This window comes from Pseudomonas salomonii, assembly GCF_900107155.1.
In the GTDB taxonomy this organism is placed as follows: Bacteria; Pseudomonadota; Gammaproteobacteria; order Pseudomonadales; family Pseudomonadaceae; genus Aquipseudomonas; species Aquipseudomonas salomonii.
In genome coordinates this window covers 172,280-285,954 of record NZ_FNOX01000006.1, presented here as the reverse complement: position 1 = coordinate 285,954, position 113,675 = coordinate 172,280, and the positions used below count along the sequence as shown (strand labels likewise).

Annotated in this window: 107 protein-coding genes (2 of these 107 running past the window's edge); 63 read left to right on the top strand and 44 right to left on the bottom strand. The window is 60.9% G+C overall.

Going from position 1 to position 113,675, the window contains the following annotated elements; genetic code table 11:
- On the bottom strand, positions 1–127 hold the 5' portion of the coding sequence (locus BLV67_RS15815; protein ID WP_069787174.1) for a response regulator transcription factor. 599 nt of this gene lie to the left of the window's left edge; the window shows 127 of its 726 coding nt (coding positions 1–127); the start codon lies at positions 125–127; its stop codon lies off the left edge, out of view.
- Between the two features lie 230 nt (positions 128–357).
- Here BLV67_RS15815 and BLV67_RS15810 point away from each other — a divergent pair, with 230 nt between their 5' ends.
- From BLV67_RS15810 to BLV67_RS15795, 4 genes are all read left to right on the top strand, one after another.
- Complete coding sequence (locus tag BLV67_RS15810; RefSeq protein ID WP_065930994.1) at positions 358–3,111, top strand: response regulator; 2,754 nt, start codon at positions 358–360, stop codon at positions 3,109–3,111.
- A 158-nt stretch (positions 3,112–3,269) separates the two neighbouring features.
- Positions 3,270–4,259 (top strand): 2-hydroxyacid dehydrogenase, encoded by a 990-nt coding sequence (locus BLV67_RS15805; RefSeq protein WP_069787172.1) that lies wholly within the window; start codon positions 3,270–3,272, stop codon positions 4,257–4,259.
- A 71-nt stretch (positions 4,260–4,330) separates the two neighbouring features.
- Positions 4,331–4,771, top strand: coding sequence for a hypothetical protein (locus BLV67_RS15800; RefSeq protein ID WP_069787171.1), 441 nt, complete (start codon positions 4,331–4,333; stop codon positions 4,769–4,771).
- Entirely contained in the window at positions 4,768–5,169 is a 402-nt protein-coding gene (locus BLV67_RS15795) for an META domain-containing protein (protein WP_069787170.1), read from the top strand. Before BLV67_RS15800 ends, BLV67_RS15795 begins: the two co-directional genes overlap by 4 nt.
- Before the next feature lie 141 nt (positions 5,170–5,310).
- Here the strand turns inward: BLV67_RS15795 and BLV67_RS15790 are convergent, their stop codons facing one another.
- Positions 5,311–5,772 carry a TlpA family protein disulfide reductase gene (locus BLV67_RS15790; RefSeq protein ID WP_065930997.1) on the bottom strand — a complete coding sequence of 154 codons (462 nt, stop codon included), beginning with the start codon at positions 5,770–5,772 and terminating at the stop codon, positions 5,311–5,313.
- 117 nt (positions 5,773–5,889) lie between these two features.
- On the opposite strand from BLV67_RS15790, the gene arsC reads away from it, so the two are divergent.
- The 3 genes from arsC to BLV67_RS15775 are packed head-to-tail and all read left to right on the top strand — an operon-like array spanning position 5,890 to position 7,245.
- Complete coding sequence (gene arsC, locus BLV67_RS15785) at positions 5,890–6,243, top strand: arsenate reductase (glutaredoxin) (RefSeq protein WP_069787169.1); 354 nt, start codon at positions 5,890–5,892, stop codon at positions 6,241–6,243.
- The gene (wrbA, locus tag BLV67_RS15780; RefSeq protein ID WP_017136576.1) at positions 6,240–6,854 is read left to right on the top strand and encodes an NAD(P)H:quinone oxidoreductase; all 615 of its coding nucleotides are present in this window, start codon (positions 6,240–6,242) and stop codon (positions 6,852–6,854) included. Before arsC ends, wrbA begins: the two co-directional genes overlap by 4 nt.
- A complete protein-coding gene (locus tag BLV67_RS15775; RefSeq protein ID WP_056861716.1) occupies positions 6,838–7,245 on the top strand; it encodes a DUF2069 domain-containing protein in 408 nt (135 codons plus the stop codon). The genes wrbA and BLV67_RS15775 overlap by 17 nt, the downstream gene beginning before the upstream one ends.
- 124 nt (positions 7,246–7,369) lie before the next feature.
- Here BLV67_RS15775 and BLV67_RS15770 read toward each other — a convergent pair whose 3' ends face one another.
- Positions 7,370–8,041: a DNA-3-methyladenine glycosylase I gene (locus BLV67_RS15770; RefSeq protein WP_065930999.1), complete on the bottom strand. Its 672-nt coding sequence runs from the start codon at positions 8,039–8,041 to the stop codon at positions 7,370–7,372.
- A 67-nt stretch (positions 8,042–8,108) separates the two neighbouring features.
- Positions 8,109–8,933 (bottom strand): tRNA 2-thiocytidine(32) synthetase TtcA, encoded by an 825-nt coding sequence (gene ttcA, locus BLV67_RS15765; RefSeq protein ID WP_069787168.1) that lies wholly within the window; start codon positions 8,931–8,933, stop codon positions 8,109–8,111.
- Between the two features lie 366 nt (positions 8,934–9,299).
- Here ttcA and BLV67_RS15760 point away from each other — a divergent pair, with 366 nt between their 5' ends.
- Both BLV67_RS15760 and BLV67_RS15755 read left to right on the top strand, forming a co-directional pair.
- A complete protein-coding gene (locus BLV67_RS15760) occupies positions 9,300–9,902 on the top strand; it encodes a Yip1 family protein (RefSeq protein ID WP_056861713.1) in 603 nt (200 codons plus the stop codon).
- Between the two features lie 127 nt (positions 9,903–10,029).
- Positions 10,030–10,524 (top strand): SprT family zinc-dependent metalloprotease, encoded by a 495-nt coding sequence (locus BLV67_RS15755; protein WP_056861886.1) that lies wholly within the window; start codon positions 10,030–10,032, stop codon positions 10,522–10,524.
- Between the two features lie 43 nt (positions 10,525–10,567).
- On the opposite strand, the gene BLV67_RS15750 is transcribed toward BLV67_RS15755, so the two are convergent.
- A complete protein-coding gene (locus BLV67_RS15750; protein ID WP_074854479.1) occupies positions 10,568–11,743 on the bottom strand; it encodes a CaiB/BaiF CoA transferase family protein in 1,176 nt (391 codons plus the stop codon).
- Positions 11,744–11,900: 157 nt separating this feature from the next.
- Here BLV67_RS15750 and tusD point away from each other — a divergent pair, with 157 nt between their 5' ends.
- The 6 genes from tusD (at position 11,901) to BLV67_RS15720 (ending at position 15,338) form a co-directional block, all read left to right on the top strand.
- Positions 11,901–12,293 (top strand): sulfurtransferase complex subunit TusD, encoded by a 393-nt coding sequence (tusD, locus tag BLV67_RS15745; protein ID WP_058419924.1) that lies wholly within the window; start codon positions 11,901–11,903, stop codon positions 12,291–12,293.
- A 1-nt stretch (position 12,294) separates the two neighbouring features.
- The gene (tusC, locus tag BLV67_RS15740; RefSeq protein ID WP_069787166.1) at positions 12,295–12,645 is read left to right on the top strand and encodes a sulfurtransferase complex subunit TusC; all 351 of its coding nucleotides are present in this window, start codon (positions 12,295–12,297) and stop codon (positions 12,643–12,645) included.
- Positions 12,645–12,923, top strand: coding sequence for a sulfurtransferase complex subunit TusB (gene tusB, locus BLV67_RS15735; protein WP_065931003.1), 279 nt, complete (start codon positions 12,645–12,647; stop codon positions 12,921–12,923). Before tusC ends, tusB begins: the two co-directional genes overlap by 1 nt.
- Complete coding sequence (locus tag BLV67_RS15730; protein ID WP_065931004.1) at positions 12,920–13,255, top strand: TusE/DsrC/DsvC family sulfur relay protein; 336 nt, start codon at positions 12,920–12,922, stop codon at positions 13,253–13,255. Before tusB ends, BLV67_RS15730 begins: the two co-directional genes overlap by 4 nt.
- A complete protein-coding gene (locus BLV67_RS15725) occupies positions 13,252–14,253 on the top strand; it encodes a glycosyl transferase family protein (protein ID WP_069787165.1) in 1,002 nt (333 codons plus the stop codon). Before BLV67_RS15730 ends, BLV67_RS15725 begins: the two co-directional genes overlap by 4 nt.
- Before the next feature lie 89 nt (positions 14,254–14,342).
- Complete coding sequence (locus tag BLV67_RS15720; RefSeq protein ID WP_069787164.1) at positions 14,343–15,338, top strand: glutathione S-transferase family protein; 996 nt, start codon at positions 14,343–14,345, stop codon at positions 15,336–15,338.
- A 47-nt stretch (positions 15,339–15,385) separates the two neighbouring features.
- Here BLV67_RS15720 and cysG read toward each other — a convergent pair whose 3' ends face one another.
- The 6 genes from cysG to BLV67_RS15690 are packed head-to-tail and all read right to left on the bottom strand — an operon-like array spanning position 15,386 to position 22,881.
- Positions 15,386–16,780 carry a siroheme synthase CysG gene (gene cysG, locus BLV67_RS15715; RefSeq protein ID WP_065931007.1) on the bottom strand — a complete coding sequence of 465 codons (1,395 nt, stop codon included), beginning with the start codon at positions 16,778–16,780 and terminating at the stop codon, positions 15,386–15,388.
- A complete protein-coding gene (gene serS / locus BLV67_RS15710; protein ID WP_017137498.1) occupies positions 16,781–18,061 on the bottom strand; it encodes a serine--tRNA ligase in 1,281 nt (426 codons plus the stop codon). It lies immediately after the preceding gene.
- 16 nt (positions 18,062–18,077) lie between these two features.
- A complete protein-coding gene (gene crcB, locus BLV67_RS15705) occupies positions 18,078–18,452 on the bottom strand; it encodes a fluoride efflux transporter CrcB (protein WP_017137499.1) in 375 nt (124 codons plus the stop codon).
- On the bottom strand, positions 18,452–19,774 hold the full coding sequence (locus BLV67_RS15700; RefSeq protein WP_074854478.1) for a replication-associated recombination protein A: 1,323 nt from the start codon (positions 19,772–19,774) through the stop codon (positions 18,452–18,454). The genes crcB and BLV67_RS15700 overlap by 1 nt, the downstream gene beginning before the upstream one ends.
- 23 nt (positions 19,775–19,797) lie before the next feature.
- Positions 19,798–20,421 carry an outer membrane lipoprotein periplasmic chaperone LolA gene (gene lolA, locus BLV67_RS15695; protein WP_065931010.1) on the bottom strand — a complete coding sequence of 208 codons (624 nt, stop codon included), beginning with the start codon at positions 20,419–20,421 and terminating at the stop codon, positions 19,798–19,800.
- 54 nt (positions 20,422–20,475) lie between these two features.
- Positions 20,476–22,881 (bottom strand): DNA translocase FtsK, encoded by a 2,406-nt coding sequence (locus BLV67_RS15690; protein WP_069788233.1) that lies wholly within the window; start codon positions 22,879–22,881, stop codon positions 20,476–20,478.
- Positions 22,882–23,375: 494 nt separating this feature from the next.
- Here BLV67_RS15690 and aat point away from each other — a divergent pair, with 494 nt between their 5' ends.
- The 3 genes from aat to infA all read left to right on the top strand — a co-directional run bounded on the left by aat (position 23,376) and on the right by infA (position 25,139).
- Positions 23,376–24,056 carry a leucyl/phenylalanyl-tRNA--protein transferase gene (gene aat / locus BLV67_RS15685; RefSeq protein ID WP_069788234.1) on the top strand — a complete coding sequence of 227 codons (681 nt, stop codon included), beginning with the start codon at positions 23,376–23,378 and terminating at the stop codon, positions 24,054–24,056.
- Between the two features lie 56 nt (positions 24,057–24,112).
- Positions 24,113–24,820: an arginyltransferase gene (locus BLV67_RS15680; protein WP_065931013.1), complete on the top strand. Its 708-nt coding sequence runs from the start codon at positions 24,113–24,115 to the stop codon at positions 24,818–24,820.
- Between the two features lie 100 nt (positions 24,821–24,920).
- A complete protein-coding gene (gene infA / locus BLV67_RS15675) occupies positions 24,921–25,139 on the top strand; it encodes a translation initiation factor IF-1 (RefSeq protein ID WP_002553999.1) in 219 nt (72 codons plus the stop codon).
- A 248-nt stretch (positions 25,140–25,387) separates the two neighbouring features.
- Here infA and clpA read toward each other — a convergent pair whose 3' ends face one another.
- Complete coding sequence (gene clpA / locus BLV67_RS15670; RefSeq protein WP_056861703.1) at positions 25,388–27,658, bottom strand: ATP-dependent Clp protease ATP-binding subunit ClpA; 2,271 nt, start codon at positions 27,656–27,658, stop codon at positions 25,388–25,390.
- Between the two features lie 29 nt (positions 27,659–27,687).
- Positions 27,688–28,056: an ATP-dependent Clp protease adapter ClpS gene (gene clpS / locus BLV67_RS15665; RefSeq protein ID WP_005789091.1), complete on the bottom strand. Its 369-nt coding sequence runs from the start codon at positions 28,054–28,056 to the stop codon at positions 27,688–27,690.
- A 224-nt stretch (positions 28,057–28,280) separates the two neighbouring features.
- On the opposite strand from clpS, the gene cspD reads away from it, so the two are divergent.
- Positions 28,281–28,562, top strand: coding sequence for a cold shock domain-containing protein CspD (cspD, locus tag BLV67_RS15660; RefSeq protein ID WP_218177969.1), 282 nt, complete (start codon positions 28,281–28,283; stop codon positions 28,560–28,562).
- Positions 28,563–28,638: 76 nt separating this feature from the next.
- On the opposite strand, the gene icd is transcribed toward cspD, so the two are convergent.
- Positions 28,639–29,895, bottom strand: coding sequence for an NADP-dependent isocitrate dehydrogenase (gene icd, locus BLV67_RS15655; protein WP_065931181.1), 1,257 nt, complete (start codon positions 29,893–29,895; stop codon positions 28,639–28,641).
- Positions 29,896–30,388: 493 nt separating this feature from the next.
- Between icd and BLV67_RS15650 the strand changes: the two genes are divergently transcribed.
- The 24 genes from BLV67_RS15650 (at position 30,389) to BLV67_RS15535 (ending at position 57,372) form a co-directional block, all read left to right on the top strand.
- A complete protein-coding gene (locus tag BLV67_RS15650) occupies positions 30,389–32,614 on the top strand; it encodes an NADP-dependent isocitrate dehydrogenase (protein ID WP_069788235.1) in 2,226 nt (741 codons plus the stop codon).
- Between the two features lie 149 nt (positions 32,615–32,763).
- Positions 32,764–33,210: an NUDIX hydrolase gene (locus BLV67_RS15645; protein ID WP_056861700.1), complete on the top strand. Its 447-nt coding sequence runs from the start codon at positions 32,764–32,766 to the stop codon at positions 33,208–33,210.
- Between the two features lie 59 nt (positions 33,211–33,269).
- Complete coding sequence (gene mnmA, locus BLV67_RS15640; RefSeq protein WP_065931016.1) at positions 33,270–34,394, top strand: tRNA 2-thiouridine(34) synthase MnmA; 1,125 nt, start codon at positions 33,270–33,272, stop codon at positions 34,392–34,394.
- Positions 34,391–35,014, top strand: coding sequence for a high frequency lysogenization protein HflD (hflD, locus tag BLV67_RS15635; protein ID WP_017137510.1), 624 nt, complete (start codon positions 34,391–34,393; stop codon positions 35,012–35,014). Before mnmA ends, hflD begins: the two co-directional genes overlap by 4 nt.
- A gap of 124 nt (positions 35,015–35,138) precedes the next feature.
- On the top strand, positions 35,139–36,509 hold the full coding sequence (gene purB, locus BLV67_RS15630) for an adenylosuccinate lyase (RefSeq protein WP_069788236.1): 1,371 nt from the start codon (positions 35,139–35,141) through the stop codon (positions 36,507–36,509).
- Between the two features lie 84 nt (positions 36,510–36,593).
- Positions 36,594–37,760: a ribosomal protein uL16 3-hydroxylase gene (locus tag BLV67_RS15625; protein WP_065931017.1), complete on the top strand. Its 1,167-nt coding sequence runs from the start codon at positions 36,594–36,596 to the stop codon at positions 37,758–37,760.
- Positions 37,753–38,175, top strand: coding sequence for a GNAT family N-acetyltransferase (locus BLV67_RS15620; protein ID WP_069788237.1), 423 nt, complete (start codon positions 37,753–37,755; stop codon positions 38,173–38,175). The genes BLV67_RS15625 and BLV67_RS15620 overlap by 8 nt, the downstream gene beginning before the upstream one ends.
- A 230-nt stretch (positions 38,176–38,405) precedes the next feature.
- On the top strand, positions 38,406–39,143 hold the full coding sequence (locus BLV67_RS15615; protein ID WP_069788238.1) for a secretin N-terminal domain-containing protein: 738 nt from the start codon (positions 38,406–38,408) through the stop codon (positions 39,141–39,143).
- Between the two features lie 494 nt (positions 39,144–39,637).
- Positions 39,638–40,963 carry an isocitrate lyase gene (gene aceA, locus BLV67_RS15610; protein WP_003219577.1) on the top strand — a complete coding sequence of 442 codons (1,326 nt, stop codon included), beginning with the start codon at positions 39,638–39,640 and terminating at the stop codon, positions 40,961–40,963.
- A gap of 553 nt (positions 40,964–41,516) precedes the next feature.
- Positions 41,517–41,930 carry an NADH-quinone oxidoreductase subunit A gene (locus BLV67_RS15605; RefSeq protein ID WP_003219575.1) on the top strand — a complete coding sequence of 138 codons (414 nt, stop codon included), beginning with the start codon at positions 41,517–41,519 and terminating at the stop codon, positions 41,928–41,930.
- A 10-nt stretch (positions 41,931–41,940) separates the two neighbouring features.
- Positions 41,941–42,615 carry a NuoB/complex I 20 kDa subunit family protein gene (locus BLV67_RS15600; RefSeq protein ID WP_012724951.1) on the top strand — a complete coding sequence of 225 codons (675 nt, stop codon included), beginning with the start codon at positions 41,941–41,943 and terminating at the stop codon, positions 42,613–42,615.
- A gap of 71 nt (positions 42,616–42,686) precedes the next feature.
- Positions 42,687–44,471, top strand: a complete 1,785-nt coding sequence (gene nuoC, locus BLV67_RS15595; protein ID WP_069788239.1) for an NADH-quinone oxidoreductase subunit C/D — start codon at positions 42,687–42,689, stop codon at positions 44,469–44,471.
- 2 nt (positions 44,472–44,473) lie between these two features.
- Positions 44,474–44,971 carry an NADH-quinone oxidoreductase subunit NuoE gene (gene nuoE, locus BLV67_RS15590; RefSeq protein WP_056861694.1) on the top strand — a complete coding sequence of 166 codons (498 nt, stop codon included), beginning with the start codon at positions 44,474–44,476 and terminating at the stop codon, positions 44,969–44,971.
- The gene (gene nuoF, locus BLV67_RS15585; protein ID WP_069788240.1) at positions 44,968–46,323 is read left to right on the top strand and encodes an NADH-quinone oxidoreductase subunit NuoF; all 1,356 of its coding nucleotides are present in this window, start codon (positions 44,968–44,970) and stop codon (positions 46,321–46,323) included. Before nuoE ends, nuoF begins: the two co-directional genes overlap by 4 nt.
- A 135-nt stretch (positions 46,324–46,458) precedes the next feature.
- Entirely contained in the window at positions 46,459–49,173 is a 2,715-nt protein-coding gene (gene nuoG, locus BLV67_RS15580; RefSeq protein ID WP_069788241.1) for an NADH-quinone oxidoreductase subunit NuoG, read from the top strand.
- Positions 49,170–50,177 (top strand): NADH-quinone oxidoreductase subunit NuoH, encoded by a 1,008-nt coding sequence (nuoH, locus tag BLV67_RS15575; protein WP_017137518.1) that lies wholly within the window; start codon positions 49,170–49,172, stop codon positions 50,175–50,177. Before nuoG ends, nuoH begins: the two co-directional genes overlap by 4 nt.
- An 11-nt stretch (positions 50,178–50,188) precedes the next feature.
- Positions 50,189–50,737: an NADH-quinone oxidoreductase subunit NuoI gene (gene nuoI, locus BLV67_RS15570; RefSeq protein WP_003174725.1), complete on the top strand. Its 549-nt coding sequence runs from the start codon at positions 50,189–50,191 to the stop codon at positions 50,735–50,737.
- A 9-nt stretch (positions 50,738–50,746) separates the two neighbouring features.
- Positions 50,747–51,250 carry an NADH-quinone oxidoreductase subunit J gene (gene nuoJ / locus BLV67_RS15565; protein ID WP_017137519.1) on the top strand — a complete coding sequence of 168 codons (504 nt, stop codon included), beginning with the start codon at positions 50,747–50,749 and terminating at the stop codon, positions 51,248–51,250.
- 2 nt (positions 51,251–51,252) lie between these two features.
- Positions 51,253–51,561: an NADH-quinone oxidoreductase subunit NuoK gene (gene nuoK, locus BLV67_RS15560; RefSeq protein ID WP_069788242.1), complete on the top strand. Its 309-nt coding sequence runs from the start codon at positions 51,253–51,255 to the stop codon at positions 51,559–51,561.
- Positions 51,558–53,411 (top strand): NADH-quinone oxidoreductase subunit L, encoded by a 1,854-nt coding sequence (nuoL, locus tag BLV67_RS15555; RefSeq protein WP_069788243.1) that lies wholly within the window; start codon positions 51,558–51,560, stop codon positions 53,409–53,411. The genes nuoK and nuoL overlap by 4 nt, the downstream gene beginning before the upstream one ends.
- Positions 53,412–53,475: 64 nt before the next feature.
- On the top strand, positions 53,476–55,008 hold the full coding sequence (gene nuoM / locus BLV67_RS15550) for an NADH-quinone oxidoreductase subunit M (RefSeq protein WP_017137522.1): 1,533 nt from the start codon (positions 53,476–53,478) through the stop codon (positions 55,006–55,008).
- A gap of 7 nt (positions 55,009–55,015) precedes the next feature.
- Positions 55,016–56,479: an NADH-quinone oxidoreductase subunit NuoN gene (gene nuoN / locus BLV67_RS15545; RefSeq protein WP_017137523.1), complete on the top strand. Its 1,464-nt coding sequence runs from the start codon at positions 55,016–55,018 to the stop codon at positions 56,477–56,479.
- Positions 56,480–56,717: 238 nt separating this feature from the next.
- A complete protein-coding gene (locus BLV67_RS15540) occupies positions 56,718–57,068 on the top strand; it encodes a type II toxin-antitoxin system RelE/ParE family toxin (RefSeq protein ID WP_065931183.1) in 351 nt (116 codons plus the stop codon).
- Positions 57,058–57,372: a helix-turn-helix domain-containing protein gene (locus BLV67_RS15535; RefSeq protein WP_065931182.1), complete on the top strand. Its 315-nt coding sequence runs from the start codon at positions 57,058–57,060 to the stop codon at positions 57,370–57,372. Before BLV67_RS15540 ends, BLV67_RS15535 begins: the two co-directional genes overlap by 11 nt.
- Positions 57,373–57,653: 281 nt before the next feature.
- Here BLV67_RS15535 and BLV67_RS15530 read toward each other — a convergent pair whose 3' ends face one another.
- Both BLV67_RS15530 and BLV67_RS15525 read right to left on the bottom strand, forming a co-directional pair.
- Positions 57,654–58,406, bottom strand: a complete 753-nt coding sequence (locus BLV67_RS15530; protein WP_056861692.1) for an outer membrane beta-barrel protein — start codon at positions 58,404–58,406, stop codon at positions 57,654–57,656.
- A 124-nt stretch (positions 58,407–58,530) separates the two neighbouring features.
- Positions 58,531–59,364, bottom strand: coding sequence for an arylamine N-acetyltransferase family protein (locus BLV67_RS15525; RefSeq protein WP_069788244.1), 834 nt, complete (start codon positions 59,362–59,364; stop codon positions 58,531–58,533).
- Positions 59,365–59,484: 120 nt separating this feature from the next.
- Here BLV67_RS15525 and BLV67_RS15520 point away from each other — a divergent pair, with 120 nt between their 5' ends.
- Positions 59,485–59,721, top strand: coding sequence for a DUF6555 family protein (locus BLV67_RS15520; protein ID WP_017137532.1), 237 nt, complete (start codon positions 59,485–59,487; stop codon positions 59,719–59,721).
- A gap of 489 nt (positions 59,722–60,210) precedes the next feature.
- On the opposite strand, the gene BLV67_RS15515 is transcribed toward BLV67_RS15520, so the two are convergent.
- On the bottom strand, positions 60,211–60,411 hold the full coding sequence (locus BLV67_RS15515; RefSeq protein ID WP_065931024.1) for a DUF6021 family protein: 201 nt from the start codon (positions 60,409–60,411) through the stop codon (positions 60,211–60,213).
- Positions 60,412–60,426: 15 nt separating this feature from the next.
- The gene (locus tag BLV67_RS32960; protein WP_163005435.1) at positions 60,427–60,603 is read right to left on the bottom strand and encodes a hypothetical protein; all 177 of its coding nucleotides are present in this window, start codon (positions 60,601–60,603) and stop codon (positions 60,427–60,429) included.
- Between the two features lie 117 nt (positions 60,604–60,720).
- On the opposite strand from BLV67_RS32960, the gene BLV67_RS15510 reads away from it, so the two are divergent.
- The gene (locus tag BLV67_RS15510) at positions 60,721–61,242 is read left to right on the top strand and encodes a DUF3087 domain-containing protein (protein WP_069788246.1); all 522 of its coding nucleotides are present in this window, start codon (positions 60,721–60,723) and stop codon (positions 61,240–61,242) included.
- Here BLV67_RS15510 and BLV67_RS15505 read toward each other — a convergent pair whose 3' ends face one another.
- The 4 genes from BLV67_RS15505 to BLV67_RS15490 all read right to left on the bottom strand — a co-directional run bounded on the left by BLV67_RS15505 (position 61,243) and on the right by BLV67_RS15490 (position 65,833).
- Positions 61,243–62,370 carry an MFS transporter gene (locus BLV67_RS15505; RefSeq protein WP_056858533.1) on the bottom strand — a complete coding sequence of 376 codons (1,128 nt, stop codon included), beginning with the start codon at positions 62,368–62,370 and terminating at the stop codon, positions 61,243–61,245.
- A gap of 66 nt (positions 62,371–62,436) precedes the next feature.
- The gene (locus BLV67_RS15500) at positions 62,437–63,801 is read right to left on the bottom strand and encodes an MFS transporter (RefSeq protein ID WP_069788247.1); all 1,365 of its coding nucleotides are present in this window, start codon (positions 63,799–63,801) and stop codon (positions 62,437–62,439) included.
- Positions 63,802–64,203: 402 nt separating this feature from the next.
- Complete coding sequence (locus BLV67_RS15495; protein ID WP_065931028.1) at positions 64,204–65,079, bottom strand: Dyp-type peroxidase; 876 nt, start codon at positions 65,077–65,079, stop codon at positions 64,204–64,206.
- Positions 65,080–65,107: 28 nt separating this feature from the next.
- Positions 65,108–65,833: an ArsR/SmtB family transcription factor gene (locus BLV67_RS15490; RefSeq protein ID WP_069788248.1), complete on the bottom strand. Its 726-nt coding sequence runs from the start codon at positions 65,831–65,833 to the stop codon at positions 65,108–65,110.
- A 128-nt stretch (positions 65,834–65,961) separates the two neighbouring features.
- Between BLV67_RS15490 and BLV67_RS15485 the strand changes: the two genes are divergently transcribed.
- The 3 genes from BLV67_RS15485 (at position 65,962) to BLV67_RS15475 (ending at position 69,937) form a co-directional block, all read left to right on the top strand.
- On the top strand, positions 65,962–67,032 hold the full coding sequence (locus tag BLV67_RS15485) for an MFS transporter (protein ID WP_069788249.1): 1,071 nt from the start codon (positions 65,962–65,964) through the stop codon (positions 67,030–67,032).
- A gap of 78 nt (positions 67,033–67,110) precedes the next feature.
- Positions 67,111–68,727 (top strand): NADP-dependent glyceraldehyde-3-phosphate dehydrogenase, encoded by a 1,617-nt coding sequence (locus BLV67_RS15480; RefSeq protein WP_056858524.1) that lies wholly within the window; start codon positions 67,111–67,113, stop codon positions 68,725–68,727.
- A gap of 151 nt (positions 68,728–68,878) precedes the next feature.
- Positions 68,879–69,937 carry an FUSC family protein gene (locus BLV67_RS15475; RefSeq protein WP_069788250.1) on the top strand — a complete coding sequence of 353 codons (1,059 nt, stop codon included), beginning with the start codon at positions 68,879–68,881 and terminating at the stop codon, positions 69,935–69,937.
- A 258-nt stretch (positions 69,938–70,195) separates the two neighbouring features.
- Here BLV67_RS15475 and BLV67_RS15470 read toward each other — a convergent pair whose 3' ends face one another.
- A complete protein-coding gene (locus BLV67_RS15470; RefSeq protein WP_065931032.1) occupies positions 70,196–70,948 on the bottom strand; it encodes a TetR/AcrR family transcriptional regulator in 753 nt (250 codons plus the stop codon).
- A gap of 359 nt (positions 70,949–71,307) precedes the next feature.
- Here BLV67_RS15470 and BLV67_RS15465 point away from each other — a divergent pair, with 359 nt between their 5' ends.
- The 4 genes from BLV67_RS15465 to BLV67_RS15450 are packed head-to-tail and all read left to right on the top strand — an operon-like array spanning position 71,308 to position 75,922.
- Complete coding sequence (locus BLV67_RS15465; RefSeq protein WP_065931033.1) at positions 71,308–72,015, top strand: ABC transporter ATP-binding protein; 708 nt, start codon at positions 71,308–71,310, stop codon at positions 72,013–72,015.
- The gene (locus tag BLV67_RS15460; RefSeq protein ID WP_069788251.1) at positions 72,012–73,211 is read left to right on the top strand and encodes an ABC transporter permease; all 1,200 of its coding nucleotides are present in this window, start codon (positions 72,012–72,014) and stop codon (positions 73,209–73,211) included. The genes BLV67_RS15465 and BLV67_RS15460 overlap by 4 nt, the downstream gene beginning before the upstream one ends.
- Positions 73,204–74,685: a TolC family protein gene (locus BLV67_RS15455; RefSeq protein WP_069788252.1), complete on the top strand. Its 1,482-nt coding sequence runs from the start codon at positions 73,204–73,206 to the stop codon at positions 74,683–74,685. The genes BLV67_RS15460 and BLV67_RS15455 overlap by 8 nt, the downstream gene beginning before the upstream one ends.
- Positions 74,675–75,922 (top strand): efflux RND transporter periplasmic adaptor subunit, encoded by a 1,248-nt coding sequence (locus BLV67_RS15450; RefSeq protein WP_069788253.1) that lies wholly within the window; start codon positions 74,675–74,677, stop codon positions 75,920–75,922. Before BLV67_RS15455 ends, BLV67_RS15450 begins: the two co-directional genes overlap by 11 nt.
- Before the next feature lie 103 nt (positions 75,923–76,025).
- On the opposite strand, the gene BLV67_RS15445 is transcribed toward BLV67_RS15450, so the two are convergent.
- From BLV67_RS15445 to BLV67_RS15395, 11 genes are all read right to left on the bottom strand, one after another.
- Entirely contained in the window at positions 76,026–77,420 is a 1,395-nt protein-coding gene (locus BLV67_RS15445; protein WP_069788254.1) for an FAD/NAD(P)-binding protein, read from the bottom strand.
- Between the two features lie 11 nt (positions 77,421–77,431).
- Complete coding sequence (locus BLV67_RS15440) at positions 77,432–78,199, bottom strand: ABC transporter ATP-binding protein (RefSeq protein ID WP_069788255.1); 768 nt, start codon at positions 78,197–78,199, stop codon at positions 77,432–77,434.
- A gap of 3 nt (positions 78,200–78,202) precedes the next feature.
- Positions 78,203–79,543 (bottom strand): ABC transporter substrate-binding protein, encoded by a 1,341-nt coding sequence (locus tag BLV67_RS15435; RefSeq protein ID WP_069788256.1) that lies wholly within the window; start codon positions 79,541–79,543, stop codon positions 78,203–78,205.
- Positions 79,544–79,565: 22 nt separating this feature from the next.
- Positions 79,566–80,615 carry a branched-chain amino acid ABC transporter permease gene (locus BLV67_RS15430; protein ID WP_069788257.1) on the bottom strand — a complete coding sequence of 350 codons (1,050 nt, stop codon included), beginning with the start codon at positions 80,613–80,615 and terminating at the stop codon, positions 79,566–79,568.
- Between the two features lie 4 nt (positions 80,616–80,619).
- Entirely contained in the window at positions 80,620–81,501 is an 882-nt protein-coding gene (locus BLV67_RS15425) for a branched-chain amino acid ABC transporter permease (RefSeq protein ID WP_069788258.1), read from the bottom strand.
- Positions 81,501–82,271: an ABC transporter ATP-binding protein gene (locus tag BLV67_RS15420; protein WP_065931042.1), complete on the bottom strand. Its 771-nt coding sequence runs from the start codon at positions 82,269–82,271 to the stop codon at positions 81,501–81,503. Before BLV67_RS15420 ends, BLV67_RS15425 begins: the two co-directional genes overlap by 1 nt.
- Positions 82,268–83,179 (bottom strand): AMP-binding protein, encoded by a 912-nt coding sequence (locus BLV67_RS15415; protein ID WP_069788259.1) that lies wholly within the window; start codon positions 83,177–83,179, stop codon positions 82,268–82,270. The genes BLV67_RS15420 and BLV67_RS15415 overlap by 4 nt, the downstream gene beginning before the upstream one ends.
- 183 nt (positions 83,180–83,362) lie before the next feature.
- Positions 83,363–84,742 carry an LLM class flavin-dependent oxidoreductase gene (locus BLV67_RS15410; RefSeq protein WP_065931044.1) on the bottom strand — a complete coding sequence of 460 codons (1,380 nt, stop codon included), beginning with the start codon at positions 84,740–84,742 and terminating at the stop codon, positions 83,363–83,365.
- Entirely contained in the window at positions 84,742–85,068 is a 327-nt protein-coding gene (locus BLV67_RS15405) for an acyl-CoA dehydrogenase (RefSeq protein ID WP_069788260.1), read from the bottom strand. The genes BLV67_RS15410 and BLV67_RS15405 overlap by 1 nt, the downstream gene beginning before the upstream one ends.
- A gap of 12 nt (positions 85,069–85,080) precedes the next feature.
- Positions 85,081–86,277 (bottom strand): SfnB family sulfur acquisition oxidoreductase, encoded by a 1,197-nt coding sequence (locus tag BLV67_RS15400; protein ID WP_069788261.1) that lies wholly within the window; start codon positions 86,275–86,277, stop codon positions 85,081–85,083.
- A gap of 154 nt (positions 86,278–86,431) precedes the next feature.
- Positions 86,432–86,995: a helix-turn-helix domain-containing protein gene (locus BLV67_RS15395; RefSeq protein WP_069788262.1), complete on the bottom strand. Its 564-nt coding sequence runs from the start codon at positions 86,993–86,995 to the stop codon at positions 86,432–86,434.
- Between the two features lie 92 nt (positions 86,996–87,087).
- Here BLV67_RS15395 and BLV67_RS15390 point away from each other — a divergent pair, with 92 nt between their 5' ends.
- From BLV67_RS15390 to BLV67_RS15360, 7 genes are all read left to right on the top strand, one after another.
- On the top strand, positions 87,088–88,014 hold the full coding sequence (locus BLV67_RS15390) for a DMT family transporter (RefSeq protein WP_065931048.1): 927 nt from the start codon (positions 87,088–87,090) through the stop codon (positions 88,012–88,014).
- Between the two features lie 263 nt (positions 88,015–88,277).
- Positions 88,278–91,199 (top strand): monovalent cation/H+ antiporter subunit A, encoded by a 2,922-nt coding sequence (locus tag BLV67_RS15385; protein ID WP_069788263.1) that lies wholly within the window; start codon positions 88,278–88,280, stop codon positions 91,197–91,199.
- Complete coding sequence (locus BLV67_RS15380; protein WP_003192163.1) at positions 91,199–91,543, top strand: Na+/H+ antiporter subunit C; 345 nt, start codon at positions 91,199–91,201, stop codon at positions 91,541–91,543. The genes BLV67_RS15385 and BLV67_RS15380 overlap by 1 nt, the downstream gene beginning before the upstream one ends.
- A complete protein-coding gene (locus tag BLV67_RS15375) occupies positions 91,540–93,222 on the top strand; it encodes a monovalent cation/H+ antiporter subunit D (protein WP_069788264.1) in 1,683 nt (560 codons plus the stop codon). Before BLV67_RS15380 ends, BLV67_RS15375 begins: the two co-directional genes overlap by 4 nt.
- Positions 93,219–93,707 (top strand): Na+/H+ antiporter subunit E, encoded by a 489-nt coding sequence (locus BLV67_RS15370; RefSeq protein ID WP_065931051.1) that lies wholly within the window; start codon positions 93,219–93,221, stop codon positions 93,705–93,707. The genes BLV67_RS15375 and BLV67_RS15370 overlap by 4 nt, the downstream gene beginning before the upstream one ends.
- Positions 93,704–93,982 (top strand): K+/H+ antiporter subunit F, encoded by a 279-nt coding sequence (locus tag BLV67_RS15365; RefSeq protein WP_038846025.1) that lies wholly within the window; start codon positions 93,704–93,706, stop codon positions 93,980–93,982. Before BLV67_RS15370 ends, BLV67_RS15365 begins: the two co-directional genes overlap by 4 nt.
- Positions 93,979–94,341, top strand: a complete 363-nt coding sequence (locus BLV67_RS15360) for a Na+/H+ antiporter subunit G (protein ID WP_065931052.1) — start codon at positions 93,979–93,981, stop codon at positions 94,339–94,341. The genes BLV67_RS15365 and BLV67_RS15360 overlap by 4 nt, the downstream gene beginning before the upstream one ends.
- 21 nt (positions 94,342–94,362) lie before the next feature.
- On the opposite strand, the gene BLV67_RS15355 is transcribed toward BLV67_RS15360, so the two are convergent.
- Positions 94,363–97,938: a hypothetical protein gene (locus tag BLV67_RS15355; protein ID WP_141722764.1), complete on the bottom strand. Its 3,576-nt coding sequence runs from the start codon at positions 97,936–97,938 to the stop codon at positions 94,363–94,365.
- Between the two features lie 488 nt (positions 97,939–98,426).
- Between BLV67_RS15355 and BLV67_RS33335 the strand changes: the two genes are divergently transcribed.
- Complete coding sequence (locus tag BLV67_RS33335) at positions 98,427–98,576, top strand: hypothetical protein (protein WP_244160719.1); 150 nt, start codon at positions 98,427–98,429, stop codon at positions 98,574–98,576.
- Here BLV67_RS33335 and lepB read toward each other — a convergent pair whose 3' ends face one another.
- Complete coding sequence (gene lepB / locus BLV67_RS15345) at positions 98,577–99,245, bottom strand: signal peptidase I (RefSeq protein WP_069788266.1); 669 nt, start codon at positions 99,243–99,245, stop codon at positions 98,577–98,579.
- A gap of 295 nt (positions 99,246–99,540) precedes the next feature.
- On the opposite strand from lepB, the gene BLV67_RS15340 reads away from it, so the two are divergent.
- Positions 99,541–99,861: a DUF6124 family protein gene (locus tag BLV67_RS15340; protein WP_069788267.1), complete on the top strand. Its 321-nt coding sequence runs from the start codon at positions 99,541–99,543 to the stop codon at positions 99,859–99,861.
- 213 nt (positions 99,862–100,074) lie between these two features.
- Here BLV67_RS15340 and cysS read toward each other — a convergent pair whose 3' ends face one another.
- Positions 100,075–101,463, bottom strand: coding sequence for a cysteine--tRNA ligase (gene cysS, locus BLV67_RS15335; RefSeq protein WP_065931056.1), 1,389 nt, complete (start codon positions 101,461–101,463; stop codon positions 100,075–100,077).
- Positions 101,464–101,484: 21 nt separating this feature from the next.
- Positions 101,485–103,185, bottom strand: a complete 1,701-nt coding sequence (locus tag BLV67_RS15330; protein ID WP_065931057.1) for a glutamine--tRNA ligase/YqeY domain fusion protein — start codon at positions 103,183–103,185, stop codon at positions 101,485–101,487.
- 249 nt (positions 103,186–103,434) lie between these two features.
- On the opposite strand from BLV67_RS15330, the gene BLV67_RS15325 reads away from it, so the two are divergent.
- The gene (locus tag BLV67_RS15325; protein ID WP_057721741.1) at positions 103,435–103,938 is read left to right on the top strand and encodes a peptidylprolyl isomerase; all 504 of its coding nucleotides are present in this window, start codon (positions 103,435–103,437) and stop codon (positions 103,936–103,938) included.
- Positions 103,935–104,684: a UDP-2,3-diacylglucosamine diphosphatase gene (gene lpxH / locus BLV67_RS15320; protein WP_065931058.1), complete on the top strand. Its 750-nt coding sequence runs from the start codon at positions 103,935–103,937 to the stop codon at positions 104,682–104,684. The genes BLV67_RS15325 and lpxH overlap by 4 nt, the downstream gene beginning before the upstream one ends.
- A 154-nt stretch (positions 104,685–104,838) precedes the next feature.
- Here the strand turns inward: lpxH and BLV67_RS15315 are convergent, their stop codons facing one another.
- The 6 genes from BLV67_RS15315 to BLV67_RS15290 form a co-directional block, all read right to left on the bottom strand.
- Positions 104,839–106,374, bottom strand: a complete 1,536-nt coding sequence (locus BLV67_RS15315) for a DHA2 family efflux MFS transporter permease subunit (RefSeq protein ID WP_065931059.1) — start codon at positions 106,372–106,374, stop codon at positions 104,839–104,841.
- Entirely contained in the window at positions 106,374–107,570 is a 1,197-nt protein-coding gene (locus tag BLV67_RS15310) for an HlyD/EmrA/EmrK family protein (protein ID WP_065931060.1), read from the bottom strand. Before BLV67_RS15310 ends, BLV67_RS15315 begins: the two co-directional genes overlap by 1 nt.
- Positions 107,571–107,585: 15 nt before the next feature.
- A complete protein-coding gene (locus BLV67_RS15305; RefSeq protein WP_069788268.1) occupies positions 107,586–109,043 on the bottom strand; it encodes an efflux transporter outer membrane subunit in 1,458 nt (485 codons plus the stop codon).
- Positions 109,040–109,513, bottom strand: coding sequence for a MarR family winged helix-turn-helix transcriptional regulator (locus tag BLV67_RS15300; RefSeq protein ID WP_065931062.1), 474 nt, complete (start codon positions 109,511–109,513; stop codon positions 109,040–109,042). Before BLV67_RS15300 ends, BLV67_RS15305 begins: the two co-directional genes overlap by 4 nt.
- 236 nt (positions 109,514–109,749) lie before the next feature.
- Entirely contained in the window at positions 109,750–113,433 is a 3,684-nt protein-coding gene (locus BLV67_RS15295; protein ID WP_083269432.1) for a translocation/assembly module TamB domain-containing protein, read from the bottom strand.
- Positions 113,433–113,675, bottom strand: partial view of an autotransporter assembly complex protein TamA gene (locus BLV67_RS15290; RefSeq protein ID WP_065931064.1) — the final stretch only. Its footprint extends 1,485 nt past the window's final position; the window shows 243 of its 1,728 coding nt (coding positions 1,486–1,728); its start codon lies beyond the right edge, outside the window; the stop codon is at positions 113,433–113,435. The genes BLV67_RS15295 and BLV67_RS15290 overlap by 1 nt, the downstream gene beginning before the upstream one ends.

Here is a 113,675-nt window from a genome sequence, read left to right as displayed (position 1 = left end):
CCTGTTGGCCGTTCTGGCACCAGGTGACCTGGAAGCCGCAGCGGCCCAGGTGCTCATGCACATAGGCGCCCAATACCGGGTCGTCTTCAATGGTCAGGATACTGGGTAGGCCAACTGCGGGATTCATTAGCGTCTGCAAGTCATTCTCAATGACTGATTATTCAAGATTAAACGGTGACAGGCAATCGCCACCCGGCTGCCGATGGCGCAAAAATTGCGCTCGGAGATTAACGTCGGAGATTGACCCGATCATTAATTTGCGAGGTTCCACACCGCGCAAATGGCTACACTGCGCAGGTGGCGTGGGCCGGATGCCCGCGCAGCTCATCGAAAACAGTGTGGTAGCAGGAGAGTGGCGTGCTTAGAAGAATGGGGATAAAAGGCCGCGTACTGTTGCTGACCTTATTACCGACCAGCCTGATGGCCCTGTTGTTGGGGGGCTATTTCACCTGGATGCAGCTGTCGGAGTTGCAGACCCAATTGCTGCAACGCGGCGAAATGATCGCCGAGCAGTTGGCGCCGCTGGTGGCCCCGGCGTTGAGCAGCAAGAACACCGACTTGCTCGAACGCATCGCCACCCAGTCGCTGGAGCAGCCGGATGTGCGCGCGGTGTCGTTCCTCGCACCGGACCGCTCGTCCCTGGCCCACGCCGGCCCGACCATGCTTAACCTCGCGCCGGTCGGCAACAGTTCGCACCTGCTGCAGCGCAGCGGCAATGACGCCACGCGCTACCTGCTGCCGGTGTTTGGCCGCCATCGCAACCTCGCTGGCGAATTGATCCCTGACGAGTCCGACCGCCTGCTGGGTTGGGTCGAAGTGGAGCTGTCGCACAATGGCATGTTGCTGCGCGGTTATCGCAGCCTGTTTGCCAGCCTGCTGCTGATCGCCATCGGCCTGATCTGCACGGCTGCCCTGGCATTGCGCATCAGCCGCACGATCAACTCGCCCATCGGCCAGATCAAGCAAGCCGTGGCCCAACTCAAGGACGGCAACCTCGAAACCCGCCTGCCACCCTTGGGCAGCCAGGAACTGGACCAATTGGCCTCGGGCATCAATCGCATGGCCGAAACCCTGCAAAATGCCCAGGAAGAGCTGCAACACAGCATCGATCAGGCCACCGAAGACGTGCGCCAGAACCTGGAAACCATCGAGATCCAGAACATCGAGCTGGACCTGGCGCGCAAGGAGGCCCTGGAGGCCAGCCGGATCAAGTCGGAGTTCCTGGCCAACATGAGCCATGAAATCCGCACGCCGCTCAACGGCATCCTGGGTTTCACTCACCTGCTGCAAAAAAGCGAGCTGTCGCCGCGCCAGCTGGATTACCTGGGCACCATCGAAAAATCCGCCGACAACCTGCTGGGCATCATCAACGAGATCCTCGACTTCTCGAAAATCGAAGCCGGCAAGCTGGTCCTCGACAGTGTGCCCTTCAACCTGCGCGACCTGCTGCAAGACACCCTGACCATCCTCGCCCCCGCCGCCCATGCCAAACAGCTCGAGCTGGTGAGCCTGGTGTACCGCGACACGCCGCTGGCGCTGGTGGGCGACCCGTTGCGGCTCAAGCAGATCCTCACCAACCTGATCAGCAATGCGATCAAGTTCACCCGCGAAGGCACTATCGTTGCCCGCGCGATGGTCGAGGACGAACAGGAAGACAGCGTGCAACTGCGCATCAGTGTGCAAGACACCGGCATAGGCCTGTCGAACCAGGACGTGCGTGCGCTGTTCCAGGCGTTCAGCCAGGCCGACAACTCGCTGTCGCGCCAACCCGGCGGCACCGGCCTGGGCCTGGTGATTTCCAAACGGCTGATCGAGCAGATGGGCGGCGAGATCGGCGTCGACAGCACACCGGGCGAAGGCTCGGAGTTCTGGATCAGCCTGAGCCTGCCCAAGACCCGCGACGACGCCGAAGACCTGCCCTGCGCGCCGCTGCTCGGGCGTCGTGTGGCCGTGCTGGAAAACCACGAGCTGGCGCGCCAGGCCTTGCAACACCAACTGGAAGATTGCGGCCTGCAAGTGACACCGTTCAATACCCTGGAAAGCCTCACCAACGGCATCACCAGCGCGCACCAGACCGAACAGGCCATTGACCTGGCGGTGCTCGGGGTCACCGCCAATGATATTCCGCCCGAACGCCTCAACCAGCATCTATGGGACCTGGAACACCTGGGCTGCAAGGTGCTGGTGCTGTGCCCGACCACCGAACAGATGCTGTTCAACCAATCGGTGCCCAACCCCAACAGCCAGTTGCAGGCCAAACCTGCGTGCACGCGCAAACTGCGCCGCGCACTGGCCGATTTGATCAGCCCGCGCCCATTGCGCAGCGAACCCGGCGAACCGCTGTCCAGCCGGGCACCGCGCGTACTCTGCGTGGACGACAACCCGGCCAACCTGTTGCTGGTGCAAACGTTGCTCGAAGACATGGGCGCCAAGGTGCATGCGGTCGAAAGCGGTTACGCGGCCATCGACGCGGTAAAGCAGGAAACCTTCGATCTGGTGCTGATGGACGTACAAATGCCCGGCATGGACGGGCGCCAAAGCACCGAGGCGATCCGCCAGTGGGAAAGCGAGCGGCACGGCACGCCGCTGCCGGTGGTCGCGCTCACCGCTCACGCCATGGCCAACGAAAAACGCGCACTGCTGCAAAGCGGTATGGACGACTACCTGACCAAACCCATCAGCGAGCGGCAGTTGGCCCAAGTGGTGCTGAAGTGGACCGGCCTGGCCCTGCGCAATCAAGGACCGGAGCGCGCGACTGACGGTTTGGCACCCGGCGTGCAACTGCTGGTACTCGATCATGAGGAAGGCCTGCGCCTGGCGGCCAACAAAGCCGACCTGGCCGCCGACATGCTTGCGATGCTGCTGGCTTCGCTGGAAGCCGATCGCCTGGCGATCACCGCCGCCCGTGAAGCCAAAGACAACAATGCCCTGATCGAACGCGTGCACCGCCTGCATGGCGCCACCCGCTACTGCGGCGTGCCGCAATTGCGCGCCGCCTGCCAGCGCGCGGAAACCTTGCTCAAGCAAGACGACGCCAAGGCCGTTGCCGCGCTGGATGAACTGGACATGGCGATTGCGCGGCTGGCCAGTGAAGCGCGGGTCAGCGCCTGAATCCCATTTATTGGAGTGCGGGCTTTTGTGGGAGCGGGCTTGCTCGCGAAAGCGGTGTATCAGCCGCCAGATGAGCTGACTGAACCACCGCTTTCGCGAGCAAGCCCGCTCCCACAGGGGTAACGTGTCCAGATCTAAGATTGCAGGGAGCATTTTTAATGCGCGTCATTCTTTTCAGCAGCCAGACCTACGACCGCGACAGTTTTCTCGGTGAGCCATTGCCGGCAGGTGTCGAGCTGCAATTCCAGCCGGCCCGCCTGAACCTCGACACCGTGGCCCTGGCCGAACACCACGAAGTGGTCTGCGCCTTTATCAACGATGACCTCAGCGCGCCAGTGCTGGAACACCTGGCCGCCGGCGGCACGCGCCTGATTGCCTTGCGCTCGGCCGGTTACAACCATGTCGACCTGGCCGTCGCCCAGCGCCTGGGCCTGAATGTCGTGCGCGTACCCGCCTACTCGCCCCACGCGGTGGCAGAGCATGCCGTTGCGCTGATCCTGGCCCTCAACCGTCGCCTGCATCGCGCCTATAACCGCACCCGCGACGGCGATTTCAGCCTGCACGGGCTCACCGGTTTCGATCTGGTCGGCAAAACCGTCGGCGTGGTCGGCACGGGGCAGATCGGCGCCACCTTTGCCAGGATCATGGCCGGGTTCGGCTGCCAGTTGCTCGCCTGCGACCCCTTCCCCAATCCGCAGGTCCAGGCCCTGGGTGCCCGCTATGTAGACCTGCCAGAGCTATTGGCCCAGGCACAGATCATCAGCCTGCACTGCCCGCTGACCGCCGACAGCAAACACCTGATCAACGCCCGTTCCCTGGCACAGATGCAGCCTGGCGCCATGCTGATCAACACCGGACGCGGTGGCCTGGTGGATACGCCTGCGCTGATCGAAGCCCTCAAGAACGGCCAACTCGGCTACCTGGGCCTGGATGTGTATGAGGAAGAAGCCCAGCTGTTTTTCGAGGATCGCTCCGACCTGCCGCTGCAAGACGACGTACTCGCACGCCTGCTGACCTTCCCTAACGTGATCATCACCGCTCACCAGGCGTTCCTGACCCGTGAAGCGCTGGCGGCAATCGCAGCCACCACGCTGGCCAACATTGCCGCGTGGGCCGATGGCCAGCCGCAGAACCTGGTGCAAGGTTGATCAGCGGTCACATACCAGGCCCATGATAGGCCGGCACCCGTGATAGGATGCCGCGCCTATTTGGAGGATCCATGGCCGAACACGATTTCCGCTTCAGCTTGCTGAGCCCGCAACACACCCTGATCGAATGCCGCGCCCTGGTGCCGGGCCGTTACCAGGTCACCGGCAACGGTGGTTCGATCAAGCATGGCGACGTCTTGATCGTCACCCTGCGCGGCAGTAAAACCCTGTCGATGCGCCTGACCGTCGAAGGTGACGCGCGCTATTCCATCCGCCCGGCGGGCCAGTGGGTCGCGATGGCCCTGGGGCCGAAATTCGGCGAGCTGGAAATCCACACCTGGAAGGTCAACTGCGACAGCTGCGACAGCGTGCTGGAGTTTGAATTCGCCGTGGAAACCAAGCTGACCAAAGAGCCACTACCACCGGCCGCCAATGCGCGCATCAAGGAGCTGGGCTGGGCCAGCGAAGGCGACAAGCACCGTTGCCCGAAATGCCGGCAGGCTGCGCAATGAAAGGCCTGCTGCTCGCCGCCCTCGGTGTGGCCCTGACGGGCTGCGCCGCTGACGCGGTCAAGCTCAAGCAAGACCACAGCTACGTGGTGGAGTGGATTGGTGAGCGGCCATTGATGGATTACGCGCACCTGACCGTCACCCTCGGCGCCGATGGCCGCGCCTACGGCAATGGCGGCTGCAACCACTGGTTTGCGCCGTACACCGTCGAAGGCCGGACACTCAGTTTCGGCAAGATCGGCAGCACCCGCAAACGCTGCGCCGAAGCCTTGATGGAGCAGGAACAGCGCTTCTTCCAGGCCCTGCAAGGCGTGCAGCGCTGGGATATCTCACCGATCGAGCAGACCCGGTTCTGGCCGGCTGAAGGCAAGCCGATTCGCCTGTGGCTGGAAGAAGGCTGATACCAGGAGCCTAAAGATGGGTGAGCTCTAAATGTGGGAGGGGGCTTGCTCCCGAAGGCGGTGGGTCAGCCAATATATATGCTGACTGACACACTGCTTTCGGGAGCAAGCCCCCTCCCACATTGGATTGGGGGCAACTCTCTAACCACGCAAGGCTTTGAGCTTGGCCAACACACCTTCCGCCGTCTGCTCACCCATCAACTGTTCACGCACCTTGCCCTTGTCATCAATGATGTAGGTCACCGGCAGCGCCTCGCTGCGCGGAATATCGAAAATCTCTTCCGGGTTCTGCGCCAGCACCGTGAACTTGATCCCCAGCTTCTCGCTGGCGGCCTTGAGTTCTTCACCCTGTACGTTGTCGAAATTGACCCCGAACACGCCCACATTCTGGCCTTTCAGCTGTTCGGCCAAGGCATTCAGTTCCGGAATTTCCGTGCGGCACGGGCCACACCATTCGGCCCAGTAGTTGACCACCACCCATTGTTTGTCCAGGCGCTCGGCCGCCACTTTCCTGCCATATTGGTCAACGCCGTAATCGTTACCGCAGCCGCTGAGCAGCAGGGTTGTGATGATCGCCAATGCACCGATCAGTCGCCTAGTCATGGGGTAATCCTTCGCAAAAAAATGAACGTTGGCTGCGACCTATCGCCTCTTACGGTTTAAGGACGGGTCGCCGCGCAGGTAGAATACCCGCCACCTTACGCAAGATGCGACCCGCACATGACCGATCTGACGCTTTATCACAACCCGCGCTGCTCGAAATCGCGCGGTGCGCTCGAGCTGCTGGAAGCCCGCGGCCTGACCCCGACCGTGGTGCGCTACCTCGAAACCCCGCTGGACGCCGCGCAACTCAAGGCCTTGCTCGGCAAGCTGAACATCAGCGCGCGCCAATTGCTGCGCACCGGCGAAGATGAATACAAAACCCTCAACCTGGCCGACGCCAGCCTCAGCGAAGCGCAGTTGATTGCCGCGATTGCCGAGCACCCGAAGCTGATGGAACGCCCGATCCTGGCAACCACCGACAAAGCCATCATCGGCCGCCCACCGGAAAACGTGCTGGAGTTGCTGCCGTGACCGCGCCCTATGTGCTGGTGCTGTATTACAGCCGCAATGGCTCGGTCAGCGAAATGGCTCGGCAGATTGCCCGCGGCATCGAGCAAGGCGGCCTCGAAGCCCGCCTGCGCACCGTACCGGCGATTTCCACCGAGTGTGAAGCCGTGGCGCCGAGCATTCCGGACGAGGGCGCGTTGTATGCAAGCCTGGATGATCTGAAGAATTGCTCCGGCCTGGCCCTGGGCAGCCCGACGCGCTTTGGCAACATGGCCGCGCCGCTCAAGTACTTCCTCGATGGCACCAGCAACCTGTGGCTCACCGGCGCACTCGTGGGCAAACCGGCTGGCGTGTTCACCTCCACCGCCAGCCTGCACGGCGGCCAGGAAACCACGCTGATGTCGATGCTGCTGCCGCTGCTGCACCACGGCATGCTGATCACCGGCCTGCCCTACAGCGAACAGGCCTTGCTCGACACCCAGGGCGGCGGCACGCCGTATGGCGCCAGCCATCATTCCGGGCCGGACGGCAAACGCATGCTCGATCAGCACGAAATCACCCTGTGCCGCGCCCTCGGCCTGCGCCTGGCCACCACCGCCACGCTGCTGGAGAACGGCCGTGGCCAGAAAGCCTAAGGTCCTGCCGCCCCAGGCGTGGCTGGAACCACGGGTCAAGGCGGCACGCGTGCTGAGCTTGTTGGCTTTTCTAGGGCTGGTGGGTTTGCTGTGCGTGTATTACCTGTTCATCGCCGACCTGCACGGTGCGCGCCCGTGGGTGATCCTGCTGATCGAGCTGGTGCCGCTGCTGGTGCTGGCGCCGGGGATGCTGCTGGGCAGCGCGCGCGGGCATTCGTGGATGTGCTTTGTGGTGAACCTGTATTTCATCAAGGGCGCACTGGCGGCGTATGACCCGAACCGCCAGTGGTTCGGGGTGCTGGAGATGCTGGCGAGTCTGGCAGTGTTTTGTACCGCGCTGTTGTATGTGCGGTGGCGGCATCAGTTGAATCGGCGGCTGGCGCAAGTCTGATAGGAATTTGGCGCCGGACAGTCAGTCTTCGCGAGCAAGCCCGCTCCCACACTTATCCGCGTACACCCTTTGGAATGCGGCCGAATGTGGGAGCGGGCTTGCTCGCGAAGGCATCAACGCGGTCTCAATGATTCACCGTGTAGGCCAGCATCATCGACAGCTGGCACATCGGCCGCCCACTCTCGGCATGCCATTGGTTAAACGCGCCCTGCACCGTCGCCAAGTCCCGCAGGCTGGTCGGCGCCTTGTCGACGATCTTCTGTGCATTCAAGGCCGCGACCACGTCATCGCTCGGCACAAACGTATCCTTGCCCACCATGCGCAAAAAGCGCGGCGCCGACAGCCCGCCCAACTGGTGCCCGTGCTTGCTCAGGTACTTCCACAAGCTGACGATATCGGTCACCGGCCAGTCGGCGACAAACGCGCCGAAGCTGCCCTTTTCCTGCTCGATGTCCAGGATCATCTGCGCATTGCGCGGCACACTCTTGAGCTTGCCCAGGTGGCGAATGATGCGCGTGTCCTGCATCAGGCGCTCCAGGTGCTCGGCGCCCATCAGCACGACTTTTTCCGGGTCGAAGCCGAAGAACACCTGCTCGAACGCCGGCCATTTGGCATCCACCACGCTGTGCTTCAAGCCGGCGCGAAATACGCGCAGCGCCAGGGTCGACAGGTAGCGGTCATCACTGATCTTGCGCAATTGCGCCGGGGTCTTGGGTACAGGCAGGTGGGCTTCCAGCTCGGCCGCTGAACCAAAGCGGTTCAGACAATATTCGTGCAGCCACTTGTAATCGCGCATGCCCTCTCCTGGCAGTTGAATGGAAAACGGCGCCCGTAAGCGCCGTCTTTCAGAGCGTTGAAACGTCTTAGAGGTTCACCACATTGACGAAGCGCGACGCGGCGCTTTCGTCGATTTTCAGGCTGGTGAAATCGAACAGGTTGCGGTCGGCCAACTGCGATGGCTGCACATTCTGCAAGCTGCGGAAGATGCTCTCGGTGCGGCCCGGGGTCTTGCGCTCCCAGTCCACCAACATCTCCTTGACCACCTGGCGCTGCAGGTTTTCCTGGGAGCCGCACAGGTTGCACGGGATGATCGGGAATTGCTTGAAGTCGGAGTAAGCCTGGATGTCCTTCTCGTTGCAATACGCCAGCGGGCGGATCACCACGTTGCGGCCGTCATCGGCACGCAGCTTGGGCGGCATGGCCTTGAGCGAGCCGTTGAAGAACATATTGAGGAAGAAGGTCTCAACGATGTCGTCACGGTGGTGCCCCAGGGCCATCTTGGTCGCGCCGATCTCATCGGCAAAGGTGTAAAGCGTGCCACGGCGCAGGCGTGAGCACAGCGAGCAGGTGGTCTTGCCCTCCGGGATCAGCTCCTTGACCACCGAGTAGGTGTCTTTCTCAACGATGTGGTACTCCACGCCCAGCGCTTTGAGATAGGCCGGCAGCACGTGCTCCGGGAAACCCGGTTGTTTCTGGTCCATGTTGACGGCGACGATCTCGAACCGGATCGGCGCGACCTTTTGCAGATGCAGCAGCACGTCGAGCAGGGTGTAGCTGTCTTTGCCGCCGGAGAGGCAGACCATGACCCTGTCGCCGTCCTCGATCATGTTGAAATCGGCGACCGCTTCCCCGGCCAGGCGACGCAGGCGTTTTTGCAGTTTGTTCTGGTTGACCGTAAGAGTGCCCATGGCGCTTGGATCCGCTAGTGGTGTGTGACGAAAAGCCGGGCATTTTACCGCTAAGGCTGGCCGAGATCCAATGTGGGAGCGGGCTTGCTCGCGAAGGCGCTGTACCTGTGATGAATGTATCAACTGACACGACGCTTTCGCGAGCAAGCCCGCTCCCACATTTCCAATCGCGCCTTGCCTGACAGACCTCACCGCGATTAGCGCCCATGTTTACAGCGCAATTTGCTCTAAAGCCCTACAGTTTTTCCGGTCATCATTTCCTATACTGCGACGTAAGGTCGCACAACTATCCAGGACCTTATGTGGCCATTTGGCCCGTGGGCGCTCCGATGGGGGGCGATGGTAATAACGACAGGAGTGACTGGCATGATCCATCACGTCGTGGGGCTGTTTACCCATCCCGACCAGGAATGGCGGGAAATTCGTGGCGATAAGGAAGAAAGTATCGGCCACATGTACCTCACTCACACTTTGATTCTCGCGGCGATCCCTGCCGTCTCGGCTTTTATCGGCACCACCCGGGTCGGCTGGGTCATCGGCAATCGCGCCCCGGTCATGTTGACCCAGGAAAGTGCGTTGTGGATGACCCTCATGTCCTATGCGGCGATGCTCGGCGGCGTGGCGGTGATGGGCGCTTTCATCCATTGGATGGCCCGCACCTACGACGCCAGCCCCAGCATGGCGCGCTGCGTCGCGTTTGCCACCTACACCGCGACCCCACTGTTTATCGGCGGGCTGGCGGCGCTCTATCCGCATATGTGGCTGGGGATGGTCGTGGGCACTGCGGCTATCTGTTACACGGTGTACTTGCTGTATGTGGGGCTGCCGACGTTTATGAACATCGACCCGGACGAGGGCTTCCTGTTTTCCAGCTCGGTATTGGCCGTGGGCCTGGTGGTACTGGTGGCAATCATGGCGTTTACCGTGATCGTCTGGGGGCTGGGCGTAGGCCCGATTTACACCAACTAAGCGGATCAACCCCAGGCAAAGCCACCGCAAGGTGGCTTTGTGCGTTATGCATGACCATTCGGCGCCTGACAGATTCGGAAACACCTGCTTTTGCGGCATACTGGACGTCTCTGGAGATATGGTCAGCATGCCCGAGCAACTCAATACCCGCGTCGAAGATTGTTTCCTACAAGCCGAATCCTTTTTTAAACGAAGCTTCAAACGCCCCCAGGTCAGCCTCAAGCTGCGGGGCCAGAAGGCCGGTGTCGCGCATTTGCACGAGAACCTGCTGCGTTTCAACCCACAGTTGTACCGCGAAAACAGCCAACACTTCCTCAAGCAGACCGTGGCCCATGAAGTCGCGCACCTGATCGCCCACCAATTGTTTGGCGAGCGCATCCAACCCCATGGCGAGGAATGGCAACTGATCATGCGCGGGGTGTACGAACTGCCGCCGGATCGTTGCCACACCTATGAGATCAAGCGCCGCCAGGTGACCCGGTATATCTACCGTTGCCCGTGTGCCGACAGCGATTTCCCGTTTTCTGCCCAGAGGCATGGGCTGGTGAATCAGGGGCGGCGGTATTTGTGCAGGCGGTGTCGGCACACTTTGGTGTACACAGGGGAAACTCGGGTGGAGTGAGGGCTTGTCGGGTCGCCGCATCGCTGCGATGACGCCAGATCAGTCACCCAACAACCTTGGCCCGCCGCAACGCGTCTATCCGCTGGGCACTCAACCCCAACTCAGCCAGCACTTCATCACTGTGCGCCCCCACCGCCGCACCAATATGCCGAGGCGCCGGCAACCCCTCGGAAAACTTCAACGGGCAGGCCAGTTGCGTCTGGGTCGAGCCATCACCCCGTGGCACCTGGCTGACCAGCTCCCGCGCCTTCAACTGTGGATGATCCAGCGCTTCACTCAGCCTCAGCACCGGCTCGACACACGCATCCACTCCGGCGAACAACTCACACAGCTCCTCGAAGCTGCGCTTCTCAAACTCGACCTGCAACGCCAGCTTCAGGGCTTTTTGCTGCTCGGGTTTGAGGCTTTGCATGGCCAGTTCCGGCCTTCCCAGCGCGTCGCACAATTGCCGCATAAACGCCGGTTCCAGGCTGCCCACCGACATCCAGCGCCCATCACGCGTGCGGTAATAATCATAGAAACTGCCGCCGTTGAGCACATGGCTCTCCCAATCAGGCTCGACCCCGCAGGCCAGGTAGCCCGCACCGGCCATGGCATTCAGGCTGAACGAGCAGTCGGTCATGCTCACATCCAGGTATTGGCCAACGCCACTGTGCTGGCGGGCAATCACGGCGGCGAGCAACCCCACCACCGCGTGCAACGAACCACCGCCGACATCCGCCAATTGCACGCCCAAGGGCACCGGCCCGCTGTCCCGGCGACCGGTGTAACTGGCCACGCCGGCCAACGCGAGGTAGTTGATATCGTGCCCGGCGCGGTCTTTATAAGGCCCGGTCTGACCGTAACCGGTGATCGACACATAAATCAGCCTGGGGTTGAGCGCTTTCAGCGCCTCATAACCCAGGCCGAGGCGCTCCATCACCCCGGGCCGGAATTGCTCAAGGACAATATCGTAGTCCTTGACCAGTTCACGCACGATCTGCAGCGCCTCGGCCTGCTTGAGGTCCAGTGCCAGGCTGCGCTTGTTGCGGTTGAGGTAGGCGTGGCTCGCTGAAGTGCCCTGATCATGGGGCGGCAGCACGCGCAACAGGTCAATGCGCGTGGGCGATTCGATACGCAGCACCTCGGCGCCCATGTCCGCCAGCATCAGGGACGCGAACGGGCCAGGCAGCAAGGTGGAAAAATCCAGCACTTTGAGGGACGCCAAGGGACCTGACATAAAGACTCCATTTGGGTAGCGACTGCCCACAGCCTAGGCAGCCTTGCGCCTGGCGGCAATCGTCAGAACAATCACCGAGAGTGACCGTTTTGATCACGGCGGGCTTTTTCGCGGCGGCGGCTTTATCATTGGCCCAGGTTTGCTTGCAGAGTGTTCCATGAAGTTTGCGATTGCAGTATTTTCCGCCGCCCATGCGCCCTCCTCGCGCCGCGCCTTGCTGTTCGCCCAGGCAGCGCTGGCCGGTGGGCATGAGATTGTGCGGCTGTTTTTTTATCAGGACGGCGTGTACAGCGCTGCCAATAACATCGTTGCGCCCCAGGATGAGCAAGACATTGCCCGCCAGTGGCGTGAGTTTGTCAGCCAGCATCAACTCGACGGCGTGGTGTGCATCGCCGCCGCCTTGCGCCGTGGCGTACTCAATACTGAGGAAGCCACGCGTTACCAACGCAGCGCGGTGAACCTTGACGCGCCGTGGGCGTTGTCGGGCCTGGGGCAATTGCATGACGCGATCCAGGCTGCCGACCGCCTGATCTGTTTTGGAGGGCCGTGAGATGGCCAAGTCTTTATTGGTGATCAGCCGCCAGGCTCCGTGGTCCGGGCCGAGTGCGCGGGAAGCGCTGGATATCGTATTGGCCGGTGGCGCCTTTGATCTGCCGATGGGTCTGCTGTTTATGGACGATGGCGTGTTCCAGCTGGCAACGCATCAGGACGCCAAGGCCGTGCAGCAAAAAGACCTGAGCGCCAACCTGCAGGCGTTGGGCCTGTTCGGCATTGATGAGGTGTTTGCCTGCAGCCACAGCCTTGCCGAGCGCAGCCTCGTGACACCTGCCGGCGCGCAGGCGCTGGACAGCGCCGCGATCGCCCAATTGATTGACCGTTATGACCAGGTGATGACCCTCTGATGTCGACTTTGCATGTGGTATCTCACTCCCCGTTCACTGATAGCCGCCTGGCCAGTTGCCTGCGCGTGTGCGGTGCCGAGGACGCCATCCTGCTGTGTGGCGACGGCGCCTACGGCCTGCACAACGCAGCCCTGCAAACCCGTGGCGTGAAGGTCTTTGTCCTGGCCGAAGACATGCAGGCACGCAACCTGCCCCTGCCGGACTGGGCCGACAGCGTCGACTATCCAGGTTTCGTGCAGCTGTCGATCGACTACGACAAGGTCAACACCTGGCTATGAACACCCTGACCGTAGGCGAACGCACGCTTGAGCTGGACAAGGACGGCTATCTCGTCGACCTGAATGACTGGTCCACCGACGTGGCCAATGCCCTGGCCGCCGCCGAACCCTTGGCATTGACCGCCGAGCATTGGGAAATCCTCGAACTGCTGCGCGGGTTTTACGCAGAATTTCAGCTGTCCCCGGCCACGCGCCCGCTGATCAAGTACACCGCTTTAAAGCTCGGCCCGGACAAGGGCAACAGCCTGCACCTCAACAAACTCTTCAATGGCACCCCCGCCAAACTTGCCGCCAAGCTGGCGGGCCTGCCCAGGCCGACGAATTGCTTATGACCGACTTTGCCCCGCTGACCCTTGAAACCCCCGCCGAGCACCCGTTTGCGCAATTCGTGCGCATCCTGGGCAAAGGCAAGCGCGGCGCGCGTAACCTCACCCGTGAGGAAGCCCGCGAAGCCATGGGCATGCTGCTCGACGAAAAAGTCGAAGACACCCAGCTCGGCGCCTTCCTGATTCTGCTGCGTCACAAGGAAGAGAGCCCGGAAGAACTCGCCGGTTTCACCGAAGCCGTACGCGAACGCCTGAAGGCGCCGGCGCTGAATGTGGACATCGATTGGCCGACCTACGCCGGTAAAAAGCGTCACCTGCCGTGGTATCTGTTGGCGGCCAAGTGCCTGGCGCAAAACGGCGTGCGCATCCTGATGCACGGCGGCGGCGCCCATACGGCGGGCCGCTTGTACACCGAGCAATTGCTGCAAGGCCTGCAAATCCCGCTGTGTCGCAATTGGCAACAGGTCCAGACGGCGTTCGAGCAAGGCAACCTGGCGTTTATCCCGCTGGGTGACTGGGCGCCGCAACTGCAACGCATGATCGACTTGCGCAACACCCTGGGCCTGCGCTCACCCATTCATTCCCTGGCGCGCCTGCTCAACCCGCTGAATGCGCGTTGCGGCTTGCAAAGCATTTTCCACCCCGGTTACCAGGGCGTGCACCGCGATGCCAGCGGCCTGCTGGGCGATAACGTGATTGTGGTGAAAGGCGATGGCGGCGAAGTCGAGATCAACCCCGACACGATCAGCCACTTGTATGGCACCACCGGCGGCCAGAGTTGGGACGAAGAATGGCCCGCCCTCTCCGCCCAGCGCCACGTCAAACCGGCCAGCCTGGAACCCGAGCATTTAAAAGCCTTGTGGCGCGGCGATGTCGAAGACAGTTACCCGCAACTGGCGCTGATCGCGACCATGGCCCTGGCCCTGCGCGGCCTCGGCCACTCACGGGAGCAGGCGTTCGAATTGGCCCGGCAATTCTGGGATGCACGGGATAAATCGATTTAATCGATGATTACCGCCCGGTCTTTGCGCTTTTAGTTCGAACTCAGCCCTTTAGACTGGGCTCCAACGCTTATTAGCCAAGGAGCCAAGTCATGGGTTTGCTGATCGAAGGACGCTGGAAAGACCAGTGGTACGAAAGTAGCGCAGACGGCGCGTTCCAGCGCGAGCAGGCGCAACGCCGCAACTGGGTGACCGCCGATGGCGAGCCTGGCCCCAGCGGCGACGGCGGTTTCAAGGCCGAAGCCGGTCGTTACCACCTGTACGTGTCCCTGGCTTGCCCGTGGGCCCATCGCACGCTGATCCTGCGCAAACTCAAGGGTTTGGAAAGCTTGATCGACGTGTCCGTGGTCAGTTGGCTGATGCTCGAAAACGGTTGGACCTTCGACAAGGCTCACGGCTCGACCGGCGACAAGCTCGACGGTTTCGACTTCATTCACCAGCGTTACACCGCAGACACCGCCGATTACACCGGACGTGTCACCGTGCCAGTGCTGTGGGACAAGAAGCTCAAGCGCATCGTCAGCAATGAATCGGCGGAGATCATCCGCATGTTCAACAGTGCGTTTAACGGGCTGACCGGCAATACGCTGGATTTCTACCCCGAAGCCCTGCGCTCGACGATCGATACGCTGAACGAGCGCATCTACCCCGCGGTGAACAATGGCGTGTACCGCGCAGGGTTTGCCACCTCGCAGCAGGCGTATGAGAGTGCATTTGATGATGTGTTTGCCGAGCTGGATCGCCTGGAACAGCACTTGGCTGAGCAGCGCTACCTGGCCGGTGAATACCTGACCGAAGCCGATGTGCGGCTGTTCACCACGCTGATTCGCTTTGATGCGGTGTATTACAGCCACTTCAAATGCAACCTGCGGCGGATTGCCGACTATCCGAATTTGTCGAACTGGCTAAGGGAGTTGTATCAGTGGCCGGGCGTGGCCGAGACGGTGGATTTTGCGCATATCAAGGGGCATTACTATGCGAGCCATCGGACGATCAACCCGACCGGAATTGTGCCGAAAGGGCCGTTGCAGCGCTTTGATGCCGAGCATGATCGGGCGCGGTTGAGCGGCAAAGGTGTCTGGAACTGAGAACATCTTGTGGAGAGGGGGCAAGCTCCCTCGCCACAAGATCAGTGTTAAACCTGGGATTGCGCGCCTTCAAACCACTTGAGCTTCTCGCGCAACACCACCACCTCACCGACGATCACCAGTGTCGGCGCATGCACTTCATGCTCCGCCACCATGCGCGGCAAATCCGCCAGTGTGCCGGTAAACACGCGCTGGTTGGACGTGGTGCCCTGCTGGATCAACGCCGCCGGTGTATCTGCCGCGCGCCCGTGCTTGATCAGTTGCTCACAGATGATCGGCAAGCCGATCAGGCCCATGTAGAACACCAACGTTTGCGACGGCCCCACGAGGTCATGCCAAGGCAGGTCCGACGTTCCGTTCTTCAAATGCCCGGTGATAAAGCGCACCGACTGCGCATAGTCACGGTGCGTCAGCGGAATCCCGGCATACGCCGCGCAACCGCTGGCCGCCGTAATCCCCGGCACCACCTGGAACGGGATGCCATGGGCCGCCAGTTCCTCGATCTCTTCGCCGCCACGGCCGAAGATGAACGGATCGCCACCTTTGAGTCGCAGCACACGCTTGCCCTGCTTGGCCAGGTCCACCAGTTGCTGGTTGATCTGGTCCTGCGGCACGGCATGGTCGGCGCGACGTTTGCCGACGTAGATACGCTCGGCGTCACGGCGGCACAGCTCAAGGATCGCCGGGGCCACCAGGCGGTCATACAGTACCACATCGGCCTGCTGCATCAGGCGCAAGGCACGGAAGGTCAGCAAGTCCGGATCACCCGGGCCCGCACCGACCAAATAGACTTCGCCCGGCGCATACGGCGGCGCGCCATTGACCTTTTCGATCAACAGGCGCTCGGCTTCACCACCCTGCCCGGCCAGTTGACGGTCGGCGATCGGGCCCTGGAAAACCTCTTCCCAAAAGGCCCGACGCTGCTGCACATCCGGGTACAAACCTTTGACCTGGGCGCGAAAACGCGCCGCCAAACCGGCCAGTTGGCCATAGGTCGACGGAATCCAGGTTTCCAGCTTGGCGCGGATCAAGCGCGCCAGCACCGGCGCATCGCCGCCGCTGGACACCGCAATCACCAAGGGTGAACGGTCGACAATCGCCGGGAAGATCACGCTGCACAAGGCCGGCGCGTCCACCACATTGACCGGCACACAGCGGCGCTTGGCATCGCTGGACACTTGCGCATTCAGCGGCTCGTCGTCCGTGGCCGCGATAATCAGCACACAGCCGTCAAGGTCTGCCTCCTGATAACCGCGCAAAATCAGGTCCCCGCCACTGCCCAGCACCAGTTCTCGCAACTGGTCTTCGATCTGGGGAGCAACCACCCGCAGCAACGCACCGGCGTCGGCCAGCAGCCGGGATTTGCGCAAGGCAATCTCCCCGCCACCGACGACCAACACACGACTGCCGCGCAGGTTATGAAACAGCGGCAGAAATTCCATTTAGCCGATGACCTCAACGCCGCCCATGTACGGCTTGAGCACTTCCGGCACGCGGATGGAACCGTCGGCCTGCTGGTAGTTTTCCAGCACGGCCACCAGGGTACGGCCTACGGCCAGGCCCGAGCCGTTGAGGGTGTGCACCAGTTCCGGCTTGCCGGTTTCCGGGTTACGGAAACGCGCCTGCATGCGACGGGCCTGGAAATCACCGCAGTTGGAGCACGACGAAATCTCGCGGTACTTGTCCTGGCTCGGCACCCACACTTCGAGGTCGTAGGTTTTCACGGCGCTGAAACCCATGTCGCCAGTGCACAGCGCCAGTACGCGGTACGGCAGCTCCAGCAGTTGCAGGACGCGCTCGGCGTTGGCGGTCAGGCCTTCCAGGGCTTCCATGGAGGTCGACGGTTCTACAACCTGCACCATTTCAACTTTGTCGAACTGGTGCTGACGGATCATGCCGCGCGTGTCACGGCCCGAGGCACCGGCTTCGCTACGGAAGCACGGGCTGTGAGCCACGAACTTGATCGGCAGTTGCTTGGCGTCGAGGATTTCACCGGCGACGATATTGGTCAGCGACACTTCGGCGGTCGGGATCAGGTACAGGTCGGCTTCGCCGTCGCGGCTGATCTTGAACAGGTCTTCTTCGAACTTCGGCAGCTGACTGGTGCCCATCAGCGCCGGCGCCTGCACCAGATACGGCGTGTAAGCTTCTTCGTAGCCGTGTTCAGCGGTGTGCAGGTTGATCATGAACTGCGCCAGGGCACGGTGCATGCGCGCAATCGGGCCACGCAGCAGAGCAAAGCGTGCGCCGGACATTTTGGCGGCGGTTTCGAAATCCAGGCCGCCGGTCAGTTCGCCCAACGCAACGTGATCCTTGATCTCGAAATCGAAGGCTTTTGGCGTGCCCCAGCGGCGCACTTCGACGTTGCCGTCTTCGTCTTCGCCAATCGGCACGGATTCGTGCGGAATATTCGGGATGCCCAGCAGGATCGAATCCAGCTCGGTCTGAATGCCTTCCAGCTCGACTTTGCCGTCGGACAGCTCGGTGCCCATACGCTCGACGTCCGCCATCAACGGCGCAATGTCTTCGCCGCGCTGCTTGGCCTGACCGATGGATTTGGAACGCGCATTACGCTCAGCCTGCAGTGCTTCGGTGCGGGTCTGGACGGTCTTGCGCTGTTCTTCCAGCGCTTCGATGCGCGCAACATCCAAGGCAAAGCCACGGGATGCCAGGCGGTCCGCTACGTCCTGAAGGTTGCTACGTAACAGTTTGGAATCGAGCATGTCGGTCTCTCGTTTATCAAAGTTTGGTCAAGGACAGGCCGGCCCAGGTGGCGAGCAGCCCGCCGAACACGCTGATGCCCAGGTAACCGAAGGCTACCAACGCTTGCCCGCTTTCCAGCAGGCGCACCGTATCCAGTGAAAAGGATGAAAAGGTCGTAAGACCGCCTACAAAGCCGACAATCAAGCCGGCGCGAACCTCAATCGGCACTTCGGGACGCAACAGGAACCAGCCGTACAACAGGCCGATAATCAGGCAACCCACCAGGTTGACCGCCAGGGTCGCCGCATAAAAATGCTTCGGCCAATTGGCGCTGACCCAAGTGCCGGTAGCGAAACGCAATAATGTACCAGCGATACCCGCGGCGGACACGGCAAGAATGGTCTTGAGCACTACTTTCTCCGTTGTTTTGGGCTGAGACGGTCGAGTTGGGCCAGGTGATTGAGCTTTTCACCGATTTTCAGCTCCAGGCCACGGGGCACCGGCTGATAAAGCGGCAAGGGCTCAAGCTCATCGGGGAAGTAGTCTTCGCCGGCCGCGTAGGCGTCCGGCTCATCGTGGGCATAGCGGTATTCGTCGCCATAACCCAGTTGTTTCATCAGCTTGGTCGGCGCATTGCGCAGGTGCATCGGCACTTCGAGAGAGCCGTATTCGGCAGCGGCGCGCAGGGCGGATTTGAAGCCCATGTACACCGCGTTGCTTTTTGGCGCGCAGGCCAGGTAAGTGATGGCCTGGGCCACGGCCAGCTCGCCTTCCGGGCTGCCGAGGCGCTCCTGCACATCCCAGGCCGCCAGGCACAGGCTCAGGGCACGCGGGTCGGCGTTGCCGATGTCTTCGCTGGCCATGCGCACCACGCGGCGCGCCAGGTACAGCGGGTCGCAGCCGCCGTCGATCATGCGTGCAAACCAGTACAAAGCGCCGTCAGGGTTGGAGCCGCGCACCGATTTGTGCAGCGCCGATATCTGGTCGTAGAAGGCTTCGCCGCCCTTGTCGAAACGGCGGCGCGTGTCGCCAAGCAGGCTTTGCAACAGGTCGACGCCAATCTCGTTGCCGTCTTCGGCCAGGTCCGAGGCGTTCTCCAGCAGGTTCAGAAAGCGCCGGCCATCGCCATCGGCGGCGGCCAGCAGCATCTTGAAGCCTTCTTCGCTGACACTCAGCTGGCGCTTGCCCAAGCCCTTGTCTTCGCTCAGGGCCCGGTGCAGCAGCTTTTGCATCGCCGCTTCGTCCAGGCTCTTGAGCACATAGACCCGCGCGCGCGAGAGCAAGGCATTGTTGAGTTCGAACGAAGGGTTTTCGGTGGTCGCACCAATGAATATCAACGTGCCGTCTTCGACATACGGCAAGAACGCATCCTGCTGCGACTTGTTGAAGCGATGCACTTCGTCGACAAACAGGATGGTGCGCTTGCCGTATTGCCCGGCTTGCTGCTTGGCGACTTCTACCGCCTGGCGAATCTCTTTGACCCCGGCCAGCACCGCCGAAACCGTTTCGAAGTGTGCATCCGAGACTTTCGCCAGCAGCCGCGCCAGGGTGGTTTTACCCACGCCAGGCGGCCCCCAGAAAATCATCGAGTGCAGCGCCCCCTGCTCCAGGGCTTCGCGCAGAGGTTTGCCGCGAGCGAGCAGGTGTTCTTGCCCGACGTACTCATCCAGATTGGTGGAACGCAAGCGCGCCGCCAGGGGCTGAGCAATCGGGTCACTTCGAAACAAATCCATGGGCAGCGTTTGAAACCTCTAGTTTATTCCTGGATCACGTCGGCACCCTTGGGGATGACAAACTTGAACTTGGATGCATCCACCGGCTGGTTAGCCTTGACGCCGGAGAACAGGATATCGGTGCGTTGGCCAACACTGTCGATCAGGCGCATGTTGTTGATCACGCCGTTGCCGAACGACAGGTTCAGGCTGTCGAACAGCGTGTCCTTGGATTTGGGCTTGAGGGTGAACTCGATCACGTTGCTGGTTTGCTTGGAGGTGATGTCGAAGCTGTCGTTGATCTTCGACACATCACCCGACAGCAGCAGCGCCGGCGTCTGGTTCAAGCGCGGGTCGAGCTTCTTGATGGTCGCCTGTTCCAGGTCCGGGTCCCACAGGGTGACCTTCTGGCCATCGGAAACGATGGTCTGCTCGGCCTTGCCTTCGGTGTGCCAGTAGAACAGCCCAGGGCGCTGCACGGCCATTTCGCCTTCGGTTTGCTGCAACTGGGTACCACCGGCATCCAGGGTCAACTGGGAGAAGCGCGCGGTCAGGGTCTGGGATTTGTCCAACAGGTTCTTCAGGCTGGCCACCGAGGCGGGATCAGCGTGGGCCGAAACAGCAGTCAGGGCCAGTGCAGGCAACAACAGCATGCGGATAAAGCGCATGGGAATCCTCATTGAGTCGTCAGGACGCGCTGCGTGTTGCCACGCAGCACGGGGTCAGTCGCGCATCTGCCCGGGGGCGATGACTTCACGCGAACCGTTGGTGTTCATGGCGGTCACGACGCCGGCATTTTCCATGGATTCGATCATGCGGGCGGCGCGGTTGTAGCCGATTTTGAGCTTACGCTGCACCGCAGAGATCGAGGCGCGACGGCTTTCGAGTACGAATGCCACGGCTTCGTCGTAAAGCGCGTCGGTTTCGGCATCGTCATCACCGCTGCTGCCGCCGTCGAAGCCGCTGCCGGCCTCTTCCACGCCCGCGAGGATGTCGTCGTTGTATTCCGGCGCGCCACGCAGTTTCCAGGCTTCGACCACGCGATGCACTTCGTCATCGGAGACGAACGCACCGTGCACGCGAATCGGCAGGCTGGTGCCCGGCGGCATGTAGAGCATGTCACCGTGGCCGAGCAGTTGCTCGGCGCCACCCTGGTCGATGATGGTGCGCGAGTCGATCTTGCTGGAGACCTGGAACGCCATCCGCGTCGGAATGTTGGCCTTGATCAAGCCGGTGATCACATCCACCGACGGCCGCTGGGTCGCGAGGATCAAGTGAATACCGGCCGCACGCGCCTTTTGGGCGATACGCGCGATCAGTTCTTCAACCTTCTTGCCGACGATCATCATCATGTCGGCAAACTCGTCGACCACCACCACGATGGTCGGCAGCTTGGTCAGCAGCGGCGCTTCGTCGTGGATGCTTTCACGCTTGTACAGCGGGTCGGTCAGCGGTGTGCCGGCGTCCTGGGCTTCCTTCACCTTGGCATTGAAGCCCGACAGGTTACGCACGCCCATCTTCGCCATCAGCTTGTAGCGGCGCTCCATCTCGGCGACGCTCCAGCGCAGGGCGTTGGCGGCGTCCTTCATATCGGTCACCACCGGGCACAGCAGGTGCGGGATGCCTTCGTAGATCGACAATTCGAGCATCTTCGGGTCGATCATGATCAGCTTGGCGTCATCCGGGCCGGACTTGAACAGGATCGACAGGATCATCGCGTTCACGCCCACCGACTTACCGGAACCGGTGGTACCGGCCACCAGCAGGTGCGGCATTTTCGCCAAGTCGGTGATCACCGGCTTGCCGCCGATGTCGTGGCCGAGGGCCAGGGTGACCGGCGATTTGAAGTTGTCGTATTCCGGGGTCGACAGCACCTCGGAGAACCGCACGATCTGGCGGTCTTCGTTGGGAATCTCGATGCCGACGGTGGTCTTGCCGGGGATCACTTCCACCACACGCACACTGGTCACGGCCAGGGAGCGGGCCAGATCTTTGGCCAGGTTGGAGATACGGCTGACCTTGACGCCGGCGGCCGGCTGGATCTCGTAACGGGTAATCACCGGGCCTGGGTGAATCGAATCCACCGAGACTTCGACGCCGAATTCCTTGAGTTTGATTTCCAGCAGATGGCCAACCGCCGCCAGGGATTCCGGGGAATAATTGAGTTGTTTCTTTTCGGCCGGGTCGAGAATCGAGATCGGCGGCAAAGTGCCTTCGACGGCGCTGTCGACAAACAACGGCGCCTGCTTCTCTTTCTGCACACGATGGCTCGGCTCGGGCGCTTTGGGCGGTGCCGGGGCAATCACCGGCGGCACCTGCTTCTCGCGGTCCGACATGTGCTTGCTCAGGGCCTGCTCGCGCTCGATCAAGCGCTCCTTGACCTTGGCCTGCTCGCGGCGGTCCGGCGTGCTCGGGGCCACCACTTCGTTAACGCGGGTGTCCACCTCGCGCAGTTGCGCGACCATGCGCTTGCGATCAACTCGGGCCGACCACCAACGGTTGGCCGCGCCCTGGAACAACTCGAGCAGGTCCAGGGTGATCTTGCCGGTCACGTCCATCACCTTGAACCACGACAGGTCGGTGAACACGGTGAGGCCAAACAGGAACAGCGCGATAAACATCAAGGTGCTGCCCTGGATGTTCAGGGTCTTGCGCGCCAGGTCGCCGAGGCTTTCGCCCAACGCCCCGCCCGCGCCCGCCGGCAGGCCGGTAGGTGCATGAAAATGGATGTGCGCCAGCGCCGCGCCGGACAACACCAGGAACACCAGGCCGATCAGGCGCCAGGAGAACAGCCAGCCGCTCCACTGCCACGGCTCGTGACGCTGGCGGAAGATCTGCCAGGTCTTGATCGCCAGCAGCAGCGGGAAGATATACGCAAAGTAACCCAGCACCATAAACAGGATATCGGCGCTGTAGGAACCGGCGGGGCCGCCGAAGTTCTGCACGTCTTCGATCTTGCTGTTGTGGCTCCAGCCCGGGTCGTCCTTGCCATAGGTGAGCAAGGCCATCATCAGGAACAGGCACAGGGCGCCAATAGCGATCAGCGCGCCTTCCTTGAGTCGATAATGCAGGTGCTGACGCCAGGCCGGCACGACTGCTGCTTTAGGTGTTGCGGCGGATTTCTTCAAAACGGGTCTATTCCTGCGCCTTTAGCGCGTCCATCTGTTGAATGACTGCACACTGCTCAATCCGAGCAGCTGAAAAATGAACGAATGTCGCTGAAACTACTTTTAACATTGGGTGATGAACAGGTGAAAGGGCGATAACGCCACGATGCCCGCATTGTACGGGTTTGCGTCGGCGATGCCACGTACTTGCCCTCACCCGACGGCCTGCACAAATGATGTGTCACAGCCTGTTCAATTTGAGCATGCATTGCCTTTGCTGACAAAGGCTTATGCGCTGTTTTTATCAAAGCAGGCAAGCTTGGCAATTGGCCTGCATGGCCCAGACCCGATTACGACCGCGCCTGTAGGGCAGAGTTGCAGAAACACCCGTTAACGCTATTGCGCGCCGATGCCCGATTCGGGCTGGCCCCACAGCGCCTTGTCGACAATAATCACCCCACATGCGGCAGGCGTCATACCTGCCACTCCCCTCCCCCACCGTAAGCCTGGATGCCATGCTGACCTGGTTGCAACGCGATTCCCTGACTTTTCCGCCGCTGGCCAAGGCCATGCGCGAACCCAATGGCTTGCTGGCTGCCGGCGGCGACCTGTCGGCCGAGCGACTGATCCAGGCCTATCGCCATGGCTGCTTTCCGTGGTTCTCCGACGGCCAGCCGATCCTCTGGTGGTCTCCAGACCCACGCACGGTAATATTCCCCGACGAACTGCACGTATCACGCAGCCTGGGCAAACTGTTGCGCCAGCAGCGCTACAGCGTGACCTTCGACCAGGACTTCGCCGCCGTCATCCAGGCCTGCGCCGCGCCCCGCGCTTATGCGGACGGCACCTGGATCACCGAAGGCATCCAAAGCGCCTACCTGGAGCTGCACCGGCGCGGCTACGCGCACTCCGTTGAAGTGTGGGATGACGGCAAGCTGGTCGGCGGCCTGTATGGCCTGGCCATGGGCCAATTGTTTTTTGGCGAATCGATGTTCAGCCGCGCCGACAATGCCTCCAAGTTCGGCTTTGCCACACTGACCCGCCAGTTGCAGGCCTGGGGTTTTGTACTGATCGACTGCCAGATGCCCAATGACCACCTGCACAGCCTCGGCGCCCGCGCCATACCACGCAGTGAATTTGCCGATTTCCTGCGTAACCATTTGGACCAACCCAGCTCTGGCCCGTGGGTTTCCTAGGCGACTTGCGCGTACCTGGCATACACTTATTTCAAAGCTTAACCCGAGGGTTGATCATGACCGAGCTGGCGCGCTTGAAGTTTTATGCCACTCAAGCCCACTCTTGCAGCTATCTGCCTGACGAGCAGGCCACCACACTGTTCCTCGACCCCAGCCAGCCGATGGACGTGCATGTGTATGCCGACCTTTCGGAGATGGGCTTTCGGCGCAGCGGCGATCATCTGTACCGACCCCATTGCCAGAATTGCAATGCGTGCGTGCCTGCGCGTATCCCGGTTGCGCAGTTTTTGCCGGACCGTAATCAGAAACGCATTCTCAAACGCAACGCCGACCTGACGGTCACGGCCACCAAGCCACAGTACAGCGAAGAATATTTCGATCTTTACCAGCGTTACATCGAACAACGCCACGCAGATGGCGACATGTTCCCGCCCAGCCGTGATCAGTTTTCGACCTTCCTGGTGCGCGACCTGCCCTTCTCACGCTTCTATGAGTTCCGCCTGGATGGCCGCCTGCTGGCGGTGGCGGTGACCGACCTGCTGCCCAACGGCCTGTCGGCGGTCTACACCTTCTATGAGCCTTCCGAAGAACGCCGCAGCCTTGGGCGCTTTGCGATTTTGTGGCAAATCGGTGAAGCCCTGCGCCTGGAACTGGAGGCGGTGTACCTCGGATACTGGATCAAGAACTGCAAAAAGATGAACTACAAGACCCAATATCGGCCCATTGAGCTGCTGATTAATCAAAGATGGGTAACGCTTAACTAGAACCCCTTGGCTTAAACACCCTTTTTCGGGCACAATGCACGCCGCTTTTGCCTGGCGCAGTTGCACCGGGCCATTCACTGGATACCGAGGGCTTTACTGCATGTCGAAAGAAGACAGCTTCGAAATGGAAGGCACTGTCGTCGACACCCTGCCCAACACCATGTTTCGTGTGGAGTTGGAAAATGGGCACGTCGTAACCGCGCATATCTCCGGCAAGATGCGCAAGAACTACATTCGTATTCTTACCGGTGACAAAGTGCGCGTCGAGCTGACGCCCTATGACTTGAGCAAAGGGCGCATCACTTACCGCGCTCGTTAAGCAAGTCAATACAAAACGCCCGGTTATGCCGGGCGTTTTTGTGTGTGCGAGATTTGTCCAACACCACAAATACTTGTGGGAGCGGGCTTGCTCGCGAATGCGGTGTATCAGTCAATTCATCTGTCACTGACCCACCGCGTTCGCGAGCAAGCCCGCTCCCACAGGGGATCACCAGTGTTTTGACGATTGTGTTCTCGAGACAGAAAAAAGGCGCCTTTCGGCGCCTTTTGCTGTGTTGCGATCAGCTATCAGGCCATTTCGGCCGTGGTTTCGAACTCGAAGGTCAGCTCGCCATCCTTCAGGTCGATATGCACCACGCCGCCATGGTCGGAAAGCTCGCCAAACAGGATCTCTTCGGCCAGTGGCCGCTTGATCTTGTCCTGGATCAGACGCGCCATTGGGCGAGCGCCCATTGCCGAGTCGTAGCCGCCTTCGGCCAGCCAGTTGCGCGCCGCATCCGTCACTTCCAGCTGCACGCGCTTGTCTTCCAACTGCGCCTGAAGCTCGGTAAGGAACTTGTCCACCACGCTTTTGATGACCTCATGGCTGAGGCGACCAAACTGGATAATGGTGTCCAGACGGTTGCGGAACTCCGGCGTGAAGCTCTTCTTGATCACTTCCATGGCGTCGGATGAGTGATCCTGATGCGTAAAGCCAATGGAGGCCCGCGCAGCAGTCTCGGCACCGGCGTTGGTGGTCATGATCACGATGACGTTGCGGAAGTCCGCCTTGCGCCCGTTGTTATCGGTCAGGGTGCCATGGTCCATGACCTGCAGCAGCAGGTTGAAGACTTCCGGGTGGGCCTTCTCGATTTCATCGAGCAGCAACACGCAGTGCGGCTGCTTGGTGATGGCTTCGGTCAACAGGCCGCCCTGGTCGAACCCGACATAGCCCGGAGGCGCACCGATCAGGCGCGACACGGTGTGGCGCTCCATGTATTCGGACATGTCGAAGCGTACCAGTTCAATGCCCATGGCCTTGGCCAATTGGCGCGCAGCTTCGGTCTTGCCGACGCCGGTCGGGCCTGCGAACAGGAACGAACCGACCGGTTTGTCCGGCGACTTGAGGCCCGCGCGCGACAGCTTGATCGCGGTGGACAACGCGTCGATAGCCGCATCCTGACCGAACACCGTGAGCTTGAGGTCGCGCTCCAGGTTACGCAGCAGCTCCTTGTCGGAACTGTTGACGTGCTTAGGCGGAATACGCGCGATCTTCGCCACGATGTCCTCGACTTGAGGCACGTCGATGCGTTTCACACGCTTCTCGACCGGCTGCAGACGCTGGTAGGCACCCGCCTCGTCGATCACGTCGATGGCTTTGTCCGGCATGTGCCGGTCATTGATGTAGCGCGATGCCAGCTCCGCAGCGGCACGCAGGGCTTCATCGGTGTACTCGATGCCGTGATGGGCCTCGAAGCGCCCCTTGAGGCCGCGCAGAATGCCGATGGTGTCTTCTACCGAAGGCTCGGACACATCGACTTTCTGGAAGCGGCGCGCCAGGGCACGGTCTTTTTCGAAGATGCCGCGAAATTCCTGGAACGTGGTCGAACCGATGCAACGGATATCACCCGACGACAGCAGCGGCTTGAGCAGGTTGGAGGCGTCCATCACCCCACCCGACGCCGCACCGGCGCCAATGATGGTGTGGATTTCATCGATAAACAGGATCGCCTGCGGGCGTTTTTTCAGCTCGCCGAGCAGCGCCTTGAAGCGTTTCTCGAAATCGCCACGGTACTTGGTCCCGGCGAGCAACGCACCCAGATCAAGGGAGTAGACGACGCTGTTGGCAAGCAAATCCGGCACCTGGTTATCCACGATGCGCTTGGCCAGGCCTTCGGCAATCGCGGTTTTACCCACGCCCGCCTCGCCCACCAGCAAGGGGTTGTTCTTGCGACGACGCGCGAGGATCTGCGCTACACGCTCAACCTCAAGCTCGCGCCCCACCAGCGGATCGATCCGCCCCTGGCGCGCCAGTTCGTTAAGGTTGCTGGCATAGGCATCCAGTGGATTGCCCGAAGAAGAAGACTCACCGCCCTCGTCGTCCTGCATATCCTGCTCACCCTCGGAATGATCGCCGTGCCCTGGCACCTTGGAGATACCGTGGGCGATGTAGTTGACGACATCAATACGGGCAACGCTCTGCTGCTTGAGCAGGAACACTGCCTGGCTTTCCTGCTCGCTGAAAATTGCCACCAGCACATTGGCGCCCGTGACCTCACGCTTACCGGAGCTCTGTACGTGGAAGACAGCACGCTGCAATACCCGCTGAAAGCCCAGGGTTGGCTGGGTTTCACGGTCCTCGTCATGCACGGGGATCAATGGCGTGGTGGAGTCGATAAACTCCTGCAGGTCATGCTTGAGTTTGTCGAGGTTGGCGCCGCACGCACGCAGAACGGTGGCGGCAGCTTCGTTATCCAAAAGTGCCAGCAGCAGGTGCTCGACGGTCATGAATTCATGACGCTTCGAACGGGCCTCCTTGAAGGCAAGATTGAGGGTGACTTCGAGCTCGCGGTTTAACATAGCTTCACCTCATACCCAAGTGGTCGGCGTTAACCGTCCTTCTCGATTTCACAGAGTAGCGGATGCTGGCTTTCCCTGGCGTACTGGTTGACCTGCATGGCCTTTGTCTCGGCGATGTCACGGGTAAACACTCCACATACTGCCCGTCCTTCTGTGTGAACGGCCAGCATTACCTTGGTCGCCAGCTCGCGGTTCAGGTTAAAAAACACCTCGAGCACTTCGACGACGAAATCCATCGGTGTGTAGTCATCATTGAACAAAACCACCTTGTACATCGGCGGCGCCTGTAGAGCAGGCTTCGCCTCCTGGACAGCAATGCCTGCAGAACCGTCGTCATCGTGTTCCTGATCCGGGCGATCCTGATTGAATGTTAGTCGAATCTGGCTGTTTGCATGCATGGAAAGAAAGGTTCGTCAGTGGTTCAAATACAGTGGTGGGGGCGACCTGTCAGAATTTCAACTCTGACCGATCGGTCGCCTTGACTATCGGCGAAACGGTGTTACAACCAATAGAACCCACAGTGGGTAAAAAAGGTCCGCGCAGTCAACCTTATTTATTCGGGTTAGGACGGATAAACTGGATGATACTCCAGTGATGGAGTCTGGTGCAGAGGGATATGGGTATGTCGAGTGGCAAGGTCAAGTGGTTCAACAATGCCAAGGGGTACGGCTTTATCGTCGAAGACGGCAAAGCTGAAGACCTGTTTGCGCATTATTCTGCGATTAATATGGACGGATACAAGACCCTGAAGGCAGGTCAGCCCGTGTCTTTTGAGATAATCCAAGGCCCCAAGGGTTTGCACGCCGTCAATATTGGCGCACTTGCAAGCCAAGAGCAAAAGTCAAACACGGCGCACGGCGGGAAAGACAATCAAGCTCAAGAATCAAAAGAAGCAACGGCCTGATCAGCCGCCGAGCAAAGTGAAAACAAAAAACCGGCCAGCCCAATCACTTGGGGTGTCCGGTTTTTTTAACACCGTTTTACATATGCGAAATCAACGCATCACCAAACCCTGACGACGACACCAGCTTCGCGCCCTCCATCAAACGCTCGAAGTCATAGGTCACGGTCTTCGCCGAAATCGCACCATTGGTGCCCTTGATGATCAGATCCGCCGCCTCCGTCCAACCCATGTGACGCAGCATCATTTCCGCCGACAAAATCAATGAACCCGGGTTGACCTGATCCTTGCCTGCATATTTAGGCGCGGTACCGTGGGTGGCTTCGAACATCGCCACGGTGTCGGAAAGGTTGGCCCCCGGCGCAATACCAATGCCACCTACTTCCGCCGCCAGCGCATCAGACAGGTAGTCACCGTTAAGGTTAAGCGTGGCAATCACATCATATTCCGCCGGACGCAACAGAATCTGCTGGAGCATGGCGTCGGCAATCGCGTCCTTGACCACTACATTCTTGCCGGTTTTGGGGTTTTTGAACTGCATCCACGGGCCGCCGTCGAGCAGGGTCGCGCCAAATTCCTTTTCGGCAATACCGTACGCCCACTCCTTGAAGGCACCTTCGGTGAACTTCATGATGTTGCCTTTGTGCACAATGGTCAGCGAATCGCGGTCATTATCCACTACATATTGCAGGGCTTTGCGCGCCAGGCGCTCGGTGCCTTCTTTGGAAACCGGCTTGATGCCAATCCCGCAGTCCTGGTCGAAACGGATCTTGGTAACGCCCATTTCTTCCTTGAGGAACTTGATCACCTTGATCGCTTCCGGCGAACCGGCCTTCCACTCGATACCGGCATAAATGTCTTCGGAGTTTTCACGGAAGATGGTCATGTCCACATCGCCAGGCTTCTTGACCGGGCTGGGCACACCTTCAAACCAGCGCACCGGGCGCAGGCAGACATACAAATCGAGCTGCTGACGCAGGGCCACGTTCAGCGAACGGATGCCGCCGCCAACCGGCGTGGTCAGCGGGCCCTTGATGGAAACCACGTAATCCTTGACCGCATCCAGGGTTTCCTGGGGCAGCCAGGTGTCCTGGTCGTAGACTTGAGTCGCTTTCTCGCCGGCATACACCTCCATCCAGGAGATTTTGCGCTTACCGCCGTAGGCCTTTTCAACAGCTGCGTCGACCACCTTGATCATCACCGGGCTGATGTCGACGCCAATACCGTCGCCTTCTATATAAGGGATGATCGGTTGGTCAGGAACATTGAGAGAATGGTCTGCATTGACGGTGATTTTGTCGCCGACTGCCGGAACCTGAATCTTCTTGTATCCCATGCTGAACTCCATCTATGGATTGAACATCTGGCTGCGTTCGAGCCTACTCCAGATATATGGCGACTGAAACCTAACGCCATGCTCATTTGCATCGAAAACAGCATAATTTGTCGCCTACAAGCCTGAAAGCAAAGGCAAAATCGCCAATCTTGAGCACATCGTGCGACTTTGGTCGCAGTCTTGGCCCTGCGACCTTTAGACCAATGGACGACACACCTTTTGTATGAAGGCTCGGCGTAAGCATAGCGACCTATGTATAATGCCGCCGCTGACCAAAGAGTCACGACGGCGGACCGCTCTAGAACAAAGCCTTCCGCTACAAAGCAGGACTAATACAATAGTCCACCCGCTTGACGCTCGACTGATGCAAACCAACATCACCGCGAAGAAACCTCGACATTTCGCTCATGGATGACTTTGAACGAACGCGCTCCACCCGGCGCATCTCGAGTTTCTGCGCACGCTTTCAGCAAAGAAGAGAGTTAATCCGAATATGCCCACCCGCTCGAAGATCATCTACACCTTCACCGACGAAGCCCCAGCCCTCGCCACCTATTCACTGCTGCCTATCGTAGAGGCCTTCACCGCTTCCGCTGATATTGCTGTGGAAACCCGCGACATTTCCCTGGCCGCGCGCATCCTCGCAAGCTTCCCCGAGCAACTGGGCACCAAGGCAATCGCGGACCACCTCGCCGAACTGGGCGACCTGGCCGTTACGCCTGAAGCCAACATCATCAAGCTGCCTAACATCAGCGCCTCGACCCCGCAACTGCAAGCGGCGATCAAGGAACTGCAGGCCCAGGGCTACGCCCTGCCGGACTACCCGGAAACCGTAACCACCGACGCGGAAAAAGAAACCCGCGCACGTTACGACAAGGTCAAGGGCAGCGCCGTGAACCCGGTACTGCGCGAAGGCAACTCCGACCGCCGCGCACCGCTGTCGGTCAAGAACTACGCGCGCAAGCACCCGCACAAAATGGGCGCCTGGGCTGCCGACTCCAAGTCGCACATCGCACACATGAGCAACGGCGACTTCTACGGCAGCGAAAAAGCCGTGCAGATCGAAGCCGCTGACGCCGTAAAAATCGAACTGATCGCCAAAGACGGCACCGCGACCGTCTTGAAAGAAAAGACCTCGGTACAAGCCGGCGAAATCATCGACACCGCCGTGCTGAGCAAAAAAGCTCTGCGCGCGTTCATTGCCGCTGAAATCGAAGACGCCAAGCAGCAAGGCGTGCTGCTGTCGGTTCACTTGAAAGCCACCATGATGAAGGTCTCCGACCCGATCATGTTCGGCCAGATCGTTGCCGAGTTCTATAAAGACGCCCTGGCCAAGCACGCTACCGTGCTGGAACAGATCGGCTTCAACCTGAACAACGGCATCGGCGACCTGTACGCTCGCATCAAGGCGTTGCCGGCCGAGCAACAAGCGCAGATCGAAGCTGACATTCAGGCGGTCTACGCCGCTCGCCCTTCCCTGGCGATGGTCAACTCCGACAAAGGCATCACCAACCTGCACGTACCGAGCGACGTCATCGTCGACGCCTCGATGCCGGCCATGATCCGTGACTCCGGCAAAATGTGGGGCACCGACGGCCAACTGCACGACACCAAGGCGGTGATCCCGGATCGCTGCTACGCCACCATCTACCAGGCCGTCATCGAAGACTGCAAGGCCAATGGCGCTTTCGACCCAACCACCATGGGCAGCGTGCCAAACGTTGGCTTGATGGCCAAGAAAGCCGAAGAGTACGGCTCCCACGACAAGACCTTCCAGATCAAGGCTGACGGCGTAGTCCGCGTCACCGACAGCAAGGGCACCTTGCTGATGGAACAGGCTGTTGACGCCGGCGACATCTTCCGCATGTGCCAGACCAAAGACGCGCCGATCCAGGATTGGGTCAAGCTCGCCGTCAACCGCGCTCGCGCCAGCAACACCCCAGCCATTTTCTGGCTGGACCCTAAGCGCGCGCACGATGGCGTGGTGGTCGAGAAAGTTCAGGCCTACCTTAAAGACCACAACACCGAAGGCCTGGACATCCGCATCATGTCGCCGGTCGACGCGATGAAGTTCACCCTGGAGCGCACCCGCAAGGGCCTGGACACCATCTCGGTGACCGGCAACGTACTGCGTGACTACCTGACCGACCTGTTCCCGATCATGGAACTGGGCACCAGCGCCAAGATGCTGTCGATCGTGCCGCTGATGAACGGTGGCGGCCTGTTCGAAACCGGCGCCGGCGGTTCGGCCCCGAAGCACGTGCAGCAACTGGTTGAAGAGAACTTCCTGCGCTGGGATTCCCTGGGCGAGTTCCTGGCCCTGGCTGCGTCCCTTGAGCATTTGGGTGTTACTTATAACAACCCGAAAGCCCTGGTGCTGTCCAAGACCCTGGACCAGGCCACTGGCCAGTTCCTCGACAACAACAAGTCGCCATCGCGCAAAGTCGGCAACATCGACAACCGCGGCAGCCACTTCTACCTGGCGCTGTACTGGGCGCAAGCCCTGGCCGCCCAGACTGAAGATACTGCACTGCAAGCGCAGTTCGGCGAACTGGCCAAAACCCTGGCCGACAATGAGGCAACCATCGTTGCCGAGCTGAACGCCGTACAGGGCAAGCCAGTGGACATCGGCGGCTACTACGCGCCGAACCCGGAGCTGACCAGCAAAGCCATGCGCCCAAGCAACACCCTCAATGCGGCGATTGCCAAGTTGAAGTAAGGCTGTAAGGATGCAAAGAAGCCCCGGCCATGTGCCGGGGTTTCTGTTTGCGCCCTGGTTTCACTGAACAACCCCGATCAAATGTGGGAGCAGGCAAGCCAGCTCCCACACTGAACGAGTTTCTTCAGTCACTACACATTGAGGCACCCATGACCTGGCAACCCCACATCACCGTCGCCACTATCGTCGAAGACAACGGCCGCTTCCTGATGGTTGAGGAACTCAAGGGCGGCCGCGCCGTGCTCAACCAGCCGGCCGGCCATCTGGACCCGCATGAAACCCTCACCGAAGCGGCCGTGCGCGAAACCCTCGAAGAAACCGGCTGGGACGTCGAGGCCACCGGCATTGTCGGCATCTACCTGTACACCGCGCCCAGCAATGGCGTGACTTATCAGCGCGTATGCTTTACCGCCAAAGCCTTGAAACATCATCCCGACTACACACTCGATGAAGGCATCGTCCGCGCCCGCTGGCTGACCCGTGAGGAGCTGATGGCCCTGCGCGACGACTGGCGCAGTGAGCTGATCATCCGCTGTATCGATGATTATCTGGCCGGCCAGCGCCATAGCCTCGAATTGATCCGCCCTTCTCTTTAGCCTTGCGGGCGTGAGCCTGTTAGAATCGCGTCCTTTTTCAAGACACCCGTTGAAACCCTATGCGTGATCCAGCCCCTTCTGACACACAAAAGAAGCGCGTCATCGTCGGCATGTCCGGCGGCGTGGATTCTTCCGTTTCCGCCGTTCTGCTCATGGAGCAGGGTTATGAGGTGGAAGGCCTGTTCATGAAGAACTGGGAAGAAGACGATGGAACGGAATATTGCACCGCTATGGACGACCTGGCCGACGCCCAGGCCGTGTGCGACAAGATCGGCATCAAGCTGCACACCGCCAACTTCGCCGCCGAGTACTGGGACAACGTGTTCGAGCACTTCCTGGCCGAATACAAGGCCGGTCGTACGCCGAACCCGGACATCCTGTGTAACCGCGAAATCAAGTTCAAGGCGTTTCTCGACTACGCCATGATCCTCGGCGCCGACCTGATTGCCACTGGCCACTATGTGCGCCGTCGCGACGTCGACAACCGCACCGAACTGCTCAAAGGCCTGGACCCGAACAAGGACCAGAGTTACTTCCTGCACGCCGTCGGCGGCGAACAGATCGCCAAGACCCTGTTCCCGGTCGGCGAGCTGGAAAAACCCGAAGTGCGCAAGATCGCCGAAAAACACGGCCTGGCCACTGCCAAAAAGAAGGATTCCACCGGGATCTGCTTTATCGGCGAGCGCCGCTTCAGCGACTTCCTCAAGCAGTACCTGCCGGCACAACCGGGCGAAATCAAAACCACCGACGGTGAGGTAATCGGCCGCCACCATGGCCTGATGTACCACACCATCGGCCAGCGTCAGGGTTTGGGCATCGGCGGACTGAAAGACGCCGGCGAAGAGCCGTGGTACGTACTGGTCAAGGACCTGGAAAACAATGTGCTGGTGGTGGGCCAGGGCAATGAGCACCCACTGCTGTTCTCGGGCGCGCTGCTGGCGTCGGAAATCTATTGGGTCAACCCGATCGACCTGAGCGCGCCACGCCGCCTGACCGCCAAAGTGCGCTATCGCCAGAGCGACCAGCCCTGCACCCTGGAAAAAACCGCCGGCGGCTACCGCGCCACCTTCGATGACCCGCAACGCGCGGTCACGCCGGGCCAATCGGTGGTGTTCTATGACGGCGAAATTTGCCTGGGCGGCGGCGTGATTGAAGTCGCCGAAGCCTGGAGCGGCGCGGCATGAGCCCGACCCAGGAGCAATTGACGGCACTCGGCGGGGTTTTCCTCGCCGCCGTGCTGGTCGACAAGATCGCCAAGACCGGCCAGGTGACCGAAGCAGGCCTGACCTGCATGCTCGGCAGCCTGCTGATCCGCGACCCCAAGGACACCCTGGAAGTGTATGGCGGCGATGACCTGGCGCTGCGTGAAGGTTACCGTGCGCTGATCGGCGCCCTAGAGCGCGACCCAAGCACCTTGCAACGCGAGCCGCTGCGCTATGCGCTGTCGATGCTCGGCCTTGAGCGGCAACTGGCCAAGCGCGACGACCTGCTCGAAACCATCGGCAAACGCCTGCCGCAGATTCAATCCCAGGTGGAACACTTCGGCCCGGCCCACGAAAACGTGATTGCCGCCTGTGGCGCGCTGTACCAGGACACGTTGAGCACCTTGCGCCAGCGCATCCAGGTGCACGGCGACATGCGCAACCTGCAGCAACCGAACAACGCCTCGAAAATCCGCGCCCTGCTCCTGGCCGGTATTCGTTCGGCGCGGTTGTGGCGTCAGTTGGGCGGTCATCGCTGGCAGTTGGTGATCAGCCGACGCAAATTGCTCAAAGAGCTTTACCCGTTGATGCGCAACGAATAAGTCGCAGCAACCCGCTTTTTTATAGCCTCACGCGTAATACGCCGGTCAGTTGGCGACGGACCGGCGGATTTTTTCATGTATGATACGCGCCCCATTTCGTTGCCCGACTGTCCGAGAACACCCCATGCAGCTCTCTTCGCTCACTGCGGTTTCCCCTGTTGACGGCCGCTACGCCGGCAAAACCCAGGCCCTGCGCCCTATTTTCAGCGAATACGGCCTGATCCGTGCTCGCATTCTGGTTGAAGTGCGCTGGCTCCAGCGCCTGGCCGCTCACCCTGCCATCAGCGAAGTGCCGGCGTTTTCCGCCGAAGCCAACGCTGTATTGAACACCCTGGCGGAAAACTTCTCCCTGGAGCACGCCGAGCGTGTGAAAGAGATCGAGCGCACCACCAACCACGACGTCAAAGCCATCGAATACCTGCTCAAAGAGCAAGCGGCCAAGCTGCCGGAACTGGCCCAGGTCAGCGAGTTCATCCACTTTGCCTGCACCAGCGAGGACATCAACAACCTGTCCCACGCCCTGATGCTGCGCGAAGGCCGTGATGACGTGATGCTGCCACTGATGCGCCAGACCGCCAACGCTATCCGCGAGCTGGCCATCCGCTTCGCTGACGTGCCGATGCTGTCGCGCACCCACGGCCAACCGGCTTCGCCGACTACCTTGGGTAAAGAACTGGCCAACGTGGTGTATCGCCTGGAGCGCCAGATCGCTCAAGTCGCGGCCGTGCCGCTGCTGGGCAAAATCAACGGCGCCGTGGGCAACTACAACGCCCACCTGTCGGCCTACCCGGAAATCGACTGGGAAGAAAACGCCCGCGCCTTCATCGAAGACGAGCTGGGCCTGGGCTTCAACCCCTACACCACGCAGATCGAACCCCACGACTACATCGCCGAGCTGTTCGACGCGATTGCGCGCTTCAACACCATCCTGATCGACTTCGATCGCGATATCTGGGGTTACATCTCCCTGGGCTACTTCAAGCAGCGCACCATCGCCGGCGAGATCGGTTCGTCGACCATGCCGCACAAGGTCAACCCGATCGACTTCGAAAACTCCGAAGGCAACCTCGGTATCGCCAACGCCCTGTTCCAGCACCTGGCCAGCAAGTTGCCGATCTCGCGCTGGCAGCGCGACCTGACCGACTCCACCGTACTGCGCAACCTCGGCGTGGGCTTTGCCCACAGCGTGATCGCCTACGAAGCCAGCCTCAAAGGCATCAGCAAGCTTGAGCTCAACGCGCAGAAGATCGCCGCTGACCTGGATGCGTGCTGGGAAGTATTGGCCGAGCCGATCCAGACCGTAATGCGCCGCTACAACATCGAAAACCCGTACGAGAAGCTGAAAGAGTTGACGCGCGGCAAGGGCATCAGCCCTGAGGCGCTGCAAACTTTCATCGATGGCCTGGACATGCCAGCCGCTGCCAAGGCCGAGCTGAAACTGCTCACCCCGGCCAACTACATCGGCAACGCGGTAGAGCAAGCCAAGCGCATCTGATCAGCGCACGACCCTTTGAGACGCCCGGCCGCGCCGGGCGTTTTTATTCCTGTCTTAAAAGTGCTTTTTTTCAATAGGTTACACATGAATCCTGATATTCCTCTTCAACTTCTGGGCGGCATCACGGCGCGGGAATTCCTGCGCGACTACTGGCAGAAAAAACCGCTGCTGATCCGTCAGGCCATCCCTGATTTCGAAAGCCCGATCGACGCCGACGAACTGGCAGGCTTAGCCCTGGAAGAAGAAGTTGAATCGCGCCTGGTGATCGAACACGGCGAGCGCCCATGGGAACTGCGCCGCGGTCCGTTCGCCGAAGATGCGTTCAGCACGTTGCCTGAGCGCGAGTGGACCCTGCTGGTGCAGGCCGTCGACCAATTCGTACCCGAAGTTGCCGAGCTGCTGGGACACTTCCGCTTTCTGCCCAGCTGGCGCATCGACGATGTGATGATCAGCTTCGCCGCCCCCGGTGGCAGTGTTGGTCCGCACTTCGACAACTACGACGTGTTCCTGCTGCAGGCCCAAGGCAAGCGCAACTGGAAAATCGGCCAAATGTGCAATTCCGAAAGCCCGCTGCTGCAACACGCCGACCTGCGCATCCTGGCGGAATTCGAACAGAGCGAAGAATGGGTACTGGAACCGGGCGACATGCTTTACCTGCCGCCGCGCCTGGCGCACTTCGGCATCGCCGAAGATGACTGCATGACCTATTCGGTGGGCTTCCGTGCACCGAGCGCTGCCGAAGTGCTGACCCACTTCACTGACTTCCTCAGCCAGTACCTGACCGATGAAGAGCGCTACACCGACGCCGACGCCCAACCGGTCAGCGACCCGCACCAGATTCAGACGGACGCACTCGACCGCCTCAAAGGCCTGCTGGCCGAGCACATGAGCGATGAGCGCATGCTGCTGACCTGGTTCGGCCAGTTCATGACCGAGCCGCGCTACCCGGAACTGGTCGCCGGTGAAGAGCTGGGTGAAGAAGACTTTATCAGCAGCCTGGAAAACGGCGCGATCCTGGTCCGCAACCCGAGCGCGCGCATGGCGTGGTCTGAAGTGGACGATGACGTACTGCTGTTTGCCAGCGGCCAAAGCCGTTACCTGCCAGGCAAATTGCGCGAACTGTTGAAACTGGTCTGCTCGGCCGACGCCCTGCACAGCGAAAACCTCGGCACCTGGCTGGCCGACGAAGACGGCCGTGACCTGCTGTGCGAACTGGTCAAGCAAGGAAGCCTGGGATTTGCCGATGAATAAGATTCACGTAAGTGTCGCGGACTGGCAAAAGGATATCGCTGAGATTCGGCGCATTCGTGAGGCGGTGTTTATCGCTGAACAATCGGTTCCACCGGAACTGGAGTGGGATGCGGATGACGCCGACGCGATGCATTTTCTTGCATTCGAAGGCGATTTTCCGATTGGCACCGCTCGCCTGCTGCCCAGCGGCGAGATTGGTCGCGTGTCGGTACTCAAGGACTGGCGCGGCCTGAAGGTCGGCGACAAGCTGATGGAAGCCGTGATCGGCGAGGCCGAGAAACGTGGCCAGACCAGGCAGTTCCTGAGTGCGCAGGTGTATGCGGCGCCCTTTTATGAGCGACTGGGTTTCACGATCGTCAGTGACGAATTCCTGGAAGTCGGGATTCCGCACGTTGATATGGTGCGCGAGGGCTGATCCAAAACCCAGTCGCTCCCTTCGCGAGCAAGCCCGCTCCCACACTTGACCGAGTAGATCCTTTGGAATGCGGTCGAATGTGGGAGCGGGCTTGCTCGCAAAGGCTATCTCAGCAACACCACAAAATGCCCTGCCTGCCAGGGCATTTTGCCGTCTACGATTCAACTTGCGACCTGCCGGGCCGACAAACTGGCACTATCACGCCTAATTGACTCGCAGAGATAACGGACATGTCCCTACGCACCCTGCTCACCGCCCTCCTCCTCAGCGCCAGCGCCTGCGCCATCGCCGACACCGAAGTCGTCAACCTGAGCAACCGCACCAGCGCCGACCTGCTGCCCGTGGCGCAGAACTTTATCGGCAAGGACGGTAGCGTCAGCGCCTACGGCAACCAGCTTATTGTTAAAGCCGACCCCGGCAAGATCCAGGACCTGCGTGCCTTGCTTGCACAGCTGGACACACCCGCCAAGCGCCTGCTGATCACCGTCGACAGCAACGAAAACAACCAACAAAACAGCGGCGACAGCCAAACCCGCATCATCAGTTACGGCACCGCCAGCCGCGACGGTGGCATCCAGCAGATTCAGGCCAGTGAAGGCGTGCCCGCGCTGATCCAGGTCGGCCAGAGCGTGCCACTGACCACCACGCAGCCAGACGCCTACGGCCGCCCGCAAAACCAGACCCAGTATCGCAACGTCACCCAGGGCTTTTACGTCACTGCCAGCGTCACTGGCGAGACCGTACACCTGGCCATCAGTACCAACCGTGACCGAATGAGCCAGGAACGTCCCGATGTAGTGAATGTGCAAAGTACCGACACAACGGTCAGTGGCCGCCTGGGTGAATGGATTCCACTGGCAGGCATCAACCGCGAGACTCAGGCCGATAAATCCTCTACAACCCGCATCTACTCTACTCAGGGCCGCGACGACCTGACTTTGCGGGTCAAGGTCGATACGCTGAACTAAAGCACCAAAAACTGACTGGCGAGTCGCATTAGACTAAAGATGTAGTGCCTGAAAAAAAGCACTACAAAACATTTGACGAGCCAAAAAAGCCTGTGCATGATGGCCTCGCTCCCGCTAATCAGGGGCCCTGGCAAGGGCCTTCGGATCGCCGCTCTAAGCTACCCACCTGAGCCGATTCGTGTCTGTACCGCCCACAAGGTGTGTTTGACGTTGGTTGCGACTGGAACGAAGTTGTCCCGAGGGACGGAAGCTAACCAGGTAACCCGGCTACACACTGATGGATCGTACCAAGGCCCACGATGCCCGAAGACTGTTCGCAGTTTGCCCTTACCTGCTCAATTCCTCCTCTCGCAACGCGTTCATCCCGTCGTCTTCCCCGTCGAACCTGACTTGGCCGCCCAAGCTTCTGGTCAGCGAGCAGCCACAACCACGCACTTGATACGTGGCTGGCAAATGGAATTTTCCACCTAGACCTATGCGACGAGGTTTTCCCCATGGCACTGACACGCGAACAGCAAATTGCAGCCCTTGAAAAAGACTGGGCTGAAAACCCACGCTGGAAAGGCGTAACCCGCGCTTATTCCGCTGCTGACGTCGTCCGCCTGCGTGGCTCGGTTCAACCTGAGCACACCTTTGCAAAACTCGGCGCCGAGAAGCTGTGGAAGCTGGTCACCCAGGGTGCCAAGCCGTCCTTCCGCCCCGAAAAAGATTTCGTCAACTGCATGGGCGCCCTCACTGGCGGCCAGGCAGTTCAACAGGTAAAAGCCGGTATCCAGGCGATCTACCTGTCCGGCTGGCAAGTGGCTGCGGACAACAACTCCGCAGAATCCATGTACCCCGACCAATCGCTGTACCCGGTGGACTCCGTGCCCACCGTGGTCAAGCGCATCAACAACTCGTTCCGCCGCGCCGACCAGATCCAGTGGAAAGCCGGTAAAGGCCCGGGCGACGAAGGCTACATCGACTACTTCGCGCCAATCGTGGCTGACGCTGAAGCCGGTTTCGGCGGCGTACTCAACGCCTACGAACTGATGAAGAGCATGATCGAGGCAGGCGCTGCCGGCGTGCACTTCGAAGACCAACTGGCGTCGGTGAAAAAATGCGGCCACATGGGCGGCAAGGTACTGGTTCCAACCCAGGAAGCCGTACAAAAGCTGACCGCAGCACGCTTGGCCGCTGACGTTGCCGGCACGCCGACCATCATCCTGGCGCGTACCGACGCCAACGCGGCCGACTTGCTGACCTCCGACTGCGACCCGTACGACCAGCCATTCGTGACCGGCGAACGCACCCAGGAAGGCTTCTATAAAGTACGTGCCGGTCTCGACCAGGCGATCGCCCGTGGCCTGGCCTACGCGCCGTACGCCGACCTGATCTGGTGCGAAACCGCCAAGCCGGACCTGGACGAAGCGCGTCGCTTTGCCGAGGCGATCAAGAAGGAATACCCGGACCAACTGCTGTCCTACAACTGCTCGCCTTCTTTCAACTGGAAGAAGAACCTGGACGACGCGACCATCGCCAAGTTCCAGCGCGAGCTGTCGGCCATGGGCTACAAGCACCAGTTCATCACCCTGGCCGGCATTCACAACATGTGGCACAGCATGTTCAACCTGGCGCACGACTACGCCCGCAACGACATGACTGCCTACGTGAAACTGCAGGAGCAAGAGTTCGCTGATGCCGCCAAGGGTTACACCTTTGTGGCGCACCAGCAGGAAGTGGGCACCGGCTACTTCGACGACATGACCACCGTGATCCAGGGCGGCACCTCGTCCGTGACCGCGCTGACCGGCTCGACCGAAGAAGAGCAGTTCCACTAAGCAGCGAGTACACGGCCAGTGCGGCCCCACGGAAGACCTAACCGCACTGCCGCTTGATCTGACGCCCCGACTGGTTCGGGGCGTTTTTTTGCCTGTTTGAAAACCCCACCTATCACCTTAACGGTGTCGAGCCTTGGTTTTTTGCGCAAAATATTGACCCAGAGCGGTATTTGCCTGAATCAAATCGGTTAAAAGATCCCCTCCAGCAACTAGCCGCAATCAAGCAAGTAACAATAACTTCCCGCGCCACACGAGAAACATTCGCTTAAACCCCGCGCAAACAATATTCATTATCATTTAGCCAATGAAAACTTCTTTACCGCTTAAACAAAACACATTTGATTAAATGCCCGCTAATCCCCAGCCCACAAGGGCTACAGCCCCAAGAAGGTGCACTATGTGCTTATTCCATCGAATAATTTCGCTACAGGAATTTTACTTGCCCGGTGTTTAGCCATAAAATCACCGCGATTGATTGCGCTGCGACATATCGTCACTGCATCGTTACTTTTTCGAGCTCAGAGACCTTTGCTCTCTGTTAAGGATTTCCAGCATGACCGAAGCGACAGGACTCATGGCCCACAACTGGGGCTTTGCCATTTTCCTCCTCGGTGTTGTGGGCCTTTGCGCCTTCATGCTCGGCGTCTCCAGCCTCCTTGGGTCAAAAGCCTGGGGCCGCAGCAAAAATGAACCGTTCGAGTCCGGCATGCTGCCTACAGGTGGCGCCCGCTTGCGGCTCTCAGCCAAATTCTATCTGGTCGCGATGCTGTTCGTGATCTTCGATATCGAAGCCCTCTTTCTCTTTGCCTGGTCTGTGTCCGTCCGCGAAAGCGGCTGGACCGGATTCGTCGAAGCCCTCGTTTTCATAGCAATTCTGTTGGCAGGCCTTGTCTACCTATTCCGAGTGGGCGCCCTTGACTGGGCTCCGGAAGCTCGTCGTAAGCGGCAAGCGAAGCTGAAACAATGAGGCTTTGGCGATGCAATACAATCTCACCAGGATCGACCCGGATGCTCCTAACGATCAGTACCCTATCGGCGAACGGGAAACCGTTTCCGATCCGTTAGAAGATCAAGTCCACAAAAACATCTACATGGGCAAACTCGAAGACGTGCTGAGTGGCGCGGTCAACTGGGGGCGTAAAAACTCCCTGTGGCCGTACAACTTCGGCCTTTCGTGCTGCTACGTGGAAATGACCACCGCCTTCACGGCGCCCCACGACATCGCGCGCTTTGGCGCCGAAGTTATCCGGGCATCACCGCGCCAGGCGGATTTCATGGTTATCGCCGGCACCTGCTTTATCAAGATGGCGCCGATCATTCAGCGCCTCTACGAGCAAATGCTCGAGCCGAAGTGGGTTATCTCCATGGGTTCGTGCGCCAACTCCGGTGGCATGTACGACATCTACTCCGTCGTTCAAGGGGTGGACAAGTTCCTGCCCGTGGACGTCTACGTGCCTGGCTGCCCGCCTCGCCCTGAAGCTTTTCTGCAAGGCTTGATGCTGTTGCAGGAGTCGATTGGCAAGGAGCGTCGTCCGCTGTCCTGGGTGGTCGGTGATCAAGGCGTTTATCGCGCCGAGATGCCGTCACAAAAGGAACAGCGCCGCGAACAGCGAATCGCAGTCACCAACCTGCGCAGCCCCGACGAAGTCTGATCCAGCCCGCTTCTTTTATAGAACGAAAACCTGGCTTCATTCTTTACGTTGACCGAAAGCGATAAAAAACCATGACTACAGGCAGTGCTCTGTATATCCCGCCTTATAAGGCAGACGACCAGGATGTGGTTGTCGAACTCAATAACCGTTTTGGCCCTGACGCCTTCACCGCCCAGGCCACACGCACCGGTATGCCGGTGCTGTGGGTGGCGCGCGCCAAGCTCGTCGAAGTCCTGAGCTTCCTGCGCAACCTGCCCAAGCCGTACGTCATGCTCTATGACCTGCATGGCGTGGACGAGCGTCTGCGCACCAAGCGTCAAGGCCTGCCGAGCGGCGCCGATTTCACCGTGTTCTACCACTTGATGTCGCTGGAACGTAACAGCGACGTGATGATCAAGGTCGCGCTGACCGAAAGCGACTTGAGCATCCCGACCGTCACCGGTATCTGGCCGAACGCCAGCTGGTACGAGCGTGAAGTCTGGGACATGTTCGGCATCGACTTCCCGGGCCACCCCCACCTGACGCGCATCATGATGCCGCCGACCTGGGAAGGTCACCCGCTGCGCAAGGACTTCCCGGCGCGCGCCACCGAATTCGACCCGTTCAGCCTCAACCTCGCCAAGCAGCAGCTTGAAGAAGAGGCTGCACGCTTCCGTCCGGAAGACTGGGGCATGAAGCGCTCCGGCACCAACGAGGACTACATGTTCCTCAACCTGGGCCCGAACCACCCTTCGGCTCACGGTGCCTTCCGGATCATCCTGCAACTGGACGGCGAAGAAATCGTCGACTGCGTGCCGGACATCGGCTACCACCACCGTGGTGCCGAGAAGATGGCCGAGCGCCAGTCGTGGCACAGCTTCATCCCGTACACCGACCGTATCGACTACCTCGGCGGCGTGATGAACAACCTGCCGTACGTGCTGTCGGTCGAGAAGCTGGCCGGTATCAAGGTACCGGACCGCGTCGACACCATCCGCATCATGATGGCCGAGTTCTTCCGGATCACCAGCCACCTGCTGTTCCTGGGTACTTACATCCAGGACGTTGGCGCCATGACGCCGGTGTTCTTCACCTTCACCGACCGTCAACGCGCCTACAAGGTGATCGAAGCCATCACCGGTTTCCGCCTGCACCCGGCGTGGTACCGCATCGGCGGTGTGGCCCACGACCTGCCGAACGGCTGGGAGCGCCTGGTCAAGGAATTCATCGACTGGATGCCCAAGCGTCTGGACGAGTACCAAAAGGCTGCGCTGGACAACAGCATCCTCAAGGGCCGTACCATCGGCGTCGCGCAGTACAACACCAAAGAAGCCCTGGAATGGGGCGTCACCGGTGCCGGCCTGCGTTCCACCGGTTGCGACTTCGACCTGCGTAAAGCACGCCCCTACTCGGGCTACGAGAACTTCGAGTTCGAAGTGCCGCTGGCGGCCAATGGCGATGCCTACGACCGTTGCATCGTGCGCGTTGAAGAAATGCGCCAGAGCCTGAAGATCATCGAGCAGTGCATGCGCAACATGCCGGCAGGTCCCTATAAGGCGGATCACCCGCTGACCACGCCGCCGCCCAAAGAGCGCACGCTGCAGCACATCGAAACCCTGATCACGCACTTCCTGCAGGTTTCGTGGGGCCCGGTGACGCCGGCCAACGAATCCTTCCAGATGATCGAGGCGACCAAGGGTATCAACAGTTATTACCTGACGAGCGATGGCGGCACCATGAGCTACCGCACCCGGATTCGTACCCCAAGCTTTGCCCACTTGCAGCAGATCCCTTCGGTGATCAAAGGCGAGATGGTCGCGGACTTGATTGCGTACCTGGGTAGTATCGATTTCGTTATGGCCGACGTGGACCGCTAAGCATGAACAGCACGCTTATCCAAACAGATCGTTTCACTTTGAGTGAAACCGAGCGCTCGGCCATCGAGCACGAGCTGCATCACTACGAAGACCCGCGCGCGGCGTCGATCGAAGCCTTGAAGATCGTCCAGAAGGAACGTGGCTGGGTGCCGGACGGCGCCCTCTACGCCATCGGCGAGATCCTCGGCATTCCCGCCAGCGACGTTGAAGGGGTGGCCACGTTCTACAGCCAGATCTTCCGTCAGCCGGTCGGCCGCCACATCATTCGCGTGTGCGACAGCATGGTCTGCTACATCGGCGGCCACGAATCGGTGGTCAGCGAGATCCAGAACAAGCTGGGCATTGGCCTCGGCCAGACCACTGCGGACGGCCGCTTCACGCTGCTGCCGGTGTGCTGCCTGGGCAACTGCGACAAGGCGCCGGCGTTGATGATCGACGACGACACATTCGGTGACGTGCAGCCTGCTGGCGTGACCCAATTGCTCGAGGGCTACCCATGACCCTTACATCTTTCGGCCCGGCCAACCTGATCAAGCGTTCGCCTGAGACCCACCCGCTGACCTGGCGCCTGCGTGACGACGGCGAGCCGGTATGGCTCGACGAGTACCAGGCCAAGAACGGTTACGCGGCGGCGCGCAAAGCCTTCGCCGACATGGCCCAGGACGATATCGTCCAGACCGTCAAAGACGCCGGCCTTAAAGGCCGCGGCGGTGCAGGCTTCCCCACCGGTGTTAAATGGGGCCTGATGCCCAAAGACGAATCCATCAACATCCGTTACCTGCTGTGCAACGCGGACGAGATGGAGCCCAACACCTGGAAAGACCGCATGCTGATGGAGCAACTGCCCCATCTGCTGATCGAAGGCATGCTGATCAGCGCCCGCGCGCTGAAAACCTACCGGGGCTACATCTTCCTGCGTGGCGAATACACCACCGCCGCCAAGCACCTCAACCGTGCGGTGGAAGAAGCCAAGGCCGCCGGCCTGTTGGGCAAGAACATCCTCGGTTCGGGTTTTGACTTCGAACTGTTCGTGCACACCGGCGCCGGGCGTTACATCTGCGGTGAAGAAACCGCACTGATCAACTCCCTCGAAGGCCGCCGCGCCAACCCGCGCTCCAAGCCGCCCTTCCCTGCCGCCGTCGGCGTGTGGGGCAAGCCGACTTGCGTGAACAACGTTGAAACCCTGTGCAACGTGCCGGCGATCATCGCCGACGGCGTCGACTGGTACAAATCATTGGCCCGCGCAGGCAGCGAAGACATGGGCACCAAGCTCATGGGTTTCTCCGGCAAGGTCAAGAACCCTGGCCTGTGGGAGCTGCCGTTCGGCGTGACCGCACGCGAGCTGTTCGAGGACTACGCCGGCGGCATGCGCGACGGTTACACCTTGAAAGCCTGGCAGCCAGGCGGCGCCGGTACCGGCTTCCTGCTCCCTGAGCACCTCGACGCACAAATGTATGCCGGCGGCATCGGCAAGGTCGGCACCCGGATGGGTACGGGCCTGGCGATGGCGGTGGACAACACCGTGAACATGGTCTCGCTGCTGCGCAACATGGAGCAGTTCTTCTCCCGCGAATCCTGCGGTTTCTGCACCCCGTGCCGTGACGGTTTGCCATGGAGCGTGAAGCTCTTGATGGCGATCGAGAACGGTGAAGGCCAGCCAGGCGACATCGAGACCCTGCTGGGTCTGGTCGGCTTCCTCGGCCCAGGCAAGACGTTCTGTGCTCACGCACCGGGCGCCGTGGAGCCATTGGGCAGCGCTATCAAATACTTCCGCTCGGAGTTCGAAGCCGGCATCGCGCCTGTCAGCGCCGCCGTCCCGCCTCTGGCAAGGCCGATCGTAGTCGGCGCGTAACGCTTTAAAGGGCGAAGGGTCCGTGCCCTTCGCTTTCTCATGGGCTGACGCCGTAAAGGCTGTGTTGATGCCCATGAATAACAAGATTCCATTAGCCACGCCCGCTGACAACGGGCCAACGAAGAACTTTGAACCATGGCCACTATCCACGTAGACGGCAAAGCGCTCGAAGTCGATGGGGCAGACAACCTGTTACAGGCATGTCTCTCACTAGGCCTCGACATCCCGTATTTCTGCTGGCACCCCGCGCTTGGTAGCGTCGGTGCCTGTCGCCAGTGTGCGGTCAAGCAATACACCGACGAGAACGACACCCGTGGTCGTATCGTCATGTCCTGCATGACCCCAGCCACCGACAACACCTGGATCTCCATTGAAGATGAAGAATCCAAGGCGTTCCGCGCCAGTGTCGTCGAATGGCTGATGACCAACCACCCGCACGACTGCCCGGTCTGTGAGGAAGGCGGTCACTGCCACCTGCAAGACATGACGGTGATGACCGGCCACAACGAGCGCCGTTATCGCTTCACCAAACGCACGCACCAGAACCAGGACCTCGGCCCGTTCATTTCCCACGAGATGAACCGCTGCATCGCCTGCTACCGTTGCGTGCGTTTCTATAAAGACTACGCCGGCGGCACCGACCTGGGCGTATTCGGCGCCCATGACAACGTGTACTTCGGTCGCGTTGAAGACGGCGTGCTCGAAAGCGAGTTCTCCGGCAACCTCACCGAGGTCTGCCCGACCGGTGTGTTCACCGACAAGACTCACTCCGAGCGCTACAACCGTAAGTGGGACATGCAGTTCTCGCCGAGCATCTGCCACGGCTGCTCCAGCGGTTGCAACATCTCCCCGGGCGAGCGCTACGGCGAACTGCGTCGTATCGAAAACCGCTTCAACGGTTCGGTCAACCAGTACTTCCTGTGCGACCGTGGCCGTTTCGGCTACGGCTACGTCAACCGCGAAGACCGCCCACGCCAGCCGCTGTTGGCCGGTGGCGCCAAGCTGAGCCTGGACGATGCGCTGGATAAAGCCGCCGACCTGCTGCGCGGCCGCAACATCGTCGGTATCGGTTCGCCGCGTGCCAGCCTCGAAAGCAACTACGCGTTGCGCGAGCTGGTCGGTGCCGAGCACTTCTACTCCGGTATCGAAGCCGGTGAGCTGGAGCGCATCCGTCTGGTCCTGCAAGTGCTGAACGACAGCCCGCTGCCAGTCCCGAACATGCGCGACATCGAAGACCACGATGCGATCTTCGTCCTCGGCGAAGACCTGACCCAGACCGCCGCGCGTATTGCGCTGTCGCTGCGTCAGTCGGTCAAAGGCAAGGCCGAAGACATGGCCGACGCCATGCGCGTTCAGCCTTGGCTCGACGCCGCCGTAAAAAACATCGGCCAGCACGCGCTGAACCCGCTGTTTATCGCGAGCCTGGCTGAAACCAAGCTCGACGACATCGCCGAAGAATGCGTTCACGCCGCACCGGATGACCTGGCCCGCATCGGTTTCGCCGTGGCCCACGCCCTCGACGCCAGCGCGCCTGCCGTCGACGGCCTGGACACTGAAGCCGTTGAACTGGCCCAGCGCATCGCCGACGCCCTGCTCGCGGCCAAGCGCCCATTGATCATTGCCGGTACCTCGTTGGGTTCCAAGGCACTGATTGAGGCTGCTGCGAACATCGCGAAGGCCTTGAAGCTGCGCGACAAGAACGGTTCCATCAGCCTGGTCGTGCCGGAAGCCAACAGCCTCGGCCTGGCGATGCTCGGTGGCGAGTCCCTGGACGCGGCCCTGCAAGCGGTGATCGACGGCAATGCCGACGCCATCGTGGTACTGGAAAACGACCTCTACACCCGCACCGATTCAGCCAAGGTCGACGCCGCGCTGGACGCTGCCAAAGTGCTGATCGTGGCCGACCACCAGAAGACCGCTACCAGCGAGCGTGCCGACCTGGTACTGCCAGCCGCCACCTTCGCCGAAGGCGACGGTACGCTGGTCAGCCAGGAAGGCCGCGCCCAACGCTTCTTCCAGGTGTTCGATCCGAAGTACATGGACGCCAGCATCCTGGTTCACGAAGGCTGGCGCTGGCTGCATGCCCTGCGCGCGACCCTGTTGAATCAACCGATCGACTGGACCCAACTCGACCACGTGACCGCTGCTGCCGCCGCAAGCGCCCCGCAGCTGGCCCGTATCGTCGACGCTGCGCCGTCCGCCTCGTTCCGCATCAAGGGCATGAAACTGGCCCGTGAACCGCTGCGTTACTCCGGCCGTACGGCCATGCGCGCCGACATCAGTGTGCACGAACCGCGTACCCCGCAAGACCCGGACACCGCGTTCGCCTTCTCCATGGAAGGTTACTCGGGCTCGGTCGAGCCACGTCAGCAGGTGCCATTTGCCTGGTCGCCGGGCTGGAACTCGCCGCAAGCCTGGAACAAGTTCCAGGACGAAGTCGGTGGTCACATCCGCGCTGGCGACCCGGGCACCCGCCTGATCGAAAGCACCGGGGATTCGCTGAACTGGTTCGCTGCGGTACCGCGTCCGTTCAACCCGGCCCAGGGCACCTGGCAGGTTGTGCCGTTCTTCCACCTGTTCGGCAGCGAAGAGACCTCTTCCAAAGCCGCGCCGGTGCAAAGTCGCATTCCTGAAGCCTACGTGTCGGTGGCCAAGTCCGAAGCCGACCGCCTGGGCGTCAACGACGGTGCCCTGCTCAGCCTGAACGTGGCTGGCAAGACCCTGCGTCTGCCGCTGCGCATCAACGATGAGTTGGGTGCGGGCCTGGTTGCACTACCTAAAGGCCTTGCCGGTATTCCGCCTGCGATCTTTGGCCAAACCGTTGACGGTCTGCAGGAGGCAGCGCAATGACTTGGTTCACGCCGGAAGTAATTGACGTGATCATCTCGGTGGTCAAGGCCATCGTGATCCTGTTGGCCGTGGTCGTTGCGGGCGCCCTGCTCAGCTTCGTCGAACGTCGCCTGCTGGGCTGGTGGCAGGACCGTTACGGTCCGAACCGCGTTGGCCCATTCGGCATGTTCCAGATCGCCGCCGACATGCTGAAAATGTTCTTCAAGGAAGACTGGACCCCGCCGTTTGCCGACAAGGTGATCTTCACCCTGGCACCGGTCGTGGCCATGAGTGCCTTGCTGATCGCCTTCGCGATCATCCCGATCACTCCGACCTGGGGCGTGGCGGACCTGAACATCGGCTTGCTGTTCTTCTTCGCCATGGCCGGTTTGTCGGTCTACGCGGTGCTGTTCGCCGGTTGGTCGAGCAACAACAAGTTCGCCCTGTTGGGCAGCTTGCGGGCCTCGGCCCAGACCGTGTCCTACGAAGTGTTCATGGGCCTGGCGCTGATGGGCATCGTGGTGCAGGTCGGCTCGTTCAACATGCGCGACATCGTCGAGTACCAGGCGCAGAACCTGTGGTTCATCATTCCGCAGTTCTTCGGCTTCTGCACCTTCTTCATTGCTGGCGTCGCCGTGACTCACCGTCACCCGTTCGACCAGCCGGAAGCGGAACAGGAACTGGCCGACGGTTACCACATTGAATACGCCGGCATGAAATGGGGCATGTTCTTCGTTGGTGAGTACATCGGCATCATCTTGATCTCGGCCCTGCTGGTCACGCTGTTCTTCGGCGGCTGGCACGGTCCGTTCGGCATCCTGCCGCAGTTGGCGTTCTTCTGGTTCTTCCTGAAGACCGCGTTCTTCATCATGTTGTTTATCCTGCTGCGCGCTTCCATTCCGCGTCCACGATACGACCAGGTGATGGATTTCAGCTGGCGCTTCTGCCTGCCGCTGACCCTGATCAATTTGCTGGTGACGGCTGCCGTTGTGTTGTTGAACACGCCAGCCGGCGCGGTTCAGTGAGGATTTGACCCATGTTCAAATATATTGGCGACATCGTTAAGGGTACCGGTACCCAGTTGCGAAGCCTGGTGATGGTGTTCGGTCACGGCTTTCGCAAACGCGACACCCTGCAATACCCGGAAGAAGCGGTGTACCTGCCGCCGCGTTATCGCGGCCGCATCGTACTGACCCGCGACCCCGATGGCGAAGAGCGTTGTGTAGCCTGCAACCTGTGCGCGGTGGCGTGTCCGGTGGGTTGCATCTCCCTGCAGAAAGCTGAAACCGAAGACGGTCGCTGGTACCCGGACTTCTTCCGCATCAACTTCTCGCGCTGCATTTTCTGCGGCCTCTGCGAGGAAGCTTGCCCGACCACCGCGATCCAGCTGACACCGGATTTCGAGATGGCCGAGTTCAAACGTCAGGACCTGGTGTACGAGAAAGAAGATCTGCTGATCTCTGGTCCCGGTAAAAACCCTGATTACAACTTCTATCGTGTTGCAGGTATGGCCGTTGCCGGTAAGCCCAAGGGCGCCGCACAAAACGAAGCCGAGCCGATCAACGTGAAGAGCTTGCTGCCTTAAGGAAGAAAGATGGAATTCGCTTTCTATTTCGCGTCCGGTATTGCAGTGGTGTCCACGCTTCGCGTGATCACCAACACCAATCCTGTGCACGCCCTGCTCTACCTGATCATTTCGTTGATCGCCGTGGCCATGACGTTTTTCAGCCTCGGCGCACCGTTCGCCGGTGTGCTGGAAGTGATCGCCTACGCCGGCGCCATCATGGTGCTGTTCGTGTTTGTGGTGATGATGCTCAACCTGGGGCCGGCCTCGGTCGCCCAGGAACGCGTCTGGCTCAAGCCCGGCATCTGGCTCGGCCCGGTCATCCTGGCAGCGCTGCTGCTGGGTGAACTGCTGTATGTGCTGTTCGCTCACCAGAGCGGCCAGGCCATCGGCCACACCACCGTAGACGCGAAAGCCGTGGGCGTCAGCCTGTTCGGCCCGTACCTGCTGGTGGTCGAACTGGCTTCGATGCTGCTGCTCGCGGCAGCCATCACCGCCTTCCACTTGGGCCGCAACGAAGCCAAGGAGCAATGACGATGCCTGCTATCCCTTTGGAGCATGGTCTGGCGGTCGCCGGCATCCTGTTCTGCCTTGGCCTGGTCGGCCTGATGGTTCGCCGTAACATTCTGTTCGTGTTGATGAGCCTGGAAATCATGATGAACGCCGCCGCACTGGCGTTCGTTGTTGCAGGTAGCCGATGGGCGCAGCCGGATGGGCAAGTCATGTTCATTCTGGTGATCAGCCTGGCAGCCGCCGAGGCCAGTATCGGCCTGGCGATCCTGCTGCAACTGTATCGTCGCTTCCACACGCTTGATATCGACGCTGCCAGTGAGATGCACGGATGAACATGATCTTTCTGACTTTCGTATTTCCCCTGATCGGTTTCCTGCTGCTGTCGTTCTCCCGTGGACGCTGGTCGGAAAACCTGTCTGCCCTGATCGGTGTGGGTTCCATTGGCCTGTCGGCCATCGTGGCCGCCTACGTCATCTGGCAATTCAACGTGGCGCCGCCGGAAGGCGGCCACTACACCCTGGTGCTGTGGCAGTGGATGTCGGTGGACGGCTTCAAGCCCAACTTCGCCCTCTACGTCGACGGCCTGTCGATCACCATGCTCGGCGTGGTGGTGGGTGTAGGCTTCCTGATCCACCTGTTTGCGTCCTGGTACATGCGCGGTGAAGCGGGCTACTCGCGCTTCTTCTCGTACACCAACCTGTTTATCGCCAGCATGCTGTTCCTGGTCCTCGGCGATAACCTGTTGTTCCTGTACTTCGGCTGGGAAGGCGTGGGCCTGTGCTCGTACCTGTTGATCGGTTTCTACTACAGCAACCGCAACAACGGTAACGCGGCTCTCAAAGCCTTTATCGTCACCCGCATCGGTGACGTGTTCATGGCCATCGGCCTGTTTATCCTGTTCCAACAGGTGGGCACGCTGAACATCCAGGAACTGCTGGTGCTGGCACCGCAGAAATTCCAGGTCGGCGACTTCTGGATCACCCTCGCAACCCTGATGCTGCTGGGCGGCGCCGTGGGTAAATCGGCGCAACTGCCGTTGCAAACCTGGCTGGCGGACGCGATGGCCGGTCCTACGCCGGTGTCGGCGCTGATCCACGCTGCAACCATGGTAACCGCCGGTGTCTACCTGATCGCGCGTACCCACGGCCTGTTCACCCTGGCGCCGGAAATCCTGCATCTTGTAGGGCTGGTCGGTGGTGTGACCCTGGTTCTGGCGGGCTTCGCCGCGCTGGTACAGACCGACATCAAGCGTATCCTCGCCTACTCGACCATGAGCCAGATCGGCTACATGTTCCTGGCCCTGGGCGTTGGCGCCTGGGACGCGGCGATCTTCCACCTGATGACCCACGCCTTCTTCAAGGCCCTGCTGTTCCTTGCCTCGGGTGCGGTGATCGTTGCCTGCCACCACGAGCAGAACATCTTCAAGATGGGCGGCCTGTGGAAGAAACTGCCATTGGCCTACGCCAGCTTCATCGTCGGTGGCGCCGCCCTGGCAGCCCTGCCGTTGGTGACCGCAGGTTTCTACTCGAAAGACGAAATCCTCTGGGAAGCCTTCGCCAGCGGTAACCAGAACCTGCTGTATGCAGGCCTGGTGGGTGCGTTCATGACCTCGCTGTACACCTTCCGTCTGATCTTCATCACCTTCCACGGTGAAGCCAAGACCGAAGCACACGCAGGCCACGGCATCTCCCACTGGTTGCCACTGTCGGTGCTGATCATCCTGTCGACCTTCATCGGCGCCATGATCACCCCGCCGCTGGCCGGTGTACTGCCGGAAAGCGCCGGCCATGCCGGTGGCGCTGCCAAGCACAGCCTGGAAATCGCCTCGGGCGCCATCGCCATCGCAGGTATCCTGCTGGCTGCCCTGCTGTTCCTCGGCAAGCGTCGCTTCGTGACAGCGGTGGCCAACAGTGGCATTGGCCGCTTCCTCTCGGCCTGGTGGTTCGCTGCGTGGGGCTTCGACTGGATCTACGACAAACTGTTCGTCAAGCCATACCTTGCGATCAGCCACCTTCTGCGCAAAGACCCGCTCGACCAGACCATCGGTTTGATCCCGCGCGCCGCCAAGGCCGGTCACACCGCCCTGAGCCGCAGCGAGACAGGCCAATTGCGTTGGTATGCAGCTTCCATGGCCGTCGGTGCCGTGCTGGTGATCGGCGCCATCGTGGTGGTGGCGGTATGACCATGTCTATGAACCTTGCGAACATTGCCTACTTTGCGAACTTGCAAAAGGAAACGAGCCCGTCATGATTCTGCCCTGGCTAATCCTGATCCCCTTTATCGGCGGCCTGCTCTGCTGGATGGGTGAACGCTTCGGCGCCACCCTCCCCCGCTGGATTGCGTTGCTGACCATGTCCCTGGAACTCGCGCTCGGCCTCTGGTTGTGGGCGCACGGTGACTATTCATTCGCTCCGGCACCGGGTGTCGATCCAACCTTCGCGCTTGAATTCAAGCACGTGTGGATCCAGCGCTTCGGCATCAACGTGCACCTGGCCCTCGACGGCCTGTCGCTGTTGATGATTTTGCTGACCGGCTTGCTGGGTATCCTCTCGGTACTTTGCTCCTGGAAAGAAATTCAGCGTCACGTGGGCTTCTTCCACCTGAACCTGATGTGGATTTTGGGCGGCGTTGTCGGCGTGTTCCTGGCGCTGGACCTGTTCATGTTCTTCTTCTTCTGGGAAATGATGCTGGTGCCGATGTACTTCCTCATCGCGCTCTGGGGTCACAGTTCTTCGGACGGCAAGAAAACCCGGATCTACGCGGCGACCAAGTTCTTCATCTTCACCCAGGCTTCCGGCCTGATCATGTTGGTGGCGATCCTGGGTCTGGTACTGGTCAACTTCAACAACACCGGCGTGATTACCTTCAACTACGCCGACCTGTTGAAGACCAAGATGTCCCTGACCACCGAGTACATCCTGATGCTGGGCTTCTTTATCGCCTTCGCGGTGAAGCTGCCGGTGGTGCCGTTTCACTCCTGGCTGCCTGATGCTCACGCCCAGGCGCCGACCGCAGGTTCCGTCGACCTCGCCGGTATCCTGTTGAAGACCGCTGCTTATGGTCTGCTGCGTTTCGCCCTGCCGCTGTTCCCGAATGCCTCGGCCGAGTTCGCGCCGATCGCCATGACCCTGGGTCTGATCGGGATCTTCTACGGTGCGTTCCTGGCTTTTGCGCAAACCGACATCAAGCGTCTGATTGCCTTCTCGTCCGTTTCCCACATGGGTTTCGTACTGATCGGCATCTACTCCGGCAGCCAACTGGCGCTGCAAGGCGCGGTGATCCAGATGCTGGCCCACGGTGTTTCGGCCGCCGCACTGTTTATTCTCAGTGGTCAGCTGTACGAGCGCCTGCACACCCGTGACATGCGTGAAATGGGTGGCGTGTGGTCGCGCATCGCGTACCTGCCGGCCATCAGCCTGTTCTTCGCCGCCGCATCCCTGGGCTTGCCGGGCACCGGTAACTTCATCGGCGAGTTCCTGATCCTGATGGGTTCGTTCGTGCACACGCCGTGGATCAGCGCCATTGCTACCTCGGGCCTGGTGTTTGGTTCGGTCTACTCGCTGATCATGATCCACCGCGCCTACTTCGGCCCGGCCAAGTCCGACACCGTCCTGCAAGGGATGGATGCTCGCGAACTGATCATGGTGCTCGGCCTTGCGGTGCTGCTGATCTACATCGGTGTGTACCCGCAACCGTTCCTGGACACTTCTGCCGCGACGATGCATGGCGTGCAGCAGTGGATCGGCACCGCCTTCTCTCAACTCGCTTCGGCCCGGTAAGAGCGCTATGGAATTCACGATCCAACACTTTATCGCGCTTGCGCCGCTGCTGATTACCAGCCTCACCGTTGTGGCGGTGATGCTGGCAATCGCCTGGCGCCGCAATCATTCGCAAACGTTCCTGCTGTCTTGTGCCGGGCTTAACCTGGCCTTGCTGTCGATCATCCCGGCACTCAAGGTCGCGCCATTGGCCGTGACGCCGCTGATGATGGTCGATGACTTCGCGCTGCTGTACATCGCGTTGATCCTGGTTGCCACCCTGGCCTGCGTCACCCTCGCCCACGCCTACCTCGGCGAAGGCGGCACCGGCTACCCAGGCAACAAGGAAGAGCTGTACCTGCTGATTCTGCTGGCTGCGGCCGGTGGCATCGTGCTGGTCAGCGCTCAGCACCTGGCCGGCTTGTTCATCGGCCTGGAACTGCTGTCGATCCCGACTTACGGCCTGGTGGCCTACGCCTTCTTCAACAAGCGCTCCCTGGAAGCCGGCATCAAGTACATGGTGCTGTCGGCTGCCGGTTCCGCATTCTTGTTGTTCGGTATGGCCCTGCTCTACGCCGAAGCCGGCAACCTGAGCTTCACCGGTATCGGTCACGCCCTGGCGGCTACCAACATGCCCGCGCCGATTGCCCAACTGGGCCTGGCGATGATGTTGATCGGCCTGGCGTTCAAGCTGTCCCTGGTGCCGTTCCACCTGTGGACCCCGGACGTGTACGAAGGCGCCCCGGCGCCCGTGGCCGCGTTTTTGGCCACGGCGTCGAAGGTTGCGGTGTTTGCGGTGATGGTGCGTCTGTTCCAGATCTCGCCTGCGGCCAACACCGGCGTGCTGAGCACCGTGCTGACCGTGATTGCCATTGCGTCGATCCTGTTCGGTAACCTGCTGGCCCTGACCCAGAACAACCTCAAGCGTCTGCTCGGTTATTCCTCCATCGCACATTTCGGCTACCTGCTGATCGCCCTGGTGGCGAGCAAAGGCCTGGCCGTGGAAGCCATGGGTGTGTACCTGGTCACCTACGTGATCACCAGCCTCGGCGCATTCGGCGTAATCACGCTGATGTCCTCGCCGTTCAAAGGCCGTGACGCCGACGCCCTGTACGAATACCGCGGCCTGTTCTGGCGCCGTCCGTACCTGACCGCCGTGCTTACCGTGATGATGCTGTCCCTGGCCGGTATCCCGCTGACCGCAGGCTTCATCGGCAAGTTTTACATCGTGGCTACCGGTGTTGAAGCCCACGAATGGTGGCTGGTAGCGTCGTTGGTACTGGGCAGCGCCATCGGCGTGTTCTACTACCTGCGCGTGATGGTCACCCTGTACCTGATCGAGCCAAACCTGCGCCGTGTAGACGCCGAGCTGCATTGGGAACAGAAGGCAGGCGGCGTGATGCTGCTGGCCATCGCCCTGCTCGCGTTCTTCCTGGGCGTATACCCACAACCGTTGCTCACCCTGGTGCAGCACGCGGTGTTGGGCGTTTGATCGCTTAGCGTGACGCGGTAAACAAAACGGCGCCTTCGGGCGCCGTTTTGCGTTTCTGAGGATCAATTCTTTCGCCTGCTCATACTGTAGAAATTTCCTTCATCTACTACCTATTCGTCTGGCATCTACTCGCTGAAGGCGGCCTTATGGTGGTTGCGTTTTAGGAAAGTTCCCACAGCCCGGTCACTTGACCCAAGGCGCGTGGGCCACCACACTATACGCAGGCTACGTACAGAACATGGATGCTCTATTTATCGAATTGCCGGCCTTTGAACGGCATCGCAGGGACTATCTGAGTGACGAGCTATTCCAGGGCTTTCAACAGGAGTTGATGAAGAACCCGCAAGCAGGCGACGTGATCGAGGGAACCGGCGGGTTGCGCAAGGTCCGTTTCGTCGACGAGCGACGCAACAAAGGCAAACGCGGGGGCTTGCGGGTCATTTACTACTGGTGGTCGGGCGGCACGCAATTCTGGTTGTTCACCCTGTACGGCAAACACGAACAGGACGACCTTACCCCCAACCACAAGAAAGCCCTAAAACACCTGCTGGACAGGGAAATCAAAGCGAGAACACATGATGAAACGTGAAATCTTTTCCGAACTGGTCGAAGGCTTCGACGCCCTGGCCGAAGAGCGCCAAGGCAAAGTCACCCTGCGGACCCACAAGGTCCATCTCAACAACCTGGCCCCCCTGAGCGCCGACGAAGTGGTGGCCGTGCGCCAACAGCTCAACCTCTCGCGCTCGGTGTTCGCCATGTACCTGCGCACCAACGTGCGCACCCTGGAAAACTGGGAACAAGGCCGGGCCAAGCCCAATGCCCAGGCCACCACCTTGATCCGGCTGGTGGCACGCTTTCCGGAAACCGTGGCACAGCTGGCTGCACTAGGCTAAAGAAGCACCCCGTGGTGATCCGGCTTGCAGTGCTGAACGGCTGGTTGTGGCGAGCGGGCTTGTTGTGGCGAGCGGGCTTGCCCCGCGTTGGAGCGCGCAGCGCTCCCAGCAAAAAACAAAGTCACCCCGCTCGTGGGTAATGCCCGACGCGATCGGCCCAACCCCAAGCCGGTTATCACGTGCGGACCAGGCAATCGGCGCGCTTTTTAATTCGCCAAACAGCAGGGCTCGGGCGGACAGTCGAATGCGGGGCGTTGGCCGCCCCGCATTCAGGCATGCGCTTAGAACGCGATACCGACTTTAAAACCGTACTCGTCGCGCTTGAGCTTGGTGTTGTCGGCGACATAGGAGTCGTCGTCCAGCTTGTATTCGGTACGCGTGTAATACAGGCCCGCCATCACCGGCAAGTCACCTTTCTGGTTCATCAGCAGGCTGACTTCGGCGTACGGGTTGGTGCGGTCCTTGAGGTCCACCGTGTCGCTGCCCAGGCCATCGACCTTGAGCTTGGCCCGGCCGTCGATGGTGCGACGGGCACCGGCTTCGACGCGCAGGGTCATGTCATCGAACTGGTGGTTGTAACCCAGCGCGGCCTTGGCGAACGGCGATTTGTTGGTGAGCTTGACGTCGTAATCGTTGGTGTCCGGCTCGTAACGGGTCCAGCTGTAGCCACCACCGACGATCACGTCGACGAAGTTGCGCGCGTCCAGCGCGGCACGCCAGCCAAGGTCCAGGTCAGCCTGGCCTTCCTTGAGTTTATTGCTACTTTTTTCGCCGTATTTGGCTTCGATACCGGCTTGGTAAATAAAGCCGGACTCGGCGGTGAGCTTGTTGCCGAAGTTGTAGAACAGGCCCGCTTCGGGCATGTGGTCCTTGTCGCTTTCGCTGCCACCTTCGAGTTTGAAGTCGTTATAGCTGCCCTGCAGGCCCAGGACGGAAATCGGGCCAGTCGGTGCTGCGGCGAACACCACAGCAGGCGCGGTGACCAGCGCCAGCAGCGAGGAACCCTTGAGGAATTTTCCGAATAGCTTGGACATCGTTTTACATCTCCTTGTCTGGTGAGCAAATTATTCAGGAAACGGTTCGAACCTCGGCGTTTGCCAAAGGTTCGAATTAATTTGCATTGACATGAAGGTAAAACGGTTCAGCGAAGGCTCTAGCTCAAGGCTCCCTAGAATTTGCCACTACTAAGCTATCAAGGGCTTGGCGAAGTTGCGGATGCTTCGGCAAACAAATACCGAAGGTGCCCTGCAGCAATTCCAGTAACTCATCGGCACTTTCGACTGCGCGTTTTTCGCTGGGCTGGTCAAGGCAATGAACCGCGTAATTAGCATTGGCCAAGGTATGCCGTTTACCCGGCGCCAACCGCGCCGCTTTCAGTTGCCCGACGAAAACGGAAGCCGGGTGCGTCGACACGTACCAATTGCCGATGGTGTAGTCGATATCGGCCTGCACTTGCAGGTCGAACACATATAAGCCTCGCCATTCCTCGCCCACCAGCGCCCACAGGGTGTAATCGGCACCGTTGAAGGTCAGGCGATAAGGTTCATGGGCGGTGGCCTGGGGCACCTCGGTGTCCAGCCGCAACGGGCTGCTGGGCACCATGCCGCCGAAGCCGACATCGGTGACATAACGCACGCCGTCCAGGGTCACCAGGCTCAGGCGATGGGTGCGCCCGGTACGTGCATCAGGCGGCCCGCCCATCACCACCCAACCGGTCAGCCCGCGGGCGTCGAAACCCAGCTCCTGCAACAGCGCCAGGAACAGATAGTTAAGCTCGAAACAGTAACCGCCACGCCCGTCCAGCAGGACCTTTTGCTCAATGCTGGGCAGATCGATCGACACCGGAGCATGCAGCAATGTCGACAGGCTCTCAAAGGCGAAGGTGCAGACGTGCCGCAGCTGCAGGTCCTGCAGGGTTTTAAGCGTTGGGGGCGGGGGCGAGTCGTAGCCCAGACGCTGCAGGTAGAGCTGGCTGTGAGTCAATCGGGACATGGCGCGATCCTTGGGCACGTGACGAGTGCGTCACTATGCCGCGCCAGCGTGCGGCTTGTCATTTTGAGTGAACCTTTTAGAAAGCCCGCCTATCCATCTATAACAAGACAGGGAGGCAACATGAGTACCGCAAAAATCTACACCATTCACTATCAACTGCACGGTCAACCGAAATCCTTTGTGGTGCGCGCCGAAGTGATGAATAACGCTGAAGCGTGGCATTGGGCGGCGGTCGATGCCGATATTGCCCATGTCAGCCGCATAGGGCGCGTGGGGCATGAGCAGGTCAAGAAAACTACCCGGCCCTGGGCGGAGAAGTTTGGGATCAGCGAGGTTACCTGGGTGCCGCCCAAGTAGGTTTCGTTTGGATGTGATCAAGCCCCGCTATTGCGGGGCTTGGTTTTTGGGGGGTGTCGGTGGTGTGCATATCCGTTGCTGCGGTAACGGCTGCCTAGGGTTCCGCTCTTACATTGGGTCACTTTTGCAAGGACGCAAACGTAACCAAAAGGTCCTCGCCGGTATGACACACCAAGGTGTCTGCATCGCAGGCAAGCCACCTCCCACAAAAAAGCAGCTCTTCAGTGTATGTAAATTCGCTTTTTGCTTTTGATCTGAGACGCCCCGTCAACCACGGTGGCCGAACGCAGGCTTGAATCCGTGGCCCACGGATTCTAGCCTTCGTTCTGGCACACCGAGCATTAGCGGGGTGCCGAGTGGTGGGGCGCAGGCCTTTAGGTTACTTTTGGCTGGGCCGGCATTCCGGGCGTTTGCCAAAAGTGACCCGCCGTCAGGGCGGAACCCTGAGTAGCCGTTACCGCAGCAACGGATATGTACACCAAACCAAAATCACCCAGGCTTCTTAAGATCCCCCAACGGATCATAATCCACCTTTTTGCGCTGCACCTTGTCCTTATCCAACGGCGCAATCGCCGGCCCAACAGGATCAACCTGCGGGTCCGACACATCAGGCGAATCCGGATCAAACCCCAATTCATCCTCGCCGCTGGCATGCTCGCCCGAACCCGGGCCTTTTGGATGATTACTCACAGTCACCTCCTGAACCTATAGCGGGCGCGCTCTGTCATGCAGGTTTTCAAGGTCTTCCTCAACCCGCTCAACATCATCGTCCTGACGTTCGGCCGGGTCATTGGGGCGCAACGCATCGTTGTCGCGCTCCTCTTCTCCCGGCGTACGGTCAGGGTTGGGTGTACCCGGCGGCGGTTGCTTGTACTCAGACATGATGGCTTACCTCAAAAGGGCTACACAGATTTAGAGAAACCACCCCAAGCCATGGTTCAACTTGTTTGCCCAAAGCATGCGAAGATGCCACCCCGCCTTTCTTGAGACCTGACCCGGATGTTCGAGCTCAACCCCTGCGACCCCGCCACCTTCCGCCAACAAACCCGCCGCAGCACGCTGATCATCGCCGTGCTGTTCATGGCCCTGGCCATGCTGCTGTCGACCCTCGCGGTGATGCTGTTCGGCGAACCCGGCGGCGACAATTTTCGTTTCAATGTCGGCGGCGTATTCGCCGGGGTATTGATCACCGTCGCCCTGGTGCGCGGCCCATTCTGGACCCAGCCATGGCTGGTGCCTGCCGTGTACGGCTGGCGGCTCAAGCGCACTCTGATGCGCGTGACCAATGTGATGCACACGGTAAAGGAACGCGTGCAAGCCAACGATCCCACCGCCCTCAAGGTCCTGCGTTTTTATCACCTGGGGCTGACGCAGATGCATGAGCTGGACGCCAACTCCAGCGCCCAGGCGCAACTGGTCGGCGAGATGCAAGCCCATCGAGCGAAAATGCAGGCACTGGAGATCGACACCGACCAAACCCGCTTCGACCCCAGCTGGCTGGAAGGCTTTAAAAAACCATAATCAGCTGGAAACCTTCGCGCGCCAGCAGAACACGGCGCTGACGGCAATCGCCGCGCCCGCCAGGCCAAACACCCACGGCGCCGACGCCACCGGCAGCAGCAACCCCGCCATCAGCGGCCCGAGGCCGGCGCCGACGTCACGCCATACCGCGTTGGAGGCCAACGCCGAAACGCGCATTGAGCCAGGGTTGCGCTCGGCCACCAAGGTGGTCACCAGTGGCAGTTGCAAGGCGCGCAGCACCAGCACCGCGGCCGCGCCGACGATCACCCAGTAACTGCCAAATGCCGTGAGCGCCAAGGCACTCAAGAACGAAAACAACAGCAGCATCGAGGTGGCGCCAAAACGCTGCGCCGCACGCCCTCCCAGCGGGCTCAGAAGCATCTCCGAGGCATAGCGCAGGGCCATCAGGCCGCCGGCGATCAGAACCGCATCGCCGCCAAGAATCTTCTGCGCCTGGATCGACAAGCCGAAGATAAACAGCCCGTCCAACGCCACGCCTTCGATAAACGACCACACCGCCACGCTGTCCGGCCACTTGAAGCGCCGCCCGGTGCTGTGCAAATCATGCCCGGCGGTGGGCAAACCACGCGCCACCCAAAGGCCCGCCAGGCAGCAGCCGGCCAGAATCAGGAAGATAGGTCGCGGCCCGGCCCACAGGGTCAGCCAGCCACCCAGCGGCAGTGCCAGCATCGGCCCCAGGGCGATCACCGCCCTGGAGCGCCCTGCCCTGCGCGCCGCGCCAGCAGGCTCAGAAGTGGCAAGCACTTGGGTCGACAGGTTCAGCGCGGCAAAACACAGGCCCCAGATCAGCCGCAGCCCCAACAAAGCGGCAAAACCTGACAGCATCGAGTTACCCAAGGCGCACACCGTGGCGGCACCGGCGGCAATCATGCAGGTCAGCCGGTCGCCATTACGGGCGTAGAAATTCAATACATGGCGGTAGCCGAAAATCCGCACCAGGCGGTTGGCTGCCAGCAACACCCCGGCCTGGGCCAGGGTGATGCCGAAGGCCTGGGATTCCATGGGCAGCAGCAAATACAGCAACACATCGCTGGGCAGGCATAACGCGAGGGTCAGTGCGGCACGTCGGGAGGTGGTATCAGCAGTGCGTAGGGCCAGGCTGGACATAAATCTGAAACATCCCGAAATATTCAGGCCGCCACGTTAGCGTTGCCGCCGCGTGTTTTACAAGGGCTAAACCTTGTGTTTATACGGCAACAGGCGCAGCCCACTGGCCACACTGCCCACCAGCGCAAACCCACAGCCCAGCCACAGCGCGTACTGCGGGCCGCTGCCCAGGGAGAGGTGAAAGCAGAACGCCACCAACGACGCCCCCAGCGTTTGCCCCAGCAAACGTGAAATCGCGACGATGCCACTGGCCCCGCCGCTGCGGGCCAACGGCGCGCTGGTCATGATCGCCTTGAGGTTGGGTGACTGGAAAAAACCGAAACCGGCGCCGCACAAGGCCATGCGCCAGCCGATATCAAAGGCGCTGGCACCGCTGCCCAAGGTCGCCAACGCTGCCATGCCCGCGCTGAGCATCAGCAAACCGATGCCGCACAACAGCCCCAGCGACACACGATCCGCCAGACGCCCCGCCACCAAAGCCATCACCGCCACCACCGCAGGCCATGGTGTCATCAGAAAACCGGTTGCCACCTGGCTATGACCGAGCACCGCCTGCAACAGAAACGGCAGTGATACAAAGGCCAGGCCCTGAGCACTGAACGCACAGATGGCCGTGAGGGAAGACAGCGCAAACACCGGGCGCTTGAACAAGTCCACGGCCAGCATCGGCGCCGGGTGACCGACTTCACGGCGCAACAGCCATGCACCGCACACCATCGCCAGCGCAATCAAACCGAGGGTCAGTGTGCCTTGGGCGCCATGCACCGCCGTGCCCAGGCCCAGTACCAACAGCGCGAACAGGCCGGCACACAACAGCGCCGACCACCGATCGAACGCGTGGCCGGTCAACGGCAGTGTCGGCAATGAACGCAGGCCCAACCCCAGGGCAAGCAGCCCCAGCGGCACGTTGATCAGGTACAGCCAATGCCAGCTCGCCACCGACAGAATCGCCGACGCGGCGGTCGGCCCCAGCGTGAAGGCCAGCCCCACCACCAGCGAGTTATAGCCCAGGCCGCGCCCAAGCATTTTTGACGGGTAGATATGCCGCAACAACGCCGTGTTGACACTCATCACCGCCGCCGCCCCCAGCCCTTGGGCCACCCGCGCAGCGGTGAGGGTCAGCAAAGAACCGGCCAACCCGCAAAACAGCGACGAGACAATAAACAGCAGTAAACCGCCGAGGTACACGCGCCGGTGGCCGAGCACATCACTGAGCGACGCGAACGGCAGCACCGTGGCGATAATCGCCAGCTGGTAGGCGTTCACCACCCAGATCACCGAGGCCGAATCAGTGCCGATACCCTGTGCCAGCGTCGGCAGCGCCGTATTGACGATGGCGGTGTCCAGGGTTGCCATGCCAATGCCCAAAGACAAGGCGATCACCGCCGGCAAGCGTTTATTGGAAGGCAGCCCATCGGCAACAGAAGACATGAACAATCCGCACAGGTGACAAAAGCCATTAGATTACGGGCTGGGCGGTTTTTTTTCAGTGGCCAATTGCCTGGCTGTCCGAATTTTCATGTTTGCCGGCGTCATTCAACGATCAACTTACTGCCCAACCACCCGGCCAGGTACTCACCGGCCTGGGCCACGCCCGCCTCTTCACCCAGGCGCGCCACCAGAAACTCGCACACCGCCAAATCCCCAGCGTTTTATTCGGCACCTCGAACGGCACCATTAGAACTATTCGTGTTTGCGAACGCGCAGTGCGGGGCGTGATCCAGGCACCCACACAAATCAAACGGTGGGCGCTGGCTTGCCTGCGATGCAGGCACCTCGGTGTTTCACGCAGGCCGAGTTGATGCTATCGCAGGCAAACTGGCTCCCACCGTTTTAGAGAGTGGCGGCCTGGGAGAGTGCGCTCAAGTCCAAATGCCCATCCTTGACCGGCGGGCACCAGTAATACCCACCGGTCAACGGCGTACTGATCCGATACAACCCATCCACAATCCCGTCTTCCAACCCGCTCATGCGCCGCAATTGCGCTTCAAACGCATCGAAGGAATGCCCAAACGCCAGGAACATCAACCCTGCCTGGCCGTTCTCGGCCCACGGCATCGAGCGGCGCACTACAAAGGCTTGCGGGGTAAAACTTTCCTGGGCGGTACGCTTGGTGTGAGCGGATTCGGGGGCGTCGTCCAGCTCTTCGTTATCGCCATGGCGGCGGCCGATGATGTGGTCACGCGCCTGGGCGGGCAACGCGGCAAAACCGTCGAGGTCGTGTTGCCATTGCTGGATCGCGGCAAAGCTGGCGCCGCTGTCGGTCAGGGCGGCTTCGACGGCGGCGTCGTCGTGGGGGTTTTCGGTGCCGTCTTCGTAATCGGTCAGATCGAAGCCGGTTTTGTAGCGAAAGCCTTCGGTCATCTGCACCAGCCGGAATGCCGGGGCCAGGGCTTTTTCAAATGCGCGGCTGCGCAGCAGCAGTTCACCGCGATCCACACCGTGCAGCCACACCCACAACGCCTGCTGAGTAGACGGGTTATGTGCGCCGGGGCCCGTGACCGTGGGGAATGCGCGCAGCCCTTCAATGTGCGCGCCGAGCGAAGTCACCAGCGGCTCGCCAAAACCGACCACTGCGCCCGCATCCGTCAACTGCACCAACGCGTCCAACGCGGCGGGTACGGCTGCCGATACGTCAACGGCAAAAAACAGATGGCGTGCCTGCAACGGCACCGGTGCGGCAAGAATGCCCGGCTGGTAGTGACTCATGTGAACTCCTTCTGAAAAGCCGCGCAGTCTACCCCAACAAGCCTTGCACACGCGGGCTTGTGCTCAAGTTTTCCAGATCACGCGGTTCCAGGCCCAATTGCGCCTTGAACTGCGCCCAGCCTTTGGGCGTGATCCGCACCGCACGCGAATCCTTGGCGCGGCGCAACCAACCGGCATCGCACCAGGCACTGAGCAATTGCACGCCGAGCGGGCCGGCCACGTGATGGGTGCGCTCGGTCCAGTCCAGGCATTGGCGCGCAGGCTTCAAGACGCTTGAGTCGATGCCCAGGGTCTGCAACCAGGCTGCGCCTGCGGGCAACACTTCATAGTGTTTATCGCCGACGGCGCGCAGGTAATGGCGCTTTTCCAGCGCCTGGGTCACCGCGACGCCCAACTGCCCGGCCAGGTGGTTGTAGCAGCAGCGCGCAAACCGTAGCCCCTGGGCCTCGCGGCTTTGGGGTTTGAGCACGATCGCCGACAACGGCGCAATCGCACTGAGAAACTCGATTGCCTGAGCCACATGCTCCCCGGCCAGGCGGTAATAGCGATGCCGGCCCTGGGTTTGGCAGGCGAGCAAACCACCGGCGACCAATTTGGCCAGGTGGGTGCTGGCGGTCTGCGCGGTGATGCCGGCAGCAAAGGCCAGTTCACCCGCAGGTAACGCGCGCCCGTCGAACAATGCCAACAGCATCGCGGCGCGGGCGGGCTCGGCGAGCAGTGCGGCAACCTCGGTAAAGGTGGATGGGTTCGACATGGCGGCTCTCCAACGGGACCTGCGCAGTATAAGCGTGACGCAGGCGAGCATGCTTCGATCAACGTCGAAGCATCTGCCCCGTGCCGCGCGCTAGATTCGCCGCCTGTGTCTTTTCAAGGAAGGTGTGCATGCCACAACGAAAGGTGCTGGCCGCGACCAGCCTCAGCTATGTATTGGTGATCCTCGATACGTCCATCGTCAATGTGGCGCTGGACCCCATCGCGATGGCTCTGCACAGCAACACCGGCGCACTGCAATGGGTGGTCGGCGCCTACACTTTGACCTTTGGTTGCCTGCTGCTGGCCGGCGGTGCGATGGCGGATCACTTTGGGGCGCGCAGGCTGTATATGACCGGCTTGCTGGTGTTTACCCTGGCCTCGCTGCTGTGTGGCGTGGCCAGCGACATGCACCTGCTGGTGGCCGCGCGGGGGCTGCAAGGTGTCGGCGCAGCGTTGCTGGTGCCGGCGTCCCTGGCGCTGATCAATCAGGCGTATGCAGGCAACCCCGCAGGCCGCGCGACGGCCATCAGCCTGTGGGCCGGGTGCGGCGGCATTGCCATGGCGGCCGGGCCGTTGGTGGGCGGCGTGCTGATCCAGACGCTGGGCTGGCGCAGTATCTTCCTGGTCAACCTGCCGTTGGGGTTGATCGCTGTCGGCCTCAGCGCGCGCCTTGCCGCCAGTGCCAGACAGCCCCGCGCCGCAGGCTGGCTGCGCCTCAGCGTGCAGCTGTTTGGCAGCCGCGTGTTCAGCCTGTGTGTGGCCGTGTCACTGCTGTCGGCGCTGCTGCTGTATGGGCTGATGTTTGTACTCAGCCTGTATTTCCAGCGGACCCTGGGCCTCTCACCGCTGCACACCGGGGTGGCGTTCCTGCCGTTGACGGTGCTGGTGAGCATCGGCAGCCTGATGGCCGGCGAGTGCGTGCGCGCCTTTGGCAGCCGCAGGCTGATCGGTGGCGCCCTGATGCTCTACGTGACCGGTTTTGGCCTGTTGTTGATGGGCGGCACAACGCCCGACTACGCCTTGATGGTGGTGCCCCTACCGCTGATTGGCCTTGCCGCCGGGCTGATCACCCCTGCCGCCACGGCCGCGTTGATGAATGCGGTGCCGCCGGGACAGGCCGGAATCGCCGCCGGCATCCTCAATACGGCGCGACAGATCGGCGCAGCCTTGGGCGTGGCACTGGCCGGCGCGCTGCTGTAACGCGTCTGGCGCTTGCCACACAGCCCTTGGATGGGTGACTCTCTAGTCATGTTTTGCAACTATTCCAGGGGTAGCGACATGACCACCAGTAACCTGCTCGCCCAGCTGTTTCCCACCGCCGCCAGTGACATTCCCGAGCAATTCCGCCTGGCCGCGCCCATCGAACAGCGTGATTACCTGGTCGACGGCCAATTGCAGGTGTGGAACGGCCCGCTCGCCAAGGTGCAGAGCCCGGTGCAACTGGGCGATGAGCGCGTGCACATCGGCAGCACGCCGCTGCTTGACGCCGACACCGCCCTCACCGCCCTGGACGCCGCCGTGCGCGCCTACGACCGCGGCCAGGGTGAATGGCCGACGATGCGCGTGGCTGAACGTATCCAGCATGTCGAAGCTTTTTTGCGGCGCATGCGCGAACAACGGGACGCGGTGGTCAAGCTGCTGATGTGGGAAATCGGCAAGAATCTCAAGGACTCGCAGAAGGAATTCGACCGCACCTGCGACTACATCACCGACACCATCAACGCCCTCAAGGAACTCGACCGCCGCTCCAGCCGCTTCGAGCTGGAACAGGACACCCTCGGCCAGATCCGCCGCGTGCCACTGGGCGTGGCGCTGTGCATGGGGCCTTACAACTACCCGCTCAACGAGACCTTCACCACGCTGATCCCGGCACTGATCATGGGCAACACCGTGGTGTTCAAGCCGGCCAAGCTCGGCGTGCTGCTGATTCGCCCGTTGCTGGAAGCGTTCCGTGACAGCTTCCCGGCCGGCGTGATCAACGTGATCTACGGCAGCGGCCGCGAAACCGTCAGCGCGCTGATGGCCAGCGGCAAAATCGACATTTTTGCGTTTATCGGCACCAACAAGGCCGCCAGCGACCTGAAAAAACTGCACCCCAAGCCGCACCGCCTGCGCGCAGCCCTGGGCCTGGACGCAAAAAACCCCGGTATCGTGCTGCCCGAGGTCGACCTGGACAATGCCGTGAGCGAAGCGGTCACAGGCTCCTTGTCGTTCAACGGCCAACGCTGCACCGCGCTGAAAATCCTGTTTGTGCACGAAGATGTGGTCGACAGCTTCATTCAGAAATTCAACAGCAAACTGGCCACGCTCAAACCCGGCATGCCGTGGGAAGACGGTGTATCGCTGACGCCACTGCCGGAAGTCGGCAAGGTCGATTACCTCAATACACTGGTGGCCGATGCCGAGCAGCACGGCGCCAACGTGGTGAACCCCAATGGCGGCGAAAGTCGCGGTTCGTTCTTCTACCCCGCGGTTTTGTACCCGGTGAACCCGCAGATGCGCGTTTACAACGAGGAACAGTTCGGCCCCGTTGTGCCGATCGTGCCGTACCGTGACCTGGAAACCGTGATCGAGTACGTGCTGGACTCGGACTTCGGCCAGCAGCTAAGCATTTTCGGCACCAATGCGGTGGAAGTCGGTCGGCTGGTGGATACGTTTGCCAACCAGGTCGGGCGTATCAACATCAACGCCCAGTGCCAACGCGGGCCGGACACCTTCCCGTTCAACGGGCGCAAGAACTCGGCCGAGGGCACGCTGTCGGTGCATGACGCCCTGCGCGTGTTCTCGATCCGCACCTTGGTGGCGACCAAGTTCCAGGAGAGCAACAAGGCGTTGGTCAGCGATATCTTGCGCAACCGTGATTCGAGTTTCCTGACCACGGATTACATTTTCTAACGTTAACTCGGTTCAAAATGTGGGAGCGGGCTTGCTCGCGAATGCGGTGGGTCAGCTATAGATGTGTCGACTGACTAGGCGCATTCGCGAGCAAGCCCGCTCCCACAATTAGATCGAGTCCACACTGCATAATGAGGCCACTTTAATACCGATGAACCTGCCCTTCTTCGCCCGGCGCCTGTTGCGCCCGTTGCTCGACCCGTACCGCCGTTACCGCCATGCCAAGCTGATCCACGCCGTGCGCGTGTCCATTGGCCTGCTGGCGACCATCCTGCTCACCACCGGCATCAACTTGCCCCACGGCGAGTGGGCGTCGGTGACCATGCTGATCGTGATCGGTGGCCTGCAGCACCACGGCAATATCGGCAAAAAGGCCGTGGAGCGTGCCTACGGCACCCTGATCGGTGCCAGCGTAGGCCTGCTGCTGGTGGTGCAACAGGCTTATTTCGGCATACCGCTGCTGACCTACTTGCTGATGTCCGTGGTGTGCGGGTTCTTTTCCTATCACGCCATCGGCAAGGGCGGTTACATCGCGCTGCTGTCGGCGATCACGGTGTTTATTGTTGCCGGCCACGGCGACAACCCGATCTCCGATGGCTTGTGGCGCACCGTCGATATCCTTATCGGCATTGTGCTGGCGCTGGCGTTTTCCTTCGCCCTGCCGCTGTACGCGGTGTATTCCTGGCGCTACAACCTGGCCAGCGCGTTGCGCGATTGTGCGGCGATTTACAGCCGCATCATCAGCGGCCAGTCGGTCACGGACGATGAACACCTCAAGCTGCTCAACCGCCTGAACGCGGCAATGCTGCAACTGCGCTCGCTGATGCCGTCTGTGTCCAAGGAAGTGCGCATTTCCATGACCGAACTGGACGCGATCCAACGGCATTTGCGCATGTGCATCAGCACCCTGGAGATTCTCGGCAATACCCGGCCGGATCCGCGTGATGAACAGGCGATGGCGCGGATGCAAGTGATGCTTAAGGCCGAGCATCGGCAGATTCGGGTGCAGCTGGTGGGGATGGCGCGGGCGTTGAAGTCCGGGTTTACCGAACGGCTGGAGCGGCCTGCCCAGGTGGCGGATGACGCTGCGCTTGAAGCGCCGGTGCAAAGTGCGTTGGATGGGTATCGGTTGTTGACGTTGCAGTTGGCGGGGAATGTGGAGGCGATGCGGGGGCGGTTAGCGAAGACGGCGAGTCATTGGAAGATTTGAACTGGGTCAGAGCCGCGCAGGAACAGCGCGACGGATAAGTAAACAAGGCGCTTGAGACAGTGGCGACAAACGGCAGGCATGCAGGGAAAATCCGACAAATACCGAAGTTTTGGTAAAACTGCGGCCATCCGCCTTTTTCTCACATTTTTTTCACGATTTATTCACATCCGCAGACGTAGGGTGAAGCCTCATCCGTTACAAACGTTGCACATCAAAACCCGCCGCCCCAGCGGGTTTTTTTTGTCTTGGATTTGGGTTTTAACGCGCGGCTTTGCTGGATGGCGTTGCGGCTTGTTCGCGAATGGCGCGCTGGGTGTCGAGCACCTTGGCCAACGCGGTTTCGGCTTCGGGACTTTGTTGCGGTACACGAATCGCCGCTGAGACCAGGGTGATCAGCTTGGCCATCACCTCGGCATCGGTGGCCGGGCGGCCCAGACTCATGGAGTTCATCAGCAGGCGCAGCTCGGTGCCGGCCATGACCCCGGAAATCGCCTTGAGGGCGAATTGCAGGCGCACGCCCAGCTCATTGCGTGGCAGATCCGGCAGGGCCAGGGCGAAGGCTTCGAAGAAGCGCTGGAACACCGGCTGGTAATGCACCTTGAGGTATTCCTGGATAAACGGCGAGGTGTCGCTGTACACCCGGCCCAGGAAGCGAATAAATGAACGCCCTTCCCCGCTGGCCGGGTCACTGCGCTCCAGGCCCATAGCCGGGGCGAACAGCACGCCGAGCAAGGTATCGCAATCGAGCGGGCCGTCGGATTCGGCTTCACAGCGCGCGAGCAGCTCCAGGCGCTGCTCATTGAGCGGCTCCAGGCGTTGCATCAAGAGGGTTTTCATCAGGGAATCCTTGTCCCCGAAGTGGTAGTTCACGGCGGCCAGGTTTACCTGGGCGCGCTCGGTAATCTGCCGGAGCAACACGGCGTCATAGCCATATTTGATGAAGAGAGCCTCTGTCGCATCCAGCAGTCGAGTCTTGGTAACGTTTGGAGCGCTGAGTTTCTTCGCGACCATGAAAGGTTCCACGTGGGAAATATTGTTTTAAAAAATAATTTGATTTTTTATACCGGGGCGGCCCGTCGAAAGCAAGTACTGACACTGCGCCATACTACCAAAAGCCCGTGTAACCGGGCCTGTAGAGGCTAGCCGAACACCTTTTTTCCCAGCGCAACCGCGCAACTGCAAAATCGTTGCAAAGGGTAAAACCGCTCTACATCCATGGCTGGCGAAGCGCGCTGAACGCGGTTACTATTCAAACAATATTTTAAAAACAAGAAATAAAACCAGTCCGTGGCGCGTATCAGGCAGTTCCCGAACTTGTTACAAGGCTTTGCCGGGGGCGTGGCGATAGCGTCGAGACTGCAGGCGTAGTCATGATGACAGAGACCCCCGCGCACCCAGGCTTGATCTCCCTGCAAGGCATCGGCAAAAGCTATCAGCTTGCCGGGCAACACCTGTCGATTCTCAATGACGTGTGCCTGTCCATTGCCCGCGGCGACAGCTGCGGCATTCTCGGCGCCTCCGGCTCCGGCAAAAGTACCCTGCTCAATATCCTTGGCTTGCTGGACTTGCCCGACGGCGGCCAGTACCACTTTGCCGGCCACGATATCTTCAGCGCCACGCCGGATGAGCTGGCGGCGATCCGCAACCAGCAGATCGGCTTTGTGTTCCAGAGTTTCAACCTGCTGCCACGCCTCAGTGCCCTGGACAACGTCGCCCTGCCCCTCAGTTACCGTGGCGTGTCGCGCCATGAGTCGGTGGAACAGGCGCTGCGCATGCTCGAACAAGTCGGCCTGGCCGAGCGCGCCCACCACCGCCCCGCCGACCTGTCCGGTGGCCAGCGCCAACGCGTGGCGATTGCCCGTGCGCTGGTCGGCAAGCCGTCGGTGATCCTCGCCGACGAACCCACCGGCAACCTCGACAGCACCACCGCCCAGGAGATCATGGACCTGCTGCTGGCCCTGAACCGCGAGCAGCAGGTGACGCTGATTATCGTCACCCACGATGCACACATCGCCGAGCGCCTGGAGCGCAAGATCCTGGTGCGCAATGGCGTGGTGCATGAGGCTGGGCGCCTATGAGCCAGCGGGTCGAACAGAGCCTGAGCCAACTGCTGCATGAAGCCTTTGTGAGCCTGCGCACCCTGGGCAAACGCTCGATCCTGGCGTTGCTGGGCATCGTGATCGGCAGCTCGTCGGTGGTGGCCCTGATCAATATCGGCCATAACGCGGCAGTGGACGCGGCGATGATTTTCAAGGACATGGGCACCGACACCCTGATCGCCCAGTTCCCGCCCAAAGGCAACAGCAATACGCCGATGCGCGCCAGCCTCGACCTGGACGCGGTGCGCCAGGCGGTGCCGGGCATTGCCCATATCGGTGCGCTCAGCCTGTTCAGCGGGCCGCTGGTGTTCCACGGTCGCACGGCCAACGCCAACTTTGTCGGCAGCACCGCGGATATCAGGGACGCCATGCGCCTGGTCCTGCGGGAGGGGCGTTTTCTATCCGCCTTCGACGCCAACGAAACCTACGGCGTGATCGGCGATCAAGTCGCCCAGGCCTTGGGCACGCCAGGCGACCCGCTGAAGCTGGGCGACCGCGTGCGTATCAACGATTACCTGTTTCTGGTGGTGGGCATATTGCACAACCAACCCCGGGCGATGCTGATGCCGGTGCAGGCCAACGAATCGCTGTTTATCCCCGCCGACGGCATGCGGCGCATCTACCCGACGCCGCAGATCGGCAATGTGATCATCCGCGCCGCGCCCGGCCAGGACATGGAGCGCATCGCCGGTGAAGCCGCGATTGCCTTGAAACGCCAGCTCACCGACCACGATGTCGACATTCAGGTGCCCCAGCAAATGATCGATGGCATGACCCGGCAAAGCCGCACGTTCGCCTACTTGCTGCTGGCGCTGGGCGCGATTTCCCTGGTCGGCGGCGGTGTCGGCGTGATGAACGTGATGCTGATGAATGTCTCGGAGCGCCGCCGCGAAATCGGCATCCGCATGGCCCTGGGCGCGCGCCAGCGTGACATTCGCAATCTGTTTTTGCTCGAAGCGGTCACGCTGACGGCAGTGGGTGCGCTGTGCGGTGCGGTGCTGGGCATGACCGCCGCGTGGCTCTACGCCTGGCTGTCGGGCTGGGAATTTGCCCTGGCCGCCGCCGCCCTGCCACTGGGGGTGGGCAGCACCCTGCTGGTGGGCTTGTTCTTTGGCATCTACCCGGCGATCTCGGCCTCGCGGCTGCAGCCGGTGGAGGCCCTGCGCGATGAATAAATGGCTGTGGTTACTCGCCCTGGCAAGCCTGCCGGCCATGGCCACCGACGTGGTGATCAACCCGTCGGCGCCGAGCACCACCCGCAGTGGGTATGACCGCAGTGTGTCGCTCAATAACCAGGTCACGACCATGACCCTGGGGGATGCGGTGTACCTGGGCCTGCGCAAAAACCCGGCGATCCGCAGCGCGTACCTGCAACGCGTGGCGCAAAAGTTCGACCTGCGGGTGGCCGAAGACACCTTCAACCCCAAGCTCTCCCTCAACAGTTATTACCGTCAAAGTCGCGGCTCGGCCGACAACGCGCGCAATGCCAACCTGGCGCCGCGAGCGACCTTGCTCAGTGAATACGGCACCCAGTTGAGCATGGCCTGGACCCAGCAGTTGAACAACGCCGACCGCGCCGGCCGCTACCGCAGCGACGGCCTCGACCTGGCGCTGATCCAACCGCTGATGCGTGGCGGCGGCTGGGACGCCACCACCGCGCCGCTGCGTCTGTCGCGCCTGTCGGAGCAGGCCAACCGCCTGAACCTCAAAGCCACCGTGGCGCAGACCATCAGCCAGATCATCGCCACCTACCGTGAGCTGCTGCGCGCCCAGGAGCAGTTGAGCATTGTCCAGGACGCGCTCAAGCGCTCCAACACCTTGCTGGACGTGAACAAGGCGCTGATCAGTGCCGGGCGCATGGCCGAGTTCGAAATTGTGCAGACTGAAGCCGATATCGCCACCCAGCAACTGGGCGTGGAAGAGGCCCAGAACCAACTCGACACCAGCCGCCTGGCCCTGCTGCGTCTGCTGGCGCTGGACCTGTCGACGCCGATCCGCGCCAGCGAAGCCCTGGACGCCAAACCGATGAACATCGACAAACGCCAGGCCTTCAACCTGGCGCAGACCCAGCAGCCGGAGTACCTCGCGGCCCTGCTCGGCAGCCAACAGGCCGACCTCAACCTGGTGATCGCCAAAGACTCCGGGCGCTGGCAGGTGGACCTGGTGGCGGGCGCCAACCAGTTACGCGATGCCTACAGCAATAATGACAGCGGCAACAACAATAACCGCACGTGGAACAGCTACGCCGGGGTGCAGGTGCAGATTCCCATCGGCGACATCAGCACCCGCCAGGCCGAGGTGCGCGCGCGGGTGAATGTCGAAGATCAGGAGATCCGCATCACCGACGCGCGCCAGGAACTGGAACGCAGTGTCAACGACGTGGTGCGCGACCTGGGCACGCGTTGGCGCCAATATGAAATCTCTCAGCGTGCCGTCGAGCTGTCGCGGCGCAAGATCGAAATCGAGCGGGAAAAACTCAGCGCCGGGCGCTCCACCAACTTCCAGGTGCTGAGTTACGAGACCGACCTGCGCAATGCCGAAAACGCGCGGCTCAATGCACTGATCGCTTATCTGAACGCCCAGACCCAGCTCGATTTGACCCTGGGCATGACGCTGGAAAGTTGGGAAATTGCCCTCAATGACTACTAATAAAAAATACCTGCTGGGTGCCCTGATCATCGTGCTGTTGGCGGGCGCAGGCATTGCCCTGCGCAGCCCGGCCACCCGCCAGCCCGCCGCGACCGAGCAATGGCTGGCGGTCAAGCCCGACCCGTTGGTGCACCAGATCGGCCTGGTGGGCAAGATCGAACCCGACACCACCATCACCCTCACCGCGCCGTTCGACGGTAATGTGCTCGCCAACCTGGTCGAGCAAGGCCAACGCGTCGAAGCCGGCCAGGTGCTGTTGCGCATGGATCCGGCGACTCTCGAAGTGCAACTGCGCGATGCCCTCTCCGCCCAGCTCAAGGCGCGGCGCACCGTGCAAGAGATGCAAGACTGGGACAGCAGCCCCGCCGTCAGCCGCGCCCGCCGTAGCCTGCGCACTGCGGAAATGACCGCCGGCAACACCCAGCGCAAACTCACCGAGAGCGAAAACCTGTTCAAGCGCGGCATCATCCCGCGCAACGAGCTGGACGATCTCAAGCAGCAGACCCAACAGCAGCAACTGGACCTCGCCGCGGCCCGTAGCGAACTGCAGCAGGCGCAGGATCAGGGCAAAGGCGAATACCGCCAGATCGCCGAGATGGAATTGACCAACGCCACGGTGAAATACGACGCCTTGCATAAGCTGCTGGAAGGCAAGGAGGTCAAGGCGCCCTTCTCCGGCATCGTCGTCCCGGCGCCGGGCAGCAATAACGCCTCACCTGGCGGCGCCAATAACAACGTACCGGTGCAGGCCGGCAGCAAGGTCAGCCAGGGGCAGGTGCTGTTCGGGCTGGCCAATATCGAACGGCTGAAAATTGTCGCGAAGGTGTCGGAGCTGGACATCAACCAGTTGCATCAGGGCCAGGCCGTGGAAGTGATGGGTGATGGCTTTGACGGCGAGCGCCTGACCGGCTCCGTCAGCGTGGTCAGCGGCCTGGCGATTGCCAGCGACAGCCAGGGCAGCGCGCAGTTTCCGGTCACCTTGTCGATCCCCAAACTGACCGCACAGCAATTGCAGCGGGTGCGGCTGGGGATGAGTGCGCGGTTGACGATAGTGACCTACAACAATGCGCAGGCGATTGTGGTACCAAGCCAGGCGATCCAGACGGACATGACCGTGGAATATCGAGCCGCGATGGATAAGCCGGTGGAGCGGGTTAACGTCACCACAGGACAGTCAACCGCCGAAGGTGTTGAGGTATTCGGCCTCAAGCCAGGCTTTGTAAAAACCTCAAAATAGAGGGAGATCCAACGGTGGGAGCTGGCTTGCCTGCGATAGCGGACTGTCAGTTAAAACGGTTGTGCCTGCCCCACCGCCATCGCAGGCAAGCCAGCTCCCACATTCAGAGTGAGGTGAGTTTGGCGGCCAGGGCCTTGGCCTGGAGCGCCACATCGGTGACGGCCGTGCTCTCCCACCACATCCCGCGCAACGGCGGGCCCATGGCAAACAGTCGTTGGCTGACCTGCCCCTGAGCATCCAACACAGCCCCCGACACATCCGCCGCAATCCCCAACGCCAGCGGCCCAGGCTTGATCAACCCACGCGTGAGCAATTGCTGCGGCAACGGCTTGGCCACTCGCCGCCAGTCGTACTCAATACCGCTGGAGTTGATCAGCGCCGCACCGGACACCTGAGTGACGGCTTGTTCGCCACGCCGCCGCAGCTTGATCGTCACGCCGCTGTCCGACGCCACCAGCCCCTTGAACGACGCCGCCTGAATCCTCAGCCGTCCCTCTTCATGCAGCCGCGCCACCAACTGCGCACTCAACGGCGGCGAACGGTGGTGATGGCTCTCCCACCACGGCCTTACATGGCGCACGAACTGGCGTTTCTCGCGCTCACTGGCCTGGCTCCACAAGCGGCCGATATGCGCGCGCACCGTGTCCAGCGGCGCCTGCCAATCAATGCCCTGCTCGATCGCGCTGCGGCATTGACGACGCACCTCACGCAGCAATTGCCGAGGGCTGCGCAGGCGGTGATCATCGGCCAGGAAATCCACCCACACCGGCGGTTGCCGCCGCACATGGGGCAACAGGCCGTGACGTGAAAAAATCTCGATTGGACCGCGATGGCCGGCCTGTTCCAGAGACACCACGGCGTCCACCATGGTCAGCCCGGAACCGATGATCAGCACCGTCGACTGCGGCTCGATCTGGCGCATGGCCTTGACGTCCCACGGGTCCACTGCTGCTGCATTCAAACCGCTGGACTCGGTCTGCGGCGTGCGCGCCGCCGGGAACATGCCGGTGGCCAATACCGCGTAAGCACCGCGCACTTGTTGACCGTTATCCAGCGTCAACAACGTTGCGGCGGCATCCACTTGCAGGTCGACCACCTCGGCACGAATATGCTCGACCGTCGAAGCCGACAGCGCCTTGGCCTCTGCCAACCGCTGCTGCGCATACACACCAAAAATCCCGCGTGGCGGGAACAATTCGCTGATGGGTACAGGCTGCTGATCCGATTCCGGCCACCCCCCGGCGCCGATGTAGTCGGTGAGCCATTGGGTCAAGTCATCGGGGTTGTCCGGGTCGACACTCATGCGCGCCGCATTGCCGTTCAGGGTGTGCCCCAGTTCGACGGCACTGTAGGCCTCGCCACGGCCAAGCTCCTTGCGTGGTTCAATCACCAGGATCTGCCGCTTGCCAGGCCGGCGCAGCAGTTGCACCGCCAGCATCGTGCCGCTCAAGCCGCCGCCGATGATCAGCACATCAGCGTTGCGGATGGATTCAGTCATGCACATTGCCCTTACTGTTTACCCAGATAAATATCATGCAAATCGCCGCGCGCCAGCAGTTCAGCCGCACTGCCGCTCAAGACCACGCGCCCAGTATCCAGCACATAACCATGGGAGGCATAGGTGAGCGCGACATTGATGTTCTGCTCGGCGATCAGGAAGCTCACCTGCTGCTCGCGGTTAAGCTGGGCGATGATCGCGAAAATCTCTTGCACGATCATTGGCGCCAGGCCCATGGAGGGCTCGTCAAGCAACACCAATGTGGGCCGGGTCATCAAGGCGCGGCCAATGGCAACCATTTGCTGCTCGCCGCCCGAGGTCAGCCCGGCGCGGGTGTGGCGCTTGGTCTTGAGGCGTGGGAACCAGGCGTAGATACGCTCCAGGTCGTGCTCCATGTCTTTGCGGCTCAGGCGCCGCACAAAGCCGCCGCTGCGCAGGTTGTCTTCCACGCTCAGTTGGCCGAACACATGGCGGCCTTCCAGCACATGGACCATGCCCTGGCGCACCCGTTGGCTGGGATCGATACCGGCCAGGTCGCGGCCGGCATACTCGATCGCGCCGCGGCTGACCTCGGCGCGTTCGGCGCGTACCAGCCCCGAAATGGCCTTGAGCGTGGTGCTTTTGCCGGCACCGTTGGCACCCAGCAACGCCACGATGGCGCCCTTGGGCACGTGGAGCGAGACGCCGGCCACCGCCAGTATGGCGCCGTCGTAGATCACTTCGATGTCATTGACGTTTAACAGTGACAAGCTGGCAGGTTCAGCGGCGGGCTGGCTCATGGCTTATTCATCCCCGGTGCAGGTACGCGGCGTCAGGCCTTTTTCCTTGGCGAATGCGGCGGACTTTTCATCGATCAGCGGGCGCAGCAGCGCACGGTCGGCGGCGATCCAGTCGCTGATCAGCGTCCAGTTGGCGCCGTCCCACTGCTGCACACGCGCCGAGCCGCCGCCTTCATGGTCGCGGCACGACAGCTTGAGGTTCTGCATCAGGCCCAGATAACCCATGTCTTTAAGACGCGCATCATCGATATTCAAGTGCTCCAGGCCCCAACGGCCTTCCTCGCCATTGAGCGGGCGCTTGCCGAACTTGGCCTGGGCAGTGCGAATCGCTTCCACCGCCACGGCAGCGTTTACCAGGCCCGAGTTGTAGTAGACGCTGCCAAAGTTTTTCAGGTCCTTGAGGTTGCTGTGGCCTTTGTCGAGGATGTACTGTTTAAGGCGTTTGTGGATTTCGAAATCGGCGCCTGCCGGGTAAGGCGTGAGCGCCAGGTAACCTTTGGCGGCGGCGCCTGCGGGCAGTACGTCTTCGCTGGAACTGGCCCAGATATCGCCGATGATATGGTCAACCGGGAAGCCAAAGCGCGCAGCGGTCTTCACCGCCACCGGCGTGGACACACCCCAGGTACGCAAAAACACCCAGTCCGGGTTGGCCTGACGCACCTGGCGCCATTGCGCCGACTGCTCGTTGCCCGGGTCGGCCACCGGAATCTGGATATTTTCAAAGCCGTATTTCTCGGCCAATAACTTCAACGGGCCGAGGGTTTCGCGGCCGTAAGCCGAATCGTGATAGACCGTGGCGATCTTCTTGCCCTTGAGCTTGTCGAAGCCGCCTTCGCGCTGGGCAATGTAATTCACCAGCGTGGACGCTTCGCTGTAGAAGGTCAGCATCACCGGAAAGTTATAGGGGAACACCGTGCCGTCGGTGGCTTCGGTGCGGCCGTAACCGAGGGTGATCAACGGAATCTTGTCGACTTCCGCGCGCTCGCTCAACGCATAGGCCGCCGGTGCGCCGTTAGGCTGGTAGACCGCGACCGGCGCGCCATCCAGGCCATTCTTGAAGCGCTCGTAGCACTCGATGCCCTTCTCTGCCGTCCATTCGGTTTCGCATTCCTGCCATACCAGTTTGACGCCGTTGATGCCGCCTTCGACTTCGTTGATGTAACGCAGGTAGTCGATCATCCCGGCCCACACCTGCACGCCGCTGGAGGCATAGGCGCCGACGCGGTAGGTGGCCAGCGGGATAAATTGCTGGTCGGGCGCGGCGATCGCCTGGGGCATAGCACCGGACAAGGCTGCCAGCGCGAAGGCGGCGCCGAGCAGGGAACGTTTCAAGGTTGCACGCATGTTGGATTCTCTTGAGGGAATGTTAGAAGCGCAGCGGCCATTGCCGCCGACGGTCACGCAGGTTGTGCAACAGGCGAATCAAGCCTTCGGGTTCCTTGATCAGGAACACGATGATCAACACGCCAAAAATGATTTTCTGCAGGTTCTGCAACTGCCCCGCATCCACCGAGCCACCGAACAGCGCCTGCCCGGCGTGGCTGAGAAAAATCGGCAGCAAACTGATAAATGCCGCACCGACAAAGTTGCCGGCAATGCTGCCCATGCCGCCGATAATGATGATGAACAGGATCTGGAACGAGCGGTTGATATCGAAGCTGCTGGCGCTGGCCGTGCCCAGGTAGGCAAAGGCCCACAACGCGCCGGCGATGCCTAAGTAGAACGAGCTGACCGCGAAGGCCAGGCGCTTGTAGCGCACCACCGGGATGCCGACCACGGCGGCGGCGGTGTCCATGTCGCGGATCGCCATCCAGTTACGGCCGACCTGGCTGCGCACCAGATTGATGGCGGTCCAGGTCAACAGCAGCACCGTGACCAACGTCAGCCAGTAACGGCCCAGCGGTGTATTGAGGTCATGGCCGAACAGCGCAAGCTTCGGCGCGGAAATGGTCCCGGAGGAGCCGTAGTTGTAGAACCAGGGGAATTTGACGAACAGCCACTCCAGAAAGAACTGCGCCGCCAGGGTGGTGACCATCAAGTAGAAGCCTTTGATCCGCGAGCTGGGCAAACCAAATAACAGCCCAACCAGCGCACTGATAACCCCACCGCCGAGCAGCGCCACCGGCAGGCCCAGCTCGGGCAGACGCAACAGAAAACCGTAGGTGGCAAACGCGCCAACGGCCATAAAACCCGCGGCGCCCACGGAGGTCTGGCCGGTATAGCCGGTGAGCAAATTCAGGCCCAGACCGGCCAGCGACAGCACCAGAAACGGGATCAGGATCGCGTTGAGCCAATAGTCATTGCCCCACAGCGGCACGCCGATAAAGGCCACTGCCAATAAGCCGATCAGGCCCCAGGGCAAGCGCCGCTGAGTCAGTAATAACGGCGCGGTTTCTTGAACAACGGGTATCGACATGGTTTCAGACTCGCTCGATGGCGCGCTCGCCGAACAGGCCGGCGGGACGGATATACAGGAAGGCCAGGGCCAATACATAAGCGAACCACGGCGTGATACCGCCGCCGATCAGCGGGCCGATATACACCTCGGCAAGGTTCTCCGCCGCGCCGACAATCAGCCCGCCGACAATCGCCCCGCCAATCGAGGTAAAGCCGCCGATGATCAACACCGGCAAGGCCTTGAGCACCACCAGCGAAAGGGAAAACTGCACGCCCTGGCGCGCGCCCCACAGCAACCCGGCCACCAGCCCGACAATGCCGGCCACGGCCCAGACGATCTGCCAGATGCGGTTGAGGTTGATACCGATGGACAGCGCCGCCGTGGTGTCATCCGCCACCGCGCGCAACGACACGCCGATGCGGGTCTTGTTGAACAGCAGCGCCAGCACGGTTACCAGCACCACCGCCGCCGCCGCGGCGATCAGGTCGAACTGGCTGAGCATCAGCGGCCCGACAAACAGCGGCACGTCGTCGATGCCCAAGTCCAGCGCACGCACCTGCGAGCCCATCAGCCCTTGGGCCAGGCCTTCGATGATGAACGACAGGCCCAAGGTGGCCATGAACAGGGTGATCTGCGAGCGGTTCACCAGCGGGCGCAGTACCAGCCGTTCGATGAGCAAGGCGCCGATGATCATCACGATTACCGTCAGCAGCAACGCCAGGGCAAAGGGCACGCCCTGGTCATGCAGGCTGACGAAGGTCAGCGCGGCAAACAGCAGCATCGAGCCCTGGGCGAAATTGAACACACCGCTGGCTTTGTAGATCAGCACGAAGCCGATGGCGACCAGCGAGTACATGGTGCCGGCGAGCAGGCCGCCGAGCAGGGTTTCAAGGAAGAACGTCATCAGTGTGCGACTCCCAGGTACGCCGCGATCACCTCGGGGTCGGCCTGCACCTGCGCAGGTGTGCCGTCGCCGACTTTGCGCCCGTAGTCGAGTACCACCACGTGGTGGGAGAGGCCCATCACCACGCCGATGTCGTGTTCGATCAACACCACGGTGGTGCCGAGGTCACGGTTGACGTCGGCGACGAAGCGCGCCATTTCCTGTTTTTCCTCGGCGTTCATGCCGGCCATGGGTTCGTCCAGCAGCAACAGGCTGGGCCCGGCAATCAGCGCGCGGCCCAGCTCTACGCGTTTTTGCAAGCCGTAGGAGAGGTTGCCCACCAGCACATCGCGGTGCGCTTGCAGTTCGAGAAACTCGAGGATGCCTTGGCCGCGCAGGCGAAAGGCTTCGGCCTCCCGGCAGGCGCGCGGCAAGCCCAGGGCCTGCTCGATAAAGCGGGTGCGCGTATGCCGTGACAGGCCGGTGAGGATGTTGTCGAGCACGCTCATTTTCTTGAACAGTGCGTTGTTCTGAAAAGTCCGCCCGATACCTCGACGCGCCGCGCCCAAAGGGTCGATGCGGTGGAAGTGTTGTTGCTCAAACACAATCTCACCGGCATCGAAGCGGTACACACCATTGAGCACATTGAGCAGCGAACTTTTGCCCGCGCCGTTGGGGCCGATCAGCGCGCAGATTTCGCCGCGCTGTACCTCAAAGGACAAGGCATTGATGGCCTTGACGCCTTTGAATGACAGCGAGATATCGCGCACCTGAAGAATGGTCTGGCTCATGCGATGTCCCGTTTGAATTCAGCCAGCCAGACTGGATCGCTGCTGGTTTTTTGCGTGCTGGCTGGCTGCCAGATATAGGTCAGCCGTTGGAAGCCCAGCAGCTTGCGTACACGATTTTTCAGCAGGCGCCGCAGGCCGCTTTGTGGGTGAGCGATGGCCCAGTCACACAAGCGTCGGCGCCAGGTGCCGTGGGGCGCCAGGCGGGTTTCGATATCGTCGGCCAGGTGCTGTAAACGCTCGGGCGAAAGCAACAGGCCGGTGGGCGCGACCTCATTGCGATCGCGACGGGCCGAGGCCAGGTTTTCCGGAAATGCCAGGCCGTGGCCGCTGTTCAACCATTGCTCCAGCACCACCGCCAGGCCGCCTCGCCAGTGGGTGCCCTCCTCGCTCCACAACACGGTTTCACCGCTCGGTTGCCACCAGCGCTGCAGGTGCTGCGCCGGGTCCACCGGGCCGCGCAACTGGGTGAAATCCAACGGGTTGGCGGACTGCCAATGCCGCACTTGCTGACAGCCCTGGGCGTACGAATGGCTGGGGTGAATGCGCCATAGCTGTTGGTGCAGGGCTTCTGGCTCCAGGTCATCGGCCAGGGTCAACACCTGCCCGCCGACAGACTGCGCGGCCAGCGCCAACAGCAGCAGGTCAGGCTCGAAGGTGCCGCTCAAGGCCAAGCGTGACCGCGCGCTGAAACCCTGCTGACGCAAACCGTCGGCCAGGCGCTCGACGTCGCGCAACACGTCGATCCAGCGCCAGGCATACCACTGCCCCTGGCGCTTGTGACGCAGGGCAATGTGCAGTGGCGTGATCTGCGCCCAGTGCTGCAATTGTTCCTGGGCTTTGGGCAGGTTGCCGAGCAGTTCGGCGGGCCATTCCAGCGCCTGCGAACGCTTGATTTCGTGCACGCTCATAGGGGTAATGCTCCTATTCAAGTAGTGTGCGTGCGGTGGTCCGCTGGCCGGGTTATGTGGATCAATACCCATCAACTGTGGGAGCTGGCTTGCCTGCGATGGCGGCGTGTCAGTTGACTCATTCCCAGCTGACCCACCGCTTTCGCAGGCAAGCCAGCTCCCACATTGACCGAGGTGTTTCAGTTAAAGAGTGGAGGCTTTGAGGTCGCGGTAGCCGGCACCCGGGTGGTTTGGCGCCAGCCGCGCACCGTCGCCGAACAGCTTTTCGCGCAAGGTGCCCTGGGCGTACTCGGTCTTGTAGACGCCGCGCTTTTGCAGCTCCGGCACGAGCAGGTCCACGGCGTCGATAAAGGTCTCGTGGGTCAGCGCGTAAGCCAGGTTGAAGCCGTCCACGTCGGTCTCTTCGACCCACTCCTGCAACAGGTCGGCCACGGTTTGCGGGCCGCCGACAAACAACGGGCCAAAGCCGCCGATGCCGACCCAGTCGGCCAGTTCATTCGGCGTCCAGACCTTGTTCGGGTCCGCCGTGGAGAAGGCTTCCACCGCTGATTGAATCGCGTTGGTGTGTACATGTTTGAGCGGCTCATCGGGCTTGAACTGGCTGAAGTCGATGCCGGTCCAGCCGGAGATCAGCGCCATTGCGCCCTCGTAGCTGACGTAGGACTTGTATTCGTCAAACTTGGCTTTGGCCTTGGCATCGGTCTCGCCGACGATCACCGTCTGCAGGTTGAAGATCAGGATTTTCTTCGGATCACGCCCGGCCTCGGCGGCGCGACGGCGGATGTCGGCCACGGTTTTTTTCAGCAGCACCTTGGACGGTGCGGCCACGAACACGCACTCGGCCTGTTCGGCGGCGAACTGCTTGCCACGGCTGGAGGCGCCAGCCTGGTACAGCACTGGCGTGCGCTGTGGCGATGGCTCGCACAGGTGAATGCCGGGCACCTGGAAGTGCTTGCCGACGTGGCGAATCTCGTGGATTTTGCTCGGGTCGCTGAAAATGCGCCGCTCGCGATCACGCAGCACGGCGCCCTCTTCCCAACTGCCTTCCCACAGTTTGTAGCAAACCTCCAGGTATTCCTCGGCGTAGTCATAGCGCGCATCGTGTTCGGTCTGGGCTTTCTGGCCGAGGTTCTTGGCGCCGCTCTCCAGGTAAGAAGTGACGATGTTCCAGCCGACCCGGCCCTTGGTCAGGTGGTCGAGGGTCGAAAGCCTGCGGGCAAACGGATACGGATGCTCAAACGACAACGAAGCGGTCAGGCCAAAACCCAGGTGTTCAGTGACCAGCGCCATCGGCGCGATCAGCGACAGCGGGTCGTTGACCGGCACTTGTGCAGCCTGGCGAATCGCGGCGTCGCCATTGCCGTTGTACACGTCATAGATGCCCAGCACGTCGGCGATAAACAGCCCGTCAAATTTGCCACGCTCAAGAATTTTCGCCAGGTCCGTCCAGTATTCCAGGTCTTTGTACTGCCACGAACGGTCGCGCGGGTGCGCCCACAGGCCCGGAGATTGGTGGCCGACACAGTTCATGTCGAAGGCATTCAAGCGGATTTCACGGGACATCAAAGCACTCCGTTGAGGTGGTAGTTGCCGACGATCTGGTATTTGTGGCGCAGTGGGTCTTCGAGGCTCGACGCCAGTGCAGTGCGTTGGCCGGTGAGTTCAAATTCGGCATTGCTGGCGGCAATCAGGGCTTCGGCGGCGGCGATTTGCGCTTCGGTCAACGCCACCGGGCTTGGGTGGGTTTCGGCGCGCTCAAACAAGGCCGCAGCCACGTCGACGCGGATCTGCAAGTCGCCAAAGCGGCTGATCACGTAAGGGTCATCGCTGGTTTGCACAAAACGCCGGGTGCTTTCCAGCAGTTGGCGCGCTTGATTCAGGGCGGTCATGGGTAAGGCTCCTCAGTTCCAGGCGTGGCGCGCAGGCTTCACGCCGTTGAGCACGAAGTTACCGATCAGGTGGTATTTCCAGCGGGCCGGGTCGTGCAGGGTGTGGGTGCGCGCGTTGCGCCAGAAGCGGTCGAGGTTGTGCTTGCCGGTGACCGAGCGGGTACCGGCCAGTTCGAACAGTTTGCTGCTGGCGAGCAAGGCGGTTTCGGCCGACAGCACTTTGGCCTGGGCGACCACCAGCGAGGCGTTGGCGACTGTGTCTTCGTTGGGCTCGGCCAGGGCCAGGTCGACGGCCTTGCCGGCCTTGGCGAGGATCGCTTCGGTGCCGTGCACGCGCCATTGCAGATCGCCAATGGCAGCGATGGTGAAGGGGTCTTGCCAGCCGTGATCCTGCTGGCTGTCGATCCAGGGCCGCGCCTGGCGGGCATAGATTTTCGCCTGTTCGAGGGCGCCCAGGGCGATGCCGGTGTCGACGGCGGCCTGGATAATCTGCGAGATCGGGCCGTTGGCGGTGGGCTGGTCGAAAGCCTGATGGGCCGGGATCACTGCATTGCGCGGCACTCTGACGCCGTCGAGGGTCACGCCGCCACTGGCGGTAGTGCGCTGGCCGAAGCCATCCCAGCTATCAATCACGCTGAGGCCCGGCGCATCGCGTTCGACAAAGGCAATAAACGCCTGGCCGTTCTCGTTGTTGCCGACCGTGGGCACCAGGTGGGCGAACAGCGCGCCGGTGCAGTAGAACTTCTCGCCGTTGATTGAGGCGGTATCGCCGTCAAAACGAATCTGAGTGTCGAAGGTGCCGGCGTTTTTGCTCTTGGCTTCAGAAAAGGCGTTACCGAAACGATAGCCGGCCAGGACCTTGCCGAAATAGTGACGCTTTTGTTCCTCGCTGGCCGTTTGCAGCAGGATGTCCACCACGCCCAAATGGTTTTGCGGGATTTGCCCCAGCGACGGGTCGGCGGCGGAGATCAACTTGATCACCTCGGCCACCGTTACATAAGACACCTCGGCGCCGCCGTAGGCTTTGGGAACGGTGATACCCCAGAGGCCACTGGCCGAGAATTCATCCAGTTCAGCTACCGGCAGGCGCCGCTCGCGGTCGCGCACGCTGGCGTCGACGGCAAACCGCGCGGCCAAACGCGTGGCGACTTCAATGGCTTCGGCATCCGAACGGATGATATGGGCAGGTTGTTGAGGGTGGGCTGACATGGGCCGACTCCAGGCTCCGATGGGATAACGGAGCAATTGCAGGAGTCGTGCCTGAATTTAATCAGCAATAAAATCAGGCGGTTGCTGGTTTCCAGAGGCTGTTGCGCGGGTTTCAAACCAGCAAAGTGTGCATCCACTGTTGCCGGGCCAACAGTTAGATCACCACGTTGCGCACAAATCGCACGGCCACGTCGCCGTCATTGCGATAGCCGTGTACGTTGCGGCTGGCGAACATGTAGAACTCACCGGCCGCCACGCATTTTTCTTCCTCGCCCACCAGCAAGGTCAGGCAGCCTTCGAACACGAACAACTGCACGCTCCAGCCGTCCGGGTCGGGATCGGGGCTGTAGCGATCACCCGGTTCCAGGTGCATCTCCCACAACTCGACTTCACGCCGCGCCGTGGCCTTGGCCAGCAACACGGCTTTACTGCCGGGGATTTCACCGGCCCAGGCCAACTCGTTGATACGGCTGTGATCACCGGCATCCGGGGCCTGGATAAGGTCGCTGAAGGCCACGTCCAAGGCTTCGGCGACGCGGTCCAGCGTAGACAGGCTGACATTCTTCTCGCCCGCCTCGATGGCCACCAGCATGCGCCGGCTGACCCCGGATTTTTCCGAAAGTGCGGTCTGGCTCAGATCAGCAGCGTGCCGCAAGCGACGGACGTTCTGGCTGACGTGTTGGAGGACCGAGGCCCGTTGTGGATTTTCTTTGTGCACTATATTGCTCAATGGGTGGGTGTGCGCAGTATACTGCCCAGCGTGCGGCGCATTGTGCGGTCCGTGCCTTTCCCTTGCAAGACCGAGCCGCCATGACCGCCCCGAACGCCTCCCCACGTTTCAACCGTTTCAGCAAAGCCGAATGCATCCTGGTGGTGATCACCATGATCTGGGGCGCCACGTTTTTGCTGGTGCAACACGCCCTGACCGTCAGCGGGCCAATGTTTTTCGTGGGCCTGCGGTTTGCGGCGGCGGCCATTGTGGTGGGGTTCTTTTCGTTGCGCACCTTGGGTGGCCTGACCTTGTTTGAATTAAAGGCCGGCGCCTTCATCGGCGCTTCGATCATGCTCGGTTACGGCATGCAGACGATCGGTTTGCAGACCATCCCAAGCAGCCAATCGGCGTTCATCACAGCGCTTTATGTGCCTTGCGTACCGCTGTTGCAGTGGCTGGTGCTGGGGCGTCGCCCAGGCCTGATGCCGAGCATTGGCATCATGCTGGCGTTTACCGGGTTGATGCTGCTCACAGGCCCGACCGGTGCCTCTCTCAACTTCAGCCCCGGTGAGATTGCCACGCTGATCTGCGCAATCGCAGTGGCGGCCGAAATTATCCTCATTGGTGCCTATGCCGGGCAGGTGGATGTACGGCGAGTGACCGTGGTGCAACTGGCCACGGCATCGTTGCTGTCGTTCCTGATGGTGGTGCCGATGGGTGAAGCCTTGCCGGGGTTCTCGTGGTTGCTGGTCTTCAGTGCGGTGGGCCTGGGCTTGACCAGCGCGGTGATCCAGGTGGCGATGAACTGGGCGCAGCAGAGTGTTTCGCCCACCCGGGCCACGTTGATCTATGCCGGTGAGCCGGTGTGGGCCGGAGTGATCGGGCGGATTGCCGGGGAGCGTTTTCCGCCGATTGCGATGGTCGGCGCGGCGTTGATTGTGGCAGCGGTGATTGTGAGTGAGGTGAAGACACGCAATCAGCGAGAAGCTGAAAAATCAATCGAACTGGAACAAGAAGCCCCCTGACCCGATCGTTCCCACGCTCTGCGTGGGCATGCATCCTGTGACGCTCCGCGTCACTTTTGCGCAAGGCTCTCGGCTGCATAGGCTGTTTGGACGCGGAGCGTCCAGGGTGGCATTCCCACGCAGAGCGTGGGAACGATCCGGTTCGAAACAAGGCCAAATGGGAGGTTTCGGCCTACCTTGTAGGATCCTGCCACATCTTGCCGTTTGGTGATCGAGAAAGCGGCACGTATGATGCATCCCAAACTCCCGCAGATTAGAAGCCTATGTCCCTGATAGTTCTACTGCTTCTGCCATTTATCGGCAGCTGTCTGGCGGCCTTGCTGCCGCATAATGCACGTAACACCGAATCCCTGTTGGCTGGCCTTGTAGCTCTGGTCGGCACCATTCAAGTCGCTTTGCTCTACCCTCAGATCGCCCACGGTGGCGTGATCCGCGAAGAATTCATGTGGTTGCCCAGCCTCGGGCTCAACTTCGTGCTGCGCATGGACGGGTTTGCCTGGCTGTTCTCGATGCTGGTGCTGGGCATCGGCACGCTGGTGGCGCTGTATGCGCGTTATTACATGTCGCCGGATGACCCGGTGCCGCGCTTCTTTGCGTTTTTCCTGGCCTTCATGGGCGCCATGCTCGGGCTGGTGATCTCCGGCAACCTGATCCAGATCGTGTTCTTCTGGGAACTGACCAGCCTGTTCTCGTTCCTGCTGATCGGCTATTGGCACCACCGCGCCGATGCCAGGCGCGGCGCCTATATGGCGCTGATGGTCACCGGCGCCGGCGGTTTGTGCCTGCTGGCAGGCGTGATGCTGCTGGGGCATATCGTCGGCAGCTATGACCTGGATCGGGTGCTGGCGGCAGGCGATCAGATTCGCGCGCATTCGCTGTACCCGGTGATGCTCGCGCTGGTGCTGATCGGCGCCTTGAGCAAGAGCGCGCAGTTCCCTTTCCACTTCTGGCTGCCCCACGCCATGGCGGCACCGACACCGGTATCGGCCTACCTGCACTCGGCGACGATGGTGAAGGCCGGCGTGTTCCTGCTGGCCCGCCTGTGGCCGTCGCTGTCCGGCAGCGAAGAATGGTTCTGGATCGTCGGCGGTGCCGGCGCACTCACCCTCCTCCTCGGCGCTTACTGCGCCATGTTTCAGAATGACCTCAAGGGCCTGCTGGCCTATTCCACCATCAGCCACCTGGGGCTGATCACCTTGCTGCTGGGCCTCAACAGCCCGCTGGCCGCCGTCGCTGCGGTGTTCCATATCCTCAACCACGCCACGTTCAAGGCTTCGCTGTTCATGGCCGCCGGCATCATCGACCATGAAAGCGGCACGCGGGATATCCGCAAGCTCAGTGGCCTGGTGCGGCTGATCCCGTTTACCGCGACCCTGGCAATGGTGGCCAGTGCGTCCATGGCCGGCGTGCCATTGCTCAATGGTTTCCTGTCAAAAGAGATGTTCTTCGCCGAAACGGTATTTATCTCGGCGACAAAATGGGTGGAAATCGCCCTGCCGGTGGTCGCGACCATTGCCGGTACCTTCAGCGTGGCCTATGCCCTGCGCTTTACCGTCGATGTGTTCTTCGGCCCGCCCGCCACCGACCTGCCCCACACGCCCCACGAGCCGCCGCGCTGGATGCGCGCGCCGGTCGAGCTGCTGGTGTTCACCTGCCTGCTGGTGGGCATCTTCCCGGCCCAGGTGGTCGGTTCGATCCTCGCCGCCGCCGCACTGCCGGTGGTCGGCGGGGTACTGCCCCAATACAGCCTGGCCATCTGGCACGGCTGGAATGCGCCGATGATCATGAGCCTGGTGGCCATGTCCGGCGGCATCGTGCTGTACCTGCTGCTGCGCAAACAGCTCAAGCGTGGCCGTTTCAAATACCCGCCGATCATCAGTTACTTCAACGGCAAGCGCATGTTCGAGCGCAGCCTGGTGGTGATGATGCGCGGCGTGCGCCGTATCGAAAAACGCATCAGCACCAAACGCCTGCAAACCCAATTGTTCCTGCTGGTGCTGGCGGCGGTGGTTGCCGGGTTGATCCCGATGCTCAACAGCGGCCTCAGCTGGGGCGACCGGCCGAAGATCCCCGGTTCCATCGTGTTCGTGACCCTGTGGGTGCTGGCCATCGCCTGTGCGCTGGGCGCCGCCTGGCAAGCCAAGTACCACCGGCTGGCAGCCCTGACCATGGTCAGTGTGTGCGGCATGGTCACCTGCGTGACCTTCGTATGGTTCTCGGCGCCGGACCTGGCCCTGACGCAACTGGTGGTCGAAGTGGTCACCACCGTGCTGATTTTGCTGGGCCTGCGCTGGTTGCCACGGCGGATCGAAGAAGTCTCGCCACTGCCGAGCTCACTGCGCAAGGCGCGCATCCGCCGCCTGCGCGACTTCCTGCTCTCCACCGTGGTCGGTGGCGGCATGGCGCTGCTCTCCTACGCGATGCTGACCCGCCAGACACCCAACGACATCTCCTCGTTTTACCTGAGCCGCGCCTTGCCCGAAGGCGGCGGCAGCAATGTGGTGAACGTGATGCTGGTGGACTTCCGGGGCTTTGATACCCTGGGCGAAATCACCGTGCTCGGCGCCGTGGCGCTGACCGTCTACGCCCTGCTGCGCCGCTTCCGCCCGTCCAAAGAAAGCATGGAGTTGCCGCCACAACAGCGCCAATTGGCGCCGGACGTGGCCACCGACCTGGTCAACCCACGCCAGGCCAGCGACACCGCCCTGGGCTTTATGATGGTACCGGCGGTGCTGGTGCGCCTGCTGCTGCCGATTGCGCTGGTAGTGTCGTTCTACCTGTTCATGCGTGGCCACAACCAGCCGGGCGGCGGTTTCGTCGCGGGGTTGGTGATGTCGGTGGCGTTTATCCTGCAATACATGGTCGCCGGCACCCAATGGGTCGAAGCGCAGATGAGCCTGCGGCCGATGCGCTGGATGGGCTTCGGCCTGCTCTCGGCCACCTTGACCGGGCTCGGCGCCCTGTTCGTCGGGTACCCGTTCCTTACCACCCACACCTGGCACTTCAGCCTGCCGCTGCTGGGCGATATCCACATTGCCAGCGCGTTGTTCTTTGACGTCGGCGTGTACGCCATGGTCGTCGGCTCCACGCTGTTGATGCTCACCGCCCTCGGTCACCAGTCGGTGCGAGCGCATAAACCGAGCAACCAGGCCAAAGCCGTTGCCGCAACCGAAGGAGCCGCCTGATGGAAGAAGTCATCGCAATTGCCATTGGAGTGCTGGCGGCCTCCGGCGTCTGGCTGATCCTGCGTCCACGGACGTTCCAGGTCGTCATGGGCCTGTGCCTGCTGTCATACGGGGTCAACCTGTTCATCTTCAGCATGGGCAGCCTGTTTATCGGTAAAGAGCCGATCATCAAGGACGGCGTGCCGCAAGACCTGCTCAATTACACCGATCCGCTGCCCCAGGCTTTGGTACTCACGGCCATTGTGATCAGCTTCGCCATGACCGCGTTGTTCCTGGTGGTGCTGCTGGCCTCCCGGGGCCTGACCGGCACTGACCATGTGGACGGCCGGGAGCCCAAGGAATGACGTGGATGAATCAAATGATCGTCGCGCCGATCCTGCTGCCGTTGCTGACCGCCGCGCTGATGCTGATGCTCGGCGAAAAACGCCGCCCGTTGAAAGCCAGGATCAACCTGTTCTCCAGCGTCATCGGCCTGGGCATCGCCATCCTGCTGCTGTACTGGACACAAAAAGGCGGGCCCGGCTCGATTGGGGTGTACCTGCCGGGCAACTGGCAGGTGCCCTTCGGCATTGTGCTGGTGGTGGACCAACTGTCGGCGATGATGCTGGTGCTCACCGGCATTATCGGCGTGAGTGCGCTGCTGTTCGCCATGGCCCGCTGGGACCGTGCAGGTACCAGCTTTCATGCGTTGTTCCAGATCCAACTGATGGGTTTGTACGGGGCATTCCTGACGGCGGACCTGTTCAACCTGTTCGTGTTCTTCGAGGTGCTGCTGGCGGCCTCCTACGGCTTGATGCTGCACGGCTCCGGCCGCGCGCGGGTGTCGTCGGGGCTGCATTACATCGCGATCAACCTGCTGGCATCGTCGCTGTTCCTGATTGGCGCGGCGATGATCTACGGGGTCACCGGCACGCTGAACTTTGCTGACCTGGCGCTGAAAATCCCGCTGGTACCGCAAGCCGATCGCGGCCTGCTGCATGCTGGCGCGGCGATCCTCGCCACTGCATTCCTGGCCAAGGCCGGCATGTGGCCACTGAACTTCTGGCTGGCACCCGCCTACTCCTCGGCCAGCGCGCCGGTGGCGGCAATGTTTGCGATCATGACCAAAGTCGGCGTGTACACCGTGCTGCGGTTGTGGACCTTGCTGTTCTCTGGCCAAGCCGGTGCGTCGGCGCTGTTTGGCGGCGACTGGCTGGTCTACGGCGGCATGGCGACCATCGTCTGTGCGGCGCTGGCGATGGTCGCGGCGCAACGCCTGGAGCGGATGGCCAGCCTGAGCATTCTGGTGTCGGCCGGGATTCTGCTGTCATCGGTCGGCTTTGCCCAGCCATGCCTGACCGCCGGGGCACTGTTCTATCTGGTCAGCTCGACCCTGGCGCTGAGCGCGCTGTTCCTGCTGGCCGAGTTGATCGAGCGTTCGCGCTCGGCCAATGATCTGCCGCTGGATGAAGAAATCGACGCGCTGCCCAAGGCCATGGAGTCGTTGCACCCACGCCCCGGCGTCAACCTGGATGACGAGCAGAAAGCCGTGGTCGGCCAGGTGATTCCCTGGACCATGGCGTTCCTGGGCTTGAGCTTTATCGCCTGCGCACTGCTGATTATCGGCATGCCGCCGTTGTCCGGGTTTATCGGCAAGCTCAGCCTGTTGAGCGCGCTGGTCAACCCAATGGGCCTGGGTAACGCGGTGGATGAACCGATCCGCCCGGCGGCCTGGGGTTTGGTGGCACTGTTGATCTTGTCGGGCCTGGCTTCGCTGATCGCCTTCGCCCGCCTGGGCATCCAGCGCTTCTGGACGCCGGAGGAGCGCCCATCGCCGCTGCTGCGTCGCTACGAATGCGTGCCGATCTTCTTCCTGCTCGGCCTGAGCATTCTCCTGACCTTCAAGGCCGAACCGTTGCTGCGCTACACCCAGGCCACCGCCGACAGCCTCAATAACCCGGAGCATTACGTGATGGCGGTGATGGCCACACGCCCGGTGCTGAGCCCTGAATCCAAAGCCGCCGCGCTGGAGGTGCAGCCATGAAGCGCCTGTTCCCTGCTCCGTGGTTGTCGCTGGCATTGTGGGTGCTGTGGCTGGTGTTGAACCTGTCAGTCAGCCCCGGCAACGTGCTGCTGGGCGCGGTGCTGGGCTTTCTCGCGCCGCTGCTGATGGCGCCGCTGCGCCCGCTGCCGGTGCGCATTCGTCGCCCCGGCGTGATCATCCGCCTGTTTTTCGTGGTGGGGCGCGACGTGATCGTGTCCAACCTGCACGTGGCCTGGGGCGTACTGACGTGCGGATCCCGCCCGCCGCGTTCACGGTTTATCAAAATCCCGCTCGACCTGCGTGACCCCAACGGCCTGGCCGTATTGTCGATGATCACCAGCGTGACGCCTGGCACAGTGTGGTCGGAACTGGCCCTGGACCGCAGCATCCTGTTGCTGCACGTGTTTGATCTGGACGATGAAGCGCCGTTTATCGAGCACTTCAAAGCCGTCTATGAACGGCCCCTGATGGAGATCTTCGAATGAGCGCCCTGCTCTCCAATGCGATCCTGCTCAGCCTGTTCCTGTTCTCGCTGGCGATGGTGCTGACCCTGGTGCGCCTGTTCAAAGGCCCATCCGCGCAAGACCGGGTTCTGGCGCTGGACTACCTGTACATCCTGGCGATGTTGATGATGCTGGTGCTCGGCATTCGTTATGCCAGTGACACCTACTTTGAAGCGGCGCTGCTGATTGCGCTGTTTGGCTTTGTCGGATCATTCGCTTTGGCGAAATTCCTGCTGCGTGGCGAGGTGATTGAATGATGCCGCTATGGGTTGAAGTGATCGTGGCCATGCTGCTGGTGCTAAGCAGCCTGTTTGCGCTGATTGGCGCGATCGGATTGTTGCGCATGAAGGACTTCTTCCAGCGCATGCACCCTCCGGCACTGGCCTCCACACTGGGCGCGTGGTGCGTGGCACTGGCGTCGATTATCTATTTTTCGGTGCTCAAGTCCGGGCCGGTGCTGCACGGCTGGTTGATTCCGATTTTGTTGGCGATCACAGTGCCGGTGACCACCTTGCTGTTGGCGCGCACGGCGCTGTTCCGCAAGCGTATGGCAGGCGATGACATACCCGCCGAGGTAAGTAGTCGCCGGGCTGAAAACGTATCAAAATCAGCCTAGCGACTCAATCAGCCGTTGGCATCAAGGGGTTTGCGGGGTGAAACCTTGAAGGGGCGAGCCGAAGGGCACACCGCTATCGGGATCGATCGCAAACCATTTTTCCTGCACCTTGACGGCCTTCAGCGTTACCTGGTCAACCGTGCCCTGTACGGGTGCCACGGGAGTGGCGTTCGCCTTTCTGAGCATCTCGGATACGGTGGGAAAAGTGTCTCTGACAAAGCGCGCCTTTGCGAAAACATCAACAGGTACATACACCCCCATCCCGATCCTGACGGGAGCGCCTTTGTGCGCACGTCTTAGAAAATCTATAAGTCGACTCGGCTGGCTCGGAAGACTAAAGAAGCCCTCCCCCGGATTAAATATCCCACGCAGCAATGCATTGCCTTCCTTTAAAACAGAAGCACGAAATGCCTGCTTGTTCAGGCGTGATGCGAATTTGATCGCCTTCCACGCCTTACGGGCGGCTTGTAATCCTCCCGCGCCAATAAGCAGCAACGTGTCAATTGCCAAGCCTTTCAAGCCGTCCTTAACATTCCCCTCGTAGATGTCAACGAGCGGGCCGATAAAAGAAATCATCGACACCAGCGCGCGACCATTTTCTTTGTTCATCAGGCGATTGACGTAGCCCCGAACGTTATCTTCGCTGGGCAGCACTGCATTGGCATCATCAATGAGTTGCTGACGATGCCCGCTATAGTTGCCGATGTAATTACCCGAAAGGATAACGTCAATAATCGCCTGGCTTTTGGCAGAGCCAAAGGTGTCAGGCACCCACTCATCGCGGTTGTCACCTGCCCCTTTCGAAGCAGAACCTGGCACCGAAGCCCCTACTTTGGAAATGATCACCTTCGACGTTGCATTGTCACGAGGAGCCTCCCCCGTGAGGTATGCGTTGAAATCAAAGGGTTGTTGAGTGCCCCGCAGGTACCGAAGCTTCTTCGTGCCGCTTTTCCATATGGGCACAACCTCTTCTTCAATAACGCCCTCATTCAGGTTCAATTTTTTGCCGGCCAGACTGGTCGTGCGATCAATAATCGTCCCGGACGTGGGGAAAAATTCGAGATAGCGAGTTTTGCCCTCGTATTTGACGCGCAGCAGCACCCCGTGCCACCCCCGATTCCGAGCCACTTTATTGCCCTTGTTAGCATCTTCCTCCTGCGTCTCACCGGTTTCTCGACGTAGCCTATAGACTTGGACATCGCCCCATTCCATAGCCTGGCGAACGTCGAGGGGCAAGTTTGCAAGACTCATCTTCATCAGCGAGGGCATCGCACCCTTGACGTCACTCAGGTATTGATCAACTGCGCCCGTGACCTGATCGGCAACACGAGGGAGTGTCTTTATCCGGGATTCAAATTCCGCTTGTGTGATCCGTGGATGACTGAAGGCAAACCAATTCTCATGCAGATCCCCTGTGGCATACGCCTCAACCAACGTCGGCCACTTCGTATTTATACCGGCACCTATAAGGCTGTGTGCAGTTGCGGGCTTCCTCAGTTTAATCGTTTCTATCTCACTATCAGTCAACTCGGGAAACGCCTGTTTGAGCGCCTTGATGGCCAGGCTGCTACGGGTAGGTGGAGCCGTCCCCAGCGTGACTACGGATTGCTCGATCGCCTCGGAACGACGCGTAATGCCGTCAGACGCCGCCTGGTAATCGGCGGGCGTATAGTGACCGTCACTGCGTCGGGGCACAGTCCCGGTCATAATGCCTACATCGAGTACTCGCTTGGCACCGAGCGCTATACTCAGCGCTTGTTGTTGCGGCTCGACAGCCTCCAAAGTGGTCAGTGCTCCGAGCTCATTGAGGCTCATGCCGCGACTGGCTCCAGGACCACCCCACACTTCGGCCAATGCACTGCCCAGGCTAAGCGTCATCCACGCTGGGCTGCCAATACGTATTTTGTCTGGGGGCTGACGTAGCGACTCAGGGAGCTTTGTTGACGCCTGCTGGTCCGATTTCACCAGAAACTCCGGTGCGGCATGTGCCAGGAACAGATGAGCCACCAACGGTGCAGCCCGCACGCTCACGCCCTTTTTCTCGACCAAGTGTTTTTCAAAGTCTTTGCGTACAGCCCCCATCTCACGCCCCATATTGGCCGGGGTGTAAAACTGATAACCGGCGGCGTTTCCAGGGGCGGCGGGAACATCAGGATCGACACTGAGCATGATGGCGGCAGTCAGCAGACTTTTCCGTTGCGCAACATCGATCTCGTCATCACCCTCCCCCTTATACCAACCCAGCGTCTGGGCAAGTTCCCGCCCCCACTGCGCGGCCTGTGGCGTGTTGAGTAGCTCGTCCCAAATCTGATCTGCATTGGCGGCCGTTTCCTGCGGCAGGGCTTGCGTGACTATCTGACGACCCAATGCGAACCCTATCGTGTTGGCGCCATACTTCTGATCCGTCGCCAACGAAACCAGCTGACTTTTCTCACTCGCCGACAAGGTTCCCGCAGTCCACTGCTGAGGGAGTAATTTCCCATAGTTGCCGACAGGGGTAGTCGGTGCGAAGCGGGTGCGCAACCATTTGGCAGCCGCGCGAGCCCGCCCTGCTGTGTCGATTGCCTCCATGCCCATCGACCTCGCGACCTGACGCAGGTCGTGGCGATCGTCTGAGTAGAGCGCATGACCCGACTGTTCACTCAGCACTACAACCGCCGCAAATGCGTCTTTGAGCGACTGGCTCCAACGACCACTGACAGGAATATCCACCCACTGGTTGAGGATCGGTTGCAGCACTTGCAGACGGCCTTCACTGATACGGTACGCCTGATCCGGCGCTGTTTGCCCAAGATCCGCCAGAACCCCTTGCATCTCAGGAAGTGCAATCAGCTCGGCCAGGCGCCCGCGAGCCACCTGGTCGTTTCTTAACGGGTTGGTGACAGAGACCTTGAACTCAATACCTGACAACGACAAAGGCGTGCTGTCCGCAACGCCGTCGGCCGCACGCGCCAAAGCGTCGGCGAGGTTTTCTCGGTCATCCAGCTCATTAATACGGCGCTTTGACCATTCAAGCCGGAGCAGGTGATTGCGTGTTTCTGCTGCAGACAGCGCAGGCCAGCCCGCCTTCAGGCTTGTCACAAGCGCAGCCGCTTGCTCCTCGGTATCGGGCGTCATGACGCCATAAAACAAGCTCGCCACGTTCCGCGAAACTTGCCGGCTGTCCATAGACACATAAGGCACACCTTTGTGCGTGGGGTCTAGCGCCTCAAGCGCGCGCATCACCTGCGCCGATACCTGCCACCAGCCAGACGTGTCTTGTAGCGTGTACGTCTGACGAGAGGTCACTCCATTGAGGGTAACCAATCCCGATACGCTATTTTTGCCGATAGTCACCGAGTCCAGGGAAAAACCTTTGCTCCTCAGCCAAACTAAAACCTCGGGCTGATTCACCACACGCTTGTAGACTTCGAACGGCTGAGAAATCAGAGACCGTTCGGGCACGGTCACTAACGAATCCGACACACTGCCCATCTTCGTAATCAACTGCGCCTGAAGGGTTTGATCTGCATCAGCGGAGTGAGAGTGGGGGCCAGCCAACCGGCCCAGTGTGTTGTGTGCAGGTTTGTCAGGCGTCTGCACAAGTGCGCGTTTCACGCGGCTCTCGGCGGCAGGATTGGCGCCATCGGAAAGGTCCCCGAATCGACCGGGTGATACCAGGCTTCCACGCGTTTGGATGGGCGGGAGCACGGGCAATCGTTGTTGATCATCTACCGCCGCACGCGGCGCGAGACTCTTCAGGTTTTGGCTTGCTGGTTGGTGCGACCTGGAAGATGGAGCGGACGTGGAAGATGAATTATCCGCAGGCGATGAATACTCACTTTGAGACTTCACGTACGTCGTCAGGAAAATTGTCATATTCAATTCTCAGCAACAGAGCCACTCAACAGTGTTCTCGTCCTAAGAACGGTTGCAGCCAAGCTAGGAGAAAAAAAAAGCATCCTCTATAAGAAAATTCTGATCCTCCCACTGAAAAATCCAGCCCCCCCTATCCTGGTTCAGGAGGATGAGCAAATCAATCAGCTCACAGCCCACAGCGCCGCGCATTTGAGCAAACCCTGAAGCACGCCCAGGACCGGAAGGAATTGGCCGCTGACATCGACCTGTCGGGCGCCTGCGACTTTCTGATGGCCACCCTCAGCGGCATGAAAATCGCCGGCAAAGGCGGCGCAACGGTTGAGCAGTTGGCAAGCATCGCGGTGTTTGCCATTCGGGCACTCGGCGCGAAAGTCTAATTACAGGATCGGCGCGCCGAACCGGTTCAAGCGCGGCATCCAATGATCGAGTATCTCAGCTGACGCCAGCACATGATGCGCGTGCCCGATCAACAAGCGGCGTGGCACAAAGCCGATGTAGCGCGAGTCATCGCTGTTATCGCGGTTGTCGCCCAGCATGAAGTAACTGCCGGCCGGCACGGTGACCGGGCCGAAATTTCGCAATGCCCGAACCGTGGGCATGAACTGAATGGTGCGCTGACGGTTGCTCGCATGCTCGATCAGCTTGATACCCGGCACTGTCTGGCCTGGCACCAGCGGCTCGCTGATGTCCTGGCCATCACTGTAGGTAGCAGGCGTGCCGTTAACCCACAGCACTTCATCTTTCATTTCCAGGGTATCGCCGGGAATGCCGACGATGCGTTTGATCAAGCGCATGCCGTCCTTGGGTGACGAGAAGGTCACCACATCACCGCGTTTGGGGTCATCCAGTTTAGCCAGGGAAATATCCGTGAGCGGTAACTTCAGGTCATAGGCCACGCGGTTGACCAGCACCACATCGCCCTCAAGCAACGTCGGGCGCATCGACCCGGAGGGGATGGGGTTCCAGTCGGCCAGCGAGGTGCGGAACACGCCGAAGCACAGCCAGAAAAGGATGACGTAACGGTAGCGGCTCAACCAACTTCGCATACAGCCTCGCACTAAAAAAGGACGCAGACAGGCGCCGGAAAACCTGAGGTAACATTTTGCAATACTCGCTTATTACACCGGAGGATTAAATTAACATTAGCGCTATGGGCATCCGAGTTTGATGCTGCTGTCATACGCAAAAATCCTTGCGCCCATACACAGAATTTCCGACAGCGTTTTAGGGTTGCCCCTCGGAAGATGGCTGCCGAATCTTCCGGGGTCGCTGCAAATTCAGCGACCGGGTTTCGCAGCCCGATCAGACTCTAGGTGACTCCAATACTCTGGGAGCTTCGCCATGATTAAAGACAGTTCAAACCCGCCGTCACACGCTGCTGCTCACCGAGCAATTACCCATTATCTGAATCCTTCCGAGAAACCAGAGCCGACTGCCGAAAGCCATGGTGTGTTTAGCGTGCGCGAAGGGTTAGACGTAGAGACACTGCTGGTCAACGCTTCGGAGGATCTTGCGTCAGTTCAAGCGCTGGCAAGCCATTTGGCGTTTGAGGTAGACGGCAATCCTCGCAGCGTGGTGCTGGGAATATGCCGGATGCTGGAGGGGATCCAGTTGATGGTGGAAAAAACACTGAGCCTCAATTCCAGCCCAACCCAGGGATAAATCCAACAACAGCGGGCATGCAGAGCGGGCACGGTAAAATGTGGGAGCGGGCTTGCTCGCGAAGACGGAGTGTCAGCTGATACATTTTTAACTGATCCACCGCATTCGCGAGCAAGCCCGCTCCCACACTGGATCGAGTAGGCCGCTGAAATAACACCCTGCAAAAAAAACGCCCCGAACCAGTCGGGGCGTTTTTTATTCAGGGTTTACCGATCAAGCCTGATCAGCCAAGCGCCACGTCGTGCCGCCCTTGCCGTCTTCCAGCACCACACCCATCGCGGTCAGTTGGTCGCGGATACGGTCGGACTCCGCCCAGTCTTTACCAGCACGGGCAGCCAGACGCGCTTGAATCAGCGCATCAACCTCAGCCGCATCCACTCGCCCTTCGGCGCCGGCTTGCAGGAAGTCGTCGGCTTCCATCTGCAGCACACCGAGCACGCTGGCCAGCTCTTTCAGGCGTGCAGCAAGACCCGCGGCGGCATCAAGATCACTCTCGCGCAGACGGTTGATCTCACGCACCATCTCGAACAGCACCGCGCAGGCTTCCGGGGTGCCGAAGTCGTCGTTCATGACTTCGGTAAAGCGTGCCACGAACGCTTCGCCGCCGGCCGGCGCCACAGCAGGCAGGCCTTTCAACGCGTGGTAGAAACGCTCCAGGGCGCCTTTGGCGTCCTTGAGGTTGTCTTCCGAGTAGTTGATGGCGCTGCGGTAGTGGCTCGACACCAGCAGGTAACGCACCACTTCCGGGTGGTACTTTTCCAGCACGTCGCGGATGGTGAAGAAGTTGTTCAAGGACTTGGACATCTTCTCGCCATTGATGCGGATCATGCCGCAATGCATCCAGGCGTTGGCGTAGGTCTTGCCGGTGGCGGCTTCGCTTTGGGCGATTTCGTTTTCGTGGTGCGGGAACTCAAGGTCGCTGCCGCCGCCATGAATATCGAAGGTCTCGCCCAGGCAGCAGGTGGACATCACCGAGCATTCGATGTGCCAGCCCGGACGCCCGGCGCCCCATGGCGACTCCCAGCTCGGCTCGCCGGGCTTGGTGCCTTTCCACAGCACAAAATCCAGTGGATCCTGCTTGGCTTCGTCGACTTCGATACGTGCGCCGATGCGCAGGTCTTCGATTTTCTTGCGCGACAGCTTGCCATAGCCCATGAACTTGGCGACGCGGTAGTACACGTCGCCATTGCCTGGGGCGTAGGCATAACCCTTGTCGATCAGGGTCTGGATCATCGCGTGCATGCCAGGGATATGGTCCGTGGCGCGCGGCTCCATGTCCGGTTTGAGGATGTTGAGGCGCGCCTCGTCCTCGTGCATCGCAGCGATCATGCGCTCGGTCAGCACATCGAACGGTTCGCCGTTCTCGTGCGCCCGGTTGATGATCTTGTCGTCGATGTCGGTGATGTTGCGCACATAGGTCAAGTCATAGCCGCTGAAACGCAACCAGCGGGTCACCAGGTCGAAGGCAACCATGCTGCGGCCGTGGCCGATGTGGCAGTAGTCGTACACGGTCATGCCGCACACGTACATGCGCACCTTGTTGCCATCCAGCGGCTTGAAGACTTCTTTGGTCTTGCTGAGTGTGTTGTAGATCGTTAGCACGACATTTCCCTTAAGACAGAATCACTGGCCCCACGAATCACGCAAGGTCACGGTACGGTTGAATACCGGCGCACCAGGTTTCGAGTCCTTGATATCCGCGCAGAAGTAACCTTCGCGCTCGAACTGGAAACGGTCTTCCGGCTGTGCGTCGCCAAGTGATGGCTCGGCACGACAACCCGTGAGAACTTGCAGGGAGTCAGGGTTGATGTTGTCCAGGAAGCTGGCGCTGTCTTCAGCCTTCTCAGGGTTCGGCGAACGGAACAGACGATCGTACAGGCGCACTTCGCACTCGATGCTGGCAGCAGCCGGCACCCAATGAACCACGCCTTTGACCTTGCGGCCTTCAGGGTTCTTGCCCAGGGTTTCCGGGTCGTAGGAGCAACGCAGTTCGACGATGTTGCCATCGGCGTCCTTGATCGCTTCGTCGGCACGGATCACGTAGCTGCCGCGCAGGCGCACTTCGCCGTTGGGCTCCAGGCGCTTGTAGCCTTTTGGCGGCTCTTCCATGAAGTCATCACGGTCGATGTAGATTTCACGCGCGAACGGCAGCTTGCGCACGCCGAGTTCTTCTTTTTGCGGGTGACGTGGCAGTTCGAGGTGGTCGACCTTGTCTTCCGGGTAGTTGGTAATCACGACTTTCAACGGGCGCAACACGCACATGGCGCGCGGCGCGTTGGCGTCCAGGTCCTGACGGATGCTGAACTCGAGCATGCCGTAATCGACCACGCCGTCGGAACGGTTGGTGCCGACCATGTCGCAGAAGCTGCGGATCGACGCCGGGGTGTAGCCGCGACGGCGGAAACCCGACAGGGTGGACATGCGCGGGTCATCCCAGCCATGCACGTGCTTTTCGTCCACCAATTGCTTGAGCTTGCGCTTGCTGGTGATGGTGTAGTTCAGGTTCAAGCGGCTGAACTCGTACTGACGCGGGTGCGCCGGTACCGGCAGGCTGTCGAGGAACCATTCGTACAGCGGGCGATGGCTTTCGAACTCCAGGGTGCAGATGGAGTGCGTGATGCCTTCAATGGCGTCCGACTGACCGTGGGTGAAGTCGTAGTTCGGGTAGATGCACCACTTGTCACCGGTCTGGTGGTGATGGGCGTGGCGGATGCGATACATGATCGGGTCGCGCAGGTTCATGTTCGGCGAAGCCATGTCGATCTTGGCACGCAGCACGCGGGCGCCGTCCGGGAACTCACCGGCGCGCATGCGGTTGAACCAGTCGAGGTTCTCTTCTACCGAACGGTCGCGGAACGGGCTGTTCTTGCCCGGCTCGGTCAGCGTGCCACGGTATTCCTTGGCCTGCTCCGGGGTCAGGTCGTCGACGTAGGCCTTGCCGGCCTTGATCAGCTCGACGGCCCAGTCAAACAACTGGTCGAAATACTTGGACGCATAGCGCACTTCACCGGACCACTCGAAGCCCAGCCACTTGATGTCGCTTTCGATGGCGTCGATGTATTCCTGGTCTTCCTTGGCCGGGTTGGTGTCGTCGAAACGCAGGTGCGTGACGCCACCGAACTCCTGGGCCAGGCCGAAGTTCACACAGATCGACTTGGCGTGACCGATGTGCAGGTAGCCGTTAGGCTCTGGCGGGAAGCGGGTGACGATCTGCGTGTGCTTGCCCGAATCCAGGTCCGCCTGGATGATCGGGCGCAGGAAATTGACCGGGACGGCAGGTCCGGCCTTGGAATTCGAGGTAGGGTCGACAGTGGGCTTGCTCATAGGATCCTTGAACAGACAGGTTCGTGGCCGGTTGGGGCCAGATAAAACAAAGGGCTTATCATAGCCGAAGCTGTCAAGCCGCTGACAGAGCGCGGCCAAAAACTGCTGCATTTAATGCACCGGCGGTAAAAAACCACCTCGAAATTCCTGCTGGGCACGCTAAACTGCCCGCCTTGGCACACATTCAGCCAAACCGGTAGCGGCGCTTTGGCGTCCACACCTACGAATTCCCTGAAAAGAGTAGTGAACATGACTCAAGTCAAACTGACCACCAACCACGGTGACATCGTCATCGAGCTGAACGCCGAGAAAGCGCCGATCACCGTCGCCAACTTCATCGAGTACGTGAACGCCGGCCACTACGAAAACACTGTTTTTCACCGTGTCATCGGCAACTTCATGATCCAGGGCGGCGGTTTCGAGCCGGGCATGAAAGAAAAGAAAGACAAGCGTCCAAGCATCCAGAACGAAGCGGACAACGGCCTTTCCAACGATAAGTACACCGTCGCCATGGCCCGTACCATGGAGCCGCATTCGGCCTCCGCGCAGTTCTTCATCAACGTCGCCGACAACGCCTTCCTCAACCACAGCGGCAAGAACGTGCAGGGCTGGGGCTACGCGGTATTCGGTAAGGTCACCGAAGGCCAGGACGTCGTTGACAAGATCAAAGGCGTTTCCACCACCTCCAAGGCCGGTCACCAGGACGTTCCAGCAGAAGACGTAATCGTCGAGAAAGCCGAGATCGTTGGGTGATATTACTGATTTCAGATTTGCATCTGGAAGAGGAGCGCCCGGACATTACCCGGGCGTTTCTGGATCTGCTCCACGGCCGCGCCCGTGGCGCCCAGGCGTTGTACATTCTGGGCGACTTCTTTGAAGCCTGGCTTGGCGACGATGGGATGAGCGCCTTCCAGCGTTCCATCTGCGAGGCTTTACGCGAGCTGAGCGACAGCGGCACCCCGATTTTTATCATGCATGGCAACCGCGATTTCCTGATCGGCAAGGCATTCTGCAAAGCCGCAGGCGCTACCTTGCTCAAGGACCCGAGTGTCGTGCAGTTTTACGGCGAACCCGTGCTGTTGATGCACGGCGACAGCCTTTGCACCCGCGACGTCGGCTATATGAAGCTGCGGCGCATTCTGCGTAACCCGATTGTGTTGTTTATCCTGCGGCACCTGCCCTTGCGCACTCGCCATAAACTGGCGCGCAAGCTGCGCAGCGAAAGCCGTGCGCAAACGCGCATGAAGGCCAACGATATTGTCGATGTGACGCCCGAGGAAGTCCCACGGGTGATGCAACAGTTCGGCGTGCGCACCCTGGTCCACGGCCATACGCACCGCCCCGCCATTCATAAACTGCAGATTGGCGACCAGGCGGCCAAGCGTATTGTGCTGGGGGATTGGGACAAGCAGGGTTGGGCGTTGCAGGTGGATGAACAAGGGTTTGCGCTGGCGGCGTTTGACTTTGTGAACCCTCAGTTGGCGTTGCCCGGCGCATAACGTTCAAACACCTCCGCTCCAATGTGAACCGAGATCCAAATGTGGGAGCGGGCTTGCTCGCGAAAGCGGTGGTTCAGTCGATGCCTGAGTTGACTGACACGCCGCCTTCGCGAGCAAGCCCGCTCCCACATTTTTGACCGCGTACAACTTCAGGTCAGTGCCCCGAAGCCTCCGGCCCGGCCTTCGCGCCAAACGGCGGCTTGGCCAGCCACACCAGCAACATCAAGCCCATGAACATCCACCCCAGCAACGTGAAGTAATCCACGGTGGACATCATGTACGCCTGGCTGGTGAGGATCTGGTCCAACTGCGCATAGGCCTTGTGCCCTGCCCCGCCGAGCGCCTGCAAGGCATCGCGGGTGGCCGAGTCATAGGTGGTCATGTTCTCGCTCATGTACGCGTGGTGCTGGTCGGCGCGGCGAATCCAGATCCAGGTGGTCAGCGACGCCGCAAAGCTGCCGCCCAGGGTCCGCAGGAAGGTCGCCAGACCCGCGCCGTCGGCGATTTGCGCCGGCGGCAAGTCGGACATCAAAATGCTCAAGGTCGGCATAAAGAACAACGCCACGCCGATACCCATGAACAACTGCACCAAAGCGATGTGGGTGAAATCCACCTCATTGGTAAAGCCTGCGCGCATAAAGCAGCTCAAGCCAATCGCCAGGAACGCCAGGCCCGCCAGCAAACGCAGGTCGAACTTGTTCGCGTACTTGCCCACAAACGGCGACATCAGCACCGGCAAAATCCCGATCGGCGCGACCGCCAGACCCGCCCAGGTGGCGGTGTAGCCCATCTGGGTTTGCAGCCATTGCGGCAGGATCAGGTTGATACCGAAAAAGCCCGCGTAACCCAGGATCAACACGATGGTGCCGATGCGGAAATTGCGATAGGCAAACAGCCGCAGGTTGACCACCGGGTGCTTGTCGGTCAGTTCCCAGATGATGAACACCGCCAGAGCAACCACCGAAATCGCCGCGCCGATGATGATGAAGTTGGACTCGAACCAATCCAGGTCATTGCCCTTGTCGAGGATGATCTGCAAGGCACCGACACCGACGATCAAGCTCAGCAAGCCGACGTAATCCATCGGCTGGTGACTGGTGACCACCGGGCGTTTCTTCAGTTGCGAACGCACCACCATCACCGCAAAGATGCCGATGGGCACGTTGATAAAGAAGATCCACGGCCAGCTGTAGCTGTCGGTGATCCAGCCGCCGAGGATCGGCCCGGCAATCGGCGCCACCACCGTGACCATCGCCAGTAACGCCAGGGCCATGCCGCGCCTGGCCGGTGGGTAAACTGCGATCAGTAACGTCTGGGTCATCGGGTACAACGGCCCGGCGACCAGGCCTTGCAGCACCCGAAAGCCAATCAGCTCGGGCATTGAGGTGGAGATGCCGCAGAGGAACGACGCCAGCACAAACAGGATGGTCGCCCACAAAAACAGCTTCACCTCGCCAAACCGGCGGCTCAGCCAGCCGGTGAGCGGCAGGGCAATGGCGTTGCTCACCGCAAACGAGGTGATCACCCAGGTGCCCTGCTCCGAACTCACGCCCAGGTTGCCGGAAATGGTCGGCAACGCCACGTTGGCGATGGTGGTGTCGAGCACCTGCATAAAGGTCGCCAGCGACAGGCCGATAGTGGCCATCAGCAAGCTTGGCGGCGTAAAGGACGCGGGGGCGTTAGCGCTCATCAGCGTTGCACAGCCTTGGGTGCGGCGAGGCTGTTGTCATGGATCAATTGGCTGATCATGGCATCGGCTTCGGCCAGTTGGCGGTCGTACACGTTGGTGGTGAACGAGGCCTTTTGCGGCGCCTGTTGCGCCAGCACCGGGCCGCTTTGGTCGTGCAGGTTGACGTTGACCACGGTGCTCAAGCCCACCCGCAGCGGGTTCTTGGCCAGCTCCTCGGCGTTGATATGGATGCGCACCGGCACCCGCTGCACGATCTTGATCCAGTTACCGGTGGCGTTCTGCGCAGGCAGCAGGGCAAAGGCACTGCCGGTGCCGGCGCCGAGGCTGTCGACGGTGCCGGTATATTTCACGTCGCTGCCGTAGATATCCGCTTCGATGTCCACCGGCTGGCCGATGCGCATATCACGCAGCTGGGTTTCCTTGAAGTTGGCGTCGATCCACAGCTGGTCCAGCGGGATCACCGCCATCAACGCGGTGCCAGGCTGTACGCGCTGGCCCAGTTGCACAGTGCGCTTGGCCACGTAGCCGGTGACCGGTGCGATCAAGGTGCTGCGCGCGTTGGTCAGGTAGGCCTGACGCAACTGGGCGGCGGCGGCTTGCACGTCCGGGTGGGACGAAATTACGGTGTCATCCACCAAGGCATTGGTGGTTTTCAGTTGCTGCTCAAGGTTGGTCAGGGCGTTCCTGGCGGCGGTCAGGCTGTCACGGGCGTGAGACAACTCTTCCTGTGAGATCGCGCCACCCTGGGCCAGCGTCTTGCGGCGGTTGAAGTTGTCCTGGGCGGTTTGCACGTCAGCTTTCTGTGCGTTGACCTGGGCTTTCATGCCGTCGACGTTGCTGTACAAACCACGCACCTGGCGCACGGTGCGGGCCAGGTTGGCCTGGGCACTTTGCAGGCCGACGGCGGCGTCATTCGGGTCGAAGTTGATCAGTACCTGGCCTTCGTGAACCAGGTCGCCGTCGTCGGCGCCGATGCTGACCACAGTGCCGGTGACCAACGGGGTGATTTCCACCACGTTGCCGTTCACATAGGCGTCGTCGGTGCTTTCATTGAAGCGCCCGTAGAACTCATACCAGCCCCACACGCCGACCACGCCAAGAATGACGATCAGCGCCAGGCCGATCAGCATGACTTTGCGTTTGCGCGGGTTGTTATCGGGTTTTTCAGTTGCGTTGCTGTTTTCGGCAGTGGCCATGACAAATACCTCAAATTATTCCGTACGGGTGGCGGGACTGGTCGTGGTCGCGGCCACGTTATCGGCGTTGAATCCGCCACCCAGGGCTTGCATCAATTGAATCGACAGGTCGATCTGCGCCGCATTCAGGGTCGCCAGCTGGCGCTGGGCCTGCAGCAATTGCTGCTCGATGCTGAGCACATCCAGGTAGTTACCGATGCCGGAGCTGTAACGCTGCACGCCGGTGTCGTAAGACTGCTGGGCAATGTCCGCGGCGTGCTGCTGCGCCTGGATCTGCCGGCCGGTTTCACGCAGTTGCATCAGGGTGTTGCCGATATCGCCCAAGGCTTGCACCAGGGTTTTGTTGTACTGGGCCACGGCCAGATCGTAATCAGCGTCGCGGGCATCGAGGTCGGCACGCAAACGGCCGCCATCGAAGATCGGCAACGAAATCGTCGGCGCAATGCTGAAGAACCGGCTGGCGGAGCCAAACATCGCATCACCGAGCAACGACTCGGCCCCGGCGCTCGCACTGAGATTGAGGTTGGGGTAGAAGCGGGTTTTGCTCGCGGCCACGTTTTTGCTCGCAGCTTCGACGCGCCAGCGTGCGGCGATCAGGTCCGGGCGGCGGCCCAGCAATTCGGCGGGCAAGACTGAAGGCACGGCGACGGCGCTGGGTTTCAGCACATTCGGCCGGCTCAGCTCGCCGCCACGGTCCGGGCCTTTGCCGAGCAATACCGCCAGGGCGATTTTGGCGCTTTGCAGTTGTTTTTCGGCATCGATCAATTGCGACTGGGAGCTGGCTTCCAGGCTTTCGGTCTGCTGGTACTGGTACTCGCTGTCGATGCCGGAGTTGAGGCGACGTTTGCTCAGGTCGAGCATCTGGCGGGTGCGTTTGAGGTCGTCATTGGCCAGGTCACGCACGATATGCGCCTGGCCCAAGTCGCTGTAGGCCTTGGCCACGTTGGCGGCCAAAGTCAGGCGTGCGGCTTGTTGGTCGACTTCGGCGGCACGCGCCTGGCCCAACGCGGCTTCCCAGGCGGCGCGCTGGCCGCCCCAGAGGTCGAAGTTGTAGTTGAAGCTGGCGCCGATGTTGCGCACGGTGGCATAGGCGTCGCCCTGCCCGCGCGGGTCCTGGTCCTTGGCCAGGCGCGAACGGCTCACGCCGGCACTGGCATCCAGGGTGGGCATGCGTTCGGCATCGGCGGCATAGGCAGCGGCTTCGGCCTGGTGGGCACGGGCGCTGGCCACTTGCATATCGGGGCTGTTTTGCAGGGCTTCATGGATCAGGCCATCGAGCTGCGGATCGCCGAGGCTTTTCCACCAGTCGGCGGTCGGCCAGGCGGCCGTGGACAGGGTCACGCCGCTCAAGGATTTGCCGGTTTGCAACGTGTTGGCGTCGAGACGTTGGCCCTGAGTGTCGAGGCCGCTGAAATTGGCACAACCGGCCATACTCATCGCCACCAGCACCAGGCTGAGTGCACGCGTTTTCATTGATTACCTACCCGCTGGATGACGATGGCGTCACCGGCAGCTACCAGAATTTTCTTGAGGATTCTTTCCAGGGTTTCCAACTCACCAGGCTCCAGGGCCCCGGCCAGTTCATTCATCGACTGCGCGCCGATGTGCGGCAACATGTCGGCCAGGCGCTGGCCGTCTTCGGTGAGCACCAACTGCACCTGGCGGCGGTCCTGCTCGGAACGCTTGCGCGCCAGCAGGCCCTTTTGCTCCAGACGGTCGAGCATGCGGGTCATGGAACCGCTGTCCAGGGACAGGTGGCGACACAGCTCCGCCGGGGTGTCGACGTCGAACTGAGCAATGATGATCAACACCTTGAACTGCGCGGCGGTGACGCCGTGGGGTTCCATATGGGTGTCGATAATGCGGTCCTTGAGCAACGCCGCCCGGCCCAGCAATAGGCCCAGGTGGCAGTTGCGAAAGCTGTCAGGGGTAAAGTGGGTCATCGAAAGTCACCTTATTACTGCCTAGGCAGTGAATGTATGACAAGATGTTACTGCTTAGGCAGCGAATGTCAAATGGAATTATTAGCTTGCTTGGTAATTTCGCGACAGGCGGGCTTGGAATACAAACAACTGTGGGAGCTGGCTTGCCTGCGATGGCATCAACTCGGTGTACCTCATGTACCGAGGTGTTTGCATCGCAGGCAAGCCAGCTCCCACAGTTTTAACGAGTACGGGGTTTAGAAATCCCGTTTGTAGAAGATATCCAAAGAACTGGCCACACCACTGGCCACCTCCAGGTACACCTTCTTGCTCAGCAAGTAACGCAAGGCAATGGTATTGGCCGGCTCAAACACCCCAACCCCATAACGCAAACTGAGTTTCTCGGTAATTTTGCCGCTGGCCACCACTGCGGTCTTGTTCCCGGTGCCCTGGGTATCAAGGTCGAAATCCTGAATCCCCAGCTTGTTGGCAATATCCGAAGTCACCCCCGCACTGCCCATAAGCCCCAGGCCCAGGGCAGCCTCAGCGAGCATATTGTTGTCTTCACCCGTGTTGTTGCGCGAACGCCCCAGCACCAGGTACGACAACGCATCTTCCTGAGGCATCGACGGCTCGGAAAAGATCTGCGTGGTCGGCTGCTCGGCGCTACCGCTCAAGCGAATACCGGCAGTCACAGTCCTTGAATCCTCAACGACCACCCGTGTCGCTTCGATATCCAGGAACGGCTGATCCAGGGGCCCGGCAAACAACAGCCGCGCACGCCGCACATTGAGGCGCTGCCCGTAGGCACGGTAGCGGCCGTCGTTGAGCCACAGCTCACCACGGGTGTCCATGTTGTCGCCAATATGCACATGCCCCTGAACCTTGGCAGTCAGGCCAAAGCCGGCAAAGTTAAGCTGGTCTTCACCCACCTCGACGTCGATGTCCATGGCCATCGCCATCGGCGGCTTGCCTTCCTCGGTCTGGCTGCCGACGATCACCGTGTCATCCGAGACCTTGACCGTCGACGGCGGCAGTTCGCGCACGGTGATATCGCCGCGCGGGATGTGCACCTTGCCGGCAATCGCCAGCTTGTCGTCCTTGAGGCTGATCTTAAGGTCCGGCGCCACTTCCAGCTTGGCATAGGGCTCAACCGTGACCGGTAATTTCGAGCCTTGCAGGCTCAGGTCCACCGCCAGGGCCTGGCCCCAGCCGACATGGCCCTTGAGGCTGCCCTGCCCGTCTTTGCCGCTGCGCCAGCCACCGTTGAGCTGCACACTTTCACCGGCGATCAGCGCCTGCACGTTCAAGCCCTCAAGGCTCATCGGCAGCTCAGGGCCGGAAACTTCACCGTCGACCAGGTTCACCGTGCCATTGACCTGCGGCGCCAAAAGCCCGCCCGAGATGCGGCCGTTACCGTTGAGCTTGCCATTGAGGGTTTCCACCATCGGCACAAACGGTCGCGCCACGGCGAGGTCCAGGCCAGTGAGGCTGAACGTGCCGGTAATCGGTTTGTCCTTGGGCAACGGATTGATCTGCGCCTGCAACAGCAACTCGCCGAGCTTGCCACCGCGAAAATTCAGCTGCGTGTCGATGCGCTTGGGGTTGAGGGTGGTTTCCAGTTTCAAGGTGTCGTAAGGGAAATCCACCCATTGATTTTTGTCCTTCACGCGCAAGGTGCCGCCGCTGGCATCCACCGCGACCACGCCTTTAGGGCCACTGCTGGGCAGGTCGAGTTGCACATCGGCGTTGAGCTTGCCCTGCCAGGCGAAATCCTTGGGCAAGAAGGCCGCCAGGCTGTCGATCGGGAATTGCTTGAGGTGGTAGCGCAGCTTGGGTTCGGGCATCAGACGCTGGTCTTCGCCGCACAGGCTGGAACCGCCAGACACCCAGCAGTGCGCGGCAAAGGTCAGCTTACCGTCGGCCAGGCGTTCGATTTTCGCCGGCGCTTGCAGCCTCCAATCCTGGCCGCCGGCCTGCACATCACCGCTGGCCAGGCGCCCACGCCAGTTACCTTTGTCGAGGTTGCCATCCAGGGCCAGGGCGAGTTTGACCAGCGGCCCGGCCAGATCGAGTTGCACCTTCTGGCTCTTGATGTCGCCCTGGGCGCTGGCGGTCAGGGTGCCGACCTGGGTTTCACCGGCTTGAATGCCGCTGCCCTTGAGGTCGATCTTCGCGCGCTGGGCGTTGTCGAGGGCGGCCTCGAGTGTGAGGCTTTGCAGTTTGTTGTCGGCAAACGCCAGTTGCTGGCCTTTAAGATCGAGCTTGCCCTGCGGCGCCTTCAGCGTACCGGCCACCTCCATGCGGCCGTTGATTTGCCCGCGCAACTGCGGCCACAGTTGGGCCAGGCGCGCCAGTTTGATGTCGATCTGCCCGGCCAAGCGTTGCTGCAAACTGCCACTGCCATTGATGCGGTTGTCGCCCAGGCGGATATCCAGGTTGGCCAGGGTCCACTGTTCGCCCGCGCCTTCGGCCTTGGCTGCCAGTACGGCGGTCTGGCCGCGCAAATGGCCCTTGAGGTCGAGGTCGGCATTGAGTTTAAGCTGCTGGTTTTTGAACTCGCCTTTGCTGCGCAACGGCCCGGCCAAGGTGCCCGGCAACTCAGCAACCCAGTACGCAGGGTTCAATGCCGACAAGTCCAGCGCAGTGTCCCAGGCAATGCCGTCGGCAAATTGCAGGTTCAGGTGGCCTTCGGCCTTGCCTTGCCCGGCGGTCAGTTTCAGCTCGGGCAGGAACACTTGCTTGAGGTCGCCGCTGAAGGGCGTGACCAGATTGAATTTACCTGCCGGCCCGTCCAGGTCGGCTTTAAGATTGCCGAGGTAGTTGCCGTCCTTGTAGGAAACTTCACCGTTGAACGTACGCAAGGCGACCTGCGGCTCGTCAATTAACGGATAGAGACGATGCCAGGGGAAATCCAGCCAGTTGATTTTCGCGTCGGCACTGAAGCCTTGCTGCCAGTCCAGGTTGGCGCTGAGCTTGAGGCTTTGCTGGTCACCGGCAGTCAGGTCGAGGCCGGCGATCTGTGCGCCCTTGGCGTCGACCTTGCCCTGTAGCAGCAAGGCCACCGGGCCTTTTTCTGCGGGCAGTACGGCCCGGCCGAGCAACTGGTAGCCGCTGCTCAGGTCGCCCTTGGCAGTGAGGTCCAGTTGATTGAGCTGCAAGGTGTCGGGCAGATCGGCGCTGGGTTTGAAGCCATCCGCCGTGATGTGCAACTGCGCGGGCAGGTTCTCCACCAGAGGTTGCAACTCGCCGCTGAGCCTGGCGGGCAAGTAGCCGCTGCTCTGTGCGTCAAGCTTGAGGGTCTTGAGCAGGTCGCCGTCCACCTTGAGCGCAACTTTCCACGGCGCGCCGCCGGGCGCATAGGGCAGGCTGAGGTTGCCGGTGGCGCTCAGCGGCCAGTCGCCGCTGGGTTGCAGCAGGCCGTTGAGGTCCAGCACCAGGTCATCGCGTTGCAGGTGCACCGAATCGATCTGCATGCCGGCAGCCGTCCAGTGCGCCGCCAGTTGCAGGCCCTTGAGTTCTTCACTGCCGTTAAACAACAGGCTGCCGACACGAACGTCGCCCAACTGGATGGCGACCGGCAACTTGAGATCCGGCAACGTGATCGGGCCACTGCTCGGCTCATTGCTTGGCGGCAATTGCAGGCTGACCTGCTCCACGTCCAGCTGGTTGATGCACAGGGTCATGCGCAACAGGCAGCCGGGTGACCAATCAAGCTTCGGCGCATTGAGTTCTACCCGACTCGCGTCCTGCTGCCACAGCAGATGGTCGGCGCTCCATTGGCCGCCCAGGCGCCCCTGGAAACTCTCCACGCTCAACCCCGGCACCTGGGCCAAGGCCCAACGGCTGCCTGCTTGAGTACCGAGTACCGTCCACAGCGCCAACAGCACCAGCGCAAGGATCGCCACAAGGGTCAGCCCCGCTATTTTCAAACCACGCATCACAGCTCAGGCCCCATGGAAAAGTGCAAACGAATGCCGCCCGGATCTTCGAGGGCATGGGCCAGGTCAAGGCGAATCGGCCCCACTGGCGACACCCAGCGCACGCCCACGCCCACGCCGGTTTTCAGGCTGGGCATTTCCAGGGTGTTGAAGGAGTTGCCTTGGTCGATAAAGGTCGCGATGCGCCATTTTTCGGCGATGGAATATTGATATTCGGCACTCAGGGCCACCATGTAGCGCCC

Excerpts from the sequence above, each read along its gene's own strand:
- BLV67_RS15680 (WP_065931013.1), top strand. The coding sequence starts at position 24,113 with ATGACCGAGCTGGCGCGCTTGAAGTTTTATGCCACTCAAGCCCACTCT.
- BLV67_RS15755 (WP_056861886.1), top strand. The coding sequence starts at position 10,030 with ATGCCCGAGCAACTCAATACCCGCGTCGAAGATTGTTTCCTACAAGCC.
- BLV67_RS32960 (WP_163005435.1), bottom strand. The coding sequence starts at position 60,603 with ATGTCTGAGTACAAGCAACCGCCGCCGGGTACACCCAACCCTGACCGT.
- BLV67_RS15360 (WP_065931052.1), top strand. The coding sequence starts at position 93,979 with ATGATGCCGCTATGGGTTGAAGTGATCGTGGCCATGCTGCTGGTGCTA.
- BLV67_RS15520 (WP_017137532.1), top strand. The coding sequence starts at position 59,485 with ATGAGTACCGCAAAAATCTACACCATTCACTATCAACTGCACGGTCAA.
- cspD (WP_218177969.1), top strand. The coding sequence starts at position 28,281 with ATGTCGAGTGGCAAGGTCAAGTGGTTCAACAATGCCAAGGGGTACGGC.
- nuoN (WP_017137523.1), top strand. The coding sequence starts at position 55,016 with ATGGAATTCACGATCCAACACTTTATCGCGCTTGCGCCGCTGCTGATT.
- icd (WP_065931181.1), bottom strand. The coding sequence starts at position 29,895 with ATGGGATACAAGAAGATTCAGGTTCCGGCAGTCGGCGACAAAATCACC.
- BLV67_RS15305 (WP_069788268.1), bottom strand. The coding sequence starts at position 109,043 with ATGAAAACGCGTGCACTCAGCCTGGTGCTGGTGGCGATGAGTATGGCC.
- BLV67_RS15425 (WP_069788258.1), bottom strand. The coding sequence starts at position 81,501 with ATGACGTTCTTCCTTGAAACCCTGCTCGGCGGCCTGCTCGCCGGCACC.
- BLV67_RS15525 (WP_069788244.1), bottom strand. The coding sequence starts at position 59,364 with ATGTCCCGATTGACTCACAGCCAGCTCTACCTGCAGCGTCTGGGCTAC.
- clpA (WP_056861703.1), bottom strand. The coding sequence starts at position 27,658 with ATGTTAAACCGCGAGCTCGAAGTCACCCTCAATCTTGCCTTCAAGGAG.
- BLV67_RS15480 (WP_056858524.1), top strand. The coding sequence starts at position 67,111 with ATGACCACCAGTAACCTGCTCGCCCAGCTGTTTCCCACCGCCGCCAGT.
- infA (WP_002553999.1), top strand. The coding sequence starts at position 24,921 with ATGTCGAAAGAAGACAGCTTCGAAATGGAAGGCACTGTCGTCGACACC.
- nuoG (WP_069788241.1), top strand. The coding sequence starts at position 46,459 with ATGGCCACTATCCACGTAGACGGCAAAGCGCTCGAAGTCGATGGGGCA.
- cysG (WP_065931007.1), bottom strand. The coding sequence starts at position 16,780 with ATGGAATTTCTGCCGCTGTTTCATAACCTGCGCGGCAGTCGTGTGTTG.
- BLV67_RS15410 (WP_065931044.1), bottom strand. The coding sequence starts at position 84,742 with ATGTCCCGTGAAATCCGCTTGAATGCCTTCGACATGAACTGTGTCGGC.
- BLV67_RS15770 (WP_065930999.1), bottom strand. The coding sequence starts at position 8,041 with ATGCGCGATTACAAGTGGCTGCACGAATATTGTCTGAACCGCTTTGGT.
- BLV67_RS15470 (WP_065931032.1), bottom strand. The coding sequence starts at position 70,948 with ATGGTCGCGAAGAAACTCAGCGCTCCAAACGTTACCAAGACTCGACTG.
- arsC (WP_069787169.1), top strand. The coding sequence starts at position 5,890 with ATGACCGATCTGACGCTTTATCACAACCCGCGCTGCTCGAAATCGCGC.
- lolA (WP_065931010.1), bottom strand. The coding sequence starts at position 20,421 with ATGCGCTTTATCCGCATGCTGTTGTTGCCTGCACTGGCCCTGACTGCT.
- BLV67_RS15795 (WP_069787170.1), top strand. The coding sequence starts at position 4,768 with ATGAAAGGCCTGCTGCTCGCCGCCCTCGGTGTGGCCCTGACGGGCTGC.
- BLV67_RS15490 (WP_069788248.1), bottom strand. The coding sequence starts at position 65,833 with ATGTCGAACCCATCCACCTTTACCGAGGTTGCCGCACTGCTCGCCGAG.
- BLV67_RS15730 (WP_065931004.1), top strand. The coding sequence starts at position 12,920 with ATGAACACCCTGACCGTAGGCGAACGCACGCTTGAGCTGGACAAGGAC.
- BLV67_RS15450 (WP_069788253.1), top strand. The coding sequence starts at position 74,675 with ATGACTACTAATAAAAAATACCTGCTGGGTGCCCTGATCATCGTGCTG.
- purB (WP_069788236.1), top strand. The coding sequence starts at position 35,139 with ATGCAGCTCTCTTCGCTCACTGCGGTTTCCCCTGTTGACGGCCGCTAC.
- serS (WP_017137498.1), bottom strand. The coding sequence starts at position 18,061 with ATGCTCGATTCCAAACTGTTACGTAGCAACCTTCAGGACGTAGCGGAC.
- nuoE (WP_056861694.1), top strand. The coding sequence starts at position 44,474 with ATGAACAGCACGCTTATCCAAACAGATCGTTTCACTTTGAGTGAAACC.
- BLV67_RS15415 (WP_069788259.1), bottom strand. The coding sequence starts at position 83,179 with ATGAGCGTGCACGAAATCAAGCGTTCGCAGGCGCTGGAATGGCCCGCC.
- BLV67_RS15475 (WP_069788250.1), top strand. The coding sequence starts at position 68,879 with ATGAACCTGCCCTTCTTCGCCCGGCGCCTGTTGCGCCCGTTGCTCGAC.
- tusC (WP_069787166.1), top strand. The coding sequence starts at position 12,295 with ATGGCCAAGTCTTTATTGGTGATCAGCCGCCAGGCTCCGTGGTCCGGG.
- BLV67_RS15315 (WP_065931059.1), bottom strand. The coding sequence starts at position 106,374 with ATGAGCGCTAACGCCCCCGCGTCCTTTACGCCGCCAAGCTTGCTGATG.
- hflD (WP_017137510.1), top strand. The coding sequence starts at position 34,391 with ATGAGCCCGACCCAGGAGCAATTGACGGCACTCGGCGGGGTTTTCCTC.
- nuoK (WP_069788242.1), top strand. The coding sequence starts at position 51,253 with ATGCCTGCTATCCCTTTGGAGCATGGTCTGGCGGTCGCCGGCATCCTG.
- BLV67_RS15485 (WP_069788249.1), top strand. The coding sequence starts at position 65,962 with ATGCCACAACGAAAGGTGCTGGCCGCGACCAGCCTCAGCTATGTATTG.
- BLV67_RS15435 (WP_069788256.1), bottom strand. The coding sequence starts at position 79,543 with ATGCGTGCAACCTTGAAACGTTCCCTGCTCGGCGCCGCCTTCGCGCTG.
- BLV67_RS15370 (WP_065931051.1), top strand. The coding sequence starts at position 93,219 with ATGAAGCGCCTGTTCCCTGCTCCGTGGTTGTCGCTGGCATTGTGGGTG.
- nuoI (WP_003174725.1), top strand. The coding sequence starts at position 50,189 with ATGTTCAAATATATTGGCGACATCGTTAAGGGTACCGGTACCCAGTTG.
- nuoH (WP_017137518.1), top strand. The coding sequence starts at position 49,170 with ATGACTTGGTTCACGCCGGAAGTAATTGACGTGATCATCTCGGTGGTC.
- tusD (WP_058419924.1), top strand. The coding sequence starts at position 11,901 with ATGAAGTTTGCGATTGCAGTATTTTCCGCCGCCCATGCGCCCTCCTCG.
- BLV67_RS15645 (WP_056861700.1), top strand. The coding sequence starts at position 32,764 with ATGACCTGGCAACCCCACATCACCGTCGCCACTATCGTCGAAGACAAC.
- BLV67_RS15405 (WP_069788260.1), bottom strand. The coding sequence starts at position 85,068 with ATGACCGCCCTGAATCAAGCGCGCCAACTGCTGGAAAGCACCCGGCGT.
- BLV67_RS15505 (WP_056858533.1), bottom strand. The coding sequence starts at position 62,370 with ATGTCCAGCCTGGCCCTACGCACTGCTGATACCACCTCCCGACGTGCC.
- aceA (WP_003219577.1), top strand. The coding sequence starts at position 39,638 with ATGGCACTGACACGCGAACAGCAAATTGCAGCCCTTGAAAAAGACTGG.
- BLV67_RS15700 (WP_074854478.1), bottom strand. The coding sequence starts at position 19,774 with ATGGATTTGTTTCGAAGTGACCCGATTGCTCAGCCCCTGGCGGCGCGC.
- BLV67_RS15385 (WP_069788263.1), top strand. The coding sequence starts at position 88,278 with ATGTCCCTGATAGTTCTACTGCTTCTGCCATTTATCGGCAGCTGTCTG.
- BLV67_RS15605 (WP_003219575.1), top strand. The coding sequence starts at position 41,517 with ATGACCGAAGCGACAGGACTCATGGCCCACAACTGGGGCTTTGCCATT.
- BLV67_RS15760 (WP_056861713.1), top strand. The coding sequence starts at position 9,300 with ATGATCCATCACGTCGTGGGGCTGTTTACCCATCCCGACCAGGAATGG.
- lepB (WP_069788266.1), bottom strand. The coding sequence starts at position 99,245 with ATGCGAAGTTGGTTGAGCCGCTACCGTTACGTCATCCTTTTCTGGCTG.
- BLV67_RS15535 (WP_065931182.1), top strand. The coding sequence starts at position 57,058 with ATGAAACGTGAAATCTTTTCCGAACTGGTCGAAGGCTTCGACGCCCTG.
- BLV67_RS15455 (WP_069788252.1), top strand. The coding sequence starts at position 73,204 with ATGAATAAATGGCTGTGGTTACTCGCCCTGGCAAGCCTGCCGGCCATG.
- BLV67_RS15325 (WP_057721741.1), top strand. The coding sequence starts at position 103,435 with ATGACTCAAGTCAAACTGACCACCAACCACGGTGACATCGTCATCGAG.
- nuoL (WP_069788243.1), top strand. The coding sequence starts at position 51,558 with ATGAACATGATCTTTCTGACTTTCGTATTTCCCCTGATCGGTTTCCTG.
- nuoJ (WP_017137519.1), top strand. The coding sequence starts at position 50,747 with ATGGAATTCGCTTTCTATTTCGCGTCCGGTATTGCAGTGGTGTCCACG.
- BLV67_RS15720 (WP_069787164.1), top strand. The coding sequence starts at position 14,343 with ATGGGTTTGCTGATCGAAGGACGCTGGAAAGACCAGTGGTACGAAAGT.
- BLV67_RS15430 (WP_069788257.1), bottom strand. The coding sequence starts at position 80,615 with ATGTCGATACCCGTTGTTCAAGAAACCGCGCCGTTATTACTGACTCAG.
- BLV67_RS15790 (WP_065930997.1), bottom strand. The coding sequence starts at position 5,772 with ATGACTAGGCGACTGATCGGTGCATTGGCGATCATCACAACCCTGCTG.
- BLV67_RS15390 (WP_065931048.1), top strand. The coding sequence starts at position 87,088 with ATGACCGCCCCGAACGCCTCCCCACGTTTCAACCGTTTCAGCAAAGCC.
- BLV67_RS15750 (WP_074854479.1), bottom strand. The coding sequence starts at position 11,743 with ATGTCAGGTCCCTTGGCGTCCCTCAAAGTGCTGGATTTTTCCACCTTG.
- mnmA (WP_065931016.1), top strand. The coding sequence starts at position 33,270 with ATGCGTGATCCAGCCCCTTCTGACACACAAAAGAAGCGCGTCATCGTC.
- BLV67_RS15300 (WP_065931062.1), bottom strand. The coding sequence starts at position 109,513 with ATGACCCACTTTACCCCTGACAGCTTTCGCAACTGCCACCTGGGCCTA.
- BLV67_RS15500 (WP_069788247.1), bottom strand. The coding sequence starts at position 63,801 with ATGTCTTCTGTTGCCGATGGGCTGCCTTCCAATAAACGCTTGCCGGCG.
- nuoM (WP_017137522.1), top strand. The coding sequence starts at position 53,476 with ATGATTCTGCCCTGGCTAATCCTGATCCCCTTTATCGGCGGCCTGCTC.
- BLV67_RS15650 (WP_069788235.1), top strand. The coding sequence starts at position 30,389 with ATGCCCACCCGCTCGAAGATCATCTACACCTTCACCGACGAAGCCCCA.
- BLV67_RS15295 (WP_083269432.1), bottom strand. The coding sequence starts at position 113,433 with ATGCGTGGTTTGAAAATAGCGGGGCTGACCCTTGTGGCGATCCTTGCG.
- BLV67_RS15510 (WP_069788246.1), top strand. The coding sequence starts at position 60,721 with ATGTTCGAGCTCAACCCCTGCGACCCCGCCACCTTCCGCCAACAAACC.
- BLV67_RS15400 (WP_069788261.1), bottom strand. The coding sequence starts at position 86,277 with ATGTCAGCCCACCCTCAACAACCTGCCCATATCATCCGTTCGGATGCC.
- tusB (WP_065931003.1), top strand. The coding sequence starts at position 12,645 with ATGTCGACTTTGCATGTGGTATCTCACTCCCCGTTCACTGATAGCCGC.
- nuoF (WP_069788240.1), top strand. The coding sequence starts at position 44,968 with ATGACCCTTACATCTTTCGGCCCGGCCAACCTGATCAAGCGTTCGCCT.
- BLV67_RS15365 (WP_038846025.1), top strand. The coding sequence starts at position 93,704 with ATGAGCGCCCTGCTCTCCAATGCGATCCTGCTCAGCCTGTTCCTGTTC.
- BLV67_RS15495 (WP_065931028.1), bottom strand. The coding sequence starts at position 65,079 with ATGAGTCACTACCAGCCGGGCATTCTTGCCGCACCGGTGCCGTTGCAG.
- BLV67_RS15445 (WP_069788254.1), bottom strand. The coding sequence starts at position 77,420 with ATGACTGAATCCATCCGCAACGCTGATGTGCTGATCATCGGCGGCGGC.
- clpS (WP_005789091.1), bottom strand. The coding sequence starts at position 28,056 with ATGCATGCAAACAGCCAGATTCGACTAACATTCAATCAGGATCGCCCG.
- aat (WP_069788234.1), top strand. The coding sequence starts at position 23,376 with ATGCTGACCTGGTTGCAACGCGATTCCCTGACTTTTCCGCCGCTGGCC.
- BLV67_RS15800 (WP_069787171.1), top strand. The coding sequence starts at position 4,331 with ATGGCCGAACACGATTTCCGCTTCAGCTTGCTGAGCCCGCAACACACC.
- BLV67_RS15330 (WP_065931057.1), bottom strand. The coding sequence starts at position 103,185 with ATGAGCAAGCCCACTGTCGACCCTACCTCGAATTCCAAGGCCGGACCT.
- BLV67_RS15615 (WP_069788238.1), top strand. The coding sequence starts at position 38,406 with ATGTCCCTACGCACCCTGCTCACCGCCCTCCTCCTCAGCGCCAGCGCC.
- nuoC (WP_069788239.1), top strand. The coding sequence starts at position 42,687 with ATGACTACAGGCAGTGCTCTGTATATCCCGCCTTATAAGGCAGACGAC.
- BLV67_RS15340 (WP_069788267.1), top strand. The coding sequence starts at position 99,541 with ATGATTAAAGACAGTTCAAACCCGCCGTCACACGCTGCTGCTCACCGA.
- ttcA (WP_069787168.1), bottom strand. The coding sequence starts at position 8,933 with ATGGGCACTCTTACGGTCAACCAGAACAAACTGCAAAAACGCCTGCGT.
- BLV67_RS15530 (WP_056861692.1), bottom strand. The coding sequence starts at position 58,406 with ATGTCCAAGCTATTCGGAAAATTCCTCAAGGGTTCCTCGCTGCTGGCG.
- BLV67_RS15375 (WP_069788264.1), top strand. The coding sequence starts at position 91,540 with ATGACGTGGATGAATCAAATGATCGTCGCGCCGATCCTGCTGCCGTTG.
- BLV67_RS15310 (WP_065931060.1), bottom strand. The coding sequence starts at position 107,570 with ATGGCCACTGCCGAAAACAGCAACGCAACTGAAAAACCCGATAACAAC.
- BLV67_RS15420 (WP_065931042.1), bottom strand. The coding sequence starts at position 82,271 with ATGAGCCAGACCATTCTTCAGGTGCGCGATATCTCGCTGTCATTCAAA.
- BLV67_RS15460 (WP_069788251.1), top strand. The coding sequence starts at position 72,012 with ATGAGCCAGCGGGTCGAACAGAGCCTGAGCCAACTGCTGCATGAAGCC.
- BLV67_RS15600 (WP_012724951.1), top strand. The coding sequence starts at position 41,941 with ATGCAATACAATCTCACCAGGATCGACCCGGATGCTCCTAACGATCAG.
- BLV67_RS15440 (WP_069788255.1), bottom strand. The coding sequence starts at position 78,199 with ATGAGCCAGCCCGCCGCTGAACCTGCCAGCTTGTCACTGTTAAACGTC.
- BLV67_RS15380 (WP_003192163.1), top strand. The coding sequence starts at position 91,199 with ATGGAAGAAGTCATCGCAATTGCCATTGGAGTGCTGGCGGCCTCCGGC.
- BLV67_RS15540 (WP_065931183.1), top strand. The coding sequence starts at position 56,718 with ATGGATGCTCTATTTATCGAATTGCCGGCCTTTGAACGGCATCGCAGG.
- BLV67_RS15620 (WP_069788237.1), top strand. The coding sequence starts at position 37,753 with ATGAATAAGATTCACGTAAGTGTCGCGGACTGGCAAAAGGATATCGCT.
- BLV67_RS15465 (WP_065931033.1), top strand. The coding sequence starts at position 71,308 with ATGATGACAGAGACCCCCGCGCACCCAGGCTTGATCTCCCTGCAAGGC.
- BLV67_RS15725 (WP_069787165.1), top strand. The coding sequence starts at position 13,252 with ATGACCGACTTTGCCCCGCTGACCCTTGAAACCCCCGCCGAGCACCCG.
- BLV67_RS15625 (WP_065931017.1), top strand. The coding sequence starts at position 36,594 with ATGAATCCTGATATTCCTCTTCAACTTCTGGGCGGCATCACGGCGCGG.
- BLV67_RS15805 (WP_069787172.1), top strand. The coding sequence starts at position 3,270 with ATGCGCGTCATTCTTTTCAGCAGCCAGACCTACGACCGCGACAGTTTT.